We start from the raw sequence: 112,790 nt of genomic DNA, 5'->3' as shown, positions 1-112,790 counted from the left end.
GGATCACGGCGCCGCTTGGTCTCCTCGATGCGCCGGATCTGGGCGATGCGCACGGCAGCATTGTCGATGTCGAGAATGTCGAGCGGGTCCTCGTCTTCGAGCCGGTATTTGTTGACGCCGACGATGACCTCCTCGCCACGGTCGACGGCAGCCTGTCGGCGGGTGGCCGCTTCCTCGATCCGGCGCTTCGGCATGCCTGTCGCCACCGCCTCGGTCATGCCGCCCAGCGCCTCGATCTCCTCGATCAGCTCCCAGGCCTTGCTGGCAAGTTCGTCGGTCAGACTTTCGACGTAGTAAGAGCCGGCCAGCGGATCGACCACGCGGGTGACACCGGTCTCGTGCTGCAGGATCAGCTGGGTGTTGCGGGCGATGCGGGCGGAGAACTCCGTCGGCAGGGCCATCGCCTCATCCAGTGCGTTGGTATGCAGCGACTGGGTGCCGCCGAGCACGGCCGATAGTGCTTCGTAGGCCGTGCGGACGATGTTGTTGTAGGGGTCCTGTTCCTGCAGGGAGACGCCGGAGGTCTGGCAATGGGTGCGCAGCATTAAGGAAGACGGCATTTTGGGCTCGAACTCCGCCATGATCCGCGACCAGAGAAGGCGCGCGGCACGCAGCTTGGCGGCCTCCATGAAGAAATTCATACCGATGGCGAAGAAGAACGACAGCCGTCCGGCAAACGCATCGACATTCAGTCCCTTGGCGAGTGCGGCCCGGACATATTCGCGACCATCGGCCAGCGTGAAAGCCAGTTCCTGCACCAGCGTCGAGCCGGCCTCCTGCATATGGTAGCCGGATATCGAGATGGAATTGAACTTCGGCATCTCCTTCGCCGTGTATTCGATGATGTCGGCGATGATCCGCATCGAGGGTTCCGGCGGATAGATATAGGTGTTGCGGACCATGAACTCCTTGAGGATGTCGTTCTGAATCGTGCCCGACAGTTTTTCGCGCGAGACGCCTTGCTCTTCGCCCGCGACGATGAAGTTGGCAAGGATCGGGATCACGGCGCCATTCATGGTCATCGACACCGACATCTCGTCCAGCGGGATGCCGTCGAACAGGATCTTCATGTCCTCGACGCTGTCGATCGCCACGCCGGCCTTGCCGACATCGCCCTCGACGCGGGGGTGATCGCTGTCATAGCCGCGATGCGTGGCAAGGTCGAAGGCAACGGACAGGCCTTTCTGCCCGGCGGCAAGGTTGCGCTTGTAGAAGGCGTTCGATGCTTCGGCCGTCGAGAAGCCGGCATATTGCCGGATCGTCCAGGGCCGACCAGCATACATCGTCGCGCGTGGCCCGCGGGTAAAAGGTGCGAACCCCGGTAGTGAGTCCAGATGTCCGACATCCTTCAGATCCGCCGCGGTATAGAGCGCCTTGACGTCGATGCCCTCGGGCGTGTGCCACACGAGTGTTTCCGCAGGGGCTTTCAGCTCGCGCTCCGCCAGTTTCTGCCAGTCAGCTTCTGTTTTCGCATCGGACATCACTCGAACTCCATGATCAGTTCATCGACCGCAAGGCTCTGGCCGGCCAATGCGGCAATGCGCTTTACCGTCGCACGTTTTTCGGAGCGCAAGGTATTTTCCATCTTCATCGCCTCGACGATCGCAAGCGCCTGGCCTGCCTCGACCTTCTCACCCTCTTGAACCGCTATCACGGTGATGATGCCCGGCATCGGGCAGAGAAGCATTTTCGAGGTATCGGGCGGCAGTTTGACAGGCATGAGGCGCGCGAGCTGTGCCACCCTCGGCTCTCTCACATGAGCCACCAGATCCATACCCCGCCAGCGAAGACGAATTCCAACACCGGAGTGGGAGATCTTGACGCCGATCCGCTCTCCATCCACCGAGACATGGGCATGGCTTTGCCCCGGCTGCCACCGACCCGAGATCGTCGATACCGTTCCATCGGCAAACTGCACGGTCGTCGCCTCTGCAGAGGAATCCAGCGTCAGCTCGAACGTCTGGTCGGCCACCGTTGCCACCCAGTGTCGCCCGACGACCCGCCGGTGGTTGCCGATCGTTCCGGAGATCTGCGCGGCGCGGTTCTGGAGTGTGTGGTTGATGTGGGTTGCAATCGTTGCCAGTTTCCGGGCTGCCGTCGTGTCCGGCGCAACGCCGTGGAAACCGTCGGGAAACTCCTCAGTGATGAAGGCTGTGGTGATGTTGCCGGACCGAAACCGGTCATGCTGCATCACGGCCGAGAGGAAGGGCAGGTTATGACCGATGCCCTCGACCTCGAAATCGTCCAGCGCAGCGCTCATCGCATCGATGGCCGCAAGCCTGTCCGGCGCCCAGGTGCAGAGCTTGGCGACCATCGGGTCGTAATGCATCGAGATCTCGCCGCCCTCGAAGACGCCTGTGTCGTTGCGCACGACGGTGCCGTCCGGTCTCTCGCCTTCCTGCGGCGGGCGATAGCATGACAGCCGGCCGATCGAGGGCAGGAAATTGCGGTAGGGGTCCTCGGCATAAAGCCGGCTTTCGATCGCCCAGCCGTTCAGTTTAACGTCGTCCTGGTCGAGCGACAGTTTTTCGCCTGCGGCAACCCGGATCATCTGCTCGACGAGGTCGATGCCGGTGATCAGCTCCGTTACCGGGTGCTCGACCTGCAGGCGGGTGTTCATCTCAAGGAAATAGAAGTTTCTGTCGCCGTCAACGATGAATTCGACCGTGCCGGCCGAGTGATAGCCGACGGCCTTCGACAGCGCGACGGCCTGCTCGCCCATGGCGCGCCGGGTCTCCGTGTCGAGGAACGGCGAGGGAGCCTCCTCGATGACCTTCTGGTTGCGCCGCTGGATCGAGCATTCGCGCTCGCCGAGATAGAGCACGGTGCCGTGCTTGTCGCCGAGCACCTGGATTTCGATATGGCGCGGTTGCGTGACGAATTTTTCGATGAAGATGCGGTCGTCGCCGAAGGACGCTTTGGCCTCGTTTTTGGAGGACTGAAAGCCTTCACGGGCTTCGGCATCGTTCCACGCGATGCGCATGCCCTTGCCGCCGCCGCCGGCAGACGCCTTGATCATGACCGGGTAGCCGATTTCGCCAGCGATCTTCACCGCCTCGTCAGCATCGGCGATCAGGCCCATATGGCCGGGAACCGTGGAAACGCCGGCTTCCGCTGCCAGCTTCTTCGAGGTGATCTTGTCACCCATTGCCTGGATGGCTTTGACCGGCGGACCGATGAAGACGACGCCTTCCGTCTCCAGCGCCTCGGCGAAAGCGGCGTTTTCCGAGAGGAAGCCGTAACCCGGATGAACGGCATCGGCGCCCGTCCGGCGGACCGCATCGAGGATCCTGTCGATGACGATATAGGACTGGTTCGATGGCGCCGGCCCGATATGCACGGCTTCGTCCGCCATCTTCACATGCAATGCGTCGGCGTCGGCATCGGAATAGACGGCGACGGTGGCGATACCCATCTTCTTGGCCGTTTTGATCACCCGGCAGGCGATTTCACCGCGGTTCGCAATCAGAATTTTCTTGAACATGGGTTATCCCGCGACTGAAGCGCTGTTGGGGTCTGGCGACCGTTCCCTTGTGATGGCCTTCGCGTTGATCGACGATCCGGCGACCGATGCCGCGCCCCTGCACATCCGGCAGTCCTCCAGCCGCATGGCGAATGCTGTATCGCGCGCAACGGCGTCTCTCATGTCTAGAATGCTCGGCATGGCGCTCACAAGGGTATCGTGTCGTGCTTGCGCCAATGCACATGACTTTGCTTGTTGCGCAGCGAGGCAAAGGCACGGGCAATGCGGCGGCGGGACGAATGCGGCATGATGACCTCATCGATGAAACCGCGCTCTGCGGCAACGAAGGGATTGGCAAACCGTTCTTCGTATTCCCGGGTGCGGGCTGCGATCTTGTCGGGATCGCCAAGCTCCGACCGGTACAGGATTTCGGTGGCGCCTTTGGCGCCCATGACGGCGATCTCGGCTGTCGGCCAGGCGTAATTGACATCGGCGCCAATGTGCTTGGAGGCCATCACGTCATAGGCTCCGCCATAGGCCTTGCGCGTGATCAGGGTGACCATCGGCACTGTCGCCTGACCGTAGGCGAAAAGAAGCTTGGCGCCGTGTTTGATGACGCCCCCATACTCCTGCGACGTTCCGGGAAGGAATCCGGGAACATCGACTAAGGTCAGAATGGGAATATTGAACGCATCGCAGAACCGGACGAACCGGGCCGCCTTACGGGCGGAATCGATATCGAGGCAGCCAGCCAGCACCATCGGCTGATTGGCGACGACGCCGACGGACTGTCCCTCTATGCGGATGAATCCGGTGATGATGTTGCGGGCAAAGGCTCCCTGGATCTCGAAGAAGTCGCCCTCGTCCGCAACCGCCAGGATCAATTCCCGCATGTCGTAGGGCTTGTTCGACGCCGCCGGAACCAGCGTGTCGAGGCGGTGCTCGATCCGTGCGGGATCGTCGAAGAATGGGCGCACGGGCGCCTGTTCGCGGTTGTTGAGAGGCAGGAAGTCGAACAGTAAACGGATCTGCTCGAGTGCTTCCACGTCGTTTTCAAAGGCGCCGTCCGCGACGGATGATTTTGTGGTGTGGGTTCGCGCACCGCCCAGTTCCTCGGCGGTGACGATCTCGTTGGTCACCGTCTTCACGACATCCGGGCCGGTCACGAACATGTAGGAACTGTCGCGAACCATGAAAATGAAGTCAGTCATGGCCGGCGAATAGACCGCCCCGCCGGCACACGGTCCCATAATCACCGAAATCTGGGGGATGACGCCGGAGGCGTCGACATTGCGCTTGAACACGTCGGCATAGCCGGCCAGCGATGCGACCCCCTCCTGAATGCGGGCGCCTCCGCTATCGTTGAGGCCGATCACCGGTGCGCCGACCTTGACCGCGATATCCATGATCTTGCAGATTTTTTGCGCGTGCGTTTCCGACAGGGAACCGCCGAGAACGGTGAAATCCTGGGAGAAGACATAGACCTGCCGGCCGTTGATCGTGCCCCAGCCCGTCACGACCCCGTCGCCGGCAATCTTCTGACCGGCCATTCCGAAATCAACGGCACGGTGGGTCACATACATGTCGTACTCTTCGAACGAGCCCTCATCCAAAAGAACCTCGATCCGCTCGCGTGCCGTAAGTTTGCCTTTGCCGTGCTGGGCATCGATGCGCTTCTGACCGCCCCCGAGCCTTGCTTCGGCCCGTCGTGACTCAAGCTGTTCAAGAACGGATCGCATGTCATTTCCACTTCAAGGCGTTACGGGGTGCGCACATTTGTAACGCAGGGACGGGTTTCACAAAACACTTGATCGTGCATGCGTGTGTAAAATAGGAAAATGCACAATAGATTCTGCGAAGTAGCGGACATGGCCATCGGAAAGCTTTTCATCGGTCGTAGAATCCGGGAACGGAGGGACGCGAACAACGCGACCACGCTTGCCGGTATCGATTCCGTCAGCGCCCCGCAATCTGTTCGCGTGAAGGCCTGGTTGCGTCTGTCCCGCGATTTCGATCTTGCCAAGCTCGCCCGCACGACGAACGTCATCGGGCTGGCCGAGGTGCCCGACATTGCGCGCAGGCTCCTTGAGGGACGGGTTCAGAGTTGCATGGGCGTAGACGTCAATGGATGACCGCTTTTGCGGTCGCCTTGTCAGCTGACGTGCGTCGTCGGCTTGGTCATCCTGCTTGCCTTGAAGAGGAACGATGCCGGCGTCACAGGCGGTAAAATCCTTGTCTCGTATAGCCGCACCATTCTGAGAATGACGTTGGTCGTCGCTCGTGCTTGACTATTATGATGATAGCCATCATCATTAACAATAGTCGGCGGCCTTCCAAGGAGGTTGTCATGGCAAAGGAGAACGTCACGGCACCAAGCCGTTTCGTGGAGGTGGCCCATCGCCTTGCAGCCGCATCGGTCACGTCTTTCCATGGTTCGGATGAAAGAAAATCTTGTGAAGTACACATCGTTCGGAAAAACCGGTCTTCGCGTTTCGCAGATTGCCCTCGGCACGGGCAATTTCGGTACGGGCTGGGGGCATGGCGCCAATGCTGACGATAGTACGGCTGTTTTCAACCATTATGCCGAGGCTGGCGGTAATTTTATCGACACGGCAGATATCTACCAGCTCGGTCAGTCCGACACGGTCAGCAGCCCCGATCCGGATGGGCCAAAGAGAAGAGCTCTGTCCTGGGGCAGCGAGGAGAACCTGCGCAAGATCGTCGCCTGAGAACGTTCCGTCGCCTCGTCCATAACAGGCGCCAGGAAAGGTGTCGCAACCGAATGTGGCGACTGGCTCGACAACGACTGCACCCGTACGCGCGTGGCGCGACACCGGACCTGTTTTGAAACGAGCGGCTGAAAACTGAAATGCTCTCCGGGCCGCTTTCGTCCATCAGACGGAACACAGGTGCGGGCATTTGCGCCCATGGACCATGATGTGGATCAGGTCATGTAGACGCCGCCTGTCACGTTTATGCCCTGGCCCGTCATGAAGCGGGCGCTGTTCGAGCACAGGAAGACCACGACATCTGCGACATCTTCCGGCGTTTCGATGCGCCCCAGCGGCGTCTGCCCGACATACTCGTTAAATACCTGTTCGGCGCTGATGCCGCGCAAACTGGCTTCCCATTCGATTTCCCGGCTCTGCATGCCGGTCTTGACGAAGCCGGGGCATACCGCATTCACGCGAATGCCGTCCGAAGCGAGTTCGCGCGCAAAAGCCTGTGTCCATCCGAGAACCGCGAACTTGCTGGCGGAATAGTGAGCCAGCAGCGGTGCGCCGACTTTTGCGGCGAGAGATGCCGTGTTGACGATGCAGCCGCTTCCCTGCGCCACCAGATGCCGCCCGGCGATCTGGTTTGTCAGAAAAATGCCGCGGGTGTTGACGTCGAAGTTGAAGTCCCATTCCTCATCGGTCAACTCCAGCGCCTTCTGCATTGTGGAAACGCCGGCATTGGCAATGACGATCTCGCAGCCTCCGATCAGGGATATCGCGCGCGCAAAGGCGGTTTCGACCGACGCGCGCCGGCGCACATCGATCTCGACAGCGACCGAACCACCGCCAATGGATTGTGCCGCTCGTTCTGCCGCGGGGACGTCGATATCGGCGATAGCGATGGTGACGCCCTGAGCGGCCAACGCCTTTGCGATGGCAAAACCAATACCGGTGGCGCCGCCGGTCAGAAAGGCACGACGCCCCTTAAGCTCGGGAAAAACGGGTTGCTGCATATCGGCTCCTCTATCGCTTCTCAAAAGCGTATCCAACAAAATCTACCTTCGCAAATGTTTTTTGTGTTTGATTATGTTTGTTTTGCTGTTTATGTTTTTTGAGCAGATGACGGATGCGGCTCTTGGTTGAACCTCTGCCGGTTCGCAGCTCAAGCTCCCGGTCGGGGAGCGTGTCACGGACATAATTGAAGCCGCTCATGGTCATGAAGCGGCAGAACATGGCGATGCCAAAGGATTTAATGATGGTTTTTGAGTGTTTCGGAGATCGCAAGAAGGCTGTTATCGCGATGGCCCATATCGGCGCCCTTCCAGGTTCGCCGCTTTACAACGCCGATGGTGGACTGCAGAAGCTGATCGATGACGTTGCCCGCGACGTCGAGAAGCTTCAGGCCGGTGGTGTCGATGCGATCATGTTCGGAAACGAGAACGATCGGCCTTACGTGTTCAAGGGGTCGCCGGAAAGCATCGCAGCAATGACCGCTGTCGTGCAGGCAACCAAGCCCCTGTTGAGGGTACCATTCGGCGTCAACTATCTCTGGGATCCCCTGTCGAGCGTCGCAATCGGCGCGGTGACAGGTGCAAGTTTTGTCCGCGAAATCTTCACTGGCCTGTTTGCATCCGACATGGGACTGTGGCAGCCGGATTGCGGTGGCGCCGCCCGTCTTCGCGCCAATCTCGGCCGGAGCGATATGAAGATGCTGTTCAATATCAATGCCGAATTCGCTTACTCGCTCGATCAGCGCCCGATCGCATTGCGTGCCAAAAGTGCGGTCTTCTCGTCGGTTGCCGACGCAATTCTGGTGTCCGGCCCCATCACGGGACAGCCCGCCAACGAATCCGACCTCCGGGAGGTGTGCGAAACCGTTCAGGATGTGCCCGTCTTCGCCAATACCGGCGTCAACATCGACAACATCCGCGATGTCTTCTCGATGGCGCAGGGTTGCGTGATTGGCACCCACTTCAAGATCGACGGAAATACATGGAATGCGGTCGACGCAAATCGGGTCAAGCGGTTCATGGACGTCGTGGAAACGCTGCGTTGATACGGAGAGTTCGCATGGCCGCGGTCATCGGGTTGGACATCGGTACGACATCGACGATCGGAATTCTCGTCGGCCTGCCGGATCAGATCCTCGCCACAGCGTCACGGCCGGTCACGCTGTCCTCTCCTCACGTCGGCTGGGCCGAGGAAGATCCTCGGGATTGGTGGCGGAACGCCTGCATCATCATTGCGGAGCTTCTGGAGGTTTCGGGCCTGACTGCGTCGGACATCGCCGGCATCGGCGTGACGGGCATGCTGCCTGCCGTTGTTCTTCTCGATAGCAAAGGAGACGTCCTGCGGCCGAGCATTCAGCAAAGCGACGGCCGCTGCGGCCTGGAGGTCGAGGAATTGCGGGCGGAATGGAACGAAGGGGCGTTTCTGGCCAAGGCAGGGAATGGCATCAACCAGCAACTCGTAACGGCCAAGCTGCGTTGGGTCGAAAGGCACGAGCCGGAGGTGTTTGCTCGGATTGCAACGGTCTTCGGCTCCTATGATTACATCAATTACCGGCTGACCGGTGAGCGTGCGGTGGAGCAGAACTGGGCGCTCGAGGCTGGCTTCGTCAACATCGCGACGGGCGCGATCGACGACGAACTGGTGCGTCTGGCACATATCGATCGGGACGTTGTTCCGCCGAAACGGGCTTCCTCGGACATCATGGGACATGTCGATGCCCGCGGATCGGCCGAGACCGGGCTTGCCGTGGGAACGCCGGTTGTTGGCGGTGCGGCCGACATGATCGCGTCCGCCCTTGGCGCCGGTGTGATCGATGCAGGAGATGTTCTCCTGAAGTTCGGCGGTGCGGTGGACATTCTAACGGCGACCGATATCGTCAAGCCGGATCCAAGGCTCTTTCTCGACTACCACCTTGTTCCCGGGCTTTACATGCCGAACGGCTGCATGTCGACCGGCGGATCCGCGCTCAATTGGTTTGCAGAAACGTTTGCAGGCGGCGAACGAGCGGCCGCGCTGGCCGCCGAACGCAGCATTCACCAGCATCTCGACGTGCTCGCTGACGCCAGGCCGGCCGGCGCCGATGGCCTGACGATTCTACCGTATCTCCTTGGCGAAAAGACGCCGATACATGATCCCGCAGCACGAGGCGTGATCGAAGGCCTGACGTTGTCCCACGACATCGGCCATATGTGGCGGGCGCTGCTCGAGTCCTACGCTTACGCGATCCGCCATCATGTCGAAGTCCTGGTCGATATGGGGCATGAACCGAAGCGTTTCCTGGTGTCGGATGGCGGATCTCAAAGCACCGTCTGGATGCAGATCGTTGCCGACGTGCTGAACGCGCCGCTGCAGCGTCTGTCTGGCCATCCCGGCTCGTGCATCGGCGCCGCATGGGCTGCGGCCATTGGCGTTGGATTGGAAAGCGACTGGCGCACCGTCACCCGCTTCGTGACATTCTCCGATGTTCTGCAACCGAACATGGAAAATATTGCCACGTATGAGGCTGGCTACCACCGGTACCGCGATCTCTACAGGCGCCTCGCGCCGACTTGGAAGCTGTCTTCGTGATGCGGCCACGGTTCTCAGCCGTCGCTTGGGATATAGATGGCACGCTTGTCGACAGCGAGCCTCTCCACCATCGTGCGCTGGTTGCGGCATCCATGGAGTTCGGCACCGATCTTCGAGAACTGCCGGACATGGCATTTCGGGGGATCCATATGGGCGATGTCTGGCGCCTGTTACGCGACAGGCTGCCGCCAGCGCTTCAGGAGGTCGATTGGGCCGCTGCCATCAACCGGCATTATATCGCCAGTCGGCACACTCTCGTCGCTATCCCCGGGGCTGTCGACGCGGTTCGTGAGCTTCATCGTCTTGGAATACCTCAGGTCTGCGTTTCCAATTCATGTCGAGCGATCGTTGATGCCAACATCGATGCACTAGGCTTAAGCCACAGCATTCAATTCTCTATCAGCCTTGATGATGTCAGCGAGGGAAAGCCGTCACCTGTGCCCTATGGCATAGCCGTCGAGCGGCTCGGTCTCGCGCCCGAAACTGTGGTCGCGGTCGAAGACAGCAGTACGGGTATTCGCTCGGCACAGACAGCCGGTCTTTACGCCATGTTATACCTCGCCGGCGAAGACGCCGGCAACGCGGGAGGCTATCCGCTGGATCGTGTTCATGTCATCGACGATTTCCGTCGTCTTCGCACACTATTCCTGGTCGAGCAGGCGCATTCCGAACAGACGTGAGAAATGTGCGTCTGTACATCAAGGCAAGCTGCGGCATATCCTATCCCGGCATTGTATGTTTGATTCGAACAGACCATGTTTGAAGCAGCGGCCATGAGGTATTGCGGTGGCTGGGAACGAGAGCGAGACACAGGGCCAGATGACGAGCGAGCAGTCCGCTACAAAACCCAACGAACGTCCGAAGTTCCTTGCGCAGGTCAGACAAGCGGCGATTGTCAGCGAGATCGGTCGGCTTGGGTCCGTCACGGTCAGTGATCTGGCCCAGCAACTGTCGGTCTCGGAAATGACGGTCAGGCGAGATCTTGTCGAATTGGAGAAGGAGGGGAGGCTGATCCGCACACATGGCGGCGCCGTCAAGCCGGATCGTGTACCCCTAGCCGCAGCAACCGACAATTTTGATGGAGAGGAACCGGCCTTTGACGCCCGCCTCGCCCGCAACGTTTCCCTCAAGCGACGGATTGCCGTGGCTGCGGCAGAGTTGGCAAATGGGTCTCGCAGCATTGCGCTTGATGTGGGCACCACGACCTATTTTGTTGCCGAGGCACTCACGCCGCGCGCCCAGACCAAGATTTTTACGAACAGCATTCGTAGCGGCGGGCAACTCTCTGGCCGTGGCGTGGAAACCTATCTCGCAGGCGGCAAGATCCGCAGCGATGAAATGTCGATCAGCGGGCCTTCCGCGGTCGCTCAGTTCGAAATGCTATGGTTCGACATCGCTTTCGTCGGGGTATCGGGCCTCGCTCCGGAGGGTATCTTCGATTATTCGTTCGAGGATACGGACATGAAACGCGTTTATCTCACACGTGCGTCTCGCAAGATTGTGCTGTGCGATTCAACGAAGTTCAATCGCATGTCGCTCGTGCTGGTGGCCGCTCTCGGCGAGTTCGACACCCTGATTTGTGACGAGGCGCCGACGGGGACGCTCGATAGCGCCTTGAAGAAGGCCGGAGTCGAGATCGTCATCGCTCGATAGAAAGCCTGCCTAACGGGTTCACACGGTGTGCTTCGCGGCACCGACGAATGCAGATGGCAAGGCGAGGTCTTGGTTTCCGTGGCTGGCCTGCACGACGAGCCAGACATCGATTGGTATTCGGTTCTTATGTTTGATATTGTTTATATCTCATAAATTCAACCAATGCTGCCTGGTAACGGGCGTTCAGGACAACAGGATGTCGGCAATGCAACAGTTTACGAGCGTTCAAGCGTTCGACGCCGCTGAGACCGGGATGCGTTCGGCTGCCGCCTTGATAGCAGAGATCGGCCGGCGGAGCGGTGAGTTTCCCGTCTGCCTCGCCAATCATCTTCCAATGGTGCTTGAGGCTATGGTGCAGTTGGGCGCGTCATCTGCGCGGTTGGAGGAGTACGCCGATCACTACATCCGCGTTCACGCGGTGCCTTTTCCACCTCCTGCCGTATCGCCGCTCGACGAGGCAAGTTGGGAAAACCATCTCGGCGACCGTGAGCGCGAAGCCGATCTTCGGCTTTTCTTCGCGGGTGTCGTTAGGGAAATCGGCGGGCGGGCCGCGGTCCGACGCTATGTACCCATCCTTGCCCCCGGTGTCGCCGCGTCCGCTACCCATGGTTTGATGCGCCTTGCCTATGCGCTGATGCGTTCCGACGACACGGAAGTCGCGAACGCGCTTGGCTTTTGGGCCGCGACCTATCTTTACTATAACGGTATTCCCGACGATCGTATCGCGACGGAGACCGATCCACTCGCCCATCTCCTGGCGATGCGCGACGAATCTGTGTTTCACAACGTCGAGGCGCCCACGCATCTGCTTTGGAAGTGGATTGAGGCCATGGGCAAAATCCCGGCGTTTCAGGATCGGCTCGGTCGTCTGGTCGATACGCCGGAGTTTCTGGAGCAGATCCGTCCTGCATCGCTTCTGCTCTACTCAAGCTCTATGAGTTTCGAAGCGCTTCATGCGGTGACGGGATGTCATTGGTTGCGGTTGGTCAGCCCGCATCTCGATAAACCGCAGCAGCTTGCCGTGCATTTCTGGGAAGTCGTTCTCGCGCTCTATACCAAGATCGGCATGCCGCTTCCGCCATCGCCTGACGTCATCGCCGCGTGGCGTGTGCTGCCGCTTCCTGATGACCGGGAGATTGCCGCCGCAGCCGTCGCATCGGACGACGAGCACGATCATTCGCTCGTCTTCTCCGCCTTCGAGGAATATCGCCATACGGGCGACAGGCTCTACAAGGTCGTTGCCGCTCGGCGGGTCGGGTTGATCGCCTAGGATTGCGACGTGTTGCCGCTAAACGGGTTCCGGCTGGAAATGCGTCTTGTCGTAGCGATCGAGCGAACGATAGAAATGCTCGATGTCGGACAGGAACAACCCGCGGCAGATGCCGGACACCAGCTTTGGAACACCCGATTTCAGGCCGGTGATGCCGTTGCAGATCGGCCCCAGACTGGGCACCGCAGCGCTATTGAACACGTGAATGTTGGCGAGCATCGGTAAGGCGCCCGGTGTCTTTTCCATCAACTCGAAAGCCGGCCCCAGATAGGGGTACGCCAGAAGATCCGGGTCCTCTTCGCCCGTAGCGGGAACGAAGCGATCCGCCCAGGTCGCGATCTGGTCGACATGGCTTGCAAGTTCCGGGCGGCGCGAGAGATCGACGGAATATCCGGTTCCGAGGAGCAGGTGATCGAAGACAAAATCGCCTTTGGCCGTCGAGATGACGACGGCGTCGTCGGTCATGCCGATCGAGCAGATACGTGCGCCCGTTACCAGTCGGCAATCGGGAAACGCCATGGCACGCCCGTACATCTCATTGGTCGGGGGCGTCTTGAAATCGAACATCCGGCGTGTGAAGCGATAACGCGTCTGATCATCCAGATCCGCGAAATGATTGAGAAAGCCGGGGAAATTCGACCAATCGAGAATTTCCGTGCGGGGAAGCACCGGGGACCGGGCGAGCAAGGTAACGCTGGTGGCGCCAGCTTCCAGCGCCGTCACGGCCCAGTCGAAGCTCGACGCAGCAGCACCGATGACGCCAACGCGTTTTGCCGATAAAATGCCGGGGTCGATCAATTCGCCGCTATGGGTCCATCGCGTGCGGGGCAATGTAGCGACGTCGGGCGGCACGTTGAACCCGCCGGCGCCTTCCAGCCCGGTTGCCAGCACCACTTTGCGGCATGCGATACAGGAACTTTGCCCACCGTTTTCGACTTGGAGACGGAGGTGGTCGTCCACCTGCGAGATCGAGAGAAGGCGAGTATCGTTCTCGACGGGAAGCCCGATCATCGAACGAAACCATGCAAGATAAGCCATCCAGGCCTGTCGATCGATCTTGTCCAGCTGTTCCCAGCTCTCGTGCCCCTCGACGGCTTCATGCCAGGCGCGGTATGTCAGGCTCGGTATGCCGAGATCCGGGCCACTGAGCGTCTTGGGAGAGCGCAGGGTGCGCATCCGCGCGGTGGTCAGCCACGGCCCTTCAAGACCGGCTGGCGCAGCGTCGATCAAACGAACTCGCTCTATGCCCTGCCGCTTCAACCCGAAGGCGAGCGAGAGTCCTGTAAGGCCTGCGCCGACGATGACGACGTCGGAAATCACATTGCCGTAAGCATCACGGCGTTCCGGTACCCAGGCGCGTGGTGACGCCTCGATACTGTCGAGGTCTCGGCGCACCTGTGCCTCAAGGTGCGCGAGATCCGGCACATTCGGCAGGTGATGCTCCAGCGATGCGAGGCTTGGGTTTGGCGGCGTCTGCGACATGGTGACGAGCTTCCGGTGTTTCTTCCAGCCTAGCAAACATCAAAAAGTTGTAAAGTGTTTGAATATGTTATTTTCTAAACTGTGGGCGTTGCTGAGGCAGGAGCTCTTTAGGCATTCGAACAACGCCTATCGCATACTTTCGTCAACGGTATTCTTGGGAATCGCTTAGCGGATACAGCATGATAAGCCATCAATGGCGTCGTGCTAATAAAATCGACAACGATGCGTCTAGCATTTGGGCATTGTGCAAATGGTTTGAGCAGGCTTGAGCAATAAGCTGAGTTAATGTTATTTTTGTGTTTTTTTGTTTGACTTGGATCGGTGTCAGGATAACCTTGCCTTCAATCAACTCCGGAACAGGAAGGGCAGGCAGTATGGCGAAGATTTCTCCATTATTCACGCTGACATCGAAGGGGCATGTGGTGGCTTCGGCGCTCGCCGCGCTGATGGCGACGACGGCCTATGCGCAGGCGAAGTCGCTTGACGGCGTCAGCCTGACAATTGCCTCGATGAACGACGGCTTCTCGAAAGTCCTGACGGAACTCGCACCGGCTTTCAAGGAAGAAACCGGCGCGGATCTTAAAGTCGAGATCATGGACTACGGTACCCTCCTGACCAAGACGACCGCTGACTTCATCGGCGACACCAAGGGTTACGACCTGGTGACCATGGACATCGTCTGGGCCGGCGCATACGCGGAGAACAACTATTCGGTTGATCTGACGGATTGGGTCAAGCGGGATGCCTCAGGCCTCGATCTCGACGACATCTATCCTGTGGCCCTGGAATCGCTCGGGCAATACAAGGGGAAATATGTCGCTTTCCCCTTCGCGCTCTACGCCAACGTGCTGGCATATCGCAAGGATATTCTCGACGCCGCCGGCCTGAAGCCGCCGGCAAGCATGGAGCAACTGGTGGACGACGCCAAGAAGCTCAACGATCCCTCCAAGAAGATCTACGGTTTCGTTGCAAACGGCCAGAAGGGTCCGGCCGTGGCGCAGGACTGGATGCAATACAATAACCAGCTCGGCGGCTCGATCGTTGACAAGGACGGCAAGCCGGCCTTGAACTCCGAAGCGAACATCAAGAGCCTTGCAATCTACAAGGAACTGTTCACGGAAGCCGCCCCGCCCGGCGCCATCGAATATGACTGGGGCGGACGCGAGGAAAGCTTCCGGCAGGGCTTAGCGACATTCATGCAGACGTGGTCGGTGGGCGCTGCCGCCTATTCCGATCCGAAGGTTTCCAACGTCGTGGGCAAGGTGGGCATCGCCGTCGCGCCGGTCGCTGAGGGCATGACGCCACAATATGGCGTCGGTGGCTGGGGCCTTGCGATCAACGCCGATGTCGATACAGCCAAGCAGGAGGCTGCCTGGACCTTCATCAAATGGCTGACCAGCAAGAAGATCCACAAAGAATTCAACATGATGGGTGCGGGCGGCTTTATGCGCAAAAGCCAGATGAGCGATCCGGATCTGCTCGCAAAGTACGACTTCCTGCCGGTGATCGCCGAGACCTACGAACATGGCAACGGCGATTTCCGCCCGCGTATCCCGGAATATTCCGAGATCCAGGACCTGCTGGGAACGGCGGTCAACGCGGTGCTCGCAGGAGCCGCCACGCCCGAGGAAGCGCTCGGAAAGGCACAGGAAGCCGCCAAGGATCTGTTCTGATATCCCCTCGCGCGCCGGAACCGACCAACGGCGCGCGAAAGCCGGCGGACCGTCTCAAGCTATCCGCCAGAGAGCGATCCGATCGGGCCGATGAACGCCGACTATCCGGCCTTTCCTGAATAAGCAGATTACAGCCATGCATCATAGCTTCGCCAACCGTCGCAGGTTCTTCCTGTTCTTCATGACCGTGCCGGCCGTGCTCTATGTCGCCGCCGTCGGCCTCTGGCCACTCGCACAGGGCATTGGCTACAGCTTCTACAAGTACAATCTCCTGCGGCCCGCACGGACGCAATTCGTCGGCTTGCAGAATTACGTCGATATCTTTTCCGATGCGACGACCCGCAAGGCGATCCTGAACACGTTTCAGTTCACCTTCTTCAGCGTCGGGCTGCAACTGGTGTTCGGCTTTGCATTGGCGCTGCTTCTCTGGCGCGACAGCCGGTTCAACCGCATGGTGCTCGCCTTCCTTCTCATCCCCTCCACGATCACGCCGCTCGTTGTCGGGTTGATCTTCAAGGCCATGCTGGGCGCCGATTTTGGCATCATCGGCTTCTTCCTGTCGGAAGCGGGTATCGGTCCCCGGTCGGGCCTGCTGACGGATGCCGGGACGGCGCTCTGGATGCTGATCCTGATCGATTGCTGGGAATGGACGCCCTTGATGACGCTGATCCTGCTTGCCGGACTGAAGGCGCTTCCGGGCGATGTTCTGGAGGCGGGTCTGGTCGATGGTGCGACTGCCTGGCAGCGGTTTACCATGCTCATCCTTCCGCTGATGCTGCCCTCCGTGTTCCTGGCCTTGACGCTGCGCACGATGGACGCGTTTCGCGTTTTCGACTCCGTTTTCGTGACGACGGGGGGTGGTCCCAACGATGCGACCAACACGCTGATGATGCTGGGCGTCAAGGAAGGGCTACAGTTCTTCAATGTCGGGTTTGCTTCGGCGGTCGGCAACGTCACGCTTCTGTTCATCGCGCTGATCGCCACGATATTGCTTCTGGTCGTCCGCCGCGCCGATGTTCGAATCAACGGGAAGTAGTCTGATGGCCAATGTTTCGACGCGTCGCGTCATCCTCGAAAGAACGACCGTCCTCATCATCACGATCGTCTTCCTGCTGCCGGTCTTCTGGCTGATTTCCACGGCCTACAAGCCATCGAACCAGATCTTCTCGGCTCCGCCCCGGCTGTTGTTCGAGCCCACGCTCGACCAGTTCCGACAGGCCTTCGCCATCTTCGACGTGGTTTCTCTCGTGCGCTCGTCGCTGGTGATCAGCATCGGCACCACGGTGTTGTCGCTGATCCTCGGCGTTCCCGCAGGTTATGCGCTGGCGCGCTCGAAGTCCCGCTTCTCGGCCGGGTTCGCCTATTTCTTTCTGGCAATCCGCATGATCCCGGCGATTGCGGCGCTGATTCCGTTCTATCTGCTGATGCGCGACGTAGGGCTGCTGGGCACATGGTGGGCCGTCATCGTTTTCAACACGATGCTCAACTGCGCTTTCGTGACATGGATGATGTTCTCCTACTTCAAGTCCCTGCCGCCGGACATGGAGGAGGCAGCCCTCACCGATGGCTGCACGCAGATGGGGGCTTTCCTCAAGGTCGCGGTGCCCGCCGTTCGCTCCGGCATCATCGCCTGCGCCCTGTTCTGCATGATGTTCTCGTGGAATGACTTCCTGCATCCCATGTTCCTGACCACGCTCGACTCCAAGCCGATATCGGTCGCCTTGCTGACGGCCTACGGCACCAAGGATATCACCTGGGGCACGCTCGGTGCGCTCGCGCATTTTTCAACGATCCCGATTGTCCTGATGGCGCTGTTCATGAACCGCTATTTCGTTCAGGGCGCGACAAACGGCGTACAGTAGGACTGACAGCATGGCGCAAATTTCGTTTGAAAACGTTTCGAAAACCTATCCCGGCGGCAAGGCCGCCGCCCTCGTGAATTTCAATCTGAAGATCAAGGACGGCGAGTTCATCGTGCTTGTGGGGCCTTCGGGTTGTGGCAAGACCACGGCCTTGCGCATGATTGCAGGGCTGGAAGATATTTCCGGCGGCACGCTCAGGATCAACGAGACCGTCGCCAATGATCAGGCGCCACGAGACCGGGATATCGCAATGGTGTTCCAGTCCTATGCGCTCTACCCGCACCTGACAGTCGCCGAAAACATCGCCTTCGGTCTGAGGGTGCGCCGCGTCAACGCCGACGTGATTGCGAAGAAAGTCCGGGAAACCGCTGATCTTCTGGAGTTGACGGAGTTCATGGACCGGAAGCCGGCGCGGCTCTCCGGCGGTCAGCGTCAACGCGTTGCGATGGGGCGTGCCCTGATCCGCTCCCCGAACGCCTTTTTGATGGACGAGCCGCTCTCCAACCTCGATGCCCGTCTGCGGGCTCAGATGCGGGCGGAGATATCGCGTCTGCAGCGGATGACGGCCGTCACCACCGTCTATGTGACGCACGATCAGGTGGAGGCTATGACGATGGGCCACCGCGTCGCCGTCATGAACAAGGGCACGATCCAGCAGCTGGATACGCCACGCCGTCTTTACGACAACCCGGCCAACATGTTTGTCGCGAGCTTCATCGGCTCGCCGCCGATCAACTTCATGGAGGCTGCGGTGGTCTCGCAGGATGGCCATCCCGCAGTCTCTTGCGGTGATTACCTCCTGCCGCTCGGCACTTCCGGCGACCGCCTGTCGCCGCGTATCGGCGGGAAGGTCATTCTTGGAATCAGACCGGAACATCTGAAAATCGTGCCGCAGTCGGATTCGACAGGCATTCTCTCCGCCCAAGCAAGCTTTGTCGAAGATCTCGGCGCGACACTGCTTCTTCATATGGATGGCCACGGCATCGCGATCGGTCACGCCGACATGGTGGAGGACGAGCGCGACCTGATGAAGACCGCGCCCAAGCTGAAGGCAATGGTCGACAGCAGCCACCGCATCTCGCGCGGCGATGCGGTCGCGTTTACCGTCGACCCGTCGCTCGTTCTCTTCTTCGATCCGGAAACCGGAGCAGCCTTATGAGCACGATGGAGAACGGGGATTTCTGGCCGCTCGGTGGTCCGAGCGACAAGGCGCGTATGGCGCTGATCATTATCGACATGCAGATCGATTTCTGCGCCCCCGGAGGCTGGATCGACCAGCTTGGGGAAGATGTTTCCAATACCCGCGCGGTGATCGGCCCGATCGGCGAAGCGCTGGAGGCTGCACGCGCCGCCGGCATCGCCGTCATTCATACGCGCGAGGGCCATGTGGGCGATCTGTCCGATCTGAATGCCAACAAGCAATGGCGCACGCGCGTACACGGTCTTGGCATTGGCGACAGCGGCAGGAACGGGCGCATTCTTGTTCACGACGAACCCGGCTGGCAGATCATCCCGGAACTCGCGCCACAACCGGGCGAATGCATCATCAACAAGCCTGGAAAATCGTCCTTCCACCGTACGGACCTTGCTGCGGAACTGGAGAACCGGGGCATCTCCCGGCTGGTGGTCGCCGGGGTGACGTCCGATTGCTGCGTCCAGTCGACCGTTCGCGATGCTTACGAACACGGCATCGAATGCGTCCTGCTCGAAGATTGCACGGCGGCCGTTGAGGGTCCCAACCACGCGGCGACCCTTGAAATCCTGAAGGCTTACGGCGGGCGATGGGGCGGTGTCTCCAACCGCGTGGCGTTTCGCGATATGCTGGAGAAGGCCGATGGTTGATGTGAGCACGACACGTTTCGACCCGATCCCGGCCAGACCATATTCCTGGCCCTTCGATGGCACATGGTCGGCCAAAGATACCGCATTGTTGCTGCTGGGCTTTCAACAGGCGCCGGTCGATATGCTGGACGCGGAAGCCGAGCTCTCCGTAGCACTGGGCCTGCTCGAGGCCACCTCCGCTGCGGGCCTGACGATCGTCGCCGCCCGTCGTGGCTACGGCCCCGAGGAACGTCCGATCGCCGCTCGCAGGCGCCGTCTCGGCGACCCCATTCCCGAACGCGACAGCGCCGGCTGGGCGCTGAGCGCGCGCATCGGGCTCCCGTCGGAGGCCATTCTTGTCGATTGCGCCGGGGACAATGCCTTCTTCCGCACGGGCCTTGAAGAAACGTTGCGCCAACGTGGCATCCGCAATCTTCTCGTCACGGGGCTGCCCACGGAAGGTCTCGTGCATGCGACCCAGCGCGCGGCGAACGACATGGGTTTCGAATGTCTCGCCGTTGCGGATGCTTGCAAAGGGACGTCCCAGGCGCGTCACGAGGCCCAGCTTCGTATCACGACCTTCGGCAACGGTCTCTTCGGCACCGTCGCCATGTCAGCCGACATTCATTCGGCACTCAGCACGTTTTAGGAGCACAATCATGTCCGCAATGCCTTGGTCCGATGCTACCGGTAGCCTCGATCTCACTGCACTGACGAAGGGTTACGCCAGCGGCGCGTTGACGCCGACCCGCGTGATCAATGCCATCTACGATCGCATCGCCGCCCGCGGCGAAGACCATGTCTGGATTCACCTCGTTTCGCGCGAGAAGGCGCTTGCCGCTGCCAGAGAGCTGGAAGCGCGGGGATATGACGAACGTCCGCTGTGGGGCATTCCTTTCTCGGTGAAGGACTGCAACGACATCGTCGGCCTGCCGACCACCAATGCCCTGAAGGAAGGCGCCTATGTCGCCACCTCCAGCGGCCAGGCGCTCGACCGGATCTTCGATGCCGGCGCGCTCCTGATCGGCAAGACCAACATGGACCAGTTCGGGATCGGTCTCGTCGGCATGCGCTCGCCTTACGGTGCTTGCTCCTCGGTTTTCGACGACCGTTTCATCTCCGGCGGTTCCAGCTCCGGCTCCGGCGTCTCCGTTGCCGCCGGGCTTTGCAGCTTTTCGATCGCCAACGATGCCGCTGGCTCCGGCCGCGTCCCGGCCGGCTTCAACAATATCGTCGGTATCAAGCCGACGCCGGGGCTTGTCAGCAATGCCTGCGTCTCCGGCGGCGGTTGCGTCAAGACCATCGAGACGCTGTCGGTCTTTTCGTTGACGGTCGAAGACGGGATGAAGGTTCTGGATCTCATCGCAGGCTACGATCCATCCTACCCGTTCTCCAAGCCGGAAGCCGACGCGGTGCCGCTGACCCCTGTCGCTCCGCCACCGCATTTCCGCTTCGGCGTGCCTGCCGGTGCGGCACTCCGTTTCTTCGGTGATGCGGAAGCCGAACGTCTGTTCAACGAAGCCATCGCGCGGCTGATCGCCATGGGCGGCGAAAAGGTCGAGATCGACTTTACGCCGTTCGAGGAGACGCAACGCATTCTTTATGAGGGACCATGGATATCCGAGCGCGCGCTGAGCCTTGACAGCGTGCTCGCCACCTATGGCGAGGCGATCCACCCCGTGACACGACAGATCCTGTCGCGCTCCGGCAATTTTTCCGCACGCGACACCTTCGCGGCCATTCATCGCATCGCCGAACTTAAACGCGACACGCGCGCCGTCTGGCAGGATATTGCCGTGATGATGGTGCCGACAACGCCGACGATCTATACGAAGGACGAGATCGCCGCGAACCCGATCCAGCTTAACAGCAACCTTGGCATTTATACCAACTTCGTCAATCTGATGGGCCTGTGCGGCATTGCCGTGCCAAATGGCTTTCGCAAGGATGGTCTGCCGCTGGGCGTTACCTTCCTTGCGCCCGGGTTCGAGGAAGCGCGCGCCGCCGGGATCGCAGCCGCCTTCCACAAGGCAACCGGCCTCACTCTTGCGAAATTTGCAAACCCCTATCCGCATGCCGAGGAGCCGGCATTGCCGGAGGATTATCGGGAGATTGCCGTTGTCGGCGCACATCTCTCCGGCATGCCGCTCAACGGTGAAGTGAAGGAGCGCGGCGGTATCTTCCGGCGTACAGCCGTTACCACGCGGGACTACCGCCTGTTTGCCCTGATGGGCACGGTGCCGCCAAAACCTGGCCTTATCCGCGTCGCCAATGATGGTGTATCCGTTGCCGTCGAGGTCTGGGCGCTTCCGCTATCCGGATTTGGAGATTTCATCGGACGCATTCCTGCACCGCTCGGTGTCGGCAAGCTTTCCCTCGCCGATGGTTCGACGGTCACCGGATTCTTGTGCGAGGCAGCTGCAACCACAGGGCAGCCGGACATTAGTGATTGGGGTGGTTGGCGCAACTATATGGCAGGCGGAGCCAGCGAGCGTAGCTTCGGTGTTGCGCGGTGATGCCGTTAAACCATGGTCGAATGGCTTTTCACGGCTTGCGGCTGACGATCAGCAAGTCACGGGGAGAGGCAGGAATGCTGAACTGCCGACATCCTGTCAAGTCGAGGTGTTCTGAGAAGCTCCGGGCACAGATTATGTGACCTGAGCCCCAACTTCCCTCCAGTTTTTAAGGATCAGAGCAGTTTGAACGCGCAAAACTCCGGTCAGGTTGAGGCCGGCTCTTCCCCATGAAAGCCGCGGGGATTGTCCGGTTTCAGCCTTTTCCCTGGCGGAAGTCTCTGCTTGCGACTCACGTTCGGTAGGGCCGTTTGGGCAATCAAGGCTGACGGAGTTGGAGACGGCGGCATCGTCCGTTCGGCTGCTTTCCTGACGAAGCATATATCGCAGTTATAGGGCTTCCGGCCTCATCAACCCGAAGCCATGTTCCTCGGCGGCGTCGCGCAGACGGTCGTCCTCGTTCGTGGAATTCGAGCTGACGACAGCCCGAACGAGATCGAGGGTTTTCCGCCGAAGCCGGGCATCGTTTGTCTGGGCGACGCTTGGTTCGGCGGGGCAGTCTTTCAAATGCCACCCACTGTTCTTATTCCACCTTGATGACGACCTTGCCCTTGGAGCGCCCCGTCTCGACATAGGCCAGCGCCTCGGGCGTCTGGTTGAAGGGGAATATCCTGTCCACCACAGGACGGATTGCGCCGCTATCGATCAACCCGGCGATCTCTTCCAGTTGCCGCCCATCGGCGCGCATGAACAGGAAGGAGTAGCGCAGGCCCAGGCTCTTTGCTTTGCTGCGTGCGCTGCGGCTGAGCAGGCGAATGACGAGCTTGAGCAGCGGGTTCACGCCGAGAGCGTCGGCAAAGGCCGGGTCCGGCGGGCCAGAAATGGAGATGAGGTGGCCGCCCGGCTTCAGGACGGTCAGGGATTTGGCAAGCGTCTTTGCATCCTGGCTGTTCAGGACGACATCGTAGCCGGAGAGGACCTTTTCGAAGTCCTGGCTCTTGTAGTCGATGACCACATCCGCGCCGAGGCTTTTGACGAGAGCGGCGTTTTTGGCACTCGTGGTCGTGGCGACCGTCGCGCCGAGATGCTTGGCAAGCTGGATCGCGATCGTGCCGACGCCGCCCGAGCCCGCCTGAATGAAGACCTTCTGGCCGGGCTTCACCTTGGCGACATCGACCAGGGCCTGCCACGCCGTCAGCGCGACCAGCGGGATGGACGAGGCGTCTTCCATCGTCAGCGTGCGGGGTTTGAGCGCGACATCGTCCTGATGGATGGCGATGAATTCGGCGAACGTGCCGATGCGGTGATCGCGCGGCCGGGCATAGATCTCGTCGCCGACCTTGACGCGGCTGACGCTTGAGCCGACCTTGACGACGGTCCCGGCGACGTCATGGCCAAGCACGAAGGGCGGACGATACGGCAGGAAGATCTTGAAGGCGCCGTCCCTGAGCTTGGAATCGAGCGGATTGACGGATGTGGCATGGATGCGCACGAGAACGTCGCCGTTTTCAACCTGCGGTTCCGGCCGTTCGGCAAGGCGCAGCGGGCCGTTCTTCTTGTACTTCTCGACGACAAAGGCTTTCACTGGACATCTCCGGTCTGTTGGTTCGCTGCCGGCAAGGTTTCGATGTCGCCGCGCAGCTGCAAAGGTTCACGATGGGTCGAGGGCGATCATGCCGTCATTCGACGGCATGACAACCGCCCGTGTGTGTTTCAAGATGAGGACGCCGGTGCGTGTGGAAGGCCGGCCAAGGCGTGTATGGCGTTCTTTCCGGCCTGCAAAATACGGTCCGAGGTCTCACTATCGACCGCGCGCGCCAGCTGGAGCGTCCCGATCAGAGTGGCAAAAATCGCACTTGCCAGGTCGTATTTCGCCTCGACGTTCGCCGGAAGCGCATCGGCAAGCAGAAGCACGAGCGTGCGGGACTGTTCGGCATACATGCCGCGCGTCTCCTCCAAAATCGAATGCGCGTCAGTGTGCAGAGCCAGCCGCACGCCGCGGGCGTAGAGGGTTGCCCCGAGCCGATTGAGAAAATCGGCGATGACCTTGGCGCGGTCGAAGTCATGGAATTGAACGGGCTCAGCGCCGAGCGTCTGACGCAATGGCGCGCCGATGACCATGATGTCGCTGCCGCACGCCTTGAGAAAATCGGCATATTTCTCCGCCTTGGCGACGATCGCATCCTGCGCGCCAGCCTCGGTAAAATTGCCGGCGGCTTCCAGTTCCGCAAAAAAGCCGCTGCAGAGCGTCAGGTTTCGTTTGGAAAGTTCTCCGGCGAAGGCTTCGACAGAACCGAAGGTCTGAACGGCGTCCTGCCAGTTGAAGGGGGAGAATGTCAGCTCGACGCCGGTTACGCCGGAAGCCTGGGCGCTGTCGAGAATCTTGTTCCAAAGGCGCGCGGTTCGCTGCGTGCGTGCTTGGTAATGTCGTCACAGGTTTCGTCGTTCCAGAAGCCCGGATCAAAGAAGGTCACGAGATCGACGCCGAAGCGGAGTCTTTCTGCAGTCGCCATTGCCAGTCCTCTCTCGACACGGCTTCTGGCTGGCGAGATCGTCGCTCGCATCAGCAGCCATAAAATGTAAACGCCCTTTAAATGGCAAACGTTTGCTATACTGGATTCCGGTTGGGAAATGTCATGCAGTTCGCTGGGTGGAGTGAGGAAAAGTCAATAGAAACAGAGCTATGATCGGAGAGGAGCCGGCTGGCACACTGATGTCCGAGGTGGCGAAGCTTGCCGGGGTCGCTATCTCGACCGTCAGCCGTGCACTCGCCAATCCCGGGCGGGTGAACGAGAAGACGCATGCCAAGATCGATGCCGCCGCCAGGCAGCTGGGCTATCCGCCGAACGCCATGGCGCGCGGTCTCCGTATCGGCAAGTCCAACACCATTATGATCGTCCTGCCGGGCTCGCTCTATTATGGCGCCTCACAGGTCATTCCACAGATATTGCAGAGCATCAACAAGGCGCTTATCCAGAGCGGTTACAATCTCATGATTGCAAACCTTGACCGTGGCGCGGGTTCCGAACGACACATCCTCGATCTGCCCTTCGGCGGTGCGGTCCGCGGGGCGATCATTCTGTCGTCCAAATCGCCCGAAGTGGATGGCCGGTCGCTCGCAAGCGCCGGCCTGCCGATCGTGTCTATGCTCCTCGATATGAGCGATGCCGGTCTGCCGAGCGTCGTAACCAATGACCACGAGGCGGTGAGAGACGTGACAGCTGAACTGATCGGGCTGGGTCACAAGCGGTTTCTGTATCTCGCCAGACCTGAGGGGAGTTATCATGATGTCGAGCGCTTCGGGGGTGTCCTCAAGGCACTCGACGCGGCCGGGATGCCTGAGAATGCGGTCGTCCGCTCCGGTGGAAACCTGGACTATCAGCAGGGCTTTCAGATCGGTCTGGAAGCTGTGAAAGATTTCGTCGAGCTTGCCGAGAAACCGACGGCCGTCATCGCGACCAGTGACGACATGGCCATCTCCTTCATGAGCCGGGTGCAGGGTTTGGGCTTCAGGATTCCGGGCGATCTCTCGATCGTCTCCTTCGACGGTTCGCCCGTCTGCGAATTCTGCTCGCCACCGCTTTCTACGATCGAGCAGCCCGTCACCGAAATGGGCGAAGCCGCGGTAGCGCTGCTGCTCACCTGCATCGAAGGCGCGGAGACGTCGATTGAACGACGTAAGGTCATTCCGAGCAAGCTGATCCTGCGGGAAAGCATGGCCCGCCCGCGTATCGAGCAAGAGTAGCAGCCGCAGTCGCGCCATGGATGTGATTAGGCATGGAACAAAGGGTCTGACTTACATTCCGTGCATATTTGACAAGATCGGCGAATGACGGGTGAAGTCTTGCTGACGCACAGCAAGGAGAAAGGCTGATGGTGGTGAAGGCGTGGGATAGGATACTGTCACGAAAAAGGCAGGCTTCTCCCACCGCTTCGTCAACGCTTCGGGGCGGCCCGTTCGGCTCAGAGCTTGCGCGCTTGAAGGCGCTTTTTGTCGTGTTCGACGTGTTTGTATCCCAGCTCGGACAGGCGGAACTGTCGTTTCTGGTATTCCCCACGAATGTGGATAAAGCCTTGCTCCTCGGCTTCGCTCAACGTCTTCAGGCTTGTCCCTTTTGGGGGAGCCTGCCAATCCAGACCTTCGGCGCTGTGTAGCAAGACCATGATCTTGATCATCTTGTTTGTCCTTGGCTCATGTACGCCGCCACGCATAGCTTTTCGTTCATGCCGCTGCAATGACCGTATTTTCGCGCAAAGCTCGCATCGAAGGCAAACGGAAAGATGCCGTCGTCTATCTCAAAGCCGGTCGCTTTAACTCGGGCCAGACACCCCTCACAAATCCTTCGCGAGCCGCAGCGCATCATAGATCGCCGCATGCGTATTGCGCGCCGCCACGGCGTCGCCGATGCGGAAGAGCTGGTAGGTGCCTGAGGGGTTGCGGGTGACTGTCTGGGGATGGCCGGCAATGAGGGCGTCGTAGGCGACTTCGCCGAGGTTCGTTGAGGCGGGGCGAAGGTCGAAATAGAGGTCGTCAAGCGGGATGGTGCCGTGGTTGACGACGATCTGGTCAACGGTGCGCTCCTTCGCCCCGGGGCTTAGATCACCGCCGTAGTCGCTGCCGACATGAGCGACGATTTCGTTGCCGCGCCGCTCGGCGGATTGCAGCCTGTAGGTGACGGTGAAGGTGGCATCGAGCGCCTGAAGAGAGCGCATGTATGGCACGAGGTTCATCGCCATGACCTCCGGCGCAAAGGCGCGGTCCGGCGTCATGATCTCGACCTTGGCGCCCGTTTTCGCGATGATCTCGGCGGCCTGGAGGCCGGCATGGTCACCGGCGTCGTCGAAGACCAACACGTTGGCGCCCGGCTTCACATCGCCGGAGATGATGTCCCAGGAGGAGACCACGAGATCGTTGCCGGTGGTCAGCACATCCGTGTGCGGCAGGCCGCCGGTGGCGATGATGACGACGTCGGGGTTCTCCGTCGCGATCGTGTCCGCATCCGCCCAGCTGTTGAAATGGAAGGTAACGCCATGCTTTTCGCACTGGCCCATGCGCCAGTCGATGATGCTCATCATCTCGCGGCGGCGCTCGCTCTGCGCGGTCAGGCGGATCTGCCCGCCGGCATGGTTCGCCGCCTCGAAGACGACGACCGAATGGCCGCGCTCGGCCGAGACACGGGCGGCCTCCAGTCCTGCGGGACCGGCGCCGATGATGACGATCCGGCGCTTGGTTTCCGCCTTCGGGATCGCGTGCGGCATGGTCTCCTCACGGCCCGTCGCGGCATTGTGGATGCAGAAGGCCATGCCGCCCTGGTAGATCCTGTCGAGACAGTAATTGGCGCCGACGCAGGGGCGGATATCCTCCTCGCGCTTCTCCATGATCTTGCGCACGATATGGGGATCGGTCATGTGCGCTCGCGTCATGCCGACCATGTCCACCTTGCCGCTTGCGATCGCGTGACGCGCGGTGGCGACGTCCGGGATCTTGGCGGCGTGGAAGGTCGGAAAGTTGGTCGCCGCGCGGATCTCGCCGGCGAAATCGAGATGGGGGGAATTGGCCATGCCTTGTATGGGTATGACGTCGGTGAGGCCCGGATCGGTATCGATATGGCCACGAATGACGTTGAGATAGTCGATGAGGCCGCTGTCGCGCAGGCGGCGGGAGATCTCCATGCCCTCGGCCTGTCCCGTGCCGCCGGGAAGACACTCGTCGGCCGTATAACGTACGCCAAGAATGAAATCGTCGCCCACCCGGTCGCGCATGGCCCTGAACACGTCGAGACAGAAGCGCAGGCGATTGTCGAGCGAGGCGCCGCCATAGGGGCCGTCGAGTTCGTTGGTCACGGGCGAGGTGAACTGGTCGATGAGGTGGCCATAGGCTTCCAGTTCGACGCCATCCATGCCGCCCGCCTTCATGCGCTCGGCCGCATCGGCGAAGTCGGCGATCACGCGGGCGATGTCCCAGTCCTCGAGCTTCTTCGGGAAGGCGCGATGGGCGGCCTCCCGCTGGTGCGACGGGGCGATGACGGGCAGCCAGTCGCCCTTGTCCCAGCGCGTGCGCCGGCCGAGATGGGTGAGTTGGATCATGATGGCCGCACCTTCCTCATGCACGGCATCCGTCATTTCGCGGACGTAGGGCACGATCTCGTCTTTGTAGGCGAGCAGGTTGTTGAACACCGGCGGGCTGTCCTTCGATACGGCCGCAGAGCCCGCCGTCATGGTCAGCGCGACGCCGCCCTTCGCCCGCTCAACCGTATAGGCGCGATAACGTGCCTTCGGCATACCGTCTTCGGGATAGGCCGGCTCGTGCGATGTCACGATGATGCGGTTGCGAAGGGTCAGGTGCTTCAGCCTATAGGGCTGCAGGAGGGGATCGCTGGACATGCCGTAAGCTCCGATAGGTGGGATGCGCGGGAGGCTAACGAGAAATGTACAGGAGTGTCAACATTAAAAACAAGGGTGTACATTCCGCTTGTCTGCTGTGATGGTGTTTGGTAAGACTTAATAGTATGGAGCAGGCGGTGAACGACAGCGGCTGGCGAGGGTCTTACGAGGGGTGGTTCGATGCCGCTTACGCCTCGCTGCTGGAATCTGGCGTGGACTCGGTGAAGATCCTCCCGCTTGCCAAGCGGCTCGGCCTGTCGCGCACCAGCTTCTACTGGTTCTTCAAGGATCGCGAGGCGCTGCTGGATGCGCTGATTGCCCGCTGGCGCGATACGAACACCGGCAACATCGTCCGGCAATCCGAGGCTTACGCGGAGACACTGGTGGAAGCCATGCTGAACGTGTTCGATTGCTGGATCGACACTGTCCTGTTCGATGCCCGGTTCGAGTTCGCCGTGCGCAGCTGGGCGCTGCAATCACCCGAGATCGAGGCAGAGGTGCAGCGCGCGGATGCGGCGCGGATGGACGCGCTCGCCCGGATGTTCCTGCGCTTCGGCCATGACGCGGTCACCGCGGATGTCAGGGCGCGCACGACCTATCTCGTGCAGATCGGCTATATTTCCATGCAGGCCCGGGAGGATGTGGCGCTGCGGATGAAACGGATACCGCATTACATCTCGATCTTTACGGGACAAGACCCGCAGCAACGGGAGCTCGACCGCTTCTATGCCCGCCACGGCTACAGGCAGGAATAGCGGGAATGGCGGCTGTCGCGACATCGACTATCGGCCGGATGGTAAATGCACGGCAACCCTTCGATATCGCGGCACGCGCCAACCCACGCGTCCAGCCTTTGCCGGCGTGCTCGGCCCGTCCTCTCTCGACAGGCCCGTCTAATCGCGCCTTGGAATGGCGCGACAGGGATGTCGATCGTCCAACCCATCCGCCACAATCACACAACCTCCGTAAGGCTCAGCCTATGCGGAGGGCAAGATTTTCGCACCGCAAACGCGGCCTGCAGCCATCATCGAGGATGAGGAGACTGTCCTTCAGAGCCCATGAAGCGGGTATTCGCGGCGCCCCGCTTTTCACGCCTTGCCGCTAAAAACAAAGGGGAACGACAATGAAGAAACTACTTGCTTCGAGCTGCCTGACGATGGGCCTTTTCGCAGGCATATCGGCCGCCAGCGCTGCCGAGTGCGGCACAGTCACCATTGCCAGCATGAACTGGCAGAGCGCGGAGGTGATCTCCAATCTTGACAAGCTGATCCTCAACGAAGGCTATGGCTGTCAGGCTGAGATCACGGTCGGCGACACCGTTCCCACCATCACTTCTATGGCCGAAAAGGGGCAGCCCGATATCGCGCCCGAAGCCTGGGTGGACCTGCTGCCGGACGTCGTCGCCAAGGGCGTGGAAGAGGGCCGCATCGTCAAGGTCGGCTCGCCTCTGCCGGATGGCGGCAACCAGGGCTGGTGGATCCCGAAATATCTTGCCGACAAGCATCCCGATATCAAGACCATTCCCGACCTGCTGAAGCATCCCGAGCTTTTCCCGAACGAGGAAGACCCGAGCAAGGGCGCCGTGCTCAACGGTCCGCAGGGCTGGGGCGGCACCGTTGTGACGACGCAGCTCTTCAAGGCGTATGATGGCGAGAAGGCAAACTTCACGCTGGTCGATACTGGCTCGGCCGCCGGCCTCGACGGCGCGATTGCCAAGGCTTACGAGCGTGAAAAGGGCTTTGCCGCCTACTACTGGGCGCCGACGGCCCTGCTCGGTAAGTATCCGATGGTGAAGCTGGAGGCCGGCGTCGATGCGGATGCGGCCGAATGGAAGCGTTGCAACACGGTTGCCGATTGCCCGGACCCCAAGCCGAACGCTTGGCCGGTAGACACCATCGTCACGCTGGTCGCCAAGCCCTTCTCGGAGAAGGCCGGCCCCGAGGTCATGAGCTATCTCGAAAAGCGCTCTTGGAGCAACGAGACGATCGGCAAGCTGATGGCCTGGATGACCGACAACCAGGCGAGCGGCGAAGATGGTGCCAAGCACTTCCTGAAGGAAAACAAGGAGATCTGGACCAAGTGGGTTTCGGCCGATGCGGCTGCAAAGATCGAAGCGGCGCTCTGAGCCCCGTCCTTTGAGCCTTGTCCTTTAAGGTGGCGCTGGCCGGCACTTCACCTCTTCCGGGTGTTGTGCCGGCCAGCGCCGCCCTCCGCTTGCCGTCAGAAGAAGAAAAAGACGTCGCACGGCTCCTTCCAGAGAAAGGAACCCGCATGGAATGGTTTTACACATTTCCACACATGGATGACGACGCGCTTCGCAACCTGAAAAAAGCCATCGACGAGGGATTCCGGGGCTTCACCCGCACCTATGGCGACGCGATCGAGAGCCTGTTCTCGCCACTGCAAAGCTTCCTGCTCGCCACCGATCGCTTCATGACGCAGACCCCGTGGCCCATCATCACGGCAATCATTCTCGTGATCGCCTGGTTTGCCAGCCGCAACGTGAAGATCGTGCTCGGCTGTCTCGTGACGCTGCTGCTCATCGGCTATTTCGACATGTGGACCGACACGATGCGCACGGTGGCGATGATCTTCGTCTGCACGGTGCTCTCCATTGCGGTCGGCTTGCCGATCGGCATTCTCATGGCGCGCTCCGATACGTTCCGGCGCATCGTCAACCCGATCCTTGACGTAATGCAGACCATGCCGAGCTTCGTCTATCTCATCCCGGTCGTCATGCTGCTCGGCATCGGCCGCGTGCCGGGCCTCATCGCCGTCGTCATCTACGCCATTCCCCCGATGATCCGGCTCACTGATCTCGGCATCCGGCTCGTGGACAAGGACGTGCTGGAGGCGGCCGATGCGTTCGGCACGTCGGAGCGCCAGAAGCTCTTCAAGGTACAGCTGCCGCTCGCTCTGCCCACCATCATGGCCGGCATCAACCAGACGATCATGATGGCGCTCGCCATGGTCGTGGTCGCCTCGATGATCGGCGTGCAGGGACTGGGTCAGCCGGTGCTTAAAGCCATTGCCAACCAGTATTTCACGCTCGGCATGTTCAACGGGCTCGCCATCGTCGGCATCGCCATCATCTTCGACCGCGTCAGCCAGGCCTATGGCAAGCGCCTGCAGAAGCATCGGGAGATCGTCCATGGGTGATCCGGCTTTTGGCGGCATCGCCGTCCGCAATCTCTACAAGATCTTCGGCCCTAACGCTGGCGTCCATATCGACGCCGTGCGCAACGGCATGACGAAGACGGAACTCAACGCCGTGCACGGCCATGTGCTCGGCCTTCGCGACATCAATATCGAGATCGCCTCGGGCTCGATCCAGGTGATCATGGGTCTATCGGGCTCCGGCAAGTCCACGTTGATCCGCCACATCAACCGGCTGATCGACCCGACGGCCGGCGAGGTGCTGGTGGATGGTGTCGACGTCGTGAAGATGGACCCGGCGGAACTGCGCAATTTCCGCCGCCACCAGACGGCCATGGTGTTCCAGAAGTTCGCGCTGCTGCCGCACCGCAGCGTGCTCGACAACACCATGTTCGGCCTGGAGATTCAAGGCATCGAGCGCGCCAAATCCCGCGACATCGCCATGCGCTGGCTGGAGCGGGTGGGGCTGAAGGGCTTCGAGAGCAAGTATCCCAACCAGCTTTCCGGCGGCATGCAGCAGCGCGTGGGGCTGGCCCGCGCGCTGTCCAACGATGCGCCCGTGCTCCTCATGGACGAGGCCTATTCCGCGCTTGACCCGCTGATCCGCATGGACATGCAGTCGGTGCTTCTCGACATCCAGGCAGAGATCCGCAAGACCATCGTCTTCATCACGCACGACCTCGACGAGGCCCTGCGCATTGGCGACCGGATCGCTATCCTGCGCGATGGCGAGGTGATCCAGCAGGGCACGAGCCAGGACATCGTCCTGCGGCCCGCCGACGACTATGTGGCAAGCTTCGTGCGCGAGGTGAACCGCGGCCGCGTGGTGCATGTGGAAGCGGTGATGACGCCGCTGCGGACACTTGCCACAGGGCATGTGCCCGCCGGCCGCACGATTGCCGCCGACGTGACGATCGAGGAGGCGCTCCGCATGCTCGTCGGCACGCCGGATGACGAGGCCATCGTGGTGGATGCGATGGCCAAGCCTGTGGGTACTGTCAGCTTCCGCCAGCTTGCAGGCGCCATGGTCAATGCGCACGACATCGGCCAGCAAGCGGGGGAAAGCCGGGCGAACGTCGCCTGAGGGCTTTATCCCGTTTGCGAAACGTCATCCTTGGCCTTGTGCCGATGGCCTCATGATATCATCGACACAAGGCTGTTGCAGATCCTTGGGATAAGCCTGATCACCCCGCCCGGCCAATGGCATCGAGGCGGGCGAGGACGTCGGCCGGAAGCTTTAGATCGGAGGCTGCGAGGTTTTCGCGCAAGTGCGGGCGCGAGGATGTGCCGGGGATGAGGAGGATGTTGGGCGACCGCGCCAGGAGCCAGGCGAGCGCCACCTGCAGGGGCGTGGCGCCGAGGTCCGCCGCGGCAGTGGTGAGCGCTGCCGACTGCAAGGGCGAGAAGCCGCCGAGGGGGAAGAAGGGCACATAGGCCGTGCCGGCGCCAGCGAGTTCGTCGATCAGGGCGTCGTCGCTGCGATGGGCGAGATTGTACTGGTTCTGCACGCACACGATCTCGGTAATCCCGCGACCTTGCGCGATCTGCGTCGGTGTAACGTTCGACAGGCCGATATGGCGGATGAGGCCTTTGGCCTGCAACTCGGCCAGCGCCGTAAGCGGCGCTTCGATCGACGCCTCGGCCGGGCCGTGCACATCGAACATGGCACGCAGGTTGACGACGGGGAGCGTCTCCAGCCCTAGGTTCTCCAGGTTTTCGTGCACTGCTTTGGTCAGATCGTCTTTAGAGAAAGCCGGTTTCCATGAGGCATCCGTGCCGCGCACGGCGCCGACCTTGGTGACGATGACGAGATGATCCGGATAGGGATACAGCGCCTCGCGGATGATCTGGTTGGTGACATGCGGGCCGTAAAAATCGCTCGTGTCGATGTGATCGACGCCGCTTTCCACGGCCTCCCGCAGCACGGCGATCGCCTCCGTGCGATCCCGCGGCGGGCCGAAGACACCCTTTCCCGCAAGCTGCATGGCGCCGTAACCGAGGCGTTTGACTGTGAAGCTTCCAAACTGAAATGTGCCGGCGTTGCGGATATCGGTCATGGGACCCTCCTATGATGATGAAGCCCAAGATAGAGGTGTATCCGTCGCTTGATAATCCGTGGTAATGCGAACAGCTTGTGCGGACTGGCGGACAGTGAGGAGAGATCGTGCAGGACAGCGCGTTTGAGATGGGCGACGTGAAGGCGTTTCTCGCTGTGGCCACCGCTGGCGGATTTCGCGAGGCGGCTCGGGCGTCGGGCAGCAGCGCCTCGGCCTTGAGCGATGCCGTTCGCCGGCTCGAAGCGCAGCTCGGCATCCGGCTTCTCAACCGGACGACGCGCAGCGTGGTGCCGACGGAGGCCGGGCGGGCGCTGGTGACGCGGGTGAACCCGGCGATGCGGGAAATCGACGCTGCGCTCCGCCATGTCGTCGGCCTCGGCAACCGACCCGCGGGCAGCTTGACGTTGAACGTGCCAATCAGCGCGGCGCGGCTCATCCTGCCACAGATCGTACCGGCCTTCCTCAAAGCCTATCCTGATATCCGGCTGGAAATCATGACGGACGAGACGTTCGTCGACATCAACGCTGCCGGCTGCGATGCCGGCATCCGCTACGACGAGCGGCTGGAGCAGGACATGATCGCCGTGCCCATCGGCCCGCGCCTCCAGCGTTTTGCCAGCGCCGCATCGCCCGCCTATCTCGCGGCCCGGGGCCGGCCGGCGCATCCCAGCGACCTCTTGTCCCATACCTGCATCCGCAGCCGTTTTGCCGGGCGGTCCGTCACACCCTGGGAGTTCGAGCGGGGGCACGAGACTTTGCGGGTCGATCCGACGCCGCAGCTCATCGTGCAGGCCGGCGGCGGGTCGGATCTCGGTGTTGCCGCTGCCATCGAAGGCCTCGGCATCGTCTCGCTGTTCGAAACCTGGCTGCAGCCGCACTTCGAGTCAGGCGCGCTGGAGCCGGTGCTGCAGGACTGGTGGCCAAGCTTTCCCGGCCCATTCCTCTACTACTCTGGCCGCCGCCTCGTGCCCTCACCCCTGCGCGCCTTCATCGACTTCATCAAGGCGCGGCGGGAGGGTGGGTGAGGATCTCTGTCCCCGCTCAGGGAATGCGGGCGATAACCTTGATTTCGAAGTCGAAGCCGGAAAGCCAGGTAACGCCGAGGGCGGTCCATGCCGGGTAGGGCTTGGTGCCGAAATAGCGGTCCTTGATCGTTAGAATGGTTTCGAACTGGCGCTCCGGATCGGTGTGGAATGTCGTCACGTCCAGCACGTCCTCGAACGTGCAGCCGGCTGCGGCCAGCGTTTCCTTCAGATTTTCAAAGGCGCGTTCCACCTGGGCGGCGAAATCCGTCTCGGGCGAGCCATCTATCCGGCTGCCGACCTGACCGGAGACGAACAGGAGGTCGCCGGAGCGGATGGCGGCGGAATAGTGGTGCTTTTCGTAAAGTGCGTGGCGGTATGCGGGGAAGATGGCTTGGCGGTTGGTCATTATGTGATCCTCAAGGTTGGCGATGCCCGGCTTCCGGTCGCGCCGGATTTCAGATACGGTGCGTATACGGAGAGATAATCGCATACGAAGCGTATGTCAAATAAATATACGCAGCGTATGTGAAATGAAGGAATCGAGATGGCGAGAACACGGGCGGAAACGATGGAGGAAAACCGGGCGAGGCTGATCGCGGCCGGGCGCCGCGCCTTTGCCGACAAGGGTTATGCGGCCGCCTCCATGGATGAGCTGACGGCGGAAGTGGGGCTGACGCGGGGTGCGCTCTATCACAATTTTGGCGACAAGAAGGGGCTGCTGGCCGCCGTCGTCGACCAGATCGACGGCGAGATGGCCGCGCGCGCGCAGGCGATCGGCGCTGGAATGGAAGATGCATGGGCCGGTCTTCTGGCGGAAGGGACGGCCTATATCGAGATGTCGCTCGACCCGGACGTGCAGCGCATCGTGCTTCTCGATGGGCCGGCCGTGCTAGGCGACCCCTCGAAATGGCCGAGCCAGGACAGCTGCCTCCAGGTTACGCAGCGCGCGATCGAGCGACTGATCGGGGACGGCATCGTCAAGCCGGTCGATCCGGAGGCCGCCGCCCGGCTTCTCAGCGGCGCCGCCCTGAACGCTGCCCTTTGGGTTGCCGCCAGCGGCGATGCGGCGCGTGTGTTGCCAAAGGCGATCGAGGCGTTTCAGTCGCTGGCGACCGGGCTTCTGGCCGAGCCGCGATAACGCGCACCTGTGCCTACCGCAAACCGACGCGGTGTTCGCGCCAGACGGTAAAGAGCCCGGCACCGACGACGATGAGGGCGCCGACGATCATGTTGACCGTCACGGTTTCGCCGAAGAACAGGACCGCGACGCCGCCGCTGAGCACAAGCTGCAGGTAGGTCAGGGGCTGCACCTCGACGGCCGTCAGCAGGCCATAGGCTTTGATCAGGAAATAATGGCTGGTGGCGCCGCAGATGCAGAGCGCGATCATGGCGGGCCAGTCGGCCGGCGCGATCGGCGTCCAGTAGAACGGGCCGACGAGCGTTGCCGCCAGTGCGCCGAAGACGCCGGCATAGAGAACGCTCGTCACGGCGGAATCGTCCCGGCTCACCGCCCGGGTCGCGATGCTGTAGAAGCCGTACATGAAAGCGGCGACGAGCGGCACGAGCAGGCGAAGATCGAATGCGACCGACAGCGGATTAAGAATGACGAGCACGCCCAAGAGGCCTGCGACCACCGCAAGGCCGCGCCGCCAACCGACTTTCTCGCCCAGAAGCGGCACGGACAGCACGGTCACGATCAGCGGCGTCGCCTGAAGGATGGACTGGCTCATGGCGAGACCGGCGGTGATAAAGGCGAAGACGACGATGACGACCTCGCCGACCAGCAGCACGCCACGGAACACCTGCAAAACCGGCCGCCGCGTCATGAAGGCCCGTCTCAGCCCTCCCGGTGCAAACGCCGCCATGACCATGACGAACACGGCAAAGGCCCAGAAACGCACCATGACGACCATGATGGGCGGGTACTTTTCCCCGAGCAGCTTGGAGAACGCATCCTGCCCCGCAAAGATGGTGATGGCGAGGAGGACATAGAGGTAACCGCGTGTCTTGATTGTCATAATCTTCCGACTGTCGCACCTGCGACGCGATGTGACGGATCGGCTTGGGTTCATCCTGTCTACGCCGCGGGCACGGCGAAAGCCAGTGTGGGCACGACATCTGCGCCGGCAAGCGCGACAGAGGAACCACGACAGGCTCGGTCCCGCGTGCCGAACAGGCGCAACAGCCCCGCCACGGTCGAGAAGAGGACGATGAGCGCGCCATAGACGAGACCGGTAGAGGCAAGGCCGAACGTGCCGATGGCGAGGCCTGCCAGTAGCGTCGGCAGGCCGAAGGCGAGGTAGCTCAAGGTGAAGAGGGCGACGGCGAAGACCGCGGTAAGCGTCATCGATGTGAAGCCGATCTCCTGCTGGAGTGTAGGGTAGAAGGGGGAAGGCGCGCTGGCGCCGGCCATCATCACCGCCATGGCGGCAAGGGTAAGGCGGAAACCGGTGTTCGGGTTTGCCGGCGTCCTGAGCAGCACGTCGGTGAAGGGTCCCCCGACAGTTCGAGATTTTTCGAACTTATCTTTACTGGCAAAGGTGTGTTTGTTCAATTAAATTCGAACCATGACGCCCGATATCGCTCCCATCCCGCATTTGAACCTCCCCCATCCCGAACGGGGTGACCTGAAGCTGACGCAGGTGCTCTTTGCGCTGAGCGATCCGGAGCGACTGGCGATCGTGCGGCAGCTGGCTTCCGGCACGCTCGATATGGCGCAATGCCATCTTTCCGATGCCTCGACGCCGAAATCGACCAAGTCGCATCTTATGAAGGTGCTGCGCGAGGCCGGCATCATCCGCAACGCGGCGTCCGGCCGGGGAAGGCGCCTGACGCTGCGTCGGCAGGATCTCGATGCACGGTTTCCCGGCCTGCTGGCCTGTGTGCTGGCCTCCGGGCTTGTCGACACCGCCGACGGGGCGCCGTGAGGCGGGTCGTTCGCTTTCAACCGTTCTTACCCGACCGCTTCTCCCCGATGAAGGCATGATACCCGAAATGTCGAAACGCAGTTTTCTCACGACGCTGGCCTTCCTCGCCTTCATCAGTCTCGGGCTTCCCGATGGTCTTCTCGGCGTGTCCTGGCCGTCGATCCGCGCGGATTTCACGTTGCCGCTCGACCGGCTCGGGCTTTTGGTCGCGGTCACCACGGCCGGCTATCTCGCGGCGAGTTTCATGAGCGGCGCGGTGCTGCGGCGCGTGCCGGTCGGCATGGTGCTGGCGCTGTCAACGCTCGCCGCCGCCATTGGCCTGCTCGGCTTCGCGCTCACGCCGGCCTGGCCGCTGATGATTGCGCTCGGTTTCCTCGCCGGGCTCGGTGGTGGCGCGGTCGATGCAGGGCTGAACGCTTATGGCGCGCGCCATTTCAGCCCACAGATCCTCAACTGGCTGCATGCTTTCTTCGGCCTCGGCACCACCATCGGGCCGCTGCTCGTCTCCGGCGTGCTCGGATCAGGGCTCGTCTGGCAGGTAAGCTACGCGATTGTCGGAAGCGCGCAGCTGGTCCTGGCCGCCACGTTCTTCCTCACCCGGTCGCGCTGGGAGGAGGTGGCGGAGATCGGCCACGACGTCGCGGAGGAGCTGCCCGCAGCGCCGGTCTCGGAGACCCTGCAAAAGCCGGTCGTCTGGTTCGGCATGCTCGTCTTCTTCGTCTATTGCGGCATCGAGGTGACGGCGGCACAGTGGAGCTACACGCTGCTGACGCTCGGGCGCGGCTTTTCGGAAACCAATGCCGGCCTCGTGATCGGCCTCTTCTGGGGCAGCCTCACCATAGGGCGCATCGGTTTCGGCTTCATCGCCAACCGGGTGCCCCTTCTTAAGACGCTGCGGATCTGCATTCTCGCCGCAGCGCTCGGCGCGCTCCTGTTCTGGCTTGCCCCGATGCCGGCGCTCGGCGTGCTCGGCCTGATGATGATCGGCTTTTTTTTCGCCCCCATCTTCGCCTCGCTGATCAGCCTGACGCCCGGGCGCGTCGGACGCGAGCACGCCAACAGCGCGATCGGCTTTCAGATCGCCGCCGCCGGCCTCGGCGGCGCCGTGGTCACGGCCCTCACGGGCCTGATGACCCGCTCTCTCGGCCTTGAGGTCATCGGCATCGTGGTGTTTGCCGCCACAGTGCTGCTGCTCGTGCTTTATGAGCTCTTCACCCGGGAGAGGCGGCCTTAAAGCCTACTCTGCCTCCGCTTTCAACGCCGCGAACATCTGGTCGGCGGCATCGCCCAGAGGACCCTTCGTGCTCTGGTAGTCGAACCCCTGCACCACGGCCACCGTCGTTGCATCGACCGCGATGCACTGCACGACGAAGGTGCCGCTGCCAGATGTACCACCCTGAACGGTAACGAGCTGGCCCGGGAAGCTCTGGAGAGCGACGCCGAGGACCGCCTTTTCCGCAACGTCGGAGACGATGCTACCACAGGTGTCGATGCTGAGCTTTGCCGCTGGAATGCGCTCGACATGGTAGGTCAACGTAAAATCCTGGTCGGCAGCCTGTGACGCTGCGGGCAGACCGATGAACCCGAGAGCGGCAAGCGACAGGGTGACAGCTTTCATGGGGATCGTCCTCCTGTTGGTCACGTCTTACTAAACGGCCATTCGCAGAGGCTTACGTCCGCATCGTTGGGGGTGAGATCAGGGGATCGCCGAGGCATCAGCGCAAATCGGGCGCGCTCCAGCCCTTGGCCTCGTCGATCCAGGCCTTGCCGGAGGCTTTGTCGAAGATGCAGAGCATCTTGCCATGCGCGCCCTTCAGCGCTTTTTGCGGAAACACACCGCTGACCAGTGTCGCCACTTTGCCGAGCGTATCGTCGAACTGGACGATCTCAGAGACATGCGCATGCTTCAGCCCGCTCGCCGCCGCACAGGTCTTTGCGACCGTCAGGTTGAGCTTCGCCCAGGCGTCGTCGGTGGACGCATCAACGGCGGTCGCCGTCATCAGGATGGTCAGGGTCAGCAGAGACAAGCGCATCATGGGTTCCTTGTTGGGGGACGATCCGTAGTGCTGAGAATGGTCGCTTTTATGGCAGCGGCGGGGGGTGCGGGTTCTCCCGGTCGTCGCGTCACAGGTGGTGCAGCACGAGGGGTTTCCCCCCGATCTGCGTCACCTGCATGCGGTAGCCGAAGATCTCGGCAAGCGTGTCGGGCGTCAGCACGTCCTGCGGCGTGCCGTCCGCGACGACACGGCCGTCCCGCATCGCGATGATCCGGTCGGCATAGGCGGCGGCCTGATTGATGTCGTGGAGGACGATGATGGCCGTGCGCTCTTCCTCGTCCGCCATGCGCCGCAGGCTCTGCATCAGGTGGCGCGCATGGAACATGTCGAGGTTGTTGAGCGGCTCGTCGAGCAGCAGGTAGTCCGTGCCCTGGCAGAAGGTCATGGCGACAAGGGCGCGCTGGCGTTGACCGCCCGACAGCGTCTCGAGAAATCGTTCGGCGAGATCCGCCACGCCGAACTGCGCCAGTGCCTCCTCGACGCGCACCCTGTCCTGCGGCGTCGAGCGGCCCTGATTGTGGGGAAAGCGGCCGAGGCTCACGAGTTCGCGCACGGTCAGGCGGCCGGCGAATATCCCGTCCTGGCGCAGGATTGCCATCCGTCGGGCAAGCTCCCGGCCGGGCGTCGTCGTCACCGAAAGACCGTCGATGACGACGCGGCCGGTCTGTAGAGGGCGCAGGCGCGCGATCAGCGACAGGAGGCTCGACTTTCCCGCACCGTTCGGCCCGACGAGTGCAACGATGCCGCCGCGATCGATCGTCAGGTTGATGTCCCTGAGTATCGGCGTGCTGCCATGGGCAAGGGATAGGTCTTCGATGAGGATCACGTCCGGCTTCCCAGATACAGCAGCAGAAGAAAGGCGATACCGCCGGCGAATTCGATGACGACGCCGAGCGTCGAGGCGCTGCCCAGCAGATGCTGGAAGATCGTCTGGCCACCGACCAGAAGGATGATCGCGACGAGAGCGGCGGCGGGCAGGATGACGGCATGCCGCCTTGTGCCGAGGATACGCTCGGCAAGGGCCGCCACGAGCAGGCCGAAGAAGGCGACCGGCCCGACGAGGGCGGTGGACACCGCGACCAGAAGCGCGACGATGAGGAGCAGGAGCGCGGCTGTCCGCGACCAGTCGATACCGAGCCCGATGGCGGCTTCGCGGCCGAGTGCCACGACATCGAGCCTGTGCCGCTGGTGCCAGCAAAGAGCCGCGGCGGCGAAGGTTACGACACTGCCGATGATGGTGAGGTCGGCGCGCAGGGCATTGAAATTGGCAAAGCTCGCCGCCTGCACCACGGCGAAGGCGTTGGGATCGAGCAGGCGGAACAGGAGCTGCGACAGGCTGCGGAAAAGAAGGCCGATGGTGACGCCTGTCAGAAGCAGGAGGCTCATGTCGAGACGCGCGGTCAGCAGGGGACGCAACAGGACGGCGGCAAGAGCGATCATGATGAGGACTTCGGCCGCAAACTTCCAGCCGCCCCCGATCGCCGCATAGCCGAGGCCACCGAGGAGAAAAACGAGAAGCGCCTGTCCGAAAAGATAGAGCGCATCGAGCCCCATGATGGAGGGCGTGAGGATCCGGTTGGCGGTAACGGTCTGGAACAGGACGGTGGACAGCGCCACGGACACGGCCACCTGCACGAGCGCGAGCAGCTTTACCGCACGGATCTGCAGCACGAAGGCAAGGTTTCCTCGCAGGCCGAGGGTCAGGAAGGCCGCGACCGAGACAACCGCTAGGACGCTCAGAAGAACGAGGCGGCGCTTATGCATGGGACGGACGCAGGCGCATCAGCTTCAGAAACAGGAGCGCGCCGACGACCCCCATGACGGTCGCGACCGGGATCTCGTAGGGGTAGCGGATCAGCCGACCGACGATGTCGCAGCCCAGCACCAGCAAGGCTCCGGACAGCGCCGTCCAGGGAATCGACGCGCGCAGATTGTCGCCGATAACGCGGGAGACGATATTGGGCACAACGAGCCCGACGAAGGGGATGATGCCGACGACGGACACTGTGAGCGCGGCGATGACGGAGACGACGAGAAGGCCGAGACGCAGGGTCCAGGCGTAATCGAGCCCGAGGCCGATGCTGGCTTCCCGGCCGAGCGACAGAACGGTGAGCCTGTCGGCGATCCACCAGGAGAGGACGACCATGATGCCGGCGCCCCAGAGAAACTCGTAGCGACCGCGAACGACGCCGGAGAACTCGCCATTCGTCCAGATGTCGATGAACTGCAGGAGATCCGTCTGCCAGCCGACGAAGGTGACGATGGCGCCGATGACGCCGCCATAGACGAGGCCGAACAGCGGCACGAGATGCGGCTGCGTGACCGGCAGCCGGTCGGCCGTCGCCATGAAGACGGAGGTGCCGAGAAGAGCGAGCGCGGTTGCGCCGATCATCTTGACGCCGAGGGAGGCCGCGGGAAACACGAGCGTCATCAGAAGGATGCCAAGCGCCGCGCTTTGCGCTGTCCCGGCCGTGGAGGGTTCGACGAAACGGTTGCGCACCAGCGCCTGCATGATCAGCCCGGCAATGGCAAGCGCCGAGCCTGTAAGAAGGGCTGCAAGTGTGCGCGGCAGGCGGCTGGCCATCAGCAGTTCCAGCGCTTCAGGATCGCTCGCAAGCTGCGTCGGCGACAGGGTATCTGCGCCGATGAGGAGGCTGAGACAGACCAGCACGACGAGAGCCGCGGCAGCGGCCACTCCGGGCAAGGTGATGCGTTTGCGCCATTCCGCTTTCTTAGGTTCTGGCATCGGTCCTGGCACCGGCTGTGTCATGGGGCCTTCGTAAAGCCCTGTGTGATCGCGTCGAAAACCCGGATCATCGATCGCGTACCGCCGGCGGCGATGTAGAAATCGCCGGCCGGCAGGTAGATGACCTGGCCCTTCGTCCACGCCGTCGTCTTGGCGACAAGCGCATTGTCGAGCGTCGCCCGCGCGTTCTGGTCCTGCGAGCCGATGGCCGCTGCCCGGTCGATCACGAGGAGCCAGTCCGGATTGGCGGCGCGGATGAACTCGAAGGAGACGGCTTCCCCGTGAATGGCGGTATCGACGTCGGCCACCGCCGGGGTGAGGTCGAGCGACCTGTGGAGCCAGCCGAACCGCGAGCCCATGCCATAGGCGGTGACCTTGGGGCCGTTGGTCATGATGATCAGCGCCCGGCCCTTGCCCGCAACGGCCGCTTTCGCCCGCGCCACGGCCGCATCCAGTTCTGCCTCGACCTTGCCGGCTTCCGCCTGCTTGCCGAAAAGAGCGCCATAGGCGGCCAGCCGCCCCTTCGCCTGATCGAGAAGATCGTCGCCGTCCATCGTCATGTCGATGGTCGGCGCGACCTGCTCGGTCGCTGCGCGTTTCGGTGACGAGCGGCCGCCGAGGATGATGAGATCCGGTTGCAGCGCGCTCAGGGCCTCGAGATCGGGCTCGAAGATCGTGCCGACGGAAACGGCCTTTCGTACAAGCGCCTGCAGCTCCGGCAGATAGAGATTGCTCGGAAGGCCGGCGATGTCGACGCCGATGCTGTCGAGCGTATCGACGGCCGCAATGTCGAACACGGCGATTTTGCCGGGACGCTCTGCAACCGGCACAATGCCCGCTGCCGTCTGGATATCGGTCGCCCGGACGAGCCCGGCCGGCAACAGCATCAGGGCGATGGCGATAAGCCAGGAGGTTCTGCGCTGTCGGGGAACGTTCATGCCGCTCATCCTCATTGTCCGGTTCTCACGCTGCGGGTGTCCACAGGAGCGGGCCGGACGGTTCGCGAAAGGCGAAACGCATAAGATGGCTCTCGATCACGGCCTTCGTCTCGCCGAGGCTCCGATCGTCGGGAGAGCGAACGCGGATGTCGAGCCCCTCGTTGCTTGCCGCGAGAAAACCCGTGCCGCAGGAGAACCGCAGTTCGCCCCGGTCGCCCACTTGGTCGACCTCGATCTTGTGGGCGAAATGTTTGCACAACTGCACGAGGTACTTCTGCCCCTCGTTCGTTTCAAACCGGCTTGTTGCTTCGAGCATTGCGAACTCCTGTTTTGGTGGATGCAGCGGCGGAGCATGCCTGCCGCCCATGTCGTCATGTCGGCCTAGAACGTGGCCTTGGCGGTGAGAATCAAGGCTCGGCCCTGTTCGTAGAGGGGGGTTACGGTGTCGAATTCCTGCCCGTAGGTGGCGCGGTCGGCGTATCTCTCGCCGAAGACGTTTTTGATGTCGGCCCGCAGCGTCAGGTTCGGCCGGGTCGGTGGCTTGTATTCGAGGAACGCGTTGAACACCTGATATCCTTCATAAGGCCGGCTTCCGGGTGCGACATTGTCGTCGTCGAGCGCCAATTCCGCATCGGCACCGACGGTCACGCCCAGGTCCACGAAGGTGTGGATGGCCGTGAGGGTGATAATCTGCCCGGCGGGTGCCGCAAGGTAGCTGCCAAGCTCGGAATCCGCCGGCTGGCCGTCGATCTCGACGTCGATATCGGCATATTTGACCTTCACCGAGCTTGCATCCCAGCTGTACCCGGCGCCGATTTCGAAGCCCTTCGATGTCACGTCACGCTGTTGCACGCCGAGCGGCAGGGCGTAGCGAGGGGCTCTGGCATTATCGATAGTCGTGCGGAAGATGCTGCCTTCGATGGTGACATCGTTGAATGTCGCGGCAAGGCCGAGATTGGCATTGTTCGAGCGAACCGGATCGGGACCGTCGCCATAATCCCAGTTGGGATTCATGATGAAGTTCTCGGCAAGGGGAATACCGGCCCAGACGCGGGAATAGCCGGCCTTGGCCGTCAGCACGTCTTCGATCAGGTCGTATTCGCCGGAGATATTGCCGCTGAGACCGGAGCGATCCCATGTCTCGCCCGTCGTGCCGGTAAACCATTGCTGGTCGCCGCGTGCGCCCAGCGAAAGGCGGGTTTTCTCCCACGGCTCGATGCGCGCTTGGGCATAGATGCCGATGTCGCGTGCTTTCTCCGTCGCGGAATCGAAGAGATCATCGAGCTCCCCCTTGTCGTTGTAGACGTCAATGCCGGCGACGATATTGCCGTTGGCGAGCGCGAAGGTGTTCTGGATCTTGCCGTTGAGGCTGCCGGTCTCGCCGACCCCGTCATAGGGCGGAATATTGAGCGTGGGCCGGAGATAAATCTTCGTTTCCACGCTTGTGCGGCTATAGGCCAGAATGACCTTCGGGTCCCACCAGCCTTCCGGCGTGCTGTCGGTATAGGTGAAGACCGTGTTCTGCCGCTCCAGGGCGTAGTCGCGAACCCGCGGCTCCCATGGCGGGCGGCCTTCGATAAAACCTGCATTGGCGCGGAAGGGTCGTTCGGCATCGTCGCGGAGCCGATCATGGCTGATCGAGATCCGGTCACCGCTGTCGAACGTGTAGGCTAGCTTGCCGATGCCGCTGATCAGGTCCGTGCCGGTGCCGAGCACCTCGTCGCCATTCCCGGCATGGAATTCCTTTCCTCTGCCAAAGGTGAACGTGCCGAGCGCCTCCAGCCCATCCTCCATGGCATAGCCCGAGAGCCCCGTGACCACCGTATCGCTGTTGAAATTGTAGCTGGAGCTGACGAAGCCGCCATAACCGCCGCCGCCGAGAAGGTCGCGCGCATCCTTCGTCACATAGGCGATGGCGCCGCCAAGCGCCCCCGGCCCTGCATCGGCCGGCGCAATGCCCGCATCGACGTTGACGGTCTTGAGAAGGCTGGGATCTATGAGGTTGGTGGCCGTGTGATGAAAGACCTTGTTGTTCTGCCGGCTGCCATCGATGGTCACGGCCAGATTGGTTTCCTCGATGCCGTGGACATAAACCTTCTGCGACATGGGAAGCGAGCTGCCGACCGAGACGCCCGGCTCGCCCTTGAAGACATCGGCAATACTGGCCGGGTTCTTCTGTTCCAGCTCCTGGCTCGAAATGATGATCTGGCCAGGGCCGGTCGTGCCGACGCCAAAGACGGTGATTGGCGCAAGGAGCGTCGCACCGTTGCCCGCGACGATGCCGCCATCGGTGTCTGCACCGCGAAGCCTACCCACGGTCGCGGTGCCCTCTGCGATGTCGTAGGAAATGCCGGTGCCGGCAAGCAGCTCGGCCAGCGCCTGCCGCGCGGTTAGCTGTCCGCTGACGGGACGGGCCTCAACGCCACGCGACGTCTCCGCCGCCAGCGTGATCTGCAGGCCAGATTGCCGGGCGAAGGTCTTCAAAGCTTGAGACAGCGGCTGCGCGGCAATGGAAAACGCATGCCTCGCCTCGGCCGTCTGCGCCGCGACCGGCGATCCCTCTGCCGCTGCAAAGGGAACCAGCCCCACCATCGCAGTCGTGGCAAGCAGGCTGAAAAGCCTGAGGCTGCTGACCTTCAGATCTGCGACTTTCTGTCGGCATATCGGCGAACGCATTCTTACTCTCGTCTCTTTGTCAGAGCATGGCCACGGCACGCGCATCCTTTCTAAGACGATCGACGTCCCGTTTTTTCTCACCCCAATCGACGTTTTTCTGACAGTCCTGCCAAAAACGGATCTTTTCTGCGAAAATCGCTCAGTAACGCGAGACGATGCGGGCATAGGGCGTGACGGCCCGCACCTTGCCGCCAAAGGGACGGACCAGCGCATCCAGCGCCCGATCGGGATCGCGCAGATCGTAGAGGCCGGTCACACGGAGAGAGCCGAGCGTACCGTCCGCGATCGTGATCCAGGCCGGGTGATAGCGCTGGATGCGCTCGATGGCGCTGGCGATGGTGACGTTTTCGACGGAGAGCCTGCCGCTTCGCCAGGCACCCATCTCCTCGATGTCGGCCTTTCCCCGGGTCGCCGTTCCGGTCTCACGGTCGATCGCTGCGGTCTCACCGGGGGAGAGTTCGAACATGCTGCGCTGGTTCTGCCCGGCATAGGAGATGGCGACCGATCCGCGCGCAAGCTCCACGGTCGTATCCTGATCCCCGGTCTGCAGATCGAAGGCGGTGCCGAGAACCGCCACGGTGACGCCGTTGGCATCGACGGTGAAAGGCCGGCCCGCATCATGCGTGACGTCGAAGAAGGCCTCGCCCTTCAGCAGTTCGACATGGCGCGCCTGCTGGTCGATCGCTACGGCAAAGGCCGTTCCACCGCTCATATCCACGGTCGTTCCATCGGCAAGCACAACGCGCCGGCTTTCTCCCGACGCCGTCACTTCGTCGGCGCGCAGATGCAGGAGAAGAGCAGGCCCCGCCAGAAATGCCACGGCGCAAGCCGCTGCGGCCGAGAGGGCGGCGCTGGCCAGCCGGTTTCGACGCGGTTCGGACCGGTTCGTGGTGAAAGGCACGACCGCCGCCGTGCCGGTTTCAGCCCTCTCCCAGCCTGCCGCGTGAACCGGGCGAGTTTCGCCGAGCAGAGCCCACGTCTTCTCCACCTGGCGCCAAGCAGCCGCGTTCTCCTCGGACGCCGACAGCCACTGTTGGAAGGCGGCCTGCGTCTCGAGACAATCAGGACAGTTCCGCAGCTCCAGGAACCAGTCCGTGGCTTCGCCGAGCGTTGCTTCCGGAAAAGGTGGGTTCGTTTTCACCGTTGCGAAGTTCCTATGACCGCAGCATCCCGATTGACAGAGACGCGTCCCGTCGCGGGCTGTTGCCTTGTGCAGGATGCACGTCGTCTAGCAAAGACGAGCAGGAGGCAATAATTTTTCATGACTTACGGTTGAATCACACGCTCACGAGGCGAGGCCGGAGGCGAGACGAACCATCCCGTTTCGGACGTGCCGATGCACCGTCGCGACGGATATGCCCAGATGGGCCGCGATATCGCTCAGCGTGTAGCCGCCGAACCGGTGCATTTCGAGCGCGATCCGGGTCTCCAGAGGCAAGTCCTCAAGCAGCCTTTCGATCAGCCGCAATTCGTCCGATGCGGCAACGATATCCTCCGGCGTCGGATGGCGCAACGGCACAGTCCAGTAGGGTGGATCGACGCTTTCCCTTGCTTCGAGCTTCTGCCGTTTCATGACATCGAAAGCGAGGTTGCGGACGATCCGGTAGAGATAGGAGACCAGCTGTCCCGAAGAGGTCTCCTGCGCATTTGCCGGCATGAACCTGAGGAAGGCATCCTGTACGATGTCTTCGGCCGTGTCGCGGGAACCGAGAATGCGCGATGCATACGCAACGAGTGCCGGACGTTGGGCGACATAGACCTGATGGCGGACTTCGATGTTCGTCATTCGCTCTTGCGACCTCGGTTCTACGAACGCACCGGTTCATCGGCCACCGGGCCGATGTCGTCATCGCATTCCAGGCTTGATCATACCTAACTCCTTTACTCATGATATCTCCGACTGTCACGCTCGATTCTTGCGGAAGATGACGGTCGTCGGGGCAAATCGCGACATGGAAACCGGCGAGCCTACCGCAGCACCGCCCCATCCTGCGCGACGAGCCGTCCGGCCTTGAACACGCGACGCCCCTTCGGCACCGAAACGACGGCAAGGGGAATGTGGGCGGCGTCGAGCGTCACGAAATCGGCCTTGGCGTCGATCTCGACGCCGTAGCCCTCCAGACGCAGCGCCTTTGCACCAGCGGTGGTGACCACGTCGAAGGCGGCGGCAAGCTCCGCGTCCGTGTAGAAGCCGGAGCGGTAGCCGATGATCTCGGCACGGCGCAGCATGTCGCCATCGCCATAGGGCCACCAGGAATCGCGGATATTGTCGCTGCCGCTGAAGACCGTAACGCCTTCGCCGCGCAGGAGCGCCACGGGCGGGAAGACATGGTTGCCGGGTGCGTTGGTCATGATGGCCACTCCGGCCTTCGCAATCTTCGCCGCCAGCCTGCGGGCGGGATCAAGCGCGAGATCGCCGAGACCGTAGGCGTGGCTGACGGTGACGTGCCCCTGCATGCCGAGCGCTGCCGTGCGCGCGCAGATCTCCTCGATGGTGAAGGCACCCATCGAGCCCGCATCGTGCAGGTGGATGTCGATATCGACACCGTGCTTCCCGGCAAGATCGAAGACGACGTCGAGATGGCCATTCACATCCCGGTCGAAGCTTGCAGGGTCGAGCCCGCCGATAAGGTCCGCGCCGAGGCCAAGTGCTGCGTCCAGAAGCTCGGGCGTGCCGGGGCTCTTGAGAATGCCGGACTGCGGGAAGGCGACGAGTTGGATGTCGATGAGGTCTTTGTAATCCTCCCGCACGGCAAGGATCGTCTCGAGCGACTTCAGCCCGACCGAACCATCGACCATCACATGGCTGCGCATCTGCAAAGAGCCGTTGGCGATGCAGAGGTCGAGTTGGTCGCGCGCTCGTTTGTCCATCGGCGCGGCCGAGGCCATGTTCTCGGCCTGGAAGGCGACCCGCTCATGCACATCGAATCCATCCGTGCACGGACGATGCGGAATCCACCGGTCGCCGTAGAAGCTGGTATCGAGGTGGATATGCCCCTCGACGAAGGCCGGCACCAGCAGCGCACCGGCGATATCGATGGTGTCGGCAACCCGCGCAAGCGTGCCGACAGCGGAAATCGCGGTGATGCGCCCGTCGGCGACGGCAATGTCGCACAGCGTGTCATCCATCAGCCTGGCATGGGTGAAGAGTGTTTCGGAGCGTGTCATGGGGTCTCCCGGTTGCGGATACGGTCAGAGGGCGCGCTGTTCGGGGCTCAGCTGCGGAAAGTGGCAGGCGACGCGACCGCCATCGGCACGTTTGACAGGCTCCGGCGCTTCCCGGCTGCAAAGCTCGGTCGCGATCGGACACCGCGGGTGGAAGGTGCAGCCCTTTGGCGGATCGAGCGGGCTCGGCGGCTCGCCGCCCATCAGCGCCCGGTCGCGGTTTGGCGCGCGGACATCCGGGATCGTCTGCAAGAGCAGCCGCGTATAGGGATGCTGCGGGTTGGCAAACAGCGCTTCCGTATCGGCCTCCTCGATGATCCGGCCAAGATACATCACGGCGATCTTATCCGCCATATGGCGTACGACGGCGAGGTTGTGGCTGATGAAGAGGTAGGTGAGGCCGAGCCTGTCCTGCAGCCCGCGCATCAGATTGAGGATCTGGGCCTGTACCGAGACGTCGAGCGCCGAGGTCGGCTCGTCGCAGACGAGGAATTCAGGCTCGCTGGCCAGAGCGCGGGCAATCGAGATGCGCTGCCGCTGACCGCCGGAAAATTCGTGCGGGAAGCGGCTTGCATCGTCGGGCGAGAGGCCGACCGTGCGCAGAAGCTCTGCGACCCGCTCGGCGGTCTCTTCTTCGCTGTCGCGCAGCTTGAACTCGCGGATCGGCTCGGCGATGACGTCGCCGACGCGCCAGCGGGGATTGAGGCTTGCATGCGGATCCTGAAAGATCATCTGCGCCTCTGTTCGCTTGCCGTTACGGCCGGGCGCAAACAGGATGGCGCCTTCCGTCGGAGCGTAGAGGCCCGTGACCAGCCGCGCCACGGTCGATTTGCCGCAGCCGGATTCACCGACGAGCGCCAGACACTTGCCTTTGCCGACCGTGAAGGTCACGTCCTGCACGGCCCGCAGATAGCGCTTCGGCTTGCGCTCGATCACCCGGTTCAGCCAGGGCGCGGAAACGTCGAAGACGCGGGTGAGCTGGTCCACTTCCAGAATGTTGTTCCGGCTTCTCATTGCACACCTCCATCATGAAGCAGACAGGCGGCCGCACCATCGCCGACCGTTACAAGCGCGGGCCGCACCGCCCGGCAACGCGGTCCGACCTGCGGACAGCGCGGATGAAAGGCGCATCCGGACGGGATGGCATTGAGCCGCGGCATGGCGCCATCGATCTGCGCAAGCCGTTCGACGCGCGCACCGAGCGCCGGGATCGACCCCATCAGGCCGCGCGTATAGGGATGTCTCGGCCGGTTGATGACCGCGTCGACCGGGCCGATCTCCACCACGCGGCCGGCATACATGACGGCCACACGGTCGGCCGTCTCGGCGATCACGCCCATGTCATGGGTTACCAGCATGACGCCGGCACCATGGTCGCGGCAGAGTTTCCGGAGCAAGGTGGTAATCTGCGCCTGGATGGACACATCGAGCGCCGTCGTCGGTTCGTCCGCGATGATCAACCGAGGATTTCCAGCCAGCGCCAGCGCGATTACCACGCGCTGGCGCATGCCGCCGGAAAACTGGTGCGGATAATGATCGATCCGTTCTTCCGCCCCGGGAATGCCGACCTGCTTCAGAAGATCGATCGCGCGGATGCGGGCGGCCTGCCGCTTGAGGTCCGAGTGGAGCCGGATGGTCTCGATCAGCTGCTGCCCGATGGAAAACAGCGGATTGAGCGAGGTCAGCGGATCCTGGAAAATCGCGCCGACCATGCTGCCGCGCACATGCGACATCTCGGCCTCGCTGAGCCTGTCCGTGCGCTGTCCGGCAATGCGGATCTCTCCGGCGGAAATGCGGCCGGGCGGCTCCAGAAGGCCGAGAACCGACATGCCGGTCATCGATTTCCCGGCACCGGATTCGCCGACGACGCCGAGGATTTCGCCTTGCCGGATGGTCAGGGAAATCTCGCACAGGGCTGTCAGCGTGCCCCGTCTGGACGGGAACTCGACCGACAGGCCGTTGACCTCGAGCGCAAGCGTCTGGCTGTCCTGATACATCATGGCTGCTCCGGATGAGGGTAGCTCGGCGGGAAGATCGCCGCGACGGGCGGATGGAGGTAGGTGCGCTCGGGATAGAGCGAGACGAGACGATCGAACTGCGCCTGAGCCTGCGCGCGCGCTGCCTTCAGGTTGATGCCCGCGACCTCACCATCGCGCATCGCCAGCCTGCCATCGACGATCGTTGCGCGGGTGACGCGCCCGGTGGCACCGTAGAGAAGCGTCTGGACGGGATCGATCCGCGGCGCGATCCTGCTGTCGGCCATGTCGAACACGGCGATATCCGCCTTGGCGCCGATGGCGATGCGGCCGAGATCTGGCCGGCAGAGCGCGTCGGCGCCGGCAATCGTCGCAGCGTCGTAGAAGTCGGCGGCCGACCCTGCCGTGCCGGAGCCGGACACGACACGGTTGATCATCATGCCGACCGACAGGTTGAGCACCATGTCCGGCGGCGCGGTGTCGGTGCCCATGCCGATGCGGATGCCCATCGCCTTCAGCCGCGAAAAAGACCGAAGTGCGGAGCCGTGGCGGGCGGAGACCAGGGGGCAGTGGACGACGGTGACGCCCCGCGCGGCGTAGCGGTCGAGATCGTCGTCTGTCGCAACCGTCGCATGCGGCGCGATCAGGCGCGGCGACAGGAGGCCGAGACCGTCGAGCCATTCCGGTGCGGTCATGCCATGGAGCCGCCGCACCGTCTCGAGCTCCATCTCGCCCTGTGCCATGTGCAGGCGCACGGGGATGTCGAGGGCCTCGGCACGGGCGAAGGTTTTGCGCAGCAGGGTTTCGGTGCAGGTTTCCACGCGGTCGGGCGCAAACAGTCCGGAAATGAGCCCGCCGGCCGTGCCGTGAATGCGCTCGACAAAGTCGGCGGCGTCCGCAAGTCCGGCCAGCCCGCGGGGCTCGTCCAGAAACGGCTGCATGGTGCCGGCCTCGTTGAGGATCACGCCGCCGGTGCGGTAGGCCGGTCCGAGCCAGACGCGAAGGCCAAGGTCCTCAGCGGCCTGCGCGGACGCCTCGAACTCGGAAACCGTTTCGCCCCAGGCGCGATAGAACAGGGAGGCGATGGGCAGTGCGGAGGTTATGCCGTTGAGGAGCAGCTGTGCGAAGGCATAACGTTTCTGGAAGGCCAACTCGTCGGGCGTCAGCATTTCATAGGCACGGGCAGCGTAGTCCACTGGCCAGACGCGGCCCTTCTTCCAGCCAGGCTGGTTGTCCATGGCCAGGATAGTGGTATCGAGATCCGACAGGGCGTCGAGGTCGACGAAGCCCGGGCCGATCAACGCCTCGCCCATATCATAGCGCGCAGCCGTCTCGCCTTGAAAGCTCTGGCCGACCCAGACGATCCGGTCGTCCTCGATGACGACCTCGCCGTTTTCGATCAGACGACGTCCTTCGGGCAGGTCGGCGACGACGAAGCGGGCGGCAAGGACCCAACGACCGTGCGGGCGTTGGCCGAGCGGAAGGCGGGACCAGCTCACGGGCGCACCATCAGGCTTGCGCCGTCGCGCGCGGCGACATTGCCGGCGGTAACCACCAGTCGGCGTGGCAAATGCGTGACGATCGCCTCGCCCAGCGTTTCGCCCTCGACGAGGACGACATCGCCGCGCCCGCCGGGAACGAGTGCATGGTCGGGCCGGTCCATGACGAGGGCACCGCCCGTGGTGGTCACATGCAGAGCATCGGCCAGCTCGTCGTCGCGGCGCAGATTGTTCTTCATGCCGAGAAGCATGGTGCGCTCCAGCATGTCGCCATTGCCGTAGGGACCCCATGTGTCGCGAAATCCGTCGACGCCGGCGCCGAACCGTACGCCGGCGGCCTTCAGCCGCTGCAGCGACGGCACCTCGCGCGAGGGCGGGGCGGTGGTGAGGATGGGGATGTCGAGGTCTGCGCAGGTGTCGATCATCGCCTGTGTTGCCTTCCAGTCGGAATGGCCGAGGCAGAAGGCGTGGCTGACGGCGACCTTGCCCTGAAGCCCGAGGGCACGGATACGCTCGAAGATCAGCTCCATCGAAAAGGCACCCAGTTCCGCCATCTCATGCAGGTGGATATCGATGCCCTTGCCGTGCTTCTGCGAGAGCGCGAAGATCGTGTCGAGATGGCCCTTCGGGTCGCGATCCATGCCGCAAGGGTCGAGGCCGCCGACGAGATCGGCACCCATGGCCATGGCCTGATCCAGGAGGTCTGCCGTTCCCGTCCGGCGCATCAGCCCGGACTGCGGAAAGGCGACGATCTCGATCTCCACGATGCCCGCCAGCTGCCGCCGCGTTTCCATGACGCCTTCGAGCGCGATCAGCCCCTGGTCGGTGTCGATATCGACATGGCTGCGGATGAGCGTGGTGCCGTAGGAAGCCGACTGCAGGGACTGGCGCATCGACTGGATGTGCGCGTCCAGGCCGTATTCGCGCTTGACGCTGCGCTCGTTGTCGATCTTGTCGATAAGACGCGGGCCGACCTCGTTCTTGTACCAGGGATAGCCGAGCAGGGACTTGTCGAGATGGGTATGGGCATCCACCAGGCCGGGAATGGCGATCCGGCCGCCGGCATCTTCGACCCTTATCCCCACCGCTGCGAGATCCGTGCCGATGGCGTCGATCCGCCCGTTGCGGATCAGGATGTCGGCGGGGTCGCTGCCCATCGGCCGCGTGTTCTTGATGAGAAGGTCGGACATCGGGATACCTCAGCGAAGTCTAGGATTGAGCGCGTCGCGCAGCCAGTCGCCAAGCACGTTGATCGACACGACGAGAAGGCAGAGTTGCAAAGCGGGGAAGAGCACGATCCACCAGAGCCCGGAGAACAGGTACTGGTTGCCGATGCGGATGAGCGTGCCGAGGGAGGGCTGCTCCAGCGGCATGCCGACGCCGAGGAAGGACAGCGTCGCCTCGATAAGAATACCGAGGCCGAAATTCAGCGTGGCCGTGACGAGCAGCGGCGTCGTGGTGTTCGGCAGAATGTGCTTCAGAAGAATGCGGCGGGCCGGCACGCGGATCAGCCGGGCCGCCTGCACATATTCCTTGTTGCGCTCCACCATGGTCGAGGCGCGCACGGTGCGGGCATATTGGACCCAGGCCGAAAGCGAGATGGCGAGCACGATGACGGCGGAGGCTCCGGTTTCCCGCAGGTTCGGCGGCAGTAGTTCGCGGGCGACGGCCGAGACGAGAATGGCGATCAGCATGGTCGGCATGGACAGGAGCACGTCGCCGACGCGCATCAGCAGACCATCCGCCCATTTGCCGTAGTAGCCGGCTACGAGCCCGAGCGATGCACCGATGGTCAGCGATACCGCGACCGACGCTGCCCCGATGATGATGGACGCCCGCGACCCGTAGAGGATAGCCGAGAGCATGTCGCGGCCCTGAAGGTCGGTGCCGAGCAGGAACGGCCACTGCCCGTCGGCATGCCAGATCGGCGGGATCTCGGCATTGAGCAGATCCAGCGCAGCGAGATCGTACGGGTTCTGTGGCACGAACAGGGGGGCCAGGAACGCCGAAAAGACCAGCAATATCAGCAGGATGGCCGCGACCACGGCGGAGGGGTGGTGGGTGAAGCTGTACCAGAGATCCGACTGGCGCAGGCGGGCAAGGCGGGTGCGCTTCGCGGGTGCCGGGGGCGAGGGCACGGTCGGCGAGGCGGCGGGTTCCAGGATGGTCATGAAGGGTTCCTCTGCCTCAGGCTTTGCGCAGGCGTGGATCGATGATCGCATAGGCGATATCGACGACGGTGTTGAGCGCGACGAAGATGAAGGAAACGATGCAGAGATAGGCGGCCATGACCGGGATATCGACGAAGGTTACGGCCTGCATGAACAGCATGCCCATACCGGGCCACTGGAACACGGTTTCGGTTACGAGGGCGAAGGCGATCAGGTTTCCGATCTGCATGGCCGTCAGCGTGATCACCGGCATCAGACAGTTCTTCAGCGCGTGGCGGAACCACAGGGAGCGGCGGGGAACACCGCGCGCCTTGGCGAACTTGATGAAATCCGTACGCAGCGTCTCCAGCATCTCGGCCCGCACCAGCCGCATGACGAGCGTGATCTGGAACAGGGAAAGCGACAGCGCAGGAAGCACGAGAGCCGCGCGGCCCGACGGTGTGAGAAGTCCCGTCGACCACCAGCCGATCCGCACGACATCGCCGCGGCCGTAACCGGGCAACCAGCCGAGCGAGACGGAAAAGACGAGAATGAGCAGGATGCCAACGAGGAAGCTCGGCAGGGAAACCCCGACGACGGAGGTAAATTGCAGGCCCTCCGCCCACCAGCGTCCGCGTCCGATGGCCGTGAACACGCCGAGGGGAATGCCGATGACGAGCGAGATCAGCGTGGCGATGATGACGAGTTCGAAGGTTGCGGGAAAACGTTCGGCGATCAGCCCGACCACGGCCTGCTGATTGCGCCAGGACAGGCCGAATTCGCCCTGTGCCGCGTTGAAGACGAAGCGACCATATTGGGTCAGAAAGCCGTCATTGAGGCCGAGGCGGCCCCGCAATTCATCGCGCTCCACCTGGGTGGCACTCTCGTTCATCATCATCTCCACGGGATCGCCGAGGAAGCGGAAGATGAGGAAGGCGAGAAACGCGACGGCGAGCATGACAAGGGCGGCGTTGCCGATACGCTTGACGAGAAAGACGATCATGGCGTTCGAAATCCTTGCGGACGGAAACCGCGTTTCGGAAAAAAGCCCGTGAGCCTGTGATCCTGTGATCCCCGTGGCATTGCAGACACGGGGGTCGGAAGCTGGCCGTTACTTCTTCACCAGCCACAGCCGGGGCAGGTTGTCGGAGAACAGCGGCAGGTCTGCGACCTTGTCCGTCGTTGCCCAGGTCAGCGGCTGCTGGTGCAGCGGGATCATCAGGGCGTGCTCCTTGGCGACCTTGAGGGACTGCGCTTCGAGCGCGAGACGCTTGGTCGTATCGAGTTCCACCGCGGAGGCTTCCGTCAGCGCATCGAATTCCTTGTCCGACCAGCCGCCCCAGTTGAAGATGCCGAACGTGTCCTCCTTGGTGTGGAGCACCTGAGAGGTAAGGCTGTAGGCATCGAGCATCGGCAAGGTGGCCCAGCCGAGCGTGTACACGTCGACCTTGCCGGCGGATCGCTTCGGAGTCTGTACGGCGCGCGGCGCCTGATCGAGCTTCGGCTTCAGGCCGATGCGCGACCACATGGAGGCGATGGCCTGGCAGATCTGCTCCTCGTTGACGAGCGTGTCGGTGCAGTTGAAATCGAACTCGAAACCTTCGGCACCCGCTTCCGCCAGCAACGCCTTTGCCTTTTCGGGATCCGCCTTCACCGGCGTGTCGAGGCTTACGTCGTAGCCGGGAATGGCGGGCGCGACGAGCGCTCCGGCATTGCGCGATTTGCCGCGCATCACCCGCTTCTGGATGAGATCGAGATCGATCGCCAGCTGCAGGGCCTGACGGACGCGCAGATCCTTCATCGGATTGGCTGTGCCAGACAGAAGCTGATCCCGCTGGCTGAAGCCGATCATGACGGTTCGCAGGTCCGTTCCTTCGAGAAGCTTGACGGTGGGGGAGGCTGCAAGACGCGGAATATCCTGCACCGGCGCCTTGTCGGTAAAGTCGATGTCGCCGGCGAGAAGCGCCGCCACGCGCGTGGCATCGGAGGCGATCGGCGTGAACTCGATCCGGTCGATATTATGCGCCGGCTTGTCCCACCAGCCGTCGAACTTGACGAAGACCGACTTCGCATCGGGCTGCCGGCTTTCGACCTTGAAAGGCCCCGTGCCGTTGGCGTTGTAGGTCGCATAGCCCTCGACGCCGGAGCCGACATCGGTCGGAGCTTCCGCCTTGTTCGTCTTCAGCCAGTCGGCGTCGAAGATGTAGATCGTTGTGAGGTCATTGAGGAGAAGCGGATAGTTCTCGGTCACGTCGATCTCGATGGTGTGCGCATCGATCACGCGAGATCCCTTGTAGGCGGGGATATTGCCCTTCAGCGGTGATTTCGGATCCGAGGCGCGCTTGAGGGACGCCTGAACGTCGTCAGCGGTGAAATCCGCACCGTTCTGGAATTTCACGCCTTCACGGAGCTTGAATCGCCAGGTCTTCGGCGAGACCACGTCCCAGGAGACCGCCAGGGCCGGCTCTATCTTCAGGTTGCGATCGTAGCGGGCAAGTCCTTCATAAACATGGTTCAGGACGCCGAGCGTAAAGCTGTCACCATAGGAATAGGGATCGAGGGAGCCGATGTCGCGGGATGCGCCCCAGCGAAAGGTTTCGGCTGTAGCCGGTAGCGCAAGCGCGAGAATGGCCGCACTGGCAAGACAGAATTTTGAGATCGTGTTCATCATGTTCCCCAGTGAACTGCATGCAATGATCAGAAATGACATGAGACGATCGTATGTCCGGGCGCGCAAACCGCTGAAATCTGGTGGTTGAGCTGCCTCTCGCATGGTGGCTTGTTATCGATCGTTCGCTAAGGCTAATCTGAATTGCATGCAATCGCAAGATATTTTTGAATACGAAAATAGCACAAGAAAAAATGCAAAGACTGGTTTATAACCACAGCCGAACCAACGGCCTGAATTCTGCGGAGGCAATCAATGTCCACTCAGCAAAGCCGCAGCGACGCGATCTATGCGTCCCTGCGCCGCGCTATCCTCGAGCAGGCGCTGAAACCCGGCGTCAAATTGCCGGAGGATTCCATCGGCGACACGTTCGGCGTCAGCCGGACAAGTGCGCGCAATGCGCTTTTGCGTCTTTCAGCGGACGGATTGGTCGACATCAAGCCGAACCGCGGCGCGTCGGTGGCCATGCCGACGCTGGAGGAAGCTGTGGAGGTGTTTTCTCTACGGCGTTGCCTGGAAAGAGAAGTGGTTGACCGGCTGTGCAAACGCATGCCGAAAGACGGCATCGACACGCTTGTCTCGCATGTTCGCGAGGAAGAACGCGCGTTGCGGGCGTCCCTGCCGCGGTCGATCCGCCTGGCTGGAGAATTTCATATTCTGCTGGCAGAATTGACGAATTCGAAGCTTCTGATCGAATTCGTGACGCAGGTCGTCTCTCGCTCGTCCTTGATCCTTGCACGCTTCGGCCGCCCACACTCGGCCGAATGCGGGATCGACGAGCATGTTCAGCTGATCGAAGCCCTGAAGAATCAGGATCAGGCCGCTGCCTGCAGGATCATGGACCATCATCTTCACGCCGTTGAAGACCGGGCGAAGGTCGATGACCGCGAGGAAGATACCGACATTTCGGAAATTCTCAGCCGCTACATGTCGGTATCGCAGTAGAAAGCGCGCTTGCGCTTTTCACCGAACGCGGCGTAGGCCGTTATCGCAAATGCGACCCATCGCCGGCGTATAGACCGGCAGAACGACGCGCCAATATCCGCTCAGACTGCGACCCGGCGGCCTTCTTTGTCTGCGAGTTTCTTGTTGCCGTCAGCCTGCTTCAGGATGGCGGTGGCGTCTTCCACGGAAATCCGGTGCTTTTTGGCAAATGAAACGGGCTCGTACGGTTTTTCGATATTGGTCATGAAATGTCCTTTGAGAACGATGCGCACAGGCCATGGCGTCGCAAAGCGAGCATAAGCCTTGAGCTTTTTTGTATAGGGATGAAATAGAGAGCGATCTGGTCGAACGCAAGGCGTTCTGACGACAATACGCAACGCCGCACCGGCCTGTCGCTCTTCCACCGACGGATATATCTTTGGTCCGCACAGCGAAAGGGCCGGATTGCTCCGGCCCTTTGCATATCCTCTGTCGCCGATCGTTACAGCGTGCGACGCGGATAGCGTGCGCGCTCTTCTTCGACTTCGGTCGCTCCATAAGGTGCAGCGGTGTCGTCGAACTTCGTCCAGCCCTGCTGGGTATAGGCATTGCGTCGCTCGACGGGATCGACCCAGTTCGACTTTTGGAGGATCGCTTCGGCTTCCGACTGCATGTGGTCATCAACCTTGGCGGTCACGAGCGTGCCGCCGCGACGAACACCCTCGGCATAGACATGCGCATGGTCTTCATCCACACCCGACGATGTGAGAGCGCCTATCAACCCACCTGTCGCGCCACCGGCGGCAGCACCGGCAACCGCACCGAGGGCGGTAGCCGCGAGCCATCCGGCCGCGACGACCGGGCCTACGCCCGGGATCGCCATGATGCCGAGGCCCGTCAAGAGCCCGCCCGCACCACCGACAACGGCACCGATCCCGGCGCCGGTTCCGGCACCTTCGGCAGCGTTGCTGTCATGGTCGCCATCCTTGTAGCGGCCGTCCGCATTGTTGGACACGATGCTGATGTTGTCGGAATGGATACCGCGTGCTTCCAGAGCGCTTACGGCAGCGCTTGCATCGCTATAGTCGTCGAACAGTCCTGTAACGGTCTTCATGATCATACTTTCCAGCGCAAGAGCGCTTATTATTTCGAAACGATGTTGCCCTGATAGTCCATGGAGACCGCTGCCGATTTCCCGTCCTTCATGGCCTTGGCCTGCCAGATCCCCTTGTCGTCGAGCATCAGACCATCGAGTTCCGTATAACCTGCTGCCTCGATGCGCTCCTTCGCCTGGGCTTCGGTGAACGAGTTCGCGCCTTCGACGGGCGCCGTCGCATTGCCCGAATCCGGTGTCGCAACGGCTGGCGTGTCACCATTTGCCGATGGTGCCGGTGTTGTCTGGGCGTTCACGCCGAATGCAGAAACGGCAAGAATAGCCGTAGCCAAAAAAAGCTTCTTCATGTGTGGGTCCTCTATTCCAGACCATGTTTCAGGTCTCGAATAGGAAACACTTACCCATACCGAATGTTCCGGCACTTCCGTACGTTTCAGTACTGAAAGGGTTGCCTAATAAAACATGGAGCCATGTTTGAGTTTGCAGCTATGACGTCGTTCGGATCATGCATCGGACCGTTGTCGGTGGGGTATTATTTCGCAGCCATGCAAGACAAAACGGGAGGCGCCCAAAACCGATCACGGACGTCGCAAAAAAGTGGAACGTTTTGTTGCCCCCGAGATTCCGGTGATGGACGAAACCAAGGTCACCTATGGCGCGCTTCAATACTCTCCCCTCATGGTCCTTTCCATGCATCGTTACGATGTGGTTCGCTCTCATGGCGCTCCATGCGGGAGCGGAGGTGTTACCGTCCACCAGCGAGCCTTTGATATGGTCCACTGTCGGGAAGACATCCTCTCCCATGAGCATCTTCGTCAGCAAGACTATGCCGGAAGCCGGCGCTGCACGCCGTTCCACTGCAACATCGCGCCATCTCGTCATCTTCCTGCACGGCATAAGAGGCTCGGGGCGAGTCATGGCGCAGATCGGAAACGCCTGGAAGGCCCGCCTGCCGGACACACGGTTTGTCGCGCCCAACGCGCCTTTTCCCAACAGATCCCAGGGGTACCAATGGTTCGCGGTCGATGATCAGGTCATGCGGCCCGACCGTATCATGGCTGCCCGCAGCGCCTTCGATACGCTTGTCGGCGGCATCATCGACAAGGCGGGATTTGAGAACGACCTCGACAAGGTGGCGTTTGTCGGCGTGTCGCAGGGCGCTATCATGGCGCTCGATGCCGTTGCCACCGGGCGCTGGAAGGTCGGCGCACTCGTCACCTTTGCAGGGTTCATGCCATTCCCGCCGGTCAACCGCTCCGGAACGGATACCGCTGTCTACCTCATGCATGGCGGAAACGACCGGACGATACCACCGGCAGCGTCCGTTGCTGCCGCAAGCCAGCTCAAGGCGGCAGGCTTTACCGTGACATCACGCATATTCCCCGGTGTCGGCCATACGATCTCGGCGGAAGAGGCAGAGGAGGCGCTGACGTTCCTCCGCCAGCGTTTCGGTGACTGACGGACGGCGTTCTGCCAAGACGGGCGCAGACGCTTCGTGTCCCCGCCGAACGGTTTCAGTCATGGCTTGCGGAAAACCGCTCCGACCAGCGCTTGCGCTCGCAGGCCGGCGCCCGGCTTTTAGCACCTTCGCGGATCTACCCTCGGAACCACAGCAGCACCATTCCGTTTCCCGTGACGCAACAGGAGACGATGCATGTCCAGCGACAATGTGAAAACCCTTACCGCCACCTTCGACACGCGCGAGGCTGCCGACCTCGCCATCGAGCACCTCGTTCAGCAATATGGCATCGATCGGTCGGATGTGTTCGTCGAGGCAAAAGGGTCGGAGAACACCGCAGGCACGAAGCCGTCGGGGGGAGATGTCGAGAACCGCGAAGGGGACGGCGTTCGACCGGATGCGGCGCTGGTTGGTCAGCTTCAGGTCTCCGTCGATCTCTCCCTTGACGATATCGACAAGGCGCAGGCCGCATTTCGGGAGGCAGGTGCCCGCGATATGACGAGCTGTTAGCCGGATCTTGTCTCGCGGCGCGTGATAAGGCCATGCCAGTGATCGCGACTGCAGCCTGGTCGATCCCGAGGGGCGTTGCCGAGCATTTTGCGGCCGAAGGTTCCGGATTGACCCGCTATGCCTCTGTGTTCAAGGGCGTCGAGGTCAATTCGACGTTCTACAAGCCGCACAGGGCGTCCACCTATGTCCGCTGGGCGGATAGCGTGCCGGACGACTTCCGTTTTGCGCTGAAGCTTCCCAAGGCCATCACCCACGAGCAACGGCTGATCGACATAGGGCCGTTGTTCGATGACTTCCTGGAGGAGATCGAGCCGCTTGCCGACAAGATCGGACCGCTCCTCTGCCAGCTGCCGCCAAGCCTTGTCTACGACCCTGTCGTCGTGGAGCCCGCTCTTTTCGCGCTGCGTCAAAGGTTCAAGAGGCAGATCGTCATCGAGACGCGCCACAAGAGCTGGCAGTCCCCGGAAGTTCTGTCCCTGCTGGAACGTCACGCTGTCGATCGTGTCCTTGCGGACCCGGCGCCGGTCTGGCCCGCCGATACGTTCCCAATGCCACCGGTCTACGTCCGGCTCCACGGGGCACCCAAAATCTACTATTCCACCTATGAAGATCCGGAGATCGATCGATTCCGCCGCTTGCTCGCAGCCGACAGCTGGTGTGTGTTCGACAATACGGCCTCGGGTGCAGCCATCCGGAATGCACTGACCATGATCGGCCGCTCGGTATAAGCGAATGAGGTTGTGACTGTATCTTGCCACATGCCGTTCCGGCTTCGTGGTCCAGCCCGGTAGCATCCGCGCCGAGCGCTCCACGACATAAACGAACCGAGGAACCGACATGAAGAAGCTGATCAATGACCCGTCCGACGTCGTCAGGGAGATGCTGGAAGGCGTTGTCGCTCTCAGCCCGGCGACCGTTCTCCTCGCCGAGGAAAACGTGGTCATCCGGTCGAGTCTCCACGAGGCTTCGAACCGGAAGGTCGCGGTCCTCTCCGGGGACGGCAGCGGTCATGAGCCGGCCCATGCCGGCTATGTCGGCGCGGGCATGCTGACGGCGGCGGTCGCCGGCGATGTATTCACGTCCCAAGCACGGACGCCGTCCTCGCCGGTATTCGCGCCTCTGCCGGTCCCGCCGGCGCCGTGGTCATCGCCAAGAACTACACAGGCGACCGTCTGAATTTCGGTCTGGCCGCCGAACTGGCCCGCGCCGAGGGCATACCGGTCGAAATCATTGTTGTGGCCGACGATGTCGCTCTGAGGGAGACCGTTCCCGGCGAGCGCCGCCGTGGCATTGCCGGCACCGTCCTCGTCCATAAGCTCGCAGGCGCCGCCGGCGAGCAGGGGCTGCCACTGGCGGATGTCGCCCGTATCGCGCGCGCAGCGGCCGGCAATCTGTCGTCCATGGGCGTCTCGCTCGGCTCCTGCACGCTACCTTCGGTCGGGAAACCCGGTTTCGTGCTGGGGGATGGCGAGATCGAGGTCGGTCTTGGCATACATGGCGAACAGGGTGTGCACCGAATGCGGATCGCGCCCGCCGATAGGCTCGCCTCCATCGTGCTCGAAGCCATTGAGGCAGACGGCAGGCTCAAGATCGGTGATCGTATCGCGCTTCTGGTCAACGGGCTCGGCTCGACCCCGCCCATGGAGCTTTCCATCGTTGCACGCGCCGCCATCCGGTGGCTGGAGGAGAGAGACATAACGGTCGAGCGGGCCTGGGCCGGCACGTTTCTCTCGGCGCTCGACATGCCGGGCTTTTCCCTCTCGGTGCTCCATGTCGACGACGAAAGCCTTGCTGCCATTGACGCTCCGACGGATGCCGTGGCCTGGCCGCGTGGCGGCGCGGTAAACAGGTCGCGCGTCCTGCCGTCGGTAGCCGCTGTGGAAACGCTGGCTCCAGCTATCTGGGAGATCGCGCGCTCGGACACCCCGACGCCGGCGCTGTTGCCGTGACGGTGTGGCTCAAGGCGATCGACGCCGTATAAGGCCGCAAGCTACGCTGTAAGCGTATCCGGACCCGGACCGGCAGTTCCAAGCTGGATAGAATGGCCGGTTCCTTGATGATATACACCGGCTCGGCAATTCCGCCGGATCACGGGGTAACGTCATGCTGACGGTGACATCGGCACTGCGATTAACGACGGCGTGCGGTGCGTGCATCGCCTGCGACGTTCGCACCATGGCCGTCTGCGCGGCGCTGGCGGATGACGAGGTGGAAGCGCTCGAGCGCATCATGACCTCGCGTCATCTTTCCCATGACGAGATGCTGGTGAGCGAGGGCGACGCGCTGACGCGGGTCTTCAGCCTGACGGCAGGCATGTTGCGCCTGTCCATCGCCCTGCCGGATGGACGACGGCAGATCACGGGTTTCCTGATGCCCGGCGATTATCTCGGCCTTGCCGACGAGGACCTTCATTCGGCAACGGCCGAAGCCATCGGCGATGTTCGCCTCTGCTCGTTCCCGGTGCGCGACATGGATGCGCTGATGGAGCGGTTCCCGCTGCTCAAGGACCGGCTGCATGCAATGACGCGCTCGGCGCTCCGTCAGGCGTTGGACAACCAGATGGTTCTCGGGCGTCTCGCGCCGGTGGAGAAGCTCGCGACCTTCCTCGTCACGCTGTCGCAGCGCGCATCCGAGCGCAAGCTTTCGGCCCATCCGCTGGCGCTTCCCATGTCGCGCACCGATATCGCGGATTATCTCGGTCTGACGATCGAGACGGTCAGCCGTTCCTTCACCAAGCTGCGCAATCAGGGCCTGATCCACCTTCCCGAGCCGCAACGGGTCGAGGTGGCGGATATGGCGGCACTTCAGGCCGTGGCCGGGATCGAGCTGCACGGATCGTCGAGCCGACCGTCGCGCAGATGAAACACGCGATCGACGACGCCTGAGGGCAGGGTGGCATGGGTGATGAGGATCACCGTGCGGCCGGCCGTCGCCTTGCCGAGGTCGTCGAGAAAGGCAAGCTCGGTCGCGCGGTCGAGACCGCTCGTCGGTTCGTCCAGCACCAGAATGCCGGCGCCCGAGAGAAGCGTGCGGGCAAGGCACAGACGCCGTGCCTGACCGGCCGATAGCGTCAGCCCGGCTTCACTGTGCGGTGTCGCAAGCCCCATCGGCATGGCGCGCACCGTGCTTTCCAGCCGCGCCTTTGCAAGCACTGCCCAGCACGCGGCATCGTCGGCATCGTCCAGCGCGATCCGAAGATTGTCGCGGATCGTGCCGATGAAGACGGGCGCATCCTGCTCGAGAAGGGCGATCCGCCTGTGAAGCGCGGCTTGCGAAACATCGCGCAGATCGACACCGCCTACGCGGATGCGTCCGGCATCCGGGTCGCGCAGTCGCAGGAGAAGTGAGGCAAGTGTGGACTTGCCGCCGCCGCTCGGGCCGTGGATCGCGATGCGGGAACCGGCTTCGACAGCGAGATCGAGCGATGTCAGCACCGGGCGGGCGGCATCGTGACCGAAGGTGACGTTTTCCAGCACGAGCGATGCGCCAAGGCCGAGCGGGAGCGGGTTCTGCGGATCCGTGACCGGTGCCGGCAGGTCGGCAAGCGCCTTCAGGCGTTCGGCTGCCGCCAGCGCATTGCCGAACTTCGCGACCTGCCGGACGACGGCGGCGGTCGCCTCGAAGCTTCCGAGCGTTGCCAGCAGCAGGCCGACGAGGAGAGGGCCGCTCAAGGCCCGAGCCTCGATCGCTGCGAGGCCGAAGGCGAGAACGGCGATGATCGCGACGCCCGCGAGAAGAGCGATGGCGGACGTAGCCATAGCCGCGGTGCGGGCGAGGTGCTCCCGCGCGGTTGCAAGGTCTGCGGCGATCGCGCCGGACCTTGCGCGCATGGCATCCGTCGCACCGAACGCAATCAGATCCGCATGTCCGTCGATGAGGTCGAACGCGGCGATCCTGAGATCGGCGGAGAGGCGGACGATCGATCCCCCCGTGCGGCGGGTGAGGGCGGACAGGATGCCGGGAACGACGAGAAGCGCTAATGTCATCGCCACGGCATAGACCGCGCCGGCGGCGGGCAGCAGAACCAGCAGGACCGCTGACATGCCAAGGGCGACCACGATGCCGGTCGCAAGCGGCCCCGCCGCAACGATGAAGATGCTGTCGAGCGTGTCGACATCCGCTGTCAGGCGCGAGACCGTATCGCCTCGCCGCAGAGCAAGGTGGGGGGCGGCGGCGGCGAGGCCGACGCGGCGAAAGAGCCAGTTGCGGATGTCGGCCAGCACCCGCAGCGTTGCATCGTGCCCGGAAAGCTTCTCCCCGTAGCGCGACAGGATGCGCAGGAGCGACAGGCCGCGCACGGCCGCAGAGGGTCCGAACAGGTTGAAGCTCATGGCGGCTGTCGTCAGGAAAGCGGCCGTGAGGAACCAGCCGGAAAGGCCGAGAAGCACGATGCCGGCCGTCAGCGTCAGAAGCGACAGGAGCAGGGCCGTGAGGAAACCGCCGCGATGCCGGGCAAAGAGGGGGCGAAACGAGAGAAGAGCGTTCATGCGGCGTGATCCCGGACGAGAAGGGCAGGGCGGCAGGCGGCGGTCGTCAGGCGTGCATCGCGGATGGTGAGGACCATGTCCATGCGGTCGGCCACGGCTGCGGCATGGGTGGCGACGACGAGCGTGCGGCCGGCGGCAAAAGCGAGGATGCCATCGAGCACGCGCGCTTGCATGTCGGGATCGAGATGGGCCGTCGGCTCGTCGAGAAGGATGATGGAGGGGTCTGTGAGATAGAGTCGGGCAAGCGCCACGCGCTGCGCCTCGCCGCCGGAGAGCCCGAGACCGTTCTCGCCGACGGGGGTCTGAAGACCGGCGGGCAGGCGGTCGCTGAAGGCGGTGACGCAGGCGATATCGGCCGCATGACGCACCGCCGCATCGTCGGCATTGCGGCAACCAAGGCGGATATTGTCGGCAATCGTGCCGTGGAAGAGGCGCGGCCGCTGGCCGACGATGGCAAGCTTTCGCCTGAGGTCCGCCTCTGGAATATCCTCCAGCCGGTCTTCGCCGAAGTGGAGCGAGCCTTCGAAAGGACGAAGCCTTGCCAGCGCGTTCAGCAGCGTCGATTTGCCGATGCCGCTCGTGCCGAGAAGGGCGACGTGCCGGCCGGCGGGGATGACCAGATCCGTCGGAAGCAGCAGTGTGGTCCGGCGGTTCGGGGTCTGGCCGTCCGGGGTCTGGCCGTCCGGGGTCTGGAGGGAGAGGCCGCGGACGGTGATGCCGAGCGGCCCCGGACGTCCCGTAAAGGATGCCGGCGCGCCGGTCGCTGCAACAGGCATGACGTCGGGCGGGATCTCCTCGAACTGGCGGGTGATCTCGGCCAATGCGGCCCTGGCGTGGGCGCGATCGTGATAATGCGTCGCAAGCTGTCGCAACGGCTGGTACACGTCCGGCGCCATGATCAGGCAGAAGAGGCCGGCCTGAAGCGACAGGCTCGTGAACCGCACGTCCACCATGTCGAGAAATGTGAGCCCGACATAGAGCGCCACGCCGGCAACGCCGAGGGCGGCGAAGAATTCCAGCACGGCGGATGACAGGAACGCGATGCGCAGCACGCGCAGGGTTCGCCGGCGCAGCTCGTCCGTGGCGCTCCGCATCGCTTCGGCCTCCGCCTCCATGCGGCCGAACAGCATCAGCGTCTGCAGGCCGCGCAACCGATCGGCAAAGAGGCCCGAAAGCCGCGAGAGCGCATCCGCCTGCGCATCGCTCGCCGCCTGCGCACCCCAGCCGACCAGCGCCATGAACAGCGGGATCATCGGCACGGTCAGCAGGAAAAGAAGACAGACCACCCCGTCGAACGGCAGGACGGCGGCGGCGAAGAGGAGGGGTAGCAGGCCGGCCTGGATGGTGGCGGGCAGGAAGCGCGAGAAAAAGCCGTCGAGCGCCTCGACCTGATCGACGATCGCGCCGGCGAGCGCGCCGGAGGGGCGGGCGTGCACCCAGTCCGGTTGCTTTTCGATCAGGCGGGCGGTCAGCGCGTTGCGGAGCCGACGCTTGATGCGCTCGGAAGCTCTGGCGGCGGCGCATTCGCCGAGAAACACCAGCGCGATCCGCAGGAGAAGAAGCGCGGCAAAGGCGGCGATATCGGGGGCGAGATCATCAAGCGGTCGCCCACCGGAGATGGCGTCGCCCAAAATGCGCGACAGGAGGAAGGCCTGCCCGACGAGCACGAGCCCGGCGGCCAGCGGCAGGGCGATGGCGGTGGCGAGCGCGATGCCGCCATGACGGCGCAGGCCGGCAAGCTGCGCCCGCTGCGACGCTGATGCTGGCGCCGGGTCCGCTGGATGTTCCACTGTCTTCGTCATATCCGCTCACCGCTTCCTGTTCCTCCTTTTCTATCCGGCCGAAATGCGAGGCCGCATTGATTCAAATCAAGGCGGCGTTGCGAACCCGGCGCTAGAGATCGTTTCGAGCCGGCAGTTCGACCGGTCTTTCTGAGAACAGGCGGGTAGAGCCATGATCGACTTCACGGTCGTCGACCTGTCGCGACTGCAATTTGCGGCGACGGCGATGTATCACTTCCTTTTCGTTCCCCTGACCCTGGGGCTGTCCTTCCTGATGGCCATCATGGAAAGCGTCTACGTGATGACGGGACGAGAGATCTGGCGGCGCATGACGCTGTTCTGGGGTACGCTGTTCGGCATCAATTTCGCCATGGGCGTCGCCACCGGCATCGTCATGGAGTTCCAGTTCGGCATGAACTGGAGCTATTACAGCCATTATGTCGGCGATATCTTCGGTGCGCCGCTCGCCATCGAGGGGCTGATGGCCTTCTTCCTGGAGGCGACCTTCATCGGCATCTTCTTCTTCGGCTGGGACCGGCTGTCGAAGGTCGGGCATCTCGCCGTCACCTGGCTCGTTGCGCTCGGCGCGAACTTCTCCGCGCTGTGGATCCTCATCGCCAATGGCTGGATGCAGAACCCCGTCGGCTCCACGTTCAATCCCGACACGATGCGCATGGAGATCACCGATTTCGCATCGGTCATCTTCAATCCGGTGGCGCAGGCGAAGTTCGTCCACACGGTTAGCGCGGGCTATGTCACGGGCGCCATGTTCGTCATGGCGATCAGTGCCTGGTTCCTGCTTTCGGGGCGCCATATCGAGCTTGCCAAGCGGTCGATGGCCGTTGCCGCGAGCTTCGGTCTCGCCTCCGCCCTTTCCGTCGTCGTGCTGGGCGACGAGAGCGGCTATGTCGCGACCGAACACCAGAAGATGAAGATCGCGGCGATGGAAGGCATGTGGGAGACCGAAGCCGCGCCCGCCGGCCTCAACCTCTTCGCCATACCGGGCGTGCGCCAGAACACCTACGAGGTGAAGGTGCCTTACGTGCTCGGCCTCATCACCACCCGCTCGCTCTCGACCGAGGTCCCCGGCATCCTGCCGCTCGTGGAAAGGGCGGGCGAGCGTATCCGCAACGGCATGACGGCCTATGCCGCGCTCGACCGCATCCGCGCCGACCGCGCCGACATGGCGGCCCGCCAGACCTTTGCCGATAGCTGGCACGATCTCGGCTATGCCCTGCTTCTCAAGCGCTACCGCGACGATGTGCCGAACGCGACGCCGGAAGAGATCGAAAAGGCCGCCTGGGACACCGTGCCGGATGTGCCGGTCCTCTTCTGGAGCTTCCGCCTGATGGTGGCGGTCGGTCTCTATCTCATCGTCTTCTTCGGCACTGCCTTCTACCTCGCCTCGCGCCACAGGCTCGGCGACAGCCGCACGCTGCTCTGGATCGCGCTGTTCAGCCTGCCGCTGCCCTGGGTCGCCATCGAACTCGGCTGGCTCGTGGCGGAATACGGCCGCCAGCCCTGGGTGGTGGAAGGCGTGCTGCCGACCTTCTACGCCGCATCCGGCCTGACCCTCGTCGATCTCGCCATCAGCCTCGGCTTCTTCCTCACCGTCTACACGACGCTCGCCGTCATCATGGTCATGCTGATGCTGAAGGTAATCAAGGCGGGACCGAGCGCTCGTAACGTGCTGATCGACGGCATCGGCGGTTCGCCTGCCATCCCGCAGGGTGCGGCCGCCGTGCCCGATCGCTGACCTCTCCTTTCTCGAAAGTCAAAGACATGACCCACATACCTCTCGACTATGAGACGCTCAGGATCGTCTGGTGGCTGCTGCTCGGCATCCTCCTCATCGGCTTTGCCCTCACCGACGGCTACGACCTCGGCGTCGGCGTGCTCCTGCCGTTTGCCGCGCGCACAGATGCGGAGCGGCGCGTGATGATCAACCTCATCGGGCCGACCTGGGAAGGCAACCAGGTCTGGCTGGTGCTCGGCGGCGGCGCGATCTTCGCCGCCTGGCCGGCGCTCTACGCCGTGTCCTTCTCGGGCTTCTACCTTGCGATGATCGCGATCCTTCTCGCGCTCATCCTCCGGCCGGTCGCCTTCAAGTTTCGCGGCAAGATCGAGGATCCGCGCTGGCGCAGCACCTGGGACTGGGCGCTCTTCATCGGCGGCTTCGTGCCGGTGCTGATCTTCGGCGTCGCCGTCGGCAACGTGCTGCTCGGCGTTCCCTTCGGTCTCGATGCAACGCTGCGCCCGCATTACACCGGCAATGTCTTCGGCCTGCTGCGCCCCTTCGCGCTGCTCTCCGGCCTCGTCAGCCTGTCCATGCTCGTCACGCACGGCGCGGTGGTCACGGCCATGCGATGCAGCGAACCGGTGGCGACACGCGCCCGCATCTACGGCGGCATCGCCGCCATCGCCACCACCGCTCTCTTCGCGCTCGCCGGCCTCTGGGTGGCGCTCGGCATGGACGGCTATGTCGTCACCAGTCTTCAGGACATGGCCGGCCCTTCCGATCCGCTGGCAAAGACCGTGGTGACGCAAAGCGGCGCCTGGCTGCGCAACTACCACGCCCATGGCTGGATGCTCGCCGCACCCGCTCTCGGCCTCGTCGCGCCGCTCGTCACGCTTCTCTGCCTGTCGCTGCGCCACTTCAAAATGGCGCTCATCGGTTCCGGCCTCGCCATCTTCGGCATCATCTCCACGGCGGGGCTCTCGCTCTTCCCGTTCCTGCTGCCGTCCTCGCTCGATCCCGCCGTCAGCCTCACGGTCTGGGATGCATCCTCCAGCCACCTCACCCTGTTCATCATGCTTCTGGCAACCGTGGTCTTCCTGCCGCTGGTTCTCGCCTACACCGCCTGGGTCTACCGCGTCATGCGCGGCCCCGTGAACGCGACCTCCATCGGTCGAAACCCCAACGCCTACTGACCCGCTGACTGAAAGGACGCTGTCGCATGTGGTATTTTTCCTGGGTTCTCGGCGTCGGCCTTGCCTGCGTCTTCGCCATCCTCAACGCCATGTGGTTCGAGATGCGGGAGGACCGGCGCCTGTCGGCGCTCCCGGCGGCGCCTCCCGCGCCCGATCATCAAACACGCGGAGATCCGGCTGCATGAGCACGGATCTGCTTGGGCGCCTCGCCCGCGTACAGGTGCCACGCTACACCTCCTACCCGACCGCGGCCGACTTCACCCCGGCGGTCGGCCCCGCCGAGCAGGCGTCCTGGCTGCGGCAATTGCCGGAAGAGGAGGAGGCAGTGTCGGTCTATCTGCACGTGCCCTATTGCCGGGAGATCTGCTATTATTGCGGCTGCCACGCAAAGGCGGTCCGCAAGGAGCAGCCGGTCGAGGATTATCGGCGGGCGCTGGAGGCCGAGATCGCGCTCGTCGCTACGCATCTTCCCGCGCGGCGGAAGATCGCCCGCATCGCCTGGGGCGGCGGAACGCCGTCGATCCTCGAGCTTGCCGGGCTCTCTTCGGTGATCGACGTACTGAAAACGCATTTCGATCTCGAACCCGGCCACGAACATGCGATCGAGCTCGATCCCCGCGTCATCGACGAGACCTTCGTGGAGGGGCTCGCCCGGCTCGGGGTCAACCGCGCCAGCCTCGGAGTGCAGGATCTCGATCCCGATGTGCAGGCGGCCATCGGCCGGGTGCAGCCCGGAGAGACGGTTGCCGCAGCCGTCCGCCATCTGAGAAACGCCGGCATCGGCTCGATCAATTTCGACCTGATCTACGGCCTGCCGCACCAGACGGAAGAGAGCCTGCGCGCGACCTGCCACGCCGTCTCGGCGCTCCGGCCCGACCGCATCGCCGTTTACGGCTATGCCCATATGCCGGCGCGGCGCGGCAATCAAAGGCTGATCGACGCCGCGAGCCTGCCCGACCCCGAGGCGCGGTTGCGCCAGGCCGGCGTCGTCGCGCAGGTGTTTCTGGACGCGGGCTATGTGCCGATCGGTATCGATCATTTCGCCCGTCCCGACGACAGCCTCGCCATCGCGGCAGGCGAGAAGCGCCTTCACCGGAATTTTCAAGGCTATACCGATGACGACAGGCAGACGCTGCTCGGCTTCGGCTGCTCGTCTATCAGCCGCTTCTCGCAAGGCTATGTCCAGTCGGTGACCGGTATTGCCCCCTACAAGCGCGCCATTGCCGACGGACGCCTGCCGGCCGCACGCGGTCACGCTTTTGCCGACGAGGATTGCGCGCGTGCCGACATCATCGAGGCCCTGATGTGCGCGTTCCGCGTCGATCTCGGCTCGGCTGCGCGCTATGCGGACGAACTCGCGCTGCTGCGACCCTATGCCGCGCAGGGTCTGATCCAGATGAGCTCCAACGTCATCGCCATGACGGACAAGGGCCGCCCCTTCGTCCGCCTGATCGCCGCCGTCTTCGACAGCTTCCGGGACGCCGGCCCGGACGGGTTCAGCCCGTCCGTCTAATCCCGGCCTCCCGGCGGACGCGGGCCGTCTCATATGGGTTTCCGGCTGATCGACCGGAGCCGTATCAGGCGCCGAAGCGCTCCGGCCGGAAGGTTTCGAGCAGCGGGTGGCGCTGGCCGGTTGCCATTTCATAGGCGGTGAGTTCGCCGACGATGAGGCCGAGCGTCGCGCCGCTGTGGCTGAAGGCGACGTGGCAGCCCGGGAGGTTCGGCAGCATGCCCAGCACCGGATCGCCATCGTGCGGGATAGGCTTGCGCCCGGCGGCAAAGGAGGCGAGTTCCAGCCTGGGATGGCCGGCAAGGACGCTGGACGCCTCGGCCAGAAGGCCCGATATCGTCGCGTCTTTCACCGCGTAGGAGCCGTCCGCATGCGAGACGACCTCGTCTGCGGCCCAGTCCGCATCGATAACGAAGGCGCCGCCCGGTGCGGGACGCACGGCGACGCGAGGCGTGTTGAGCACGGCCTTCAGCGGATGGTCGAGCGGCTTCGTCGTGACCAGAAGGGCGATGGGGGTGCCATCGAGGATCGTCGCGCCGAGGTCGGCAGCCATGGCCGGCACGGCAGGGCCGGTGGCGATCAGCACGGCATCCGCCATATGCCGCATGCCGGCTTTCGTTTGCACGCCCGTCGCGCGGTCGTTCTCGACGATGACGCTGGCGCTGCCCTCGGTGGTGACGAGCGTGCCGCCGAGAGCGGTGAAATCGGCGAGCAGCAATGCAATGAGCGATGGCAGATCGACCCAGCCTTCGCCGGGATTGAAGATCGCCGCATTGCCGGTGATGGCGGAGGCATCGACGCCGGGCGTCACCGTGGCAACGTCGCCGGGCGCCAGATGCTGCGCGTCGTAGGCAAGCGACACTTCATGGGCATAGGCCGCGGCGATCTCGTTGGTCTCGTCATCGGCGTCCCAGGTCAGTCCGCCATCGAAGTGGAGCCAGTCGACAGGGCCGATGCGGCTCGCCAGCGTCCTGTATCGGTCGATGCCGGCCATGCGCAGCAGATGATAGGGGTTGGAGCGCATGCGGGCGGAGTTCAGCCAGGACAGGGAGCGGCCGGAAGCGCCGTTGGCGACCGGGCCGTCATTCACGAGGGTGACGGAAACGCCGCGCCGCAGAAGCTGCACGGCTGTCGAGACGCCGAAGATGCCGGCACCGATGATGACGGCGGAAGAGATGGTGTTGTCGGGCATGGGAGGTCTTTCGGTGTTGACGATAAAAGGAGAGCGGACGTCAGGCTGCCGGGCGGCAGAATTAAAAGGGGCGTGTCACAGCACTTCGGCGAGGAAGCGGCGCAGGCGCGGGCTTTGCGGATCGTCGAAGATCTGCGCCGGCGTGCCGGCTTCCACCACCCGGCCCTCGTCCATGAACACGACCTGATCGGCCACCCGCCGGGCAAAGCCCATTTCGTGGGTGACGACGACCATGGTCATGCCGCGTCCCCCGAGGTCTGCCATCAGGTTCAGGACGCCCTTGACCAGTTCGGGATCCAGCGCGCTCGTGACCTCATCGAACAGGATCACCTCCGGCTCCATGGCCAGCGCCCGGGCGATGGCGACGCGCTGCTGCTGGCCGCCGGACAGTCCGCCGGGGCGGTGATGCTGGCGGCTGGCAAGGCCGACATCGGCAAGCCGGGCCATGGCGATCCGCTCGGCCTGATCGCGCGGCATGTGCTTGATCTTCGTGAGCGACAGCATGACGTTGTCGAGCGCGGTGTGATCTGGAAAGAGGTTGAAGTGCTGGAACACCATGCCGACGCGCCGGCGCAGCTTTTCCGGCTTCATCGCGAGAATGCTGTCGCCATCCAGAAGCAGCGTTCCGCCTTTCGGCTCGACAAGGCGGTTGAGGCAACGCAGCAGCGTCGACTTGCCGGAGCCGGACGGGCCGATGATGCAGGTCACGCTGCCCGGCTTGACGGTGAGATCGACGCCCTTCAGCACGTCGAGCTCGCCATAGGCCATGGTCAGGTCGCGCACCTCGAGGCTGCCGCCCTTGAAGGCGGCGCTGGTGTCCTTGGTCTGTTGCGCGCGGTCGAGTTCGGAGACTTCCTCCAGGCCGCTCGTGACGGTGATCGTCTTCTGCTTGCCGATCCGCAGGCGCGTGTCGATGGTGTTGACCACATGCGTCAGAGGCACGGTGATGACCAGATAGAAGACGCCGGCCAGAAGCAGCGGAGAAAGGTTGCCCGTGACCACGGCCTGATCCTGCCCCACGCGGAAGATTTCGCGCTCGGAGGCGAGAAGGCCGAGGAAGTAGACGAGGCTCGAATCCTTCACATTGCCGATGAACTGGTTGACCAGTGCCGGCAGCACCCGGCGCACGCCCTGCGGCACGACGATGATCCGCATGCCTTGGGAATAGCTCATGCTGAGCGCCCGCGACGCTTCCATCTGCCCGCGATCCACGCTCTGGATGCCCGAGCGGAAGATCTCGCCGATATAGGCGCCGGCGATGAGGCTGAGCGCGAGAATGCCGAGCGGATAGGGCGAGGGGCCGAAGAGGTCCCGCCCGATCCGTGCAAAACCCTGGCCGATCAGCAGGATGGTGACGATGGCGGGAAGTCCCCGGAAGATATCGGTGTAGAGCCGGGCGGGAATGCGCAGCCATGCAGAGCGGGATATGCCCATGATGGCGAGGATCATGCCGATGACGACGCCGAAAACCGTGGAGGCGAAGGCGAGAATGAGGGTATTCTTGAGCCCGACCGTGATCATCGCCGGCAGAACTTCGGCCATCGCGTTCCAGTCGAAGAAGCTCCGGCTGATATTATCGAACCAGTTCATGCGGTCTTCCTTCAAAGTGTCTCCAGCGGCCGCCGGCACAGGCGATGCCGGGCGGCAGCGGACGAATACCCGGCCGCGACATGCGCCCGGCTCTCGTCACGTGTCTTGCCGCATTGTCCGAAGCCGAAGCGATTCCGCTTCGGCCGGACATGCTCGGTGGCGTCACTTCTTGGGGAGGTAGGCATCCGGCATCGGCGAGCCGGGGAACCACTTCTCATAGAGCGTCTTCCAGGTGCCGTCCTGCATGGCCTCATGGAGAGCCTTGTTGAACGCTGTCCGCAGGGCGTCGTTGCCCTTGCGGATGACGAAGCCGGCCGGCGCGTCGAAGCTCGGGATATTGATGGCGACCTTCAGCGCGGGATAGCGTGTCGTGTAGTCCTTCGCGGCCTCGTAATCGAGGAAATGCGCATCGACGGTGCCGTTGTTGAGGCCCGAAATCGCGGAATTATTGTCCGGGAACTTGACGAGATCGGTGCCGGTGAACGTCTTTTCCGCATAGATCTCCTGCAAGGTTCCCTGCACCACGCCGAGGCGCTTGCCCTTGAGGGAGGCTGCATCGGTGATCGCGGCCTCCGGCGTGACGACGGAGAGGTAACCGGCGAGATAGCCGTCCGAGAAATCGACCGTCTGCTTGCGCTTGTCTGTCGTGCCGATGGCGGCAACGGCAACGTCGAACCGGCCGTTGGCAACGGATGGCATCAAAGCGGAGAATTCCTGGCCCGTGAAGATGACCTGATCCTTCGTGAAGCCCATGCGCTTGGCGATATCGAGGAACAGCTCGATATCGAAACCGGTGAAGCCGCCATCGACCGTGGTGAAGGTATAGGGCTTGGCGTCGCCCATCGTGCCGACGCTGATGGTTTGCGGGTCGATCAGGCCGTAGGGGTTCTCGGCGGCCAGCGCCGACGTGGCCACATTGCCCGAAAACACGAGGCCGCCGGAAAGAGCGAGCGTCACGGCAAGGGCTGCCGTTCGCAGGCGTGCGGGGAGCGAGATTTTCGGCGAAGCTGCAGGGGTCATGATGGTTCTCCGTCTCTGGGGTTGGGGCGGATCGGCTTTGCAGGACATGATGAGGCCTTGCCGGACAGAGGATCTCCCTCCGGCGTGATCACGATGTCATGAGCCGATCTCGTTATGATAATGCCTGAGACCGGTTTCTTCTAAAATGAGACCGGTCTCTTATGAGCTTTACGATTGATATATACGCGTTGACCCGTCGTCAACATCTCTTGTAAAGCTGGTGCATGAAAGAACCTCAGCCGAAAACGACCGCTGCAACGGTGGCAGACGTGGCGCGACTGTCAGGCGTATCGAAAGCCACCGCTGCGCGCGTGCTTGGCGGCTACGGAACCGTCAGCGACAAGGCGCGGGATGCGGTGATGCTGGCTGCGCAGGAGCTCGATTATCGGCCCAACGAATTGGCCCGCAGCATGACCACCGGCCGCTCGGGAACGATCGGCGTCGTCGTCGGCGATATTGAGAACCCGTTTTTCGGGTCGGCCGTGCGGGGCATTTCGGATGCGGCCCGGGCGAGCGGCTTCAATGTCGTCCTTGCCAATTCCGGTGAGGATGTTGCGGCCGAGCGCGCGGCGATCGAGACCTTGGTGGCCAAGCGGGTCGATGGCCTGATCGTGTCGCCGGCGCAGGACAGTGCGATCGGCCATCTCGAAGAGATCGGGCAGGCGGGCCGGCCGCTGGTCCTGCTGGATCGCGCCATCGCCGCGCTGGCGGTCGACAGCGTCACGGCGGACGACCGGCAGGCCGCGGAAGCCGTAACGCGCCTGCTGGTCGAGCGTGGCCACCGCGAGATCGCCTATGTCACGGCCTGCGATACGCCGACGCACCACTATCGCGACACGAGCGACATCCTGACGGCATCCGTGCGCGAACGCATCGAGGGGTTCCTTGAGGTCGGCGCGCAGGCCGGCATCGCCGAGATGCCGCGATGGGTGCGGCTGGGTGCCAACACGCCGGAGGCGACGCGCCGGTTGACGATCGACCTGCTGCGCGAGGGCACGCCCCCCAGCGCCATCATCGCGTCTGACAGCCTCATCGCACTGGAGATCTTCAAGGTGGGGCGCCAGCTAGGCATCGAAATGCCGGAGGCCCTGTCGCTCGTCACCTTCCACGACGCGGCATGGACGGCGGTGACGACGCCACCGGTCACGGTCGTCCGCCAGCCTGTCTACGAAATGGGAGAGGCGGCCGCGAAAATGCTGATCGAAAGGCTGAGCGGTGAGCCGTGTGCGCCGCGACATCTGGTCCTTCCGACCCTGCTGGTGGAACGCGGGTCCGTCGCGGTCCGGGGCAACCAATCCGCCGGTCCCCGCATCCGGAGCTTGTAAACGACGAAGACGCGGACAAGGGCACAGAGGTGCGGCCGCGCACCAGCACGGCCGCACAGGTCTGGCGACGATTACATCGCCGGCAGGATCGCGATATCGCGCAGATCATTGTCGAGACCTGTGATCGCACCGACTTCGGTGGCGGCGCCGGTCTCAAGGTTCACCGTGTAGAGCGTCTTGCCGGCGGCGAGATAAGCGGCGTTGCCACCGCTTTCCATGCCCTGAATGTCGAAGGCATAGGTGGCCGGCTTGTCCTTCAGGCCGAGCTTGCCGATGGCTTTCAAGGTGCCGTCATTCGGCTTCGTCTGCTGGATCAGGGCGCCGATCGTCGCGTCGATGTTGTACATCGCCGTCTTCTCCGGCTTGCCGATCGAGTTCGTGTAGGCCGCAGCGACGATCTCGGGCGTCTCGCCCTTGTGCATGTCGCCGTCCTCGTATGCGAGCGCGCCATCGACCGTGACGGCGCCGGTATCCGGGTGGACGCGGTGGTTGGTGGTGCCGGTCATGAAGCGCAGACGGTCGGCCATCGGGTTGAAATCGATCACCACGGGCGCGGCCGTCATCGTCAGCATCTTGTCCATCTTGGCGACCGACGTCGCAGCACCCGTCTCGAGGTTGATCGAGACGATCTCGTTCTCCGGGGTGACGCCGATGACGGTCTTGTTTCCGGGGCGGAAGTCGATGCCGACGAGCTTGTCGACGCCCGTAACATCCATGCTCTTTGTGACGGCGGGCTTCTCCGTGTCGAACATGACGAGGGTCTTGTCGCCGGTGAGGCCGAGGACGGGCGCGGCAAGAAGGCTGCTGGTGCCGGCAACGAGAAGGGTGGAGGCGATCAAGGCGAAACGAACGGTCTTCATGGAAATTCTCCCGTGTGTTGATCCATTTTCGGAAGGCATCTGCGCGTGGACGGCGATGCTTCCTGTCTTGAAGACACGGGAGCTGACCCGTCTGGATGCAGCAGGTTGAAAAATATTTTTAGCACGCATCCATTTTTGCCGATCGGCGGGTAGAGTATGTAAGATCGCGCCGAAGGCGCGGTGCGATATGAAAGGTCTCGAATGTCGATGGGCGCAGCGCCGGACGATCTGACGACGGCACTGGCCGCCTGCGCCAAGGGTGATCGCACAGCATTGCGCGCCATCTTCGATCGGGAGGCCGGCCGTCTGGTGACGATTGCCGAGCGTATCGTGCGGCGGCGTGATCTTGCCGAAGAGGTGGTTCAGGAAAGCTTCATCCGCATCTGGACGCAGGCCCATCAGTATCAGCCGGATCGCGGCTCTGCCCGCGGCTGGATCTACGCCATCGTTCGCAACCGCGCCCTCAACCTGCTGCGCGACGGAAAGCGGGAATATACCGTCGAAGATGTCGAGGTCCTGCGCGAGCGCGATCAGGTGGATCACGTCATGGCGGCCTGGCACCAGCTCGATCGAACCTCCCGGCTTCACGATTGCCTGGGTGCTCTCGACGACACCAAAAGGCGCGGCATTCTCATGGCCTATATCGGCGGATATTCCCATGGCGAGATCGCCGGCCGGCTGCGTATTCCACTCGGCACGACGAAGTCCTGGATCCGGCGCGGTCTTTCCGCATTGCGGGAGTGCATGACATGAGCGAAGACCGGACCGATATCGGCATCATTGCCGACGAATATGTGCTGGGCTTGCTGGATGCGATGCAGGCGCGACAGGTCGAGGCCGATATCGAGCGCGATCCTGACCTCAAGGCCGCGATCGCCGCCAGCCGGGAGCGTTTTCTGCCGCTGGACGACACGGCGGAGCCAACCGTTCTCGGTGACGATCTCTGGAGCCGCATCGATGCCGCGCTGCCGGCGCAGGATTCGCGGACTGAGGCCGTACACAAGCCGACGGCAAACGACAACAGGCCTGGCGGCTGGCGGGCGACGGCGCTCGCGGCCATGGCCGCGGCCGTCATTCTTGCCGTGGCACTTTCGTTCAACCTCATGCGCACCGTCGAACCGCTCGTCGTCGCGGTGCTCGTCAACGAGGCCGGCGATGTGAAGGCGATCGTGGAGGATTTCGGCAACGAGAATGCCGCCGTGCGGCTGCTGGCGGACTTTACGGTTCCCGAGGGCAAGACGATCGAGGTCTGGACCCTGCCGTCGGCCGAACGCGGCCCGGTCTCGCTCGGTCTGATCGATGACGCCCGCTCTGTGCGCCTGAACGGGCCTTCCTTGCCCGAGCCGCATGACAGCCAGCTCTACGAGCTCACGCTGGAGCAGGCTGGCGGCTCCCCGACCGGCAGGCCGACCGGCCTGATCCTCGCAAAGGGATTTGCCAAGATCGCGCGGTAACAGGCGGTTCGATTTGTGAAGGCGTTCGACGTCGGCCCGACCGCTATTCCTTGATCTCGATGCCGGCTTCATGGGCGGCGGCAATGAAGGACAACCGCGCGGCTTCCGCCGACTTCTTGCCCTTCATTGCGGCCTCCAGCGTCAGAAGCGCCGCATCCAGCGCTTCGCCGTCTTCGAGCGGCCAGTCTTCGATCAGCGCCCAGGAGGCCTGCTGATTGTTGGTGATCGTGGTGAACGTTCCCGGCCCTTCCAGCGCAAGCGTTACACCCTTGTTCCAGTCATTGCTCAATTCATGGTCTCCAAATACCGTTTTGCCGTCTCTTAAGGCATAACGCCTTCGACCGACATCGATTTAAGCACGACACAAACGCAAACGGGCGCCACGAAGGCGCCCGCAGCGGATCGGCGATGGCTCGATTACTCGGCGGCGACGGTCTTGCCGCCTTCCCACTTGTACACGGAGAAGCTCTGCGAGGTGAGGTCGCCGGTTTCGCCGTAGGTCAGATCGCCGATGGCGGTCTTGATGGGGGTCCCGTCCTTCAGGGCCTGCGCGACGGCTTCGGCATCGTCCTTGCTGCCCGCTTTGGTGATGCCGGCGGCGATGACTTCGACGGCGGCATAGGCATTGAGCGTGAAGGCTTCGACCGGAATGTTCTTCGCCGTCAGCGCGTCGGCTGCGGCCTTGCTGTCGGCGCTCTTCAGCGCGTCGGCGGCATTGGTATAGATGGTGCCGTTGGCGTCATCGCCGCCGGTGGCGATGAACTCGCTGTTCGACAGGCCATCGCCGGCGATCAGCTGCACGGTCATGCCGGCATCCTTCATCTGGCGCACCAGAAGGCCCGCTTCCGGGTGGTAACCGCCGAAGTAGAGAACCTCGACGCCTTCCGCCTTCATGCGTGTCACGAGCGCACTGAAATCCTTGTCGCCGGCCGTCAGCGCATCGTTGAAGATCTCCGTGATGCCGGCGGCGTTCAGCGAGGTCTTGAAGGCATCGGCAAGGCCCTTGCCGTACTGACCCTTGTCGTTGAGGATCGCGATCTTCTTGCCCTTGAAGTTCTCGACGACATACTTCGCGGCAACGTCCGCCTGCTGGTCGTCCCGGCCGCAGGTGCGAAAGACGGTGGTGAGGCCGCGCGCGGTCAGTTCCGGCGACGTCGCGGTGGGGGTGACCATCAGCGTGCCGTTCTCGGCAAAGGCGACGGAGGCGGGGATCGAAACGCCCGACGTGACCGGGCCGACCACGAAGCGGATGTCCTCGGCGATCAGCTGGTTGGCAGCGGAGACGCCCTGCTTCGGCTCGCCGGCATCGTCGGCAATCTTGAGAACGAGCTTTTCGCCATTGACGCCGCCCTTCTTGTTCAGCTCCTCGACGGCTGTTTCCGCGCCGTTCTTGATCTGAGCGCCGATGGCGGCAACCGGACCCGTCAGCGGTGCGACGAGGCCGATGGTGATATCGGCATGGGCGGCCGTTGCCGCAAGCGGCGAAAAGGCAAGCGTTGCCGCCAACGCCGCGGTGATTGTCTTCAATGTCATATCCGTCTCCTTGGGACGCAGGGGGGAGGGAACGCGAGGGAACGCGAGCCTCCCGACCCGCTGGTCATTCTGCTCGGGGTCTTCCCGCCGTCCGACGCCGTTTTCTGTAGTTGTCGTCGGAGGAAAGCCGAGGGCAGGCCCTCGACCCCGCGATGCGGCCATGTTTGGCTCCCATCGTAAGCGACGGATTTGTAAAAATAATCGAGCATTTACGCAAGAAGATGACCGATATCTCCAACGTTTCGGCATATGATTTCGCGTGTAATCGCGAAGATGTGAAGACCTTGCGCCTCCGGCGGCCCTCGCGTCACGCCGGAAGAGCGGTCAGCCTTGCGGCAACCATTTCCTGAAGGCGCCAGAGATTGCGGTCGAGAATGTTGCGTTTTGCAAGATCGCAGACAGTGCGGTGCAGGTATTCCGCACAGGATCCGGCGGGGCCGCAGGCCTGGGCGATGAGCACGGCGGCTTCTTCGAGGCGGATGCTTTCCGTCAGGGGACACTGCCGCGCACTGGCCCAGAAGGTGAGAACCCTGCGCGTGCCGGAAGACGTTCTGACGGTGACCCAGCGCACCATGTCGGAGACTTCGGCATAGCGAATTTCGCGAGCGAGAAGCGTGCGGAGATCTGCCCGCTGCGTCTCGGACGGCAGCTTCAGAATGCGGCCGGCGCAGCTTCCGCCCTGTCTTAACGCGAGCATCAGGCCCGGTGCCGCCGACGTCGCCCGCAGGCGCTCGATACGCAACGAGAAGGCCCGGTGCCATCCGTAAGCTAAGGCAGGCTCGCTGGCCGAGACCGCAAAGCCCGGGTTCCACATCAGGGAGCCATAGGCGAAGACCCAGATGTCACCGTCCGCTTCCGCCTCGATGCGGGAAACGAGGGCGTCCAGTTGCGCCGGCGAGATAGGCGTCCGGTTCGGCTCCGGTCCCTGATCCTCGACCACCCGCAACGTCTTTGCGACGAGCTCCGGGGTAAGCTTCAGGGCTGTGGCGTTGCGGGTCATATCATCACCGTCTCGTTGTCGGCACGTTCGTTGTCGGCACGGGCGACGGATGCGGGAGTGCACCCGTCGCCGTGGCCATTATCAGGCTTCTACGAAGGTCAGGAGGTCGGCGTTGAGCACGTCGGCATTGACGGTAAGCATGCCGTGCGAGAAGCCGGGATAGGTCTTCAGCGTGCCGTTTACGAGCAGCTTCACGGATTTATGGGCCGAAGCGCCGATCGGAACGATTTGGTCGTCCTCGCCGTGCAGCACCAGCGTGGGAACCGTGATGGCCTTGAGGTCTTCGATCTGGTCGGTTTCGGAGAAAGCCTTGATGCCATCATAATGGGCCTTCGCGCCGCCCATCATGCCCTGACGCCACCAATTCTGGATCACGCCTTCGTGCACCGTGGCGCCGTCACGATTGAAGCCGTAGAACGGACCTGCCGGGACATCGCGGAAGAACTGGGCACGGTTGGCAGCCAGCGCCGAGCGGAAACCGTCGAACACCTCCATCGACAGGCCGTCCGGGTTGCCTTCGGTCTTCAGCATCAGCGGCGGCACGGCGGAAACGAGCACGGCCTTGGCCACGCGGCCGGCCGGCTGGCCGTGTCTGGCGACGTAGCGCGCAACTTCGCCGCCGCCTGTGGAGTGACCGATATGAACCGCATTCTTAAGATCGAGATGTTCGGCGACCGCAAAGGCATCGGCGGCATAATGATCCATGTCGTGGCCATCCGCGACCTGGGCCGAACGTCCGTGGCCGCGCCGGTCATGGGCGACGACGCGGTAGCCCCTGGAGACGAAGAACAGCATCTGGGCATCCCAGTCGTCGGATGACAGCGGCCAGCCATGGTGGAAAACGATCGGCTGCGCGTCCTTGCTTCCCCAATCCTTGAAGAAGATCTCGACGCCGTCCTGTGTGGTGATGGTGCTCATGGTGCTGGTTTCCTGTGTCTGGGTTGGGCTCTGTCTGATGAAGCGATTTTGTCGGAAAGCGCCGGCTCACACAATTGCCGCAAGACTGTCGAGTTAATTGCCGTTTTCGCAATGATCGGGAGGCATTCGTTACGCTGTCCGTCATCTTCAGGCATGCAGACGCTTGCTTAAGCAGCGCCGGGACGGTTGATCGTCAGGAAGTGACGGACGACCGGTTTTTCCGGGCCGCGATGGTAGGTGAGAGCGGCGGTGCAAAATTAGACCACGGTAGCGGCGGGATTGTCCCGCTTCGGGCGGCGTAAAAGTCGGCCACCTATTTCTCTTCTGCAATGAGCGCAGGAGGGCCTGGGGATCTATACCGTGGAATTATATCTGAAGGTTCGACTGGCTTGCTCGGAAGGCATGAGCCGGCGTCAGGCTGCAAAGCATTTCAACATATCGCGCGACAGCGTTTCCAAGATGCTGTCCTATTCGACGCCACCTGGCTATCAGCGACAATCACCGATCCGGCGGCCCAAGCTGGATGCGTTTGTCTCGACGATCGATCACTGGCTGGACGAAGACAGACAAGTGCCGCGCAAGCAGCGCCATACGGCCAAGCGGGTGTTTGACCGGCTTCGAGACGAATGCGGGTTCACTGGCGGCTATACGATCATCAAGGATTACATGCGCGAGCGGGATCAGCGCCGCCAGGAAGTGTTCGTGCCGCTGTCGCATCCGCCCGGCCATGCGCAGGCCGATTTCGGTGAGGCGATGGTGGTCATCGGCGGTGTCGAGCAGAAGGCGCATTTCTTCGTGCTCGACCTTCCGCACAGCGACGGCTGCTACGTGCGGGCCTATCCGGCGGCAGTGGCCGAGGCCTGGGTCGATGGCCATGTCCATGCGTTCGCTTTCTTCGGCGCCGTGCCGCAATCGATCGTCTACGACAACGACCGTTGCCTGGTGGCGAAGATTTTGCCTGACGGCACCCGCAAGCGCGCGACGTTGTTCAGCGGCTTCCTGTCCCACTACCTTATCCGGGATCGCTATGGCCGTCCCGGCAAGGGCAACGACAAGGGGAACGTCGAGGGTCTCGTCGGCTATGCCCGGCGCAACTTCATGGTACCGATCCCGCAGTTTGCGACATGGGAGGCGTTCAACACCTTTCTGGAGGAGCAGTGCCGGAAGCGCCAGCGCGACAGGCTGCGCGGCGAGAGCGAGACGATCGGCGAGCGCTTGCGGCGCGATCTGGCTGCCATGCGCGCCTTGCCAGCCTCGCCATTTGATGCCTGCGACCAGGCAAGTGCCAAGGTGACGGCGCAGTCGCTGGTGCGCTACAAGACCAACGACTATTCCGTCCCGGTCGCCTATGGCCATCAGGATGTGTGGGTGCGCGGCTATGTCAACGAAGTGGTCATTGGTGGCCGTGGCGAGATCATCGCCCGCCATCCTCGGTGCTGGGAACGGGAAGACGTCGTCTTCGATCCTGTCCATTACCTGCCGCTGATCGAGCAGAAGATCAATTCGCTGGATCAGGCAGCGCCCCTCCAGGGCTGGGACTTGCCGCAAGAGTTCGCTACGCTGCGCCGGTTGATGGAAGGCCGCATGGCCAAACACGGCCGGCGTGAGTACGTGCAGGTCCTCCGCCTGCTGGAGAGCTTCGAACTCGCCGATCTGCATGCGGCGGTGAAGCAGGCGATCCAGCTTGGCGCCATTGGCTTTGACGCCGTCAAGCATCTGATCCTGTGCCGGGTGGAACGCCGGCCGCCCAGACTGGACCTGTCCATCTACCCGTATTTGCCGAGGGCGACGGTCGAGACGACATCGGCGAAGGCGTATATGCGTCTCCTGTCGTCGGATGCGGGAGAAGTCGCATGAACACCCAAGCACCCGAGATCCTTCTCACCCATTATCTCAAAACCCTGAAGCTGCCGAGTTTCCAGCGCGAGTACCAGAAGCTGGCCCGGCTGTGCGCCACCGAAGGCGTCGATCATGTCGGATACCTCACCCGGCTTGCCGAGCGGGAGATGATCGAACGGGACCGTCGCAAGGTCGAGCGTCGCATCAAGGCGGCCAGGTTCCCGGTCGTCAAAAGCCTCGACAGTTTCGACTTCGCCGCCATCCCAAAGCTGAACAGGATGCAGGTGCTGGAACTGGCGCGCTGCGAATGGATCGAGCGCAGGGAGAACGTTATCGCTCTCGGCCCCAGCGGCACGGGCAAGACCCATGTGGCGCTCGGCCTCGGCCTGGCCGCCTGCCAGAAGGGCCTGTCCGTTGGGTTCACGACAGCGGCCGCACTGGTCAGCGAGATGATGGAGGCGCGCGACGAGCGGCGTCTCATCCGGTTCCAGAAGCAGATGGCCGCCTACCAGCTGTTGATCATCGATGAACTGGGCTTCGTGCCGCTGTCAAAGACCGGCGCGGAATTGCTGTTCGAGCTGATCTCGCAACGATACGAGCGAGGCGCGACCCTGATCACCAGCAACCTTCCTTTTGACGAATGGACGGAAACCTTGGGGTCCGAGCGCCTGACCGGCGCTTTGCTCGACCGCATCACCCATCACGTCAGCATCCTCGAGATGAACGGCGACAGCTATCGTCTCGCCCAAAGCCGCGCCCGAAAGGCCGGCTGACGCCCTTCGAAAATCGCAACGCGCGCATGAGACCCCCGCTCGGGCCTAAGCCCTCCCGGCGGTCTCATGCGCGCGCCACAAGTGGCCGACTTTTGCGCCGCCGCGTGGCAGGATTTTACTCCGCCGTTGACAAGCCAAACCGACGGTTTGATCGTCTTCTTCGGTTGATTGCCAATCGGGAATGGCTTGCCGAGGCCGCTCGGATGGTTCTGGCGTCAAGCGGCGCACGAACGCCGGGTATCGACGGAATGGACAAGCAAAAACTGCAGGTCAAACTGGATCAGCATCTGGACGACCTGCGGGCAAGCCTGCTGGAGGAGACTTATTGCCCCCAGCCGGTCAAGCGCATCTATATCCCGAAACCCAACGGCAAGCTAAGACCACTGGGTATTCCGACCCTGACGGATCGCATTGTCCAACGCGCCATGCTGATGGCCATGGAGCCAATCTGGGAGAGCGATTTCCATCGTTTATCCTATGGCTTCCGGCCGGAACGGAGCGTGCATCATGCCGTCCGCACCGTGAGGATACAGCTTCAGGATGGTGCCGACACGACGAGGGGCCGCTGGATCATCGAAGGTGATCTGGCCAGCTACTTCGACACGGTCCATCACCGGCTGCTTCTGAAATGCGTGCGGCGAAGGGTGCTGGACGGACGGTTCGTTGATCTTCTCTATCGGTTCCTAAAGGCAGGCCACATCGACCGTGGCCTGTTTACGGCCTCAAGCGAGGGTGTCCCGCAAGGCGGCGTTCTGTCACCGCTCCTGTCCAACATCATGCTCCACGAGTTTGATGCCTGGTTGGAGGCGAAATATTTGAGCGACAAGGCTCGCAAGGACCGATGGGCATGGAACTTCGGCATCAAGCAGGGCCGCCCCATCACGGTTCGCGAGAACCGGCAATGGAAACCGGCCGTTGCCTATTGCCGATACGCTGACGACTTCGTCGTGATCGTAAAAGGAACCAGGGCTCAGGCAGAGGAAATCCGCGAGGAATGCCGGGCGTTTCTGGAAGGTGAGTTGAAGTTGGCGCTGAACATGGAAAAGACCCATGTGACACACGTCAATGACGGCTTCGTCTTTCTGGGACACCGGATCATTCGCAAGCGAGGGGCACACGGACGGATGTCCGTCGTCACGACGATACCCAAGGAAAAGGCCAAGGGGTTTGTTCGCAGACTTACCGAAACCCTTTCCGGCAATCATAGTGTCAGCACGGTCGACATGATCTCCAGCCTGAACCGCCAATTGGTGGGATGGGCGGCGTTCTACAAGTTCACCGACTTCACGGCGTACGTCTTCCGGCGCATCGACCATGTTGTGTTCTGGAAAATGGCGCATTGGCTGGGACACAAGTACCGATCCCGCATCAAACCCTTGATGCGGAAATGGGTCAGGGTCCCGGAACCGGGCAAGGCGAAAACCTGGCTCATGTTTGGTCGAAATGAACGCGGTAAACCCGTCGGAAAAGCGCTACACCGGCTTATCTCAAGCCCCAAGGCGCAATTCCGGTGGCGCAATCCGGAGGAAAACCCATACATCTTCCGGATCGAGAACCGCAGTACCGTCACGTCTCACTACCATGACGTTGCTATGGCCATGGGCCAAGCTTGAACGGAGAGCCGTATGCGCTGAAAGGTGCACGTACGGTTCGGGGAGGAGAAGCGCATCTGCGCTTCTTACTCCACTCTGGACCGCAGAAGGCTGGCTGTATGTCGCCGCTGTTATTGACCTGTTCTCACGCCGTGTCGTCGGCTGGTCGATGAATGCCAACATGACGGCCCAGCTCGTCACAGATGCGCTGATCATGGCGATCTGGCGTCGAGGAAAACCAGATGCGCTCCTGCATCATTCCGATCAGGGAAGCCAATATACAAGCGAGCAGTTCCAACGCCTCATGCGCGATCATGGCATCACCTGCTCGATGAGCCGCTCTGGAAATGTCTGGGACAACGCAGCGATGGAGAGCTTCTTCTCGTCACTGAAAACGGAGAGAACAGCTCGCAAGGTCTACAGGAGCAGGAACGACGCTAGAGCAGATGTGTTCGATTACATCGAGCGCTTCTACAATCCGAAGCGCCGCCACTCGACACTGGGCTATCTCAGCCCAAATGATTTTGAAACCAAGGTCGGATTAGCTTAACCTCGTGTCCGAAAAACCGGCCGCAGGCCATGGCCAAGGACTTCGAAAACCTATCGAGAGACGCTCTCGCATTCCTGAAACTGGCATCCATCAGAATCATGCTGCGAAAGCTATGCAAAAATTGAACATTTTTTCGGACGGTCTCCAAAGACTGCGATCGTCACCCAGCAATATTCTCCTCAAACCCTGTCAGCTGGCAAGGTTTGCATGAGCTTGGCGAGCCAATCGACGAATACACGGACTTTATTGCTCAAATGCCGCCGTTGCGGATAGACGATGTAGAGCGGAACCGGTTCGATAGACCAGCCCGGGAGAACCTCGACCAGCGTGCCATTTTCAAGAGCGCCGTTGATCATGAACCCGGGTGCGACGGCGATTCCGAGACCGCCGATTGCAGCATTCACATAAGAGCGGGCATCATTCACGGACAGAATGTAGTTGGGGATGATCTCGATGGTGCGTTCGTCACCGATAAACTCAAGATCGAGAACGCGACCAGACTGTGCCATCAGATAACCAACAGCGACGTGATCACGGGCAAGATCCTCGGGCTCACTCGGCCTACCAAACTTTTGGAGGTAGAATGGAGCAGCGCAAGCCTTCATAGACATCTCACCAACCTTGCGGGCGATGAGAGACTGATCGGTCGGCGTTCCCCCGCGGAGGGCGCAATCGACATTTTCGGCAACGTAATCCACAAGCCTGTCGCCAACACCGATATCGAGCTTGATCTGGGGATAACGTTGGTAAAAGTCGCAAAGGGCAGGGATGACGACGAGATCGGCGAAGGCACCCGCCATCTCAACACGCAACCTTCCACTGGGCTGAGATTGGGAGTTGCTCAGACTGTTGTCCAACTCATCCAGCTCGGACAGAATCTGGATTGCGCGCTCGTAATAGAGTGCCCCATCCGTGGTCACGATCACACGTCGCGTCGTTCGGTTCAAAAGCGTGGTTTTCAACCGGGCTTCCAGGCTCTGGACCAAATTCGTGACTGTCGTCTTCGGCATGCCCAACGTAGCGGCAGCACGGGTGAAGTTGCCAGTCTCCACGACACGAATAAAAACACGCATGGCAGACAGCTGATCCATTTGAGCGTTTCCTGTGCTTGCACTGCGATTGTTCGGATTTTCGGAACATTGATATCGAATGACGGCAGCTTGTGAAGCTGACAGGAACAATACTAGATATGGCCAACGACGAGCAAGATGCTCGTACATGGAACGATCGACATGAATGCGCCTTGGCATACAATCGATATAGCAACAGAGGTCGGTCAAACCTTGGGTGCGCGCGTCTACAAAGGCAAGCATTCGCAGAAGCCTCTTCCGCTTGTTCTCTACTTTCATGGAGGGGCGTTTCTCGGTGGGGAGCGTCCAGAAACGGAGCGGCCGATTCCAAGGGTGATTGCCGACACCGGTGCGGTCGTGGTGGAGGCCGAATACGGCGAAGCGTCGGATTTCTGCTTTCCTCAGGTTTTGGACCATGCCTGTTCGGCACTTCGCTTCGTAGACGAGCAGCGCAAACACCTGGGCGGAACGGCGAAATCACCGATTTTTGTGGTGGGCAACGAAGCTGGGGGCAATATTGCGGCAGGCGTCGCACTCAAGGCCCGAGACCGGTTTCCCGGGCGTCTGGCTGGACAAATGCTTCTCTCACCGCTGATCGACCCGCGGATGACGTCTATCTCGATGCGCGAAGCCGACATCAGTCTGCGCGAGCGATGGGCAGACGGTTGGCGGCACTATATGCGCGCCGTCTGCGGCGGGCAGCATCCCTATGCCGCCCCTTGCGAATGCTCTCGCCTCACCGGCGTGGCCCCTGCTCTTCTGGTGACGTCGGAGGACGATCCCTTGCGTGATGAGGCCAAGTCCTATGCAGAACGGCTGAGAGGCGCGGGCGTTCGTGTCCGGGAGCAGGTCTTGCCCGCGAACTTCGGGTGGACGGGGATTTACAGAGAACACATGGGTCCTTGGATCGAGGCGGTAGGCGCCGGGTTCTCGGCCTTTGTCGATGAACTCCGATCAGGAGATCGGGCAAGAGTTTAAAGCGGCTCGCTGAGAGCCAAGGAGTGACCATGACAGCAAAGAACAACCGCTGGGCCCTGATGGGCGCCGGCCTGACCGTTGCTGCGTCCGTTGCGGGGGCAGCGTTCTACTTCGAAAGGATGGAAGGGGCTGTGGCCGCGGAACCGGCCGCCGCGGCAGCGCCGCAAGCCATTCCTGTAACCGTTGCAGCCGTCGAGACGCGAAACGTCGCGACCTGGCAGGAATTTTCCGGTCGTCTTGAGGCCGTCGGCCGGGTTCAGATCCGTCCGCGTGTGGCCGGAGCGATCCAGTCGATCGAATTTCGTGAGGGCACACTGGTCAAGGCCGGGGATCTTCTTCTCACGATCGATCCCGAACCCTACAAGGCAGCCGTGGCGCAGGCAGAGGGGCAGGTTGCATCGGCCGAAGCGCGGCTGGATTACGCCACCACCGAGCTTGAGCGCGGCGAGCGACTGACGTCGAAGAACGTGCTCTCCGACAGCGATCTCGCACAGCGTCGCAGCGCCAAGGCCGAAGCTGTCGCTGCGGTGCAATCCGCCAAAGCTGCCCTGCGCGTTGCCGGATTGGAACTCGGCTATACCGAGGTTCGTGCGCCGATTTCGGGACGGGTGGGTCGCCGGGAGATCACTGAGGGTAATCTCGTGGCTGCAGGATCCGGCTCGCCTGTTTTGACGACTTTGGTATCGGTCGATCCAATCTATGCCAGCTTCGACGTCAACGAGGATCTCATCGGCCGTACGCTCGCGCAACTCGGCGGCAACGCCGCGGAAACACCGGATCTCGCCGTGATACCTGTCGAACTGGCCACCGGGGCAGGGGAGGGGACGGCGATCCGTGGAAAGCTGCAGTTGATCGACAACGAAGTCAACACGCAGAGCGGTACGGTTCGGCTTCGCGCCATCTTCGACAATCCGGGCGGCCAATTGCTGCCGGGCCAGTTCGTGCGTATCCGCATGGGCGAGCCCACGCCTGAAAATCACCTGATGATCAGCGAAAAGGCCGTCGGGACCGATCAGGACAAGAAGTTCGTCTTCGTCGTCGATCCCCAGAACACGGTTGCCTATCGTCAGATCGAGCTCGGCAGTGCCGTTGATGGTCAGAGGATCGTCGAGAAGGGCTTGAATGCCGGCGATCGCATCGTGGTCAATGGATTGCAGCGCATCCGTCCCGGCGCGCTGGTCGATCCGCAGACGGAAGCCAAGGTCGCGCAGCAGTAACGATCGGACAGGAACCGGCATTTTGCAGGTTGCCGGACGAGGCAGAGGCACACGATCCGTGTGCTTTCAGCCTCAGAGCGTCGGTCCGAGCCCGGATCGACGCCGCCATACCATTCTTCCATACGCCTGAACTCGCGGTCGCAAAGCCGCGAGCGGGGCCTTTTGTCTTCTGATCATTCCCGGAGAGGGGTTATGACATGAATATTTCCCGATTCTTCATCGACAGGCCGGTCTTTGCTGGTGTTCTGTCGGTTCTTATCGTCGTCGCAGGCCTGATCGGCATGCGCGCACTGCCGATTTCCGAGTATCCGGACGTCGTTCCGCCATCCATCGTCGTGCGCGGCACCTACCCGGGTGCCAACCCGAAAGTCATCGCGGAAACGGTGGCAACGCCGCTCGAAGAGTCCATCAACGGCGTCGAGGACATGCTCTACATGTCGAGCCAAGCCACGGCCGACGGGGTTCTTACGCTGACGGTGACCTTCAAGCTGGGCACGGATCCAGACAAGGCCCAGCAGCTGGTTCAGAACCGCGTATCTCAGGCGGAACCGCGTCTGCCGGCAGAGGTGCGGGCGCTCGGTGTCACTACGGTCAAAAGCTCGCCCGACCTGATGATGGTCGTCAACCTCGTTTCCGCCGGCGGGCGCTACGATCTCACCTATCTTCGCAACTACGCCGTTCTGAACATCAAGGACCGGCTGGCCCGCATCGAAGGTGTCGGGCAGGTGCAGGTCTTCGGCGCGGGGGATTACTCCATGCGCGTCTGGATCGATCCGCAGAAGGCCGCCGAATACTCCCTTGCTGCGAGCGATATCACCACAGCCATTCGCCAGCAAAACGTCCAGGCGGCCGCTGGCATCATCGGAGCATCGCCCACGCTGCCCGGCGTCGATCTGCAGCTTTCGGTCAACGCACAAGGCCGCCTGCAGACGCCGGAACAGTTCGGTAATATCATCGTCAAAAGCGGCGCCAATGGCGAAATAACCCGGCTCCGCGACGTTGCCCGTATCGAGATGGGTGCTGCCGACTACACGCTCCGCTCCTTGCTGGATGGCGAGCCGGCCGTGGCTGTGCCCGTGTTCCAGGCACCGGGCTCCAATGCCATCGCCATATCTGACGATGTCCGCGCAACCATGGCGGAACTGTCCAAAGCCATGCCGGAAGGCGTCACGTTCGAGATCGTCTATGACACGACGGAATTCGTTCGTGCGTCGATCGAGAAGGTCATCGATACGTTGCTTGAAGCAATTGCGCTCGTCGTGGTCGTGGTTATCGTCTTTCTCCAGACATGGCGGGCGTCGATCATTCCCTTGATCGCGGTTCCCGTCTCGATCATCGGCACCTTCGCGGTCATGTATGTCTTCGGCTTCTCGGTGAACGCGCTGACGCTGTTCGGTCTCGTGCTTGCCATCGGTATCGTCGTCGACGACGCGATCGTCGTCGTGGAAAATGTTGAGCGCAACATTGAGAACGGGCTTGCGCCGCGCGAGGCAACCTATCGTGCGATGCAGGAAGTCTCCGGGCCGATCATCGCGATCGCGCTGGTTCTGGTCGCGGTTTTTGTGCCGTTGGCATTCATCACAGGGCTTTCCGGGCAGTTTTATCGTCAGTTCGCCCTGACCATCGCGATTTCCACTGTCATTTCCGCCATCAACTCGCTCACCCTGTCGCCGGCGCTCGCAGCCCTGCTTCTGAAAGGCCACGACGCCAAAAAGGACAAGCTGACGATCGTCATGGACAAGGCGTTCGGCTGGTTCTTCCGCGGGTTCAACCGTGCCTTCGGCGCCGCATCCAACGGTTACGGTCGCAGCGTCGGCGGGCTCCTGTCGCGCAAGAGCGTGGTCATGGTCATCTATCTCGCGCTTGCCGGCGCCACCTACGGTATGTTCAACGCGGTGCCGGGCGGCTTCGTGCCGGCGCAGGATAAACAGTATCTCATTGGTTTCGCACAGCTTCCCGATGGAGCAACGCTCGACAGAACAGAGAGCGTCATCAAGAAGATGAGCGATATCGCCCTGCAACAGCCGGGCGTGAAGAACGCGATCGCCTTCCCCGGACTGTCGATCAACGGCTTCACGATAGGCTCGAATGCCGGCATCGTCTTCGCCATCCTCGACGACTTCGAGAAGCGCACGACGCCGGAGCTTTCGGGTGGGGCCATCGCCATGCAGCTGAACCAGAAATATGCCGGCATCCAGGATGCCTTCATCGCCATGTTCCCGCCGCCGCCGGTCAACGGTCTGGGCTCCACGGGTGGCTTCAAGTTGCAGATCGAGGATCGCGCCGGCTTCGGCTATCAGGCGCTGGACGAGGCGACGAAGGCGTTCATCGCCAAGGCCTACCAGACGCCGGAACTCGCAGGCATCTTCTCGAGCTTCCAGATCAACGTGCCGCAGCTTTTCGCGGATCTCGACCGCACGAAAGCCGAACAGCTCGGCGTGTCCGTCACCGACGTCTTTGATGCGTTGCAGATCTATCTTGGCTCGCTCTATGTCAACGATTTCAATGCCTTTGGCCGAACCTACAGCGTTCGGGTTCAGGCGGATGCGAAATATCGGGCAAAGCCGGAGGATATCGGACAGCTGAAGGTCCGCTCGCAGACGGGCCAGATGATCCCGCTCTCGGCGCTTCTGAAGGTGGATGCGACCACAGGGCCGGAGCGTACGACACGCTACAACGGCTTCCTTGCTGCCGATGTGAATGGCGCGCCGGCACCGGGCTTCTCGTCCGGTCAGGCCCAGGCGGCTATCGAGCAGATCGCCCGGGAAACGTTGCCGCCGGGTATCGACTTCGAGTGGACGGATCTGACCTATCAGCAGATCCTGGCGGGAAGCTCCGGCTTCCTCGTCTTCCCGCTCGCTTTGCTGCTGGTCTATCTGGTCCTCGCGGCACAGTATGAGAGCCTGACGCTACCGGTCGCCATCGTCATGATCGTCCCGATGGGCGTGCTCGCAGCGCTGACCGGGGTCTGGTTGACGGGGGGAGACAACAACATCTTTACCCAGATCGGGCTCGTGGTCCTTGTGGGCTTGTCGGCGAAGAACGCGATCCTGATCGTGGAATTCGCCCGGGAACTCGAGTTCGAAGGACGAACGCCGGTTCAGGCGGCTGTCGAGGCGAGCCGGCTGCGATTGCGGCCGATCCTGATGACCTCGATGGCATTCATCATGGGTGTTGTCCCTCTGGTGATCTCGACCGGGGCAGGGGCCGAGATGCGCGCCGCCATGGGTATCGCCGTCTTCTCCGGCATGATCGGCGTGACCTTCTTCGGCATCTTCATGACGCCGGTCTTCTATGTGTTGGTGCGCAAGCTTGCCGGAAACCGCCCGCTGAAGATCTCGACGGACGCGCACGACACACATCTTGTTCCGGCCGAGTAACGGATCAAGGAACGTCACAGACGACATGCCGCCGAGCCTATGGTTCGGCGGCATTTTGCATGTGGAGTTCGCCAACTTGGATGACAAACCGCAAGAAACGGTGTTAGATCCGCCAGAGAACTGAACAAACGGAATGCCGCGCTGTGAAATATACCCGAAACGCGACATCCGCGACCTATGTCCCTGACGACCTCGACAGGCGCATCATCGCCCATCTCAGGGTCGATGGTCGGGCGTCGCTGTCGAAGCTTTCGGACGCACTCGGTGTTGCCCGCGGCACCGTTCAGAACCGGCTGGATCGCCTTCTGGAGACGGGAACGCTGCTTGGCTTTACCGTGCGGGTGCGCGAGGATTTCGATGCGCAGACCATCCATGCGGTCATGATGATCGAGGTGGTTGGGAAAGCGACGACGCAGGTCATTCGCCGTTTGCGCACCATTCCGGAGATCTACGCGCTCCACACGACCAACGGAAATTGGGATCTCGTTGCCAATATGCGGTCCGCGACCTTGTCGGATTTCGACCGGGTTCTGCGCGAGGTGCGGATGATCGAAGGCGTGTCCAACAGCGAGACAAGCTTGCTTTTAAGCAGTGTCTGAGAAGGGGAGGGGCGGCTATGAGCGTCTATCGGCGGCTTGAGGAATTGGGGTTGGTCTTGCCGGTGCCGCTGGCACCCGGCGGCAATTATGTGCCGGCTAAGAGAGCCGGTGACATGCTTTATCTGGCAGGGCAGGGTGCCGCGCGTGTGGAGGGGGGATGGCACACCGGCAAGGTCGGTCGCGATGTTTCGATCGAGGAGGCCCGCGGCCATGCCCGCATCGTTGCGCTGCAGGTTCTGTCGACCGTGCAGCATGCGGTTGGCGATCTCGACGCGGTGGAGGTCGTCAAGGTTTTCGGCATGGTCAATGCCGTGCCGGAATTCACCGAGCACCCCTTTGTCATCAATGGCTTTTCGGACCTCCTGATCGAGGTCATGGGCGAAGACGGCCGCCACGCGCGGTCCGCCATCGGCATGGGCTCGCTTCCCAACGGCATGACGGTCGAAATCGAGACGATTCTGCGGATCAAGCGCTGATGGGCTGAGGCCATAGGCTTACGGCTGGCAGACGAGCCTTGCAATCTCGGTTGCCAGTTGATCCTGCGAATATGGCTTGCCAAGCCTTGGAATGTTCAACTCGGTGCCGGCCGGCAGCTCGGCATAGCCGGTCGCGATCAGGATCTTCAGGTCGGGCCGCAGGGCAAGTGCCTGGCGGGCAAGTTCTGCACCGTTCATGCCCGGCATCGAGAAGTCCGTGATCATCAGATCGAAGGCATCCCCGCTTTCCAGCACGCCCAAGGCTTGGCGTCCGGAATTGGCCTCCACGACGCTGTGACCGAGATCTTCCAGCATATCTACCGTGCTCATCGCGATCAGAGCGTCGTCATCGACCATGAGAATACGAAGGGCTTCCGATCTCTCTGACTTTTCCATCGGTGGAACCTCCGGCGGCAACGCCTTTTCGCTAAGATCGCCTGCGCGCGCGACGGGCAGGCGCAGCACGGCCGTCGTGCCTTCTCCGGGGCGGCTCGACAGCTGCAGTTCGCCTTTCAGCTGAATGGCGAGCCCGTGGATCATGGACAGTCCGAGCCCGGTGCCCTTGCCCAGCTCCTTGGTCGAAAAGAAAGGGTCGATCGCCTTCCGAAGCGTTTCCGGGTTCATACCGACACCCGTATCGGTAACGGACAGCGTAAGATAACGCCCGGCCGAAAGAACGTCCGTGGCTGTCGGGCGATCCTCCACATCAAGGCGAATGGTGATGGTTCCGCCGTCCGGCATCGCGTCGCGCGCGTTGACGACGAGGTTGAGGAGGGCAAGTTCCAGCTGGTTGCCGTCCGCTTCGGCCGGTGGCAGATCGTCCGCGATCTCGCTCTGCAGGGTGATGGCGGAGCCGACCGAGCGGCGCAGCAGGTCCTCCATTTCGCCTATAAGCTTTCGCAGGTCGACAGGCCCGACCTGAAGATCCTGCCGGCGGGCAAAGGCAAGCAGGCGCTGGGTCAGCGAGGCGCCGCGGCGCGCGCCCTGAACGGCGCCGTCGATCAGCCGAACCGCCTTGGCATCGCCATCGACATGTTTGCGCAGCAGTTCGAGATTACCAAGCACGGCCATCAGCAGGTTGTTGAAATCGTGCGCGACACCGCCCGTCAGCTGCCCGATAGCCTCCATTTTCAGGGCCTGTCGCAGCTGCTCCTCCGCTTTCTCGCGTTGGGCCACCTCGCTCATGACGACGGCGTGGGCTTCCTCAAGCTCCGCCGTCCGCTTCGTCACACGTTCTTCCAGCGTTTCGTTGAGCTGCCGCTGCTGATCCTCCACCCGGCGGCGCTCGGTGATATCAGCGGAAACACCGACAAGCTTTGCCGGGCGTCCGCTCCGGTCCCGGTAGACCTGCGCGCGGATTTCGGCCCAGTGCAGCGAGCCATCCGGCCAGATGACCTTGGACTCGATCGAATAGTCCTGCCCCGTCTCAACGGTCTTGCTGACGGCCGCAATCATGCGCGCCCGGTCCTCCGGGTGAATACTGGAGATCAGCTCCTCATAGCTCAGCGTTTCCGAAGCACTCCGCCCGAATGTGGATCGGCACATGACCGAGGTCGTCAGCGTTTGCGTTGCGAGGTCGAGCTCCCATGCGCCCAGCCGTCCTGCTTCGAGCGCCGTTGCCAGCCGCCTTTCGCCATCGTCCAGCGCCTGCATGCGCAGCCGCGCCTCGAACTGGCGGCGTCGGCCGCGCATGGCCGTGCGCGCGACGCTGATGAAGGTCGTTGCATGGAAGGGCCGCTCGATGAAGCTGACGTTTCCAAGCACCTCCGACAGACGAGCCGCCGCAGGATTGCGCTCAGGTCCGCCGCCGCGTTGTGTCAGCACGATAAAGGGCAGGTCGGACCAGCTCGGCTGTGCCGAAATCCATCCTGAGAGCGATTTCAGATCGGCGGAGCGGAGCGTCTCTTCGGTGATGACGCCGAAAGCCACATCGTCGCCCAGTCCCTCGACGAATTGCCCCATGGTCGCCGCAGGCCTGGATGCCATCCCGGCTTCGGCAAGCAGGGATGCGGCAATCTGGGCATCGCGCCCGGCCGGCGCCAGAACGAGAACGGTCGCAACGCGATCAGAAATTGTCGCCACTCCCACCGGCAAGCGGCATCATCGTCTGGCCATCGCTGGTCAGCACCGGTACGCCGCGAAGCACGCCCTGGAAGCCGGAAAGCGGCTCGCCGAGGCGGAGGCCGTCGGAGCCGATGCGGTACTCGCGGATCGTATCCTCATGCTGCCCGGTCCGTTTCTTGATGACGGAGACGGCTCGGCGCACGGTTCCCATGGCCTCGAAATAGCGCAGCAGAATGACCGTGTCGGCGAGATAGGTGACGTCGACGGGTGATTTCATATCGCCGACCAGCCCGTGCTGGGCAACCGTCAGGAAGGTGTTGGCGCCTTGGCGGTTGAGGTATTGCAGCAGTTCGTGGATATGAAGGATCAGCGCGTTTTCTTCAGGCATCGCGGCCTGATAGCCGTTGACGCTGTCGATCAGAACCGTCTTCGCGTTGAAGCGGGTGACGCTCTCGCGGACGCGCTGGGCGAATTCCCCCGGAGACAGTTCTGCCGCATCCAGTTGCTCGATGTAAAGGCTCCCGGCGTCGCGCATGGCTTCCAGATCCAGTCCCATGCTGCGGGTACGGGAGAAGAGAAGGCCCAGTTCCTCGTCGAAAACGAAGATGGCGGCGGTCTCACCCCGCTTGATGGCGGCATCGACGAACTGAATCCCGAACAGGCTTTTGCCCGTGCCGGCCGGCCCGATCAAAAGCGTGCTCGATCCGCGCGAGATGCCGCCCCCGAGAAGACCGTCGAGTGCTGGAATACCACTGCTCAGCACCGTTCGTTCGAAGTCCGTGCGATGTTCGGTGGCGCGCAGGCGCGGGAAGACCACGACGCCGCCGGTCTCGATGATGTAGTCGTGATACCCGCCGCGATAGGCCTTGCCGCGATACTTGATGACGCGCATGCGGCGGCGTTCTGCACCATAGTTCGGCGCCAGTTCCTCCAGATGGATGACACCGTGGACGACGCTATGGACGGTCTTGTCGAGCGTATCGGCGGTCAGATCGTCAAGGAGAAGAACGGTCGCGCCGGATTTCGAGAAATAGTGCTTCAGCGCAAGGATCTGACGCCGATAGCGCAGCGAACTTTGCGCGAGCAGGCGGATTTCCGACAGGCTGTCGATGACGACGCGGCTCGGGCGCATGCGCTCGAACGCCTCGAAGATCAGCTTGGTGGTTTCGCCCAGTTCAAGGTCGGACGAATAGAGCAGGCTCTGCTGCTGATCAGCATCCAGCAGGCTTTCCGGCGGCACCAACTCGAAGATGGTGATGTTCTCACCGAGCTCCATGCCGTGCGACGCGGCGCTTTTGCGCAGTTCGTCTTCCGTTTCGGAAAGGGTGATGTAGAGGCAGCGTTCGCCATGCGCTGCACCCTCGAGCAGAAATTGCAAGGAGATGGTCGTCTTGCCGGTACCGGGGGACCCTTCCAGCAGAAAGACGTGGCGGCGGGACAATCCACCGGCAAGCACGTCATCGAGGCCTTTTACGCCGATCAGGGCCATCGAACCCAAATCTATCGTCATCGTCTTTTCCATCCCTCGGCGGCGCACGCACCGACGTCTATTTTATCTGCCGCGTCCTGAGAGCGAGACTCCGGCTCGGCTCTGTTTTCGAGTGAAAACGCTGCGTTCGTTGTCTGTAAATTTATCTCTTACGTTTTAAAACGTCTAATCCTATTCGCGGGACGATGCGGTCAATTCAGCGTTAGTACCGCTCTGGGCGATGCTCTGTTGTCGCCGTCACTTCATCCGCGCATCAATACCCCGTCATTTCGAGATATCCACGTCCGGTATGGCTTCCGTCAAAGGTGATTGGCCCCTCCCAATAGGGGGTGCGGGTCGCCATCCACGCCTGCGGGTTGATGGCCGTCGTGGTGATGTCGAGACCGCGGGCGGGAATGGTCAGGTGCCAGCCGACGGCCACCGTTCGTCCGGCGACCTCTGCTGTACTCACCGGTGATACGGAAAGCGCGCCGGGCGGAAGCGGGGAGGGGATGCCGTTGGCTGCAATCCAGGTGGCCGAGGTGTAGCCAGAACCGCTGTCGCGCAGACGAAAGCCCATCAGCTTCTCGCCACTGTCGAGATGAAGGGAAAACCAGTCCCAGCCGGTCTGGTCGGCAGCCAGCGGTTGCGAGGACCATTCGCGATCGAGCCAGGCCTGTCCGGTGACGGCAACATCGCCGCTTGGGAGGGAGAGCGTGCCACGCACGTCATAAAAGGGTTGGGAGTAATAATAGCTCGCCTGCCCGGCCGCCGATTTGACCGAGTAGCCCCCTTGCCCCTGACGGACGATCGGGCCTTTCGCCGTGAGGTCGAGCGCGTAGCTGAAATCCTGTCCCGCAGCCTTGAGCGTCACATCCGCTACGGCATCGCGTCCGGCCGCCGGAGCCGTCGCCTGCATCTGCCAGTCGTCGATCCAGGCATCGAATGGTTCTGCCGTCACACCGGCCTGCCCGATGCCGCCACGGGCGAGGCGCTCGGACACGAAATGCCGCTCCGGCGTCGTCACCGCCGCATGTCCCATCCAGATCTGCGGGCTGCTCCAGCCTTCGCGCTCTCCTGGCTGCAGAGCCGAGCGGAAGAGTGTCCACTGCACGCCATAGGCCTTGCCGTCGGCGCCGGTCAGGTTGCCGGTGATGTACCACCACTCGATGCGGAAGTTGGGATGTGCGGCATGATCGCGCGGAAAGATAAAGGCCTTGCCGGGCTGTGGCACGGCAAAGCCTTCCGCGGTCGTGCCGAGCCCCGCGAATCCCTGAGCCGTTGCCGCAAGCGGCGGGCAAAGGCCGAGCAGAAGAGACATCAGGAACGAGATGACAGTTCGAGCGGTCATGGGCCTACCGTTCATTGGCAAAAACTTTCAGAAGATCCGAAGGCGACACCGCTGCAAGCTGGCGCAGGGGGATGAAGGCCGAAAGCAGGCTCGCGGCGAGCGCGAGCGCGGCGAGACGCACCCAATCGGCGGGAAAGATGTGCATCGGAAGCTGCCAGCCGAAAGCCTCGACATTGACAACGGACAGCAACACCCAGGCGAGCCCGAGCCCGACGGGAAGGGCCGCCAGAAGCGTGATCGCGGCGAGGACGAGGGTTCGGGCAAGCTCCAGAAGGACGAGTTGCCGACGCGTCAGACCCATGGCCCAGATGGGCGCGAGCTGCGGCAGGCGCATGGTCGAGAGCGTCATGAGGCTCGCAAACATGGCGAGGCCAGCGACGCCAAGGGTGAGGATGTTGAGCGCGGCGGTGACTGAAAAGGTCTGTTCGAAGATGTCGAGCGAGCGCCGCTTGAGGCTCGCCTGATCGACGAGATTCTCCGGTGGCAAGTCGAACCGCTCGCGCAGTGCTTCGGAAAGCACACCGACATTGTCGACCGGCAGGCGCAGACCGTAGCGCAGGCGCGCAACGTCGGGATAGTGCGTCGTCAGCGTGTCGATGCCGATCATCACCTGGGGGAGGGGGTTGCCATAGTCGGAGTAGATGCCGGCGACCGTCGTCGTCCAGCCGCCGGGAAGGACCAGACTGTCGCCGATCACCAAGTCATCGCGGCGCGACAATTGCTCGTTAACCAGTGCACCCGTCCCCGCCGCCACGCGATCCCACGTGTCCGGAACGCGTGCGAGAAGGGGCCAGTTGTCGCGGTAGGTCGGTTCGTTGGCAACACCGAAGATCTCCGCAGGCGCGCCGCGCACCTCGCCGGAAACGCTCCAGATCGGCAGAACCGCATCGACCCGGCCGGCGAGCCAGGTGCGCAGATCCGCCGCCTGCGCCTCGTCGCGGGCGGTCACGTAAAGTTCAGCGGCGAGCCTTTGGTCGAGCCAGCCAGTAAAGGTCAGCCGGAAGCTCGAAACCATCGTTCCCACGCCGATATTGGCGGAAAGCGCGAGGAGCAGCGCCATCAGGGCGAGCGACAGGCCCGGCAGCTGCTGGCGCGTATCTGCCCAGAACCATTCGGCGATCGGCCGCCTGCTCAGTCGCTGCATGAGGGCGAGGAACAGGGCAAGGAGCACCGGCAGCAGCAGTGCGGCACCGAGAAGCAAGCCGCCGAGCACAGAAAAGCCGGCCACAAGCCCCGAGCCGAAAACTGCAAGAGCAATTGTCGCCGCAAACAGCGCAATGGCCGCTGCCGCCTGCAGGCGAAGCCCGGACTCCGAGGCGCGGACCCAGGCCCGCGGCTGGGCCGGTGCCAGAAGCGGCATGCGCCAGACCCGCCAGAGGCTCTGCGCGGCCGCAGCCAGCGTTCCGAAAAGCGCGATTGCGAGCCCGGACGCCCACCATTGCGGCCGCAGCGTCAGGGTGCCGGGAACGCTGGCGCCGTAGAGTCCCTGCAGGGTTGCGGCGACACCGGGCAGAAGGACTGACCCCACGAGATAGCCGAGCAGGACGCCTGCGATACCGGCCACAATCGCGAAGCCGACCAGTTCTGCCAGAAGCAGGCCCGTTAGCGTCGTCGCGGGCAGGCCGAGAGAGCGGAGCGTGCGAAAGGTCGCGCGGCGCTGCTCGAAGGCGAGCCCGATGGCGGAATAAACGATGAAGAGGCCAACGGCGAAGGCGAGAAACCCGAAGGCGGTGAGGTTGAGGTGAAAGCTGTCGGTCAGGCGTGCAAGATCGCCCTGTGCGTCCGGTGCCTTGACAACCAGGCCCGGAGCGATCTGCTCGACTGGGCGCAGGCCCTGCCGCTGCCCGGGCGCCACGATCAGCTGGCTGATCTCCCCCGGCTTGCCGAGAAGCTGCTGCGCGGTGCCGATATCGGTCATGCCGACGCCAGCAAGAGGCGACGCGGAGACCTTCAGCGGTGGCAGGGATTGTCCGGAAAGTCTCTCAGCCGTCTCCGCGGAAACATAGAGCAGGCCGGGTGGCGTGAGGAAGGCGAGGAGATCGGTTGTTGCACCAATATCTCCCGTCATCCCCTCGGCCGGCAGGGTCAGAGGATCGATGCCGATGAGGTGCAGGCGTGTCGGCCCGAGACGGAGCGTTCCCTCGATCACAGGGGAGACGAGCCAGCCGGCGCGGCGAAGTGCGATAAACTCGGATTGCGCGATCGACGCACCGGTGCCGCTGACGATCCGGTCAAGACGGTCCTGCCCGAGCGTTGCGGCAGCGCGATCATAGCTTGCGCGCGCCTCCGTGTTGATCGCCTGCACGCCGGACCAGAGGGCTGTCGCCAGTGACAGGCCGAGGAGCAGCATGACCAGCTGAAGGGGCCGTCTGCGCCAGTGAGACAGGAGCGCGCTCATCGCCGTGCGGCGCATCATACGGGCCGTTCCACGGTCTTGTCGATGCGGCCTGAGCGCAAATGGATGCGGCGATCGAGTTGTCCTGCGAGGCGATGGGAGTGTGTGACCATCAGCAGCGACGATCCGGTTTCTACGACGAGCGACAGCATCAGCGTCATCACGGCGTCCCCCGTGGCCTCATCGAGATTGCCGGTCGGCTCGTCCGCCAGAACCAGTTTCGGCCGCGCGGCCAGGGTCCGCCCGATGGCAACGCGTTGCTGCTGGCCGCCGGACAATTGCTCGGGGTAGCGGGCCAGCAACGGCTCGAGCCCGAGCCTCGCGGTCAACGCCTGCTGCCAGGCCGCATCGAAACGCCCGGCGAGGCGCGCGTGAAAGGCCAGGTTCGCTGCAACGGTCAGCGAGGGTATGAGGTTGAACTGCTGAAAGACCAGCCCCACCGTCGATCGGCGGAGAGCGGCACGCCCGTTGTCGTCGAGCCCGCCGATCTCGTGCCCAGCGATAATGATTCGACCATGGTCGGGATGATCGAGGCCGGCGACCAGATGGAGGAGCGTGCTCTTGCCGCTGCCGGATTCGCCGGTCAGCGCCAAGCTTTGACCGGCATCAAGCGAGAGGTCGATGCCCTGCAAGACGGGAAGCGGTCCTTCCGCCGTCCGATAGCTCTTCGACACATCTTCTAGAACGACGAGCATGAATATCCGATCAAGGGGCTTGCTACGGCTCTGTTCATGCGAGGCTCGTTTCTTCTCTCGCGGTACGCCGGGCCGTGATCCGCGCGGTCATGATGACGAGCAGGCCGGCAACGGTCAGGCATGCCGTCGAGAAAAATATCGGTGCGATGGCGCTGAAGTAGGCAAGCGCTACCGACCATTCCCCAAGTGAAGAGGATGCGGGCGAACAACGTTCGCGCGCCGAGCGCTCCGACCATGTCGAGCTTGGCATAGCTGACGTTCTGACGGTCGATATAGGCGATCAGGTACAGGATGCCGAGAAACGGCATCAGTTTCCAGGTGATCTTCGAGATCACGGTCTTTTCCACAATCAGTTCTCCCTCGTCGTCGTGTGTGGCCTTCTCCGGCTTTCGCCCATGCGTTTCCCGTACCAACTAGAAGCGGCCACAATCTTGTCCATGTCGCCGACGGTTTTCGCAGGAGCCGTGCCTCTAGGCGATCCTCGCAGACGCTGATTTTTAATATTGACACAAATACTCATGTTTAATAGCTGTCGGATCGGGGGCAGGCATCCGTCTGTCAGTTCACTTGTCGGCCACGTCATGTCATCTCCGCAGAACCCTGCGGCGAAAGGCTTTCGTGTGCCCGCTGAAAGGAAACAACATGGTATCCCGGGGCTTGCGGTCACTACTCCTTGCCTGCTCATCTCTCGTGGTCGTCAGCGCGTTTGCGTCCATGACGTCGCCGGTCTTCGCCCAGAATGCGCCTCCGGCGCAGGGCACGGCCGCTTCGCAGGAGCAGACGGCGCTGCCGACGATCATCGTCAAGGGCAAGCGCGTGCGGCAGGGCGCCCCGGAAGATTCCCCGCTCGCGACCCGCACCACGGCCGAACAGATCGCCGAGAAGGATATCGACGATCTCGACGACCTCGGCGATACCACGGAGCCGGGCGTCAGCTTCGTTTCGGCAACGAAAAGCGTCAATATCCGCGGCCTGGAAGCCGACCGCGTCCTGACGACGATCGACGGCATTCCGGTGCCGTATTTGTCGGACGGCGTGCGCAACTCACAGGGCGGTGTCGATACCTACGACTTCGCGTCACTCGGCACCGTCGATATCCTGCGAGGTGCCGATTCCAGCCGTGCGGGCTCGGGGGCTCTCGGCGGTGCCGTCATCCTGCGCACGCTGGAGCCGGAAGACCTGATTGCGGACGGAGCCACCGTCGGTGGCGTCGCCAAGCTCGGCTATGACGGCTCAGACCGTTCGCTGATCGGCGCCGCAGCCGTCGCCAAGCGCTTCGACAATACCTCCGTGCTCTTCCAGACCTCCTACAAGTATGGACGCGAAGAGGAGACGGGCGGGGATGTCGGCGGTTACGGTGCGACCCGCACCGAGGCAGATCCGATGGATCTCAACCGTCGCAACATTCTCTTCAAGGTCCGTCAGTCGCTGGAAGGCGGCCACACGATCGGCATGACGGCCGAGCACTACGACCAGAACACGACCACGAACCTGCGTCAGACGCAGGGTGGGACCTACCAGGCCGATGACTATGACCGCGATTCTGACAAGAAGCGCGATCGCCTGTCGCTCGACTATTTCTTCGACGCAACGAGCGGCGACAGCTGGATCGACAGCGCTTTTGCCACCGTCTATTTTCAGAGGGCGGAGCGCATCGAAGGCACGCACGGCACGCGCCTGACAGGCCCGATCGGCACCTATATGCGTTCCAGCGATAACGAAGCACGCTCCTACGGCGCAAGCGGTTATGCCAATTCCAGCTTCGATACCGGCCTGCTCGATCATCAGGTCACCTTCGGCGGCAATATCGACTTTACCCGGACAAGCCAGTACCAGAAGGGCGACGACACCTGCGACGTCGTTTTCGCGCCGGCCTGCGCCAACTATCACAACAACCGCTCGGATATGCCCGACACCGACAGCCTGATGGTAGGCCTCTTTGCGGAAGACAAGATCGGCCTCGGCAATAGCGGGGTGTCTCTGACCCCCGGCCTGCGCCTCGACTGGTATCGCCACGATCCGCAGGAAACCTCGACCTATACCAGCATCGGCAACAGCCCGGATCTTCCCGAGGGCCAGAGCGATTTCCGGCTTTCTCCGAAGCTCCGCGCCGCCTGGCAGGTACGCCCGGATGTCGAACTGTTCGCGCAGGTCACCACGGGTTTCAAGGCGCCGAACGTCTCGCAACTCTACAGCAACTATGACAATGCACCGCTCTACAGGCAGATCGGCAATCCGGATCTCGACCCCGAAACGAGCTACGGCTTCGAAGCAGGCGCGAACTTCGGCGATGAGGATTTCGGCGGGCGGATTGCGGCCTACACCACGCGCTACAAGAACTTCATCGACACGGAAACGACGCCCGAGGCAGGGTATCGCGTCGGAAGCATCGAATACTTCAACCGCGCCCGTGTCCGGATTTCCGGCGTCGAGGCCCGCGCGCAGAAGACCTTCTCGTCCGGTATCGACCTCCACGGATCGCTCGCCTATGCCCGCGGGACCGATCTCGACACGGACGAACTGCTCGCCTCGGTCGCGCCGCTGAAGGCGATCGTCGGCGTCGGTTACAATACCGCGTTCTGGGGAACGGATCTCAGCCTCGTCACCGCCGCTGCCGTGGACGACGATTCCATTGCCGCAACCAAGCCGGGCGGCTACGGCATCGTCAACCTGACCGGCTGGTGGGAGCCTGAGCAGACCAAGGGCCTGCGCATTCAGGGCGGCGTCTACAATCTGTTCGACAAGACCTATTTCGACGCTCTCGAAGTCAAGGAAATCGCCAACGCATCCGAGTTTTATTCGGAAGCCGGACGCTATTTCAAGATTTCCCTGACGCAGAAGTTCTGAGCCGACGGAGAGAGCCCATATTCTCCTCTGCGTGACCTCGAGGACACAATCGCGAGGTTAAGATGCGGGCAAGCCACCAGCTTGCCCGCATATCGTTTTCAGTCCGTTGGGTCTTTGCTCTACATCTTCCGCCGGACGCATGTTCGGCTCCCGAACCGCTGCATACTTTCGGGCAACATGCGTTAGAAGGCTGCATCGGCTTTCTGCGGAGCGGCCACACGCGTATCAAGAGCCACGGCATGAATGATCTTATCAGGCAGTTTGCCACCTATTATCGGCCGCACCGCAATCTCTTCCTGCTGGATTTCTCCTGCGCGATCTCGGCGGGTCTGCTTGAACTGGTCTTCCCGCTTGCCGTCAAGCTCTTCGTCGACCGGCTGCTGCCGACCAACCAGTTCAGCCTGATCGGTCTTGCCGGTCTCGGCCTGCTCGTCATCTATGTCGTGAATGCCGGCCTTCAGGTCGTGGTCACCTATTGGGGGCACATGCTCGGTATCCGCATCGAGACGGAGATGCGGCGCAAGGCCTTTGACCATCTTCAGAAACTCTCTTTCGGCTATTTCGACAACCACAAGACCGGCCATCTCGTCGCGCGGCTGACGAAGGACCTCGACGAAATCGGCGAGGTGGCCCATCACGGACCCGAGGATGTCTTCATCGCGGTCATGACGCTCGTCGGCGCCTTCATCCTGATGATGTTCGTGCATGTGCCCCTCGCGCTGATCACGGCGCTCATCGTACCGCTCGCCGCCTTCGTCACCACGCGCTATGGAACGCGGATGACGGTCAATTCGCATGCGCTCTACGGCAAGGTCGCCGAGTTCAACGCGCGCATCGAGGAGAATGTCGGCGGCATTCGCGTCGTTCAGGCCTTTGCGAACGAGGATCATGAGCGCGCGTTGTTCGCGCAGAACAATGCCGGTTACCAGCGCACCAAGCTCGAAGCCTACAAGTTCATGGCGGCATCGACCTCGCTCTCCTATCTCTCGATGCGCCTCGTGCAGGTGGCGGTGATGCTGGCGGGTGCATGGTTCGTGGTTCGTGGCGAACTTACCGCAGGCGGCTTCGTCGGCTTCCTGCTCCTCGTCGGCGTGTTCTTCCGTCCGATCGACAAGATCAACTCCGTCATCGAGACCTATCCGAAGGGCATTGCCGGGTTCCAGCGCTACCAGCAGTTTCTGCAGACCGAACCAGACATCGCCGATCGCGCCGATGCGGTGCCGGTCGATCGTCTGAGAGGCGATATTGTCTATCGCGGTGCCGGCTTCGGCTACCAGGGCGGACGCTCGATCCTGCGCGATCTCGACCTTTCTGTGCGCGCAGGCGAGACCGTCGCCTTCGTCGGGCCATCAGGCGCTGGCAAGACCACCATCTGCTCGCTGCTTCCGCGGTTTTACGACATCACCGAGGGGACAATCACCATCGACGGCATCGACATTCGCGACATGACGCTGAGATCGCTGCGCTCCAACATCGGCATCGTCCAGCAGGACGTCTTCCTCTTCGCCGGAACGATCCGTGAGAATATCGCCTATGGGCGCCTGGGCGCATCCGAAGCCGATATTCTCGAGGCCGCCAAACGCGCACGTCTCGACGCCGTCATCGCGGCGCTGCCGGAGGGGCTGGAAACGGTGATCGGCGAACGCGGTGTCAAGCTGTCCGGCGGGCAGAAGCAGAGGCTGGCGATCGCGCGCATCTTTCTCAAGAATCCGCCGATCCTCATTCTGGACGAAGCGACCTCGGCACTCGATACGGAAACCGAGCGCGCCATCCAGCAGTCCCTGAGCGAGCTTGCGGAAGGGCGCACCACCCTCGTGATCGCTCATCGGCTGGCGACGATCGCCAATGCCGACCGCATCATGGTGGTGGAGGATGGACGGATTGCCGAACAGGGCACGCATGCCGATCTGCTCGCTATGCCCGACAGTCGCTACCGCCGTCTTCAGGCGCCGCTTGCCGAGGGCGTCTGAGGATCGGCATCGCTGTAAGAGCTTGTCTGGCCGCTCGGCGCCCTATGCCAGATACCGATTGAACCAGGCGATCGTCCGGTCCCAGGCAAGCTCGGCCGCAGCCTCGTCATAGCGTGGCGTCGAGTCATTGTGGAATCCGTGGTTGGCGCCGGAATAAATATAGGCCTCATAGGTCGTGCCCGCCGCTTTCAGGGCTGCCTCGTAAGGTGGCCAGCCCTCGTTGACGCCTTTGTCCAACTCGCCGTAATGCAGAAGCAAGGGCGCCTTGATGCGCGGCACGTCCTCGGCTTTCGGCTGACGGCCATAGAACGGCACGGCGGCGGCCAGTTCCGGATAGGCAACGGCCGTTGCATTGGAAACGCCACCGCCATAGCAGAAACCGGTCATGCCGACTTTTCCGGTCGCGGCGTCGTGCGTCATCATGAACTCGACGGCGGCAAAGAAATCGTTCATCAGCTTCGTCGGATCGACGCTCTTTTGAAGTTCGCGCCCTTTTTCGTCATTGCCGGGATAGCCGCCGACGGAGCTTAAGCCATCGGGCGCCAAGGCGATGAAGCCAGCCTTCGCCGCACGCCGTGCGACGTCTTCGATGTAGGGGTTGAGGCCGCGGTTCTCATGCACAATCACGACGGCTGGAACCTTACCCTGCGCCTTGACCGGCCGCACGAGATAGCCTCGAACCTCGCCATGCCCCCTGGGGGAGGGATAAGTGATATACTCTGCAGCGATGTCGGGATCGGCAAAGGCGACCTGCTGCGCCAGTGCGTAGTCGGGGCTCATGGAGGAGAGAATGGCCGCGGCCGTCAGTCCGCCGATTGCAAACTTGGCTGCGCGGTCGAGGAACTCGCGCTTGGAGATCTTCCCATGCGCATAGTAGTCGTAAAGTTCCAGCAGTTCCGGATCGAAATCTCTGGCCGTCAGACGCGTCATCGAAAAGTCTCCCTCTCATCCCGTTGCCGCTGAAGGTAAAGCGGAACAGGACCTACGTCGCTTCACAAGTTCGGCAACGACGGGCTCAGCGCTTACGTATGGGCCTTCGCCTTGTTGACGAAATGGGCGTTGCCGAGGCCGGTACCAATGGTCAGCACGGCCCATTTGGAGACGTCGTGCATGAAAGGGATCTGCGACAGCCCCTGAACGACGGCATCGTTGTGCATCATTACGAAGGTCTCGTGTCCGTCGATCTCGGGAATGGCCTTCTTGATCGCGGCGGGCAGGTTGAAGATGTCGCTCTCCCAATTTCCGCCTGGGAGATTCTGCCCGCCGCGCTCGATCGATCCGTCCGCTTGGATGATGCCTGGGCAACCGATACCGATCAGCGGCGCCGGCGCCAGCTTCTCCTTCTCGGCGCGTGCGATCAGGTCCTTTAGCATCGCGATCAGACGCTCGACGGCCACACTACGGCTTGGACGATCAGCCGAATGCCGCCAGATCTCCGATTGCCAGACAGCCGCTTCTTCCAGATAGTGCTTGTCGTCGCTCTTCGCCTTGCCGAGGTCGACAACACCGGCGCGAATATTCGTGCCGCCGATATCGACGGCGAAGATCGCCTTGTGCCCCTTTAGCATCCATGCGGGCATCAGGTGAACCGAACCGATCAGCCCGGCATCGTCAGGGTGATGAACCACCGGGACCAGATGGACGTTCACGTCGCGCTCGGCAAGCAGCATCTCCGTGCGTGCAATGGCAAGTTCGCCGGAGCGGCTCTGACGAAAGCCGCCCCCGACCACGATCCGTTCGGTGCCAGCCCAATGCTTCTGCTTCAGGAAGCACGCAACGACATCGGCAAATTCCTGTGAGAAATCCTCGATCGCACTCCACACCAACGCTGCCGCCTGCGCGTCCTTACCCTTGAGCAGTGCATCGATGTCGCGCTTGGGAAGATCGGCTGTCGCAACCTTCCCGATCGGGTCGATGCCCACCTCACGCATCACCTTTCGCCAGCGATGCAGCTTCTCGCGAAACTTACCCTTCGTCGCCTTGTCGCCGATGAAGCCTTGCCTGTCGCGAACCTCGATGTTGTAATCGTCGATGTTGAGGGCTGGTAAGTCGAGGGCTCCATTCGTCAGGGGTCCGGCGGCCTGATCCTGTGTCGCAGTCTTTGACGTACCCATCAATCATCGATCCCTTCATCTGCAAGTGCGCTCGCAACGTACCGCTGCAGCGGATGTTCCCGTGAGGCTCCGCCCGGCATCGCCGAAACCCCTAAAATGGGATGGAAACAGCCGCTTACGACCATTTCGCAAGCCTTGGGCAAGGCCGTTCCTGTTAACCTTTCGTTAACCGTCCTAGCGATACATATTGTAAACGAATCCTTAACCTAGATGAACAAAGTGCCAACAGACGCCCGCTCGATCCGTATCAAGGGCCGCTCCTTTCTCGCGGTCGTTCTCTCCCCGGACCTGCCGCTCGATGCGTGGCTGATCCGGCTGGACGACCTCGCCGCGCGTTCTGCCGGCTTCTTCTTCGGCCGCCCAGCCGTTCTGGATGTCGCCGATCTGAAGCTTGACCGGACCCAGTTGAGAGAGCTGGTCGATGAACTGACCAGCCGCAATGTCAGCATCATGGGCATCGAAGGCGCGCGTCCCTCCGCGATCGCGCCCGGAATGCCCCCGGCGTTGAAGGGTGGACGTCCGGCCTCCGACTTCGAGGTGACGACCAGCGATCCGGCCGAAACCGGGACGACGAACGATAGGGAACCCGAGACCGGTGAGGTCCGTGCAGAAGAACCCCGCCCGGCGCTCCAGTCGCTCGTCATCCGCGAACCGGTCAGGTCCGGGCAATCCGTCGTCTTTACGGAAGGCGATGTCACCGTCGTCGGTTCGGTGGCCTCGGGCGCCGAGATCATCGCGGGTGGGTCGATCCATATCTACGGCGCGCTGCGCGGCCGCGCCATGGCGGGCGCCGTCGGCAACGCCACCGCACGAATCTTCTGCCGGAAGCTCGAGGCCGAACTGGTCGCGATCGATGGCGTCTACAAAATGGCCGAAGACATGGCCCCTGGTCTCCGCGGACAACCCGTCCAGCTGTGGCTAGAGGACGATGCGATCATGGCAGAGAAACTCAAGTGAGCCGGATACGGCCAAAACAGGAGAGCAAGATGGGGAAAGTCATCGTCGTTACGTCAGGCAAGGGTGGGGTCGGCAAGACCACGTCCACGGCCGCCCTCGGTGCCGCCCTGGCTCAGAGGAATGAAAAGGTCGTCGTGGTCGATTTCGATGTCGGGCTGCGCAACCTCGATCTGGTGATGGGTGCGGAACGCCGCGTCGTCTACGATCTGATCAACGTCATCCAGGGCGACGCCAAACTGCCGCAGGCGCTGATCCGCGACAAGCGGTTGGAAACCCTGTTCCTGCTGCCGGCATCGCAGACGCGCGACAAGGACAATCTCACGGAAGAGGGCGTCGAACGCGTCATCGCCGAGCTGAAGCAGCATTTCGACTGGATTATTTGCGACAGCCCAGCCGGTATCGAGCGCGGGGCAACGCTGGCCATGCGCCATGCGGATGTCGCCGTCGTCGTCACCAATCCGGAAGTCTCGTCCGTCCGCGACAGCGATCGCATCATCGGCCTGCTGGATTCCAAGACGCTGAAGGCCGAAAACGGCGAGCGTATGGAAAAGCACTTGCTCCTCACCCGCTACGATCCGGTCCGCGCGGAGCGTGGTGACATGCTGAAGGTGGAGGACGTGCTCGAAATCCTGTCCATCCCGCTGCTCGGCATCATCCCGGAAAGCATGGATGTGCTTCGCGCTTCCAACATCGGCGCACCGGTCACGCTCGCAGACGTGCGTTGCCCCCCTGCGATGGCCTATTTCGACGCCGCACGCCGTCTTGCAGGCGAAACCCTGCCGGTCACGATCCCCGGCGAAAAGCGCAGCCTGTTCGGCAAGATCTTCGCACGGAGGGCTGCATGAGCATTTTCCGCCTTTTCACCAAACAGAGGTCCGCGCCGATGGCGCGCGAGCGGCTGCAGGTTCTGCTTGCGCATGAACGCGGTGCCGCCGGTTCCGACCTCGTCGCCATCCTGCGCGAGGAAATCCTCGCTGTCATCGCCAAGCATGTGCAGATCGACAGCGACAAGGTTCATGTGAAGATGGACCGGGACGAACATATGTCGATCCTGGAGATCGACGTCGAGATCCCGCTGGACGCCACCAAGCAGGCGGCCTGATACCAGCAACGCTCCCCATCGGCGCGGCCGCGACAAGATCGCAGCCGCGCCGATGTCGTTTCCGGAGCCTCTACCCGATCCCGCTACTGATACGTCTTCCAAACGACGCCCGAGCTTTCTGCTCCGGGCGTCGTTTTCGTTGGTGGAACCGGGCGGGAATGGTTCCGGCTGGAATTCGCCAGACATTACAATGGCTTGTCACTTTTATGAAGTTTTTCGGACTGAGACTGTTGACGAAACGTCATCGCCGGATCTATAAACCGCACACCAACGAGGGCGGCGGCGCTG

The 112,790-nt window shown here is 62.5% G+C and carries 99 protein-coding genes and 5 pseudogenes (1 of these 104 running past the window's edge); 51 read left to right on the top strand and 53 right to left on the bottom strand.

The annotated features are described in order from the left end of the window. The 3 genes from scpA to GA0004734_RS20375 form a co-directional block, all read right to left on the bottom strand. On the bottom strand, positions 1-1,481 hold the 5' portion of the coding sequence (gene scpA / locus GA0004734_RS20385; protein WP_092937419.1) for a methylmalonyl-CoA mutase. The gene continues 661 nt to the left of window position 1, outside the view; only the first 1,481 of its 2,142 coding nucleotides appear in the window; it begins with the start codon at positions 1,479-1,481; its stop codon lies off the left edge, out of view. Beyond that, entirely contained in the window at positions 1,481-3,484 is a 2,004-nt protein-coding gene (locus GA0004734_RS20380) for an acetyl-CoA carboxylase biotin carboxylase subunit (RefSeq protein WP_092937417.1), read from the bottom strand. The genes scpA and GA0004734_RS20380 overlap by 1 nt, the downstream gene beginning before the upstream one ends. A gap of 185 nt (positions 3,485-3,669) precedes the next feature. After that, positions 3,670-5,202, bottom strand: coding sequence for an acyl-CoA carboxylase subunit beta (locus GA0004734_RS20375; protein ID WP_092937413.1), 1,533 nt, complete (start codon positions 5,200-5,202; stop codon positions 3,670-3,672). A 129-nt stretch (positions 5,203-5,331) separates the two neighbouring features. Between GA0004734_RS20375 and GA0004734_RS20370 the strand changes: the two genes are divergently transcribed. Next, on the top strand, positions 5,332-5,595 hold the full coding sequence (locus GA0004734_RS20370) for a hypothetical protein (protein ID WP_245292560.1): 264 nt from the start codon (positions 5,332-5,334) through the stop codon (positions 5,593-5,595). A gap of 321 nt (positions 5,596-5,916) precedes the next feature. Next, positions 5,917-6,192, top strand: a complete 276-nt coding sequence (locus tag GA0004734_RS20365; RefSeq protein WP_245292559.1) for an aldo/keto reductase — start codon at positions 5,917-5,919, stop codon at positions 6,190-6,192. 215 nt (positions 6,193-6,407) lie between these two features. On the opposite strand, the gene GA0004734_RS20360 is transcribed toward GA0004734_RS20365, so the two are convergent. Continuing rightward, positions 6,408-7,193: an SDR family NAD(P)-dependent oxidoreductase gene (locus GA0004734_RS20360; RefSeq protein WP_092937411.1), complete on the bottom strand. Its 786-nt coding sequence runs from the start codon at positions 7,191-7,193 to the stop codon at positions 6,408-6,410. Between the two features lie 242 nt (positions 7,194-7,435). On the opposite strand from GA0004734_RS20360, the gene GA0004734_RS20355 reads away from it, so the two are divergent. The 5 genes from GA0004734_RS20355 to GA0004734_RS20335 all read left to right on the top strand — a co-directional run bounded on the left by GA0004734_RS20355 (position 7,436) and on the right by GA0004734_RS20335 (position 12,682). Next, a complete protein-coding gene (locus tag GA0004734_RS20355; protein ID WP_092938228.1) occupies positions 7,436-8,236 on the top strand; it encodes a BtpA/SgcQ family protein in 801 nt (266 codons plus the stop codon). A 14-nt stretch (positions 8,237-8,250) separates the two neighbouring features. Then, complete coding sequence (locus tag GA0004734_RS20350) at positions 8,251-9,759, top strand: FGGY-family carbohydrate kinase (protein ID WP_092937409.1); 1,509 nt, start codon at positions 8,251-8,253, stop codon at positions 9,757-9,759. Next, positions 9,759-10,439 (top strand): HAD family hydrolase, encoded by a 681-nt coding sequence (locus tag GA0004734_RS20345; protein WP_092937407.1) that lies wholly within the window; start codon positions 9,759-9,761, stop codon positions 10,437-10,439. The genes GA0004734_RS20350 and GA0004734_RS20345 overlap by 1 nt, the downstream gene beginning before the upstream one ends. Positions 10,440-10,578: 139 nt before the next feature. Then, on the top strand, positions 10,579-11,412 hold the full coding sequence (locus tag GA0004734_RS20340; protein WP_092937405.1) for a DeoR/GlpR family DNA-binding transcription regulator: 834 nt from the start codon (positions 10,579-10,581) through the stop codon (positions 11,410-11,412). A gap of 25 nt (positions 11,413-11,437) precedes the next feature. After that, a complete protein-coding gene (locus GA0004734_RS20335; RefSeq protein ID WP_245292558.1) occupies positions 11,438-12,682 on the top strand; it encodes a questin oxidase family protein in 1,245 nt (414 codons plus the stop codon). A gap of 18 nt (positions 12,683-12,700) precedes the next feature. Here the strand turns inward: GA0004734_RS20335 and GA0004734_RS20330 are convergent, their stop codons facing one another. Further along, on the bottom strand, positions 12,701-14,164 hold the full coding sequence (locus GA0004734_RS20330; protein ID WP_092937401.1) for a flavin-containing monooxygenase: 1,464 nt from the start codon (positions 14,162-14,164) through the stop codon (positions 12,701-12,703). A 374-nt stretch (positions 14,165-14,538) separates the two neighbouring features. Here GA0004734_RS20330 and GA0004734_RS20325 point away from each other — a divergent pair, with 374 nt between their 5' ends. The 7 genes from GA0004734_RS20325 (at position 14,539) to atzF (ending at position 22,036) form a co-directional block, all read left to right on the top strand. After that, on the top strand, positions 14,539-15,837 hold the full coding sequence (locus tag GA0004734_RS20325; RefSeq protein ID WP_092937399.1) for an ABC transporter substrate-binding protein: 1,299 nt from the start codon (positions 14,539-14,541) through the stop codon (positions 15,835-15,837). A 136-nt stretch (positions 15,838-15,973) separates the two neighbouring features. Next, positions 15,974-16,873, top strand: coding sequence for a carbohydrate ABC transporter permease (locus tag GA0004734_RS20320; RefSeq protein WP_092937397.1), 900 nt, complete (start codon positions 15,974-15,976; stop codon positions 16,871-16,873). Positions 16,874-16,877: 4 nt separating this feature from the next. After that, entirely contained in the window at positions 16,878-17,699 is an 822-nt protein-coding gene (locus tag GA0004734_RS20315) for a carbohydrate ABC transporter permease (protein WP_092937395.1), read from the top strand. 10 nt (positions 17,700-17,709) lie between these two features. Continuing rightward, entirely contained in the window at positions 17,710-18,858 is a 1,149-nt protein-coding gene (locus GA0004734_RS20310) for an ABC transporter ATP-binding protein (protein WP_092937393.1), read from the top strand. After that, positions 18,855-19,541 carry a cysteine hydrolase family protein gene (locus GA0004734_RS20305; protein WP_092937391.1) on the top strand — a complete coding sequence of 229 codons (687 nt, stop codon included), beginning with the start codon at positions 18,855-18,857 and terminating at the stop codon, positions 19,539-19,541. Before GA0004734_RS20310 ends, GA0004734_RS20305 begins: the two co-directional genes overlap by 4 nt. Next, positions 19,534-20,169 carry a cysteine hydrolase family protein gene (locus GA0004734_RS20300; protein WP_092937389.1) on the top strand — a complete coding sequence of 212 codons (636 nt, stop codon included), beginning with the start codon at positions 19,534-19,536 and terminating at the stop codon, positions 20,167-20,169. The genes GA0004734_RS20305 and GA0004734_RS20300 overlap by 8 nt, the downstream gene beginning before the upstream one ends. 10 nt (positions 20,170-20,179) lie before the next feature. Further along, entirely contained in the window at positions 20,180-22,036 is a 1,857-nt protein-coding gene (gene atzF / locus GA0004734_RS20295) for an allophanate hydrolase (RefSeq protein WP_092937387.1), read from the top strand. Positions 22,037-22,616: 580 nt separating this feature from the next. Here the strand turns inward: atzF and GA0004734_RS20290 are convergent. Continuing rightward, entirely contained in the window at positions 22,617-23,618 is a 1,002-nt protein-coding gene (locus GA0004734_RS20290; protein WP_092937385.1) for an NADP-dependent oxidoreductase, read from the bottom strand. Positions 23,619-23,992: 374 nt separating this feature from the next. After that, positions 23,993-24,546, bottom strand: a pseudogene (locus GA0004734_RS26120) (xylose isomerase); the annotation flags it as partial. Between the two features lie 200 nt (positions 24,547-24,746). Here GA0004734_RS26120 and GA0004734_RS20280 point away from each other — a divergent pair. Beyond that, positions 24,747-25,778 (top strand): LacI family DNA-binding transcriptional regulator, encoded by a 1,032-nt coding sequence (locus tag GA0004734_RS20280; RefSeq protein WP_092938226.1) that lies wholly within the window; start codon positions 24,747-24,749, stop codon positions 25,776-25,778. A 218-nt stretch (positions 25,779-25,996) separates the two neighbouring features. On the opposite strand, the gene GA0004734_RS20275 is transcribed toward GA0004734_RS20280, so the two are convergent. Both GA0004734_RS20275 and GA0004734_RS20270 read right to left on the bottom strand, forming a co-directional pair. Next, positions 25,997-26,197, bottom strand: a complete 201-nt coding sequence (locus GA0004734_RS20275) for a hypothetical protein (RefSeq protein WP_092938224.1) — start codon at positions 26,195-26,197, stop codon at positions 25,997-25,999. Between the two features lie 168 nt (positions 26,198-26,365). Further along, positions 26,366-28,417, bottom strand: a complete 2,052-nt coding sequence (locus GA0004734_RS20270; RefSeq protein ID WP_092937383.1) for an NADH:flavin oxidoreductase — start codon at positions 28,415-28,417, stop codon at positions 26,366-26,368. Between the two features lie 125 nt (positions 28,418-28,542). Here GA0004734_RS20270 and GA0004734_RS20265 point away from each other — a divergent pair, with 125 nt between their 5' ends. From GA0004734_RS20265 to GA0004734_RS20250, 4 genes are all read left to right on the top strand, one after another. Continuing rightward, positions 28,543-29,172: a TetR/AcrR family transcriptional regulator gene (locus tag GA0004734_RS20265; protein ID WP_092937381.1), complete on the top strand. Its 630-nt coding sequence runs from the start codon at positions 28,543-28,545 to the stop codon at positions 29,170-29,172. Between the two features lie 368 nt (positions 29,173-29,540). After that, positions 29,541-30,542 (top strand): ABC transporter substrate-binding protein, encoded by a 1,002-nt coding sequence (locus GA0004734_RS20260; protein WP_092937378.1) that lies wholly within the window; start codon positions 29,541-29,543, stop codon positions 30,540-30,542. Between the two features lie 146 nt (positions 30,543-30,688). Beyond that, the gene (locus GA0004734_RS20255) at positions 30,689-31,576 is read left to right on the top strand and encodes an ABC transporter permease (protein ID WP_092937376.1); all 888 of its coding nucleotides are present in this window, start codon (positions 30,689-30,691) and stop codon (positions 31,574-31,576) included. Then, positions 31,569-32,657, top strand: coding sequence for a quaternary amine ABC transporter ATP-binding protein (locus GA0004734_RS20250; RefSeq protein ID WP_092937374.1), 1,089 nt, complete (start codon positions 31,569-31,571; stop codon positions 32,655-32,657). Before GA0004734_RS20255 ends, GA0004734_RS20250 begins: the two co-directional genes overlap by 8 nt. Before the next feature lie 100 nt (positions 32,658-32,757). On the opposite strand, the gene GA0004734_RS20245 is transcribed toward GA0004734_RS20250, so the two are convergent. Further along, the gene (locus tag GA0004734_RS20245) at positions 32,758-33,630 is read right to left on the bottom strand and encodes an aldo/keto reductase family oxidoreductase (RefSeq protein ID WP_092937372.1); all 873 of its coding nucleotides are present in this window, start codon (positions 33,628-33,630) and stop codon (positions 32,758-32,760) included. Between the two features lie 128 nt (positions 33,631-33,758). Between GA0004734_RS20245 and GA0004734_RS20240 the strand changes: the two genes are divergently transcribed. Next, positions 33,759-34,655: a LysR substrate-binding domain-containing protein gene (locus GA0004734_RS20240; protein WP_092937370.1), complete on the top strand. Its 897-nt coding sequence runs from the start codon at positions 33,759-33,761 to the stop codon at positions 34,653-34,655. Between the two features lie 16 nt (positions 34,656-34,671). On the opposite strand, the gene GA0004734_RS20235 is transcribed toward GA0004734_RS20240, so the two are convergent. Beyond that, on the bottom strand, positions 34,672-35,061 hold the full coding sequence (locus GA0004734_RS20235) for a RidA family protein (RefSeq protein ID WP_092937368.1): 390 nt from the start codon (positions 35,059-35,061) through the stop codon (positions 34,672-34,674). Positions 35,062-35,199: 138 nt separating this feature from the next. Here GA0004734_RS20235 and GA0004734_RS20230 point away from each other — a divergent pair, with 138 nt between their 5' ends. Further along, complete coding sequence (locus GA0004734_RS20230) at positions 35,200-35,793, top strand: TetR/AcrR family transcriptional regulator (RefSeq protein ID WP_092937366.1); 594 nt, start codon at positions 35,200-35,202, stop codon at positions 35,791-35,793. Positions 35,794-35,806: 13 nt separating this feature from the next. Here GA0004734_RS20230 and GA0004734_RS20225 read toward each other — a convergent pair whose 3' ends face one another. After that, complete coding sequence (locus GA0004734_RS20225) at positions 35,807-36,673, bottom strand: DMT family transporter (RefSeq protein WP_092937364.1); 867 nt, start codon at positions 36,671-36,673, stop codon at positions 35,807-35,809. Positions 36,674-36,732: 59 nt separating this feature from the next. Next, positions 36,733-37,137, bottom strand: a complete 405-nt coding sequence (locus GA0004734_RS26310; RefSeq protein WP_092937362.1) for a hypothetical protein — start codon at positions 37,135-37,137, stop codon at positions 36,733-36,735. 85 nt (positions 37,138-37,222) lie between these two features. Here GA0004734_RS26310 and GA0004734_RS20215 point away from each other — a divergent pair, with 85 nt between their 5' ends. Further along, positions 37,223-37,582, top strand: a complete 360-nt coding sequence (locus tag GA0004734_RS20215) for an ArsR/SmtB family transcription factor (protein WP_092937360.1) — start codon at positions 37,223-37,225, stop codon at positions 37,580-37,582. Positions 37,583-37,649: 67 nt separating this feature from the next. After that, positions 37,650-38,816 (top strand): MFS transporter, encoded by a 1,167-nt coding sequence (locus tag GA0004734_RS20210; RefSeq protein ID WP_092937359.1) that lies wholly within the window; start codon positions 37,650-37,652, stop codon positions 38,814-38,816. 3 nt (positions 38,817-38,819) lie between these two features. On the opposite strand, the gene GA0004734_RS20205 is transcribed toward GA0004734_RS20210, so the two are convergent. The 18 genes from GA0004734_RS20205 to GA0004734_RS20120 form a co-directional block, all read right to left on the bottom strand. Further along, a complete protein-coding gene (locus tag GA0004734_RS20205; protein ID WP_092937357.1) occupies positions 38,820-39,200 on the bottom strand; it encodes a DUF6180 family protein in 381 nt (126 codons plus the stop codon). 97 nt (positions 39,201-39,297) lie between these two features. Continuing rightward, positions 39,298-39,618, bottom strand: coding sequence for a hypothetical protein (locus tag GA0004734_RS20200; protein WP_092937355.1), 321 nt, complete (start codon positions 39,616-39,618; stop codon positions 39,298-39,300). 88 nt (positions 39,619-39,706) lie between these two features. After that, complete coding sequence (locus GA0004734_RS20195) at positions 39,707-40,465, bottom strand: iron ABC transporter ATP-binding protein (protein ID WP_092937353.1); 759 nt, start codon at positions 40,463-40,465, stop codon at positions 39,707-39,709. Beyond that, entirely contained in the window at positions 40,462-41,403 is a 942-nt protein-coding gene (locus GA0004734_RS20190) for an iron chelate uptake ABC transporter family permease subunit (RefSeq protein ID WP_092937351.1), read from the bottom strand. The genes GA0004734_RS20195 and GA0004734_RS20190 overlap by 4 nt, the downstream gene beginning before the upstream one ends. Then, positions 41,396-42,385: an ABC transporter permease gene (locus GA0004734_RS20185; protein ID WP_092938222.1), complete on the bottom strand. Its 990-nt coding sequence runs from the start codon at positions 42,383-42,385 to the stop codon at positions 41,396-41,398. Before GA0004734_RS20185 ends, GA0004734_RS20190 begins: the two co-directional genes overlap by 8 nt. A gap of 20 nt (positions 42,386-42,405) precedes the next feature. Further along, entirely contained in the window at positions 42,406-43,272 is an 867-nt protein-coding gene (locus tag GA0004734_RS20180; RefSeq protein WP_245292602.1) for a siderophore ABC transporter substrate-binding protein, read from the bottom strand. A 76-nt stretch (positions 43,273-43,348) separates the two neighbouring features. Beyond that, positions 43,349-43,639: a DUF2218 domain-containing protein gene (locus GA0004734_RS20175; RefSeq protein WP_092938218.1), complete on the bottom strand. Its 291-nt coding sequence runs from the start codon at positions 43,637-43,639 to the stop codon at positions 43,349-43,351. Between the two features lie 65 nt (positions 43,640-43,704). Then, complete coding sequence (locus tag GA0004734_RS20170) at positions 43,705-45,999, bottom strand: TonB-dependent receptor domain-containing protein (protein ID WP_092937349.1); 2,295 nt, start codon at positions 45,997-45,999, stop codon at positions 43,705-43,707. A 139-nt stretch (positions 46,000-46,138) separates the two neighbouring features. Further along, positions 46,139-47,140: a FecR family protein gene (locus GA0004734_RS20165; protein ID WP_092937347.1), complete on the bottom strand. Its 1,002-nt coding sequence runs from the start codon at positions 47,138-47,140 to the stop codon at positions 46,139-46,141. 144 nt (positions 47,141-47,284) lie between these two features. Continuing rightward, the gene (locus tag GA0004734_RS20160) at positions 47,285-47,785 is read right to left on the bottom strand and encodes an RNA polymerase sigma factor (protein ID WP_092937345.1); all 501 of its coding nucleotides are present in this window, start codon (positions 47,783-47,785) and stop codon (positions 47,285-47,287) included. Positions 47,786-47,967: 182 nt separating this feature from the next. Continuing rightward, a complete protein-coding gene (locus GA0004734_RS20155) occupies positions 47,968-49,167 on the bottom strand; it encodes an amidohydrolase family protein (protein ID WP_092937343.1) in 1,200 nt (399 codons plus the stop codon). 24 nt (positions 49,168-49,191) lie between these two features. Beyond that, positions 49,192-50,178, bottom strand: a complete 987-nt coding sequence (locus GA0004734_RS20150; protein WP_092937341.1) for an ABC transporter ATP-binding protein — start codon at positions 50,176-50,178, stop codon at positions 49,192-49,194. Then, complete coding sequence (locus GA0004734_RS20145) at positions 50,175-51,161, bottom strand: ABC transporter ATP-binding protein (RefSeq protein WP_092937339.1); 987 nt, start codon at positions 51,159-51,161, stop codon at positions 50,175-50,177. The genes GA0004734_RS20150 and GA0004734_RS20145 overlap by 4 nt, the downstream gene beginning before the upstream one ends. Next, positions 51,161-52,639 carry an amidohydrolase family protein gene (locus tag GA0004734_RS20140; protein ID WP_092937337.1) on the bottom strand — a complete coding sequence of 493 codons (1,479 nt, stop codon included), beginning with the start codon at positions 52,637-52,639 and terminating at the stop codon, positions 51,161-51,163. Before GA0004734_RS20140 ends, GA0004734_RS20145 begins: the two co-directional genes overlap by 1 nt. After that, complete coding sequence (locus GA0004734_RS20135; protein ID WP_092937335.1) at positions 52,636-53,829, bottom strand: amidohydrolase family protein; 1,194 nt, start codon at positions 53,827-53,829, stop codon at positions 52,636-52,638. The genes GA0004734_RS20140 and GA0004734_RS20135 overlap by 4 nt, the downstream gene beginning before the upstream one ends. Before the next feature lie 9 nt (positions 53,830-53,838). Then, the gene (locus GA0004734_RS20130; protein ID WP_092937333.1) at positions 53,839-54,810 is read right to left on the bottom strand and encodes an ABC transporter permease; all 972 of its coding nucleotides are present in this window, start codon (positions 54,808-54,810) and stop codon (positions 53,839-53,841) included. Between the two features lie 16 nt (positions 54,811-54,826). Then, positions 54,827-55,792 carry an ABC transporter permease gene (locus GA0004734_RS20125; RefSeq protein WP_092937331.1) on the bottom strand — a complete coding sequence of 322 codons (966 nt, stop codon included), beginning with the start codon at positions 55,790-55,792 and terminating at the stop codon, positions 54,827-54,829. 108 nt (positions 55,793-55,900) lie between these two features. Next, complete coding sequence (locus GA0004734_RS20120) at positions 55,901-57,457, bottom strand: ABC transporter substrate-binding protein (protein WP_092938216.1); 1,557 nt, start codon at positions 57,455-57,457, stop codon at positions 55,901-55,903. A 255-nt stretch (positions 57,458-57,712) separates the two neighbouring features. Between GA0004734_RS20120 and GA0004734_RS20115 the strand changes: the two genes are divergently transcribed. Further along, positions 57,713-58,402 carry a GntR family transcriptional regulator gene (locus GA0004734_RS20115; RefSeq protein WP_092937329.1) on the top strand — a complete coding sequence of 230 codons (690 nt, stop codon included), beginning with the start codon at positions 57,713-57,715 and terminating at the stop codon, positions 58,400-58,402. Between the two features lie 101 nt (positions 58,403-58,503). Here GA0004734_RS20115 and GA0004734_RS26115 read toward each other — a convergent pair whose 3' ends face one another. The 3 genes from GA0004734_RS26115 to GA0004734_RS20100 form a co-directional block, all read right to left on the bottom strand. After that, a complete protein-coding gene (locus GA0004734_RS26115) occupies positions 58,504-58,647 on the bottom strand; it encodes a hypothetical protein (RefSeq protein ID WP_165916977.1) in 144 nt (47 codons plus the stop codon). 236 nt (positions 58,648-58,883) lie between these two features. Then, positions 58,884-59,495, bottom strand: a complete 612-nt coding sequence (locus tag GA0004734_RS20105; protein ID WP_092938214.1) for a general stress protein — start codon at positions 59,493-59,495, stop codon at positions 58,884-58,886. Between the two features lie 29 nt (positions 59,496-59,524). Next, positions 59,525-59,842, bottom strand: a complete 318-nt coding sequence (locus GA0004734_RS20100) for a hypothetical protein (protein WP_092937328.1) — start codon at positions 59,840-59,842, stop codon at positions 59,525-59,527. A gap of 455 nt (positions 59,843-60,297) precedes the next feature. Between GA0004734_RS20100 and GA0004734_RS20095 the strand changes: the two genes are divergently transcribed. From GA0004734_RS20095 to GA0004734_RS20070, 5 genes and pseudogenes are all read left to right on the top strand, one after another. Continuing rightward, positions 60,298-60,954 (top strand): alpha/beta hydrolase, encoded by a 657-nt coding sequence (locus tag GA0004734_RS20095; RefSeq protein WP_245292557.1) that lies wholly within the window; start codon positions 60,298-60,300, stop codon positions 60,952-60,954. Between the two features lie 195 nt (positions 60,955-61,149). Further along, the gene (locus GA0004734_RS20090) at positions 61,150-61,464 is read left to right on the top strand and encodes a hypothetical protein (RefSeq protein WP_092937326.1); all 315 of its coding nucleotides are present in this window, start codon (positions 61,150-61,152) and stop codon (positions 61,462-61,464) included. Between the two features lie 32 nt (positions 61,465-61,496). Next, positions 61,497-62,192: a DUF72 domain-containing protein gene (locus GA0004734_RS20085; RefSeq protein WP_092937324.1), complete on the top strand. Its 696-nt coding sequence runs from the start codon at positions 61,497-61,499 to the stop codon at positions 62,190-62,192. A 109-nt stretch (positions 62,193-62,301) separates the two neighbouring features. After that, a pseudogene (locus GA0004734_RS20080) lies at positions 62,302-63,309 on the top strand (dihydroxyacetone kinase subunit DhaK). 258 nt (positions 63,310-63,567) lie between these two features. Further along, the gene (locus tag GA0004734_RS20070) at positions 63,568-64,326 is read left to right on the top strand and encodes a Crp/Fnr family transcriptional regulator (protein ID WP_245292556.1); all 759 of its coding nucleotides are present in this window, start codon (positions 63,568-63,570) and stop codon (positions 64,324-64,326) included. On the opposite strand, the gene cydC is transcribed toward GA0004734_RS20070, so the two are convergent. Both cydC and cydD read right to left on the bottom strand, forming a co-directional pair. After that, the gene (gene cydC, locus GA0004734_RS20065; protein ID WP_092937322.1) at positions 64,269-65,951 is read right to left on the bottom strand and encodes a thiol reductant ABC exporter subunit CydC; all 1,683 of its coding nucleotides are present in this window, start codon (positions 65,949-65,951) and stop codon (positions 64,269-64,271) included. The genes GA0004734_RS20070 and cydC overlap by 58 nt on opposite strands. Next, on the bottom strand, positions 65,948-67,753 hold the full coding sequence (cydD, locus tag GA0004734_RS20060) for a thiol reductant ABC exporter subunit CydD (RefSeq protein ID WP_092937320.1): 1,806 nt from the start codon (positions 67,751-67,753) through the stop codon (positions 65,948-65,950). Before cydD ends, cydC begins: the two co-directional genes overlap by 4 nt. Before the next feature lie 151 nt (positions 67,754-67,904). Between cydD and GA0004734_RS20055 the strand changes: the two genes are divergently transcribed. Genes GA0004734_RS20055 through hemN form a run of 4 tightly spaced genes read left to right on the top strand, consistent with a single transcriptional unit; the run spans position 67,905 to position 72,176 of the window. Continuing rightward, the gene (locus GA0004734_RS20055; protein WP_092937318.1) at positions 67,905-69,488 is read left to right on the top strand and encodes a cytochrome ubiquinol oxidase subunit I; all 1,584 of its coding nucleotides are present in this window, start codon (positions 67,905-67,907) and stop codon (positions 69,486-69,488) included. A 26-nt stretch (positions 69,489-69,514) separates the two neighbouring features. After that, the gene (gene cydB, locus GA0004734_RS20050; RefSeq protein WP_092937316.1) at positions 69,515-70,663 is read left to right on the top strand and encodes a cytochrome d ubiquinol oxidase subunit II; all 1,149 of its coding nucleotides are present in this window, start codon (positions 69,515-69,517) and stop codon (positions 70,661-70,663) included. Positions 70,664-70,689: 26 nt separating this feature from the next. Further along, on the top strand, positions 70,690-70,848 hold the full coding sequence (gene cydX / locus GA0004734_RS20045; RefSeq protein ID WP_092937314.1) for a cytochrome bd-I oxidase subunit CydX: 159 nt from the start codon (positions 70,690-70,692) through the stop codon (positions 70,846-70,848). Next, positions 70,845-72,176 (top strand): oxygen-independent coproporphyrinogen III oxidase, encoded by a 1,332-nt coding sequence (hemN, locus tag GA0004734_RS20040; protein ID WP_092937312.1) that lies wholly within the window; start codon positions 70,845-70,847, stop codon positions 72,174-72,176. Before cydX ends, hemN begins: the two co-directional genes overlap by 4 nt. 64 nt (positions 72,177-72,240) lie before the next feature. On the opposite strand, the gene GA0004734_RS20035 is transcribed toward hemN, so the two are convergent. The 3 genes from GA0004734_RS20035 to GA0004734_RS20025 all read right to left on the bottom strand — a co-directional run bounded on the left by GA0004734_RS20035 (position 72,241) and on the right by GA0004734_RS20025 (position 75,975). After that, the gene (locus tag GA0004734_RS20035; RefSeq protein WP_092937310.1) at positions 72,241-73,365 is read right to left on the bottom strand and encodes an NAD(P)/FAD-dependent oxidoreductase; all 1,125 of its coding nucleotides are present in this window, start codon (positions 73,363-73,365) and stop codon (positions 72,241-72,243) included. 75 nt (positions 73,366-73,440) lie between these two features. After that, the gene (locus tag GA0004734_RS26720; protein WP_092937308.1) at positions 73,441-74,955 is read right to left on the bottom strand and encodes an amino acid ABC transporter permease/ATP-binding protein; all 1,515 of its coding nucleotides are present in this window, start codon (positions 74,953-74,955) and stop codon (positions 73,441-73,443) included. A gap of 162 nt (positions 74,956-75,117) precedes the next feature. Then, complete coding sequence (locus GA0004734_RS20025; RefSeq protein ID WP_092937306.1) at positions 75,118-75,975, bottom strand: ABC transporter substrate-binding protein; 858 nt, start codon at positions 75,973-75,975, stop codon at positions 75,118-75,120. Positions 75,976-76,199: 224 nt separating this feature from the next. On the opposite strand from GA0004734_RS20025, the gene GA0004734_RS20020 reads away from it, so the two are divergent. Beyond that, entirely contained in the window at positions 76,200-77,300 is a 1,101-nt protein-coding gene (locus GA0004734_RS20020) for a LacI family DNA-binding transcriptional regulator (RefSeq protein ID WP_092937304.1), read from the top strand. A 71-nt stretch (positions 77,301-77,371) separates the two neighbouring features. Here GA0004734_RS20020 and GA0004734_RS20015 read toward each other — a convergent pair whose 3' ends face one another. Beyond that, positions 77,372-78,160 (bottom strand): DUF4394 domain-containing protein, encoded by a 789-nt coding sequence (locus tag GA0004734_RS20015; RefSeq protein WP_092937302.1) that lies wholly within the window; start codon positions 78,158-78,160, stop codon positions 77,372-77,374. Positions 78,161-78,367: 207 nt separating this feature from the next. Between GA0004734_RS20015 and GA0004734_RS20010 the strand changes: the two genes are divergently transcribed. After that, positions 78,368-78,913 (top strand): sigma-70 family RNA polymerase sigma factor, encoded by a 546-nt coding sequence (locus GA0004734_RS20010; RefSeq protein ID WP_092938208.1) that lies wholly within the window; start codon positions 78,368-78,370, stop codon positions 78,911-78,913. Next, complete coding sequence (locus GA0004734_RS20005) at positions 78,910-79,614, top strand: anti-sigma factor (protein ID WP_092937300.1); 705 nt, start codon at positions 78,910-78,912, stop codon at positions 79,612-79,614. Before GA0004734_RS20010 ends, GA0004734_RS20005 begins: the two co-directional genes overlap by 4 nt. Before the next feature lie 43 nt (positions 79,615-79,657). Here the strand turns inward: GA0004734_RS20005 and GA0004734_RS20000 are convergent, their stop codons facing one another. The 4 genes from GA0004734_RS20000 to GA0004734_RS19985 form a co-directional block, all read right to left on the bottom strand. Then, a complete protein-coding gene (locus tag GA0004734_RS20000; RefSeq protein WP_092937298.1) occupies positions 79,658-79,903 on the bottom strand; it encodes a DUF982 domain-containing protein in 246 nt (81 codons plus the stop codon). 128 nt (positions 79,904-80,031) lie between these two features. Next, complete coding sequence (locus GA0004734_RS19995; protein ID WP_092937295.1) at positions 80,032-81,147, bottom strand: branched-chain amino acid ABC transporter substrate-binding protein; 1,116 nt, start codon at positions 81,145-81,147, stop codon at positions 80,032-80,034. 307 nt (positions 81,148-81,454) lie between these two features. Beyond that, positions 81,455-82,147, bottom strand: coding sequence for a gamma-glutamylcyclotransferase (locus GA0004734_RS19990; RefSeq protein ID WP_092937293.1), 693 nt, complete (start codon positions 82,145-82,147; stop codon positions 81,455-81,457). Positions 82,148-82,228: 81 nt separating this feature from the next. Beyond that, positions 82,229-83,065, bottom strand: coding sequence for an alpha/beta fold hydrolase (locus tag GA0004734_RS19985; protein WP_092937291.1), 837 nt, complete (start codon positions 83,063-83,065; stop codon positions 82,229-82,231). Between the two features lie 360 nt (positions 83,066-83,425). Between GA0004734_RS19985 and istA the strand changes: the two genes are divergently transcribed. The 5 genes and pseudogenes from istA to GA0004734_RS19960 form a co-directional block, all read left to right on the top strand. Continuing rightward, a complete protein-coding gene (gene istA, locus GA0004734_RS19980) occupies positions 83,426-84,922 on the top strand; it encodes an IS21 family transposase (protein ID WP_139056207.1) in 1,497 nt (498 codons plus the stop codon). After that, positions 84,919-85,677, top strand: coding sequence for an IS21-like element helper ATPase IstB (istB, locus tag GA0004734_RS19975; RefSeq protein WP_092930036.1), 759 nt, complete (start codon positions 84,919-84,921; stop codon positions 85,675-85,677). The genes istA and istB overlap by 4 nt, the downstream gene beginning before the upstream one ends. Before the next feature lie 92 nt (positions 85,678-85,769). Continuing rightward, positions 85,770-87,290 (top strand): group II intron reverse transcriptase/maturase, encoded by a 1,521-nt coding sequence (ltrA, locus tag GA0004734_RS19970; RefSeq protein ID WP_175386567.1) that lies wholly within the window; start codon positions 85,770-85,772, stop codon positions 87,288-87,290. 73 nt (positions 87,291-87,363) lie between these two features. Continuing rightward, positions 87,364-87,819: pseudogene (locus GA0004734_RS19965) on the top strand (IS3 family transposase); the annotation flags it as partial. A gap of 17 nt (positions 87,820-87,836) precedes the next feature. After that, a pseudogene (locus GA0004734_RS19960) lies at positions 87,837-87,944 on the top strand (IS5/IS1182 family transposase); the annotation flags it as partial. A gap of 54 nt (positions 87,945-87,998) precedes the next feature. On the opposite strand, the gene GA0004734_RS19955 reads toward GA0004734_RS19960, so the two are convergent. Further along, on the bottom strand, positions 87,999-88,910 hold the full coding sequence (locus tag GA0004734_RS19955) for a LysR family transcriptional regulator (RefSeq protein ID WP_092937289.1): 912 nt from the start codon (positions 88,908-88,910) through the stop codon (positions 87,999-88,001). A gap of 117 nt (positions 88,911-89,027) precedes the next feature. On the opposite strand from GA0004734_RS19955, the gene GA0004734_RS19950 reads away from it, so the two are divergent. From GA0004734_RS19950 to GA0004734_RS19930, 5 genes are all read left to right on the top strand, one after another. Continuing rightward, positions 89,028-89,867 carry an alpha/beta hydrolase gene (locus GA0004734_RS19950; protein ID WP_245292555.1) on the top strand — a complete coding sequence of 280 codons (840 nt, stop codon included), beginning with the start codon at positions 89,028-89,030 and terminating at the stop codon, positions 89,865-89,867. A gap of 29 nt (positions 89,868-89,896) precedes the next feature. Continuing rightward, complete coding sequence (locus tag GA0004734_RS19945; protein ID WP_092937287.1) at positions 89,897-91,084, top strand: efflux RND transporter periplasmic adaptor subunit; 1,188 nt, start codon at positions 89,897-89,899, stop codon at positions 91,082-91,084. A 197-nt stretch (positions 91,085-91,281) separates the two neighbouring features. Then, positions 91,282-94,464 carry an efflux RND transporter permease subunit gene (locus GA0004734_RS19940; protein ID WP_092937285.1) on the top strand — a complete coding sequence of 1,061 codons (3,183 nt, stop codon included), beginning with the start codon at positions 91,282-91,284 and terminating at the stop codon, positions 94,462-94,464. 143 nt (positions 94,465-94,607) lie between these two features. Beyond that, positions 94,608-95,063, top strand: coding sequence for an Lrp/AsnC family transcriptional regulator (locus tag GA0004734_RS19935; RefSeq protein WP_092937283.1), 456 nt, complete (start codon positions 94,608-94,610; stop codon positions 95,061-95,063). A gap of 17 nt (positions 95,064-95,080) precedes the next feature. Beyond that, positions 95,081-95,539: a RidA family protein gene (locus GA0004734_RS19930; RefSeq protein WP_092937281.1), complete on the top strand. Its 459-nt coding sequence runs from the start codon at positions 95,081-95,083 to the stop codon at positions 95,537-95,539. An 18-nt stretch (positions 95,540-95,557) separates the two neighbouring features. On the opposite strand, the gene GA0004734_RS19925 is transcribed toward GA0004734_RS19930, so the two are convergent. The 6 genes and pseudogenes from GA0004734_RS19925 to GA0004734_RS19900 all read right to left on the bottom strand — a co-directional run. Then, entirely contained in the window at positions 95,558-97,621 is a 2,064-nt protein-coding gene (locus tag GA0004734_RS19925; RefSeq protein ID WP_245292554.1) for a hybrid sensor histidine kinase/response regulator, read from the bottom strand. Beyond that, positions 97,605-99,113 (bottom strand): ATPase domain-containing protein, encoded by a 1,509-nt coding sequence (locus GA0004734_RS19920; protein WP_092937279.1) that lies wholly within the window; start codon positions 99,111-99,113, stop codon positions 97,605-97,607. Before GA0004734_RS19920 ends, GA0004734_RS19925 begins: the two co-directional genes overlap by 17 nt. Before the next feature lie 232 nt (positions 99,114-99,345). Beyond that, positions 99,346-100,392 carry a lipocalin-like domain-containing protein gene (locus GA0004734_RS19915; protein WP_245292600.1) on the bottom strand — a complete coding sequence of 349 codons (1,047 nt, stop codon included), beginning with the start codon at positions 100,390-100,392 and terminating at the stop codon, positions 99,346-99,348. Positions 100,393-100,426: 34 nt separating this feature from the next. After that, on the bottom strand, positions 100,427-102,835 hold the full coding sequence (locus tag GA0004734_RS19910) for an ABC transporter permease (protein ID WP_092938200.1): 2,409 nt from the start codon (positions 102,833-102,835) through the stop codon (positions 100,427-100,429). Beyond that, positions 102,835-103,512: an ABC transporter ATP-binding protein gene (locus tag GA0004734_RS19905; RefSeq protein WP_092937275.1), complete on the bottom strand. Its 678-nt coding sequence runs from the start codon at positions 103,510-103,512 to the stop codon at positions 102,835-102,837. The genes GA0004734_RS19910 and GA0004734_RS19905 overlap by 1 nt, the downstream gene beginning before the upstream one ends. A gap of 173 nt (positions 103,513-103,685) precedes the next feature. Beyond that, positions 103,686-103,865 (bottom strand): annotated as a pseudogene (locus GA0004734_RS19900) (MFS transporter); the annotation flags it as partial. Positions 103,866-104,154: 289 nt separating this feature from the next. Between GA0004734_RS19900 and GA0004734_RS19895 the strand changes: the two are divergent. Both GA0004734_RS19895 and GA0004734_RS19890 read left to right on the top strand, forming a co-directional pair. Then, positions 104,155-106,359 (top strand): TonB-dependent hemoglobin/transferrin/lactoferrin family receptor, encoded by a 2,205-nt coding sequence (locus GA0004734_RS19895; RefSeq protein ID WP_092937273.1) that lies wholly within the window; start codon positions 104,155-104,157, stop codon positions 106,357-106,359. Positions 106,360-106,598: 239 nt separating this feature from the next. Then, positions 106,599-108,329, top strand: coding sequence for an ABC transporter ATP-binding protein (locus GA0004734_RS19890; protein ID WP_092937271.1), 1,731 nt, complete (start codon positions 106,599-106,601; stop codon positions 108,327-108,329). 42 nt (positions 108,330-108,371) lie between these two features. Here the strand turns inward: GA0004734_RS19890 and yghX are convergent, their stop codons facing one another. Beyond that, the gene (yghX, locus tag GA0004734_RS19885) at positions 108,372-109,259 is read right to left on the bottom strand and encodes a YghX family hydrolase (protein WP_092937268.1); all 888 of its coding nucleotides are present in this window, start codon (positions 109,257-109,259) and stop codon (positions 108,372-108,374) included. Positions 109,260-109,351: 92 nt separating this feature from the next. Next, positions 109,352-110,443, bottom strand: a complete 1,092-nt coding sequence (locus tag GA0004734_RS19880; RefSeq protein WP_092937266.1) for an ROK family protein — start codon at positions 110,441-110,443, stop codon at positions 109,352-109,354. Between the two features lie 210 nt (positions 110,444-110,653). On the opposite strand from GA0004734_RS19880, the gene minC reads away from it, so the two are divergent. The 3 genes from minC to minE are packed head-to-tail and all read left to right on the top strand — an operon-like array spanning position 110,654 to position 112,502. Further along, a complete protein-coding gene (gene minC / locus GA0004734_RS19875; RefSeq protein WP_092937264.1) occupies positions 110,654-111,400 on the top strand; it encodes a septum site-determining protein MinC in 747 nt (248 codons plus the stop codon). Positions 111,401-111,429: 29 nt separating this feature from the next. After that, on the top strand, positions 111,430-112,245 hold the full coding sequence (minD, locus tag GA0004734_RS19870; protein ID WP_062596755.1) for a septum site-determining protein MinD: 816 nt from the start codon (positions 111,430-111,432) through the stop codon (positions 112,243-112,245). Next, a complete protein-coding gene (minE, locus tag GA0004734_RS19865) occupies positions 112,242-112,502 on the top strand; it encodes a cell division topological specificity factor MinE (protein WP_092937262.1) in 261 nt (86 codons plus the stop codon). Before minD ends, minE begins: the two co-directional genes overlap by 4 nt. Positions 112,503-112,790: the final 288 nt, after the last annotated feature.

It is taken from the genome of Rhizobium sp. 9140 (genome assembly GCF_900067135.1).
Taxonomy (GTDB): Bacteria; Pseudomonadota; Alphaproteobacteria; order Rhizobiales; family Rhizobiaceae; genus Ferranicluibacter.
Note: the sequence above shows the minus strand (reverse complement) of the source record. Positions and strands in the feature narration are given on the sequence as shown.

What these genes read in the sequence shown, in the direction of transcription:
- GA0004734_RS20305 (WP_092937391.1), top strand. Translation starts at nt 18,855, where the DNA reads ATGAGCACGATGGAGAACGGGGATTTCTGGCCGCTCGGTGGTCCGAGC.
- GA0004734_RS20340 (WP_092937405.1), top strand. Translation starts at nt 10,579, where the DNA reads ATGACGAGCGAGCAGTCCGCTACAAAACCCAACGAACGTCCGAAGTTC.
- GA0004734_RS20160 (WP_092937345.1), bottom strand. Translation starts at nt 47,785, where the DNA reads ATGACGAACATCGAAGTCCGCCATCAGGTCTATGTCGCCCAACGTCCG.
- GA0004734_RS20155 (WP_092937343.1), bottom strand. Translation starts at nt 49,167, where the DNA reads ATGACACGCTCCGAAACACTCTTCACCCATGCCAGGCTGATGGATGAC.
- GA0004734_RS19910 (WP_092938200.1), bottom strand. Translation starts at nt 102,835, where the DNA reads ATGCGCCGCACGGCGATGAGCGCGCTCCTGTCTCACTGGCGCAGACGG.
- cydX (WP_092937314.1), top strand. Translation starts at nt 70,690, where the DNA reads ATGTGGTATTTTTCCTGGGTTCTCGGCGTCGGCCTTGCCTGCGTCTTC.
- GA0004734_RS20280 (WP_092938226.1), top strand. Translation starts at nt 24,747, where the DNA reads ATGTCCGAGGTGGCGAAGCTTGCCGGGGTCGCTATCTCGACCGTCAGC.
- GA0004734_RS20125 (WP_092937331.1), bottom strand. Translation starts at nt 55,792, where the DNA reads ATGATCGTCTTTCTCGTCAAGCGTATCGGCAACGCCGCCCTTGTCATG.
- GA0004734_RS19930 (WP_092937281.1), top strand. Translation starts at nt 95,081, where the DNA reads ATGAGCGTCTATCGGCGGCTTGAGGAATTGGGGTTGGTCTTGCCGGTG.
- GA0004734_RS20035 (WP_092937310.1), bottom strand. Translation starts at nt 73,365, where the DNA reads ATGCCCGACAACACCATCTCTTCCGCCGTCATCATCGGTGCCGGCATC.
- GA0004734_RS20090 (WP_092937326.1), top strand. Translation starts at nt 61,150, where the DNA reads ATGTCCAGCGACAATGTGAAAACCCTTACCGCCACCTTCGACACGCGC.
- GA0004734_RS19950 (WP_245292555.1), top strand. Translation starts at nt 89,028, where the DNA reads ATGCTCGTACATGGAACGATCGACATGAATGCGCCTTGGCATACAATC.
- hemN (WP_092937312.1), top strand. Translation starts at nt 70,845, where the DNA reads ATGAGCACGGATCTGCTTGGGCGCCTCGCCCGCGTACAGGTGCCACGC.
- GA0004734_RS20330 (WP_092937401.1), bottom strand. Translation starts at nt 14,164, where the DNA reads ATGTCGCAGACGCCGCCAAACCCAAGCCTCGCATCGCTGGAGCATCAC.
- GA0004734_RS26115 (WP_165916977.1), bottom strand. Translation starts at nt 58,647, where the DNA reads ATGACCAATATCGAAAAACCGTACGAGCCCGTTTCATTTGCCAAAAAG.
- GA0004734_RS19920 (WP_092937279.1), bottom strand. Translation starts at nt 99,113, where the DNA reads ATGACGATAGATTTGGGTTCGATGGCCCTGATCGGCGTAAAAGGCCTC.
- GA0004734_RS20240 (WP_092937370.1), top strand. Translation starts at nt 33,759, where the DNA reads ATGGGCGACGTGAAGGCGTTTCTCGCTGTGGCCACCGCTGGCGGATTT.
- GA0004734_RS19915 (WP_245292600.1), bottom strand. Translation starts at nt 100,392, where the DNA reads ATGTCTCTTCTGCTCGGCCTTTGCCCGCCGCTTGCGGCAACGGCTCAG.
- GA0004734_RS19990 (WP_092937293.1), bottom strand. Translation starts at nt 82,147, where the DNA reads ATGACCCGCAACGCCACAGCCCTGAAGCTTACCCCGGAGCTCGTCGCA.
- GA0004734_RS20055 (WP_092937318.1), top strand. Translation starts at nt 67,905, where the DNA reads ATGATCGACTTCACGGTCGTCGACCTGTCGCGACTGCAATTTGCGGCG.
- cydC (WP_092937322.1), bottom strand. Translation starts at nt 65,951, where the DNA reads ATGAACGCTCTTCTCTCGTTTCGCCCCCTCTTTGCCCGGCATCGCGGC.
- GA0004734_RS20200 (WP_092937355.1), bottom strand. Translation starts at nt 39,618, where the DNA reads ATGATGCGCTTGTCTCTGCTGACCCTGACCATCCTGATGACGGCGACC.
- GA0004734_RS20300 (WP_092937389.1), top strand. Translation starts at nt 19,534, where the DNA reads ATGGTTGATGTGAGCACGACACGTTTCGACCCGATCCCGGCCAGACCA.
- GA0004734_RS20375 (WP_092937413.1), bottom strand. Translation starts at nt 5,202, where the DNA reads ATGCGATCCGTTCTTGAACAGCTTGAGTCACGACGGGCCGAAGCAAGG.
- GA0004734_RS20120 (WP_092938216.1), bottom strand. Translation starts at nt 57,457, where the DNA reads ATGAACACGATCTCAAAATTCTGTCTTGCCAGTGCGGCCATTCTCGCG.
- GA0004734_RS20010 (WP_092938208.1), top strand. Translation starts at nt 78,368, where the DNA reads ATGGGCGCAGCGCCGGACGATCTGACGACGGCACTGGCCGCCTGCGCC.
- GA0004734_RS20020 (WP_092937304.1), top strand. Translation starts at nt 76,200, where the DNA reads ATGAAAGAACCTCAGCCGAAAACGACCGCTGCAACGGTGGCAGACGTG.
- GA0004734_RS20150 (WP_092937341.1), bottom strand. Translation starts at nt 50,178, where the DNA reads ATGAGAAGCCGGAACAACATTCTGGAAGTGGACCAGCTCACCCGCGTC.
- GA0004734_RS20260 (WP_092937378.1), top strand. Translation starts at nt 29,541, where the DNA reads ATGAAGAAACTACTTGCTTCGAGCTGCCTGACGATGGGCCTTTTCGCA.
- GA0004734_RS20070 (WP_245292556.1), top strand. Translation starts at nt 63,568, where the DNA reads ATGCTGACGGTGACATCGGCACTGCGATTAACGACGGCGTGCGGTGCG.
- yghX (WP_092937268.1), bottom strand. Translation starts at nt 109,259, where the DNA reads ATGACGCGTCTGACGGCCAGAGATTTCGATCCGGAACTGCTGGAACTT.
- GA0004734_RS20205 (WP_092937357.1), bottom strand. Translation starts at nt 39,200, where the DNA reads ATGAAAGCTGTCACCCTGTCGCTTGCCGCTCTCGGGTTCATCGGTCTG.
- GA0004734_RS20095 (WP_245292557.1), top strand. Translation starts at nt 60,298, where the DNA reads ATGAGCATCTTCGTCAGCAAGACTATGCCGGAAGCCGGCGCTGCACGC.
- GA0004734_RS20360 (WP_092937411.1), bottom strand. Translation starts at nt 7,193, where the DNA reads ATGCAGCAACCCGTTTTTCCCGAGCTTAAGGGGCGTCGTGCCTTTCTG.
- GA0004734_RS20350 (WP_092937409.1), top strand. Translation starts at nt 8,251, where the DNA reads ATGGCCGCGGTCATCGGGTTGGACATCGGTACGACATCGACGATCGGA.
- GA0004734_RS19985 (WP_092937291.1), bottom strand. Translation starts at nt 83,065, where the DNA reads ATGAGCACCATCACCACACAGGACGGCGTCGAGATCTTCTTCAAGGAT.
- GA0004734_RS20235 (WP_092937368.1), bottom strand. Translation starts at nt 35,061, where the DNA reads ATGACCAACCGCCAAGCCATCTTCCCCGCATACCGCCACGCACTTTAC.
- GA0004734_RS19995 (WP_092937295.1), bottom strand. Translation starts at nt 81,147, where the DNA reads ATGACATTGAAGACAATCACCGCGGCGTTGGCGGCAACGCTTGCCTTT.
- GA0004734_RS20190 (WP_092937351.1), bottom strand. Translation starts at nt 41,403, where the DNA reads ATGCATAAGCGCCGCCTCGTTCTTCTGAGCGTCCTAGCGGTTGTCTCG.
- GA0004734_RS19890 (WP_092937271.1), top strand. Translation starts at nt 106,599, where the DNA reads ATGAATGATCTTATCAGGCAGTTTGCCACCTATTATCGGCCGCACCGC.
- GA0004734_RS20215 (WP_092937360.1), top strand. Translation starts at nt 37,223, where the DNA reads ATGACGCCCGATATCGCTCCCATCCCGCATTTGAACCTCCCCCATCCC.
- GA0004734_RS20130 (WP_092937333.1), bottom strand. Translation starts at nt 54,810, where the DNA reads ATGACCATCCTGGAACCCGCCGCCTCGCCGACCGTGCCCTCGCCCCCG.
- GA0004734_RS20245 (WP_092937372.1), bottom strand. Translation starts at nt 33,630, where the DNA reads ATGACCGATATCCGCAACGCCGGCACATTTCAGTTTGGAAGCTTCACA.
- minD (WP_062596755.1), top strand. Translation starts at nt 111,430, where the DNA reads ATGGGGAAAGTCATCGTCGTTACGTCAGGCAAGGGTGGGGTCGGCAAG.
- cydD (WP_092937320.1), bottom strand. Translation starts at nt 67,753, where the DNA reads ATGACGAAGACAGTGGAACATCCAGCGGACCCGGCGCCAGCATCAGCG.
- GA0004734_RS19940 (WP_092937285.1), top strand. Translation starts at nt 91,282, where the DNA reads ATGAATATTTCCCGATTCTTCATCGACAGGCCGGTCTTTGCTGGTGTT.
- GA0004734_RS26720 (WP_092937308.1), bottom strand. Translation starts at nt 74,955, where the DNA reads ATGAACTGGTTCGATAATATCAGCCGGAGCTTCTTCGACTGGAACGCG.
- GA0004734_RS20230 (WP_092937366.1), top strand. Translation starts at nt 35,200, where the DNA reads ATGGCGAGAACACGGGCGGAAACGATGGAGGAAAACCGGGCGAGGCTG.
- GA0004734_RS20015 (WP_092937302.1), bottom strand. Translation starts at nt 78,160, where the DNA reads ATGAAGACCGTTCGTTTCGCCTTGATCGCCTCCACCCTTCTCGTTGCC.
- GA0004734_RS20345 (WP_092937407.1), top strand. Translation starts at nt 9,759, where the DNA reads ATGCGGCCACGGTTCTCAGCCGTCGCTTGGGATATAGATGGCACGCTT.
- GA0004734_RS20370 (WP_245292560.1), top strand. Translation starts at nt 5,332, where the DNA reads ATGGCCATCGGAAAGCTTTTCATCGGTCGTAGAATCCGGGAACGGAGG.
- GA0004734_RS19945 (WP_092937287.1), top strand. Translation starts at nt 89,897, where the DNA reads ATGACAGCAAAGAACAACCGCTGGGCCCTGATGGGCGCCGGCCTGACC.
- GA0004734_RS20135 (WP_092937335.1), bottom strand. Translation starts at nt 53,829, where the DNA reads ATGTCCGACCTTCTCATCAAGAACACGCGGCCGATGGGCAGCGACCCC.
- GA0004734_RS20275 (WP_092938224.1), bottom strand. Translation starts at nt 26,197, where the DNA reads ATGGTCTTGCTACACAGCGCCGAAGGTCTGGATTGGCAGGCTCCCCCA.
- GA0004734_RS20180 (WP_245292602.1), bottom strand. Translation starts at nt 43,272, where the DNA reads ATGCTGTTGCCGGCCGGGCTCGTCCGGGCGACCGATATCCAGACGGCA.
- GA0004734_RS20185 (WP_092938222.1), bottom strand. Translation starts at nt 42,385, where the DNA reads ATGCCAGAACCTAAGAAAGCGGAATGGCGCAAACGCATCACCTTGCCC.
- GA0004734_RS19880 (WP_092937266.1), bottom strand. Translation starts at nt 110,443, where the DNA reads ATGGGTACGTCAAAGACTGCGACACAGGATCAGGCCGCCGGACCCCTG.
- GA0004734_RS20355 (WP_092938228.1), top strand. Translation starts at nt 7,436, where the DNA reads ATGGTTTTTGAGTGTTTCGGAGATCGCAAGAAGGCTGTTATCGCGATG.
- atzF (WP_092937387.1), top strand. Translation starts at nt 20,180, where the DNA reads ATGTCCGCAATGCCTTGGTCCGATGCTACCGGTAGCCTCGATCTCACT.
- GA0004734_RS20225 (WP_092937364.1), bottom strand. Translation starts at nt 36,673, where the DNA reads ATGACAATCAAGACACGCGGTTACCTCTATGTCCTCCTCGCCATCACC.
- GA0004734_RS20105 (WP_092938214.1), bottom strand. Translation starts at nt 59,495, where the DNA reads ATGAAGACCGTTACAGGACTGTTCGACGACTATAGCGATGCAAGCGCT.
- GA0004734_RS19955 (WP_092937289.1), bottom strand. Translation starts at nt 88,910, where the DNA reads ATGGATCAGCTGTCTGCCATGCGTGTTTTTATTCGTGTCGTGGAGACT.
- GA0004734_RS20255 (WP_092937376.1), top strand. Translation starts at nt 30,689, where the DNA reads ATGGAATGGTTTTACACATTTCCACACATGGATGACGACGCGCTTCGC.
- GA0004734_RS20025 (WP_092937306.1), bottom strand. Translation starts at nt 75,975, where the DNA reads ATGACCCCTGCAGCTTCGCCGAAAATCTCGCTCCCCGCACGCCTGCGA.
- GA0004734_RS20175 (WP_092938218.1), bottom strand. Translation starts at nt 43,639, where the DNA reads ATGCTCGAAGCAACAAGCCGGTTTGAAACGAACGAGGGGCAGAAGTAC.
- GA0004734_RS20320 (WP_092937397.1), top strand. Translation starts at nt 15,974, where the DNA reads ATGCATCATAGCTTCGCCAACCGTCGCAGGTTCTTCCTGTTCTTCATG.
- GA0004734_RS20270 (WP_092937383.1), bottom strand. Translation starts at nt 28,417, where the DNA reads ATGTCCAGCGATCCCCTCCTGCAGCCCTATAGGCTGAAGCACCTGACC.
- cydB (WP_092937316.1), top strand. Translation starts at nt 69,515, where the DNA reads ATGACCCACATACCTCTCGACTATGAGACGCTCAGGATCGTCTGGTGG.
- GA0004734_RS19895 (WP_092937273.1), top strand. Translation starts at nt 104,155, where the DNA reads ATGGTATCCCGGGGCTTGCGGTCACTACTCCTTGCCTGCTCATCTCTC.
- GA0004734_RS20265 (WP_092937381.1), top strand. Translation starts at nt 28,543, where the DNA reads ATGGAGCAGGCGGTGAACGACAGCGGCTGGCGAGGGTCTTACGAGGGG.
- minE (WP_092937262.1), top strand. Translation starts at nt 112,242, where the DNA reads ATGAGCATTTTCCGCCTTTTCACCAAACAGAGGTCCGCGCCGATGGCG.
- GA0004734_RS20170 (WP_092937349.1), bottom strand. Translation starts at nt 45,999, where the DNA reads ATGCGTTCGCCGATATGCCGACAGAAAGTCGCAGATCTGAAGGTCAGC.
- GA0004734_RS20145 (WP_092937339.1), bottom strand. Translation starts at nt 51,161, where the DNA reads ATGTATCAGGACAGCCAGACGCTTGCGCTCGAGGTCAACGGCCTGTCG.
- GA0004734_RS20315 (WP_092937395.1), top strand. Translation starts at nt 16,878, where the DNA reads ATGGCCAATGTTTCGACGCGTCGCGTCATCCTCGAAAGAACGACCGTC.
- istB (WP_092930036.1), top strand. Translation starts at nt 84,919, where the DNA reads ATGAACACCCAAGCACCCGAGATCCTTCTCACCCATTATCTCAAAACC.
- GA0004734_RS20115 (WP_092937329.1), top strand. Translation starts at nt 57,713, where the DNA reads ATGTCCACTCAGCAAAGCCGCAGCGACGCGATCTATGCGTCCCTGCGC.
- GA0004734_RS20310 (WP_092937393.1), top strand. Translation starts at nt 17,710, where the DNA reads ATGGCGCAAATTTCGTTTGAAAACGTTTCGAAAACCTATCCCGGCGGC.
- GA0004734_RS20005 (WP_092937300.1), top strand. Translation starts at nt 78,910, where the DNA reads ATGAGCGAAGACCGGACCGATATCGGCATCATTGCCGACGAATATGTG.
- GA0004734_RS19905 (WP_092937275.1), bottom strand. Translation starts at nt 103,512, where the DNA reads ATGCTCGTCGTTCTAGAAGATGTGTCGAAGAGCTATCGGACGGCGGAA.
- GA0004734_RS20325 (WP_092937399.1), top strand. Translation starts at nt 14,539, where the DNA reads ATGGCGAAGATTTCTCCATTATTCACGCTGACATCGAAGGGGCATGTG.
- GA0004734_RS20210 (WP_092937359.1), top strand. Translation starts at nt 37,650, where the DNA reads ATGTCGAAACGCAGTTTTCTCACGACGCTGGCCTTCCTCGCCTTCATC.
- GA0004734_RS20250 (WP_092937374.1), top strand. Translation starts at nt 31,569, where the DNA reads ATGGGTGATCCGGCTTTTGGCGGCATCGCCGTCCGCAATCTCTACAAG.
- GA0004734_RS20100 (WP_092937328.1), bottom strand. Translation starts at nt 59,842, where the DNA reads ATGAAGAAGCTTTTTTTGGCTACGGCTATTCTTGCCGTTTCTGCATTC.
- GA0004734_RS20380 (WP_092937417.1), bottom strand. Translation starts at nt 3,484, where the DNA reads ATGTTCAAGAAAATTCTGATTGCGAACCGCGGTGAAATCGCCTGCCGG.
- GA0004734_RS20085 (WP_092937324.1), top strand. Translation starts at nt 61,497, where the DNA reads ATGCCAGTGATCGCGACTGCAGCCTGGTCGATCCCGAGGGGCGTTGCC.
- minC (WP_092937264.1), top strand. Translation starts at nt 110,654, where the DNA reads ATGAACAAAGTGCCAACAGACGCCCGCTCGATCCGTATCAAGGGCCGC.